118 protein-coding genes and 2 tRNA genes (2 of these 120 only partly in view) are annotated in these 110044 nt (G+C 67.6%); 66 read left to right on the plus strand and 54 right to left on the minus strand.

Annotated elements, in window-relative coordinates:
* From lptC to BM297_RS00855, 8 genes are all read left to right on the plus strand, one after another.
* A protein-coding gene (gene lptC / locus BM297_RS00820) for an LPS export ABC transporter periplasmic protein LptC (protein WP_092427350.1) crosses the window boundary here: on the plus strand, nucleotides 1-23 show its 3' portion. 547 nt of this gene lie to the left of the window's left edge; the window shows 23 of its 570 coding nt (coding positions 548-570); its start codon lies off the left edge, out of view; the stop codon is at nucleotides 21-23.
* Nucleotides 10-555, plus strand: coding sequence for a lipopolysaccharide transport periplasmic protein LptA (gene lptA, locus BM297_RS00825; RefSeq protein WP_092427352.1), 546 nt, complete (start codon nucleotides 10-12; stop codon nucleotides 553-555). The genes lptC and lptA overlap by 14 nt, the downstream gene beginning before the upstream one ends.
* Nucleotides 552-1277, plus strand: a complete 726-nt coding sequence (gene lptB, locus BM297_RS00830) for an LPS export ABC transporter ATP-binding protein (protein WP_092427354.1) — start codon at nucleotides 552-554, stop codon at nucleotides 1275-1277. The genes lptA and lptB overlap by 4 nt, the downstream gene beginning before the upstream one ends.
* Before the next feature lie 211 nt (nucleotides 1278-1488).
* The gene (locus BM297_RS00835; protein ID WP_092427356.1) at nucleotides 1489-2985 is read left to right on the plus strand and encodes an RNA polymerase factor sigma-54; all 1497 of its coding nucleotides are present in this window, start codon (nucleotides 1489-1491) and stop codon (nucleotides 2983-2985) included.
* A 79-nt stretch (nucleotides 2986-3064) separates the two neighbouring features.
* A complete protein-coding gene (gene hpf, locus BM297_RS00840; RefSeq protein ID WP_092427358.1) occupies nucleotides 3065-3373 on the plus strand; it encodes a ribosome hibernation-promoting factor, HPF/YfiA family in 309 nt (102 codons plus the stop codon).
* A gap of 10 nt (nucleotides 3374-3383) precedes the next feature.
* The gene (gene ptsN / locus BM297_RS00845) at nucleotides 3384-3848 is read left to right on the plus strand and encodes a PTS IIA-like nitrogen regulatory protein PtsN (protein WP_092427360.1); all 465 of its coding nucleotides are present in this window, start codon (nucleotides 3384-3386) and stop codon (nucleotides 3846-3848) included.
* Between the two features lie 3 nt (nucleotides 3849-3851).
* The gene (rapZ, locus tag BM297_RS00850; RefSeq protein WP_092427362.1) at nucleotides 3852-4709 is read left to right on the plus strand and encodes an RNase adapter RapZ; all 858 of its coding nucleotides are present in this window, start codon (nucleotides 3852-3854) and stop codon (nucleotides 4707-4709) included.
* Nucleotides 4710-4746: 37 nt separating this feature from the next.
* A complete protein-coding gene (locus BM297_RS00855; protein ID WP_092427364.1) occupies nucleotides 4747-5019 on the plus strand; it encodes an HPr family phosphocarrier protein in 273 nt (90 codons plus the stop codon).
* Between the two features lie 192 nt (nucleotides 5020-5211).
* Here the strand turns inward: BM297_RS00855 and pmbA are convergent, their stop codons facing one another.
* Nucleotides 5212-6561: a metalloprotease PmbA gene (pmbA, locus tag BM297_RS00860; protein WP_092427366.1), complete on the minus strand. Its 1350-nt coding sequence runs from the start codon at nucleotides 6559-6561 to the stop codon at nucleotides 5212-5214.
* A 94-nt stretch (nucleotides 6562-6655) separates the two neighbouring features.
* Here pmbA and yjgA point away from each other — a divergent pair, with 94 nt between their 5' ends.
* Nucleotides 6656-7177 carry a ribosome biogenesis factor YjgA gene (yjgA, locus tag BM297_RS00865; protein WP_092427368.1) on the plus strand — a complete coding sequence of 174 codons (522 nt, stop codon included), beginning with the start codon at nucleotides 6656-6658 and terminating at the stop codon, nucleotides 7175-7177.
* 113 nt (nucleotides 7178-7290) lie between these two features.
* On the opposite strand, the gene tldD is transcribed toward yjgA, so the two are convergent.
* The 8 genes from tldD to mreB are packed head-to-tail and all read right to left on the minus strand — an operon-like array spanning nucleotide 7291 to nucleotide 18233.
* Nucleotides 7291-8730, minus strand: a complete 1440-nt coding sequence (gene tldD, locus BM297_RS00870) for a metalloprotease TldD (RefSeq protein WP_092427370.1) — start codon at nucleotides 8728-8730, stop codon at nucleotides 7291-7293.
* Complete coding sequence (locus BM297_RS00875) at nucleotides 8727-9581, minus strand: carbon-nitrogen hydrolase family protein (protein WP_092427372.1); 855 nt, start codon at nucleotides 9579-9581, stop codon at nucleotides 8727-8729. Before BM297_RS00875 ends, tldD begins: the two co-directional genes overlap by 4 nt.
* 45 nt (nucleotides 9582-9626) lie before the next feature.
* The gene (locus tag BM297_RS00880) at nucleotides 9627-13478 is read right to left on the minus strand and encodes a YhdP family protein (protein WP_092427374.1); all 3852 of its coding nucleotides are present in this window, start codon (nucleotides 13476-13478) and stop codon (nucleotides 9627-9629) included.
* 14 nt (nucleotides 13479-13492) lie between these two features.
* Nucleotides 13493-14950, minus strand: coding sequence for a ribonuclease G (gene rng / locus BM297_RS00885; RefSeq protein ID WP_092427376.1), 1458 nt, complete (start codon nucleotides 14948-14950; stop codon nucleotides 13493-13495).
* A 44-nt stretch (nucleotides 14951-14994) separates the two neighbouring features.
* Complete coding sequence (locus BM297_RS00890) at nucleotides 14995-15588, minus strand: Maf family protein (RefSeq protein ID WP_092427378.1); 594 nt, start codon at nucleotides 15586-15588, stop codon at nucleotides 14995-14997.
* Between the two features lie 46 nt (nucleotides 15589-15634).
* Nucleotides 15635-16126, minus strand: coding sequence for a rod shape-determining protein MreD (mreD, locus tag BM297_RS00895; RefSeq protein WP_092427380.1), 492 nt, complete (start codon nucleotides 16124-16126; stop codon nucleotides 15635-15637).
* Complete coding sequence (gene mreC / locus BM297_RS00900) at nucleotides 16126-17160, minus strand: rod shape-determining protein MreC (protein ID WP_092427382.1); 1035 nt, start codon at nucleotides 17158-17160, stop codon at nucleotides 16126-16128. The genes mreD and mreC overlap by 1 nt, the downstream gene beginning before the upstream one ends.
* Before the next feature lie 32 nt (nucleotides 17161-17192).
* Nucleotides 17193-18233, minus strand: coding sequence for a rod shape-determining protein MreB (gene mreB / locus BM297_RS00905; RefSeq protein WP_092427384.1), 1041 nt, complete (start codon nucleotides 18231-18233; stop codon nucleotides 17193-17195).
* A gap of 208 nt (nucleotides 18234-18441) precedes the next feature.
* On the opposite strand from mreB, the gene gatC reads away from it, so the two are divergent.
* The 5 genes from gatC (at nucleotide 18442) to BM297_RS00930 (ending at nucleotide 23260) form a co-directional block, all read left to right on the plus strand.
* Entirely contained in the window at nucleotides 18442-18729 is a 288-nt protein-coding gene (gene gatC / locus BM297_RS00910) for an Asp-tRNA(Asn)/Glu-tRNA(Gln) amidotransferase subunit GatC (RefSeq protein WP_090305770.1), read from the plus strand.
* Nucleotides 18729-20180: an Asp-tRNA(Asn)/Glu-tRNA(Gln) amidotransferase subunit GatA gene (gene gatA / locus BM297_RS00915; RefSeq protein WP_092427386.1), complete on the plus strand. Its 1452-nt coding sequence runs from the start codon at nucleotides 18729-18731 to the stop codon at nucleotides 20178-20180. The genes gatC and gatA overlap by 1 nt, the downstream gene beginning before the upstream one ends.
* 11 nt (nucleotides 20181-20191) lie before the next feature.
* Nucleotides 20192-21640, plus strand: coding sequence for an Asp-tRNA(Asn)/Glu-tRNA(Gln) amidotransferase subunit GatB (gene gatB, locus BM297_RS00920; RefSeq protein ID WP_092427388.1), 1449 nt, complete (start codon nucleotides 20192-20194; stop codon nucleotides 21638-21640).
* Between the two features lie 53 nt (nucleotides 21641-21693).
* Complete coding sequence (locus BM297_RS00925; RefSeq protein WP_092427390.1) at nucleotides 21694-22068, plus strand: septal ring lytic transglycosylase RlpA family protein; 375 nt, start codon at nucleotides 21694-21696, stop codon at nucleotides 22066-22068.
* A gap of 106 nt (nucleotides 22069-22174) precedes the next feature.
* A complete protein-coding gene (locus BM297_RS00930; RefSeq protein WP_092427392.1) occupies nucleotides 22175-23260 on the plus strand; it encodes a calcium/sodium antiporter in 1086 nt (361 codons plus the stop codon).
* Between the two features lie 60 nt (nucleotides 23261-23320).
* On the opposite strand, the gene BM297_RS00935 is transcribed toward BM297_RS00930, so the two are convergent.
* The 5 genes from BM297_RS00935 to BM297_RS00955 all read right to left on the minus strand — a co-directional run bounded on the left by BM297_RS00935 (nucleotide 23321) and on the right by BM297_RS00955 (nucleotide 27213).
* Complete coding sequence (locus tag BM297_RS00935; protein ID WP_092427394.1) at nucleotides 23321-23737, minus strand: bactofilin family protein; 417 nt, start codon at nucleotides 23735-23737, stop codon at nucleotides 23321-23323.
* Between the two features lie 18 nt (nucleotides 23738-23755).
* Nucleotides 23756-24070, minus strand: a complete 315-nt coding sequence (locus BM297_RS00940) for a hypothetical protein (protein ID WP_245768176.1) — start codon at nucleotides 24068-24070, stop codon at nucleotides 23756-23758.
* A gap of 22 nt (nucleotides 24071-24092) precedes the next feature.
* Nucleotides 24093-25070 (minus strand): M23 family metallopeptidase, encoded by a 978-nt coding sequence (locus tag BM297_RS00945; RefSeq protein WP_092427396.1) that lies wholly within the window; start codon nucleotides 25068-25070, stop codon nucleotides 24093-24095.
* 291 nt (nucleotides 25071-25361) lie between these two features.
* Nucleotides 25362-25922, minus strand: a complete 561-nt coding sequence (locus BM297_RS00950) for a response regulator transcription factor (RefSeq protein WP_092427398.1) — start codon at nucleotides 25920-25922, stop codon at nucleotides 25362-25364.
* 28 nt (nucleotides 25923-25950) lie between these two features.
* On the minus strand, nucleotides 25951-27213 hold the full coding sequence (locus tag BM297_RS00955) for an ATP-binding protein (protein ID WP_092427400.1): 1263 nt from the start codon (nucleotides 27211-27213) through the stop codon (nucleotides 25951-25953).
* 349 nt (nucleotides 27214-27562) lie between these two features.
* Here BM297_RS00955 and BM297_RS00960 point away from each other — a divergent pair, with 349 nt between their 5' ends.
* Nucleotides 27563-28273 carry an SIMPL domain-containing protein gene (locus BM297_RS00960; protein WP_092427402.1) on the plus strand — a complete coding sequence of 237 codons (711 nt, stop codon included), beginning with the start codon at nucleotides 27563-27565 and terminating at the stop codon, nucleotides 28271-28273.
* 135 nt (nucleotides 28274-28408) lie between these two features.
* Here BM297_RS00960 and BM297_RS00965 read toward each other — a convergent pair whose 3' ends face one another.
* Nucleotides 28409-29797, minus strand: coding sequence for a PhoH family protein (locus BM297_RS00965; protein WP_092427404.1), 1389 nt, complete (start codon nucleotides 29795-29797; stop codon nucleotides 28409-28411).
* Between the two features lie 281 nt (nucleotides 29798-30078).
* Here BM297_RS00965 and yaaA point away from each other — a divergent pair, with 281 nt between their 5' ends.
* Both yaaA and BM297_RS00975 read left to right on the plus strand, forming a co-directional pair.
* Nucleotides 30079-30858 (plus strand): peroxide stress protein YaaA, encoded by a 780-nt coding sequence (yaaA, locus tag BM297_RS00970; RefSeq protein ID WP_092427406.1) that lies wholly within the window; start codon nucleotides 30079-30081, stop codon nucleotides 30856-30858.
* A gap of 20 nt (nucleotides 30859-30878) precedes the next feature.
* The gene (locus tag BM297_RS00975) at nucleotides 30879-31340 is read left to right on the plus strand and encodes a multidrug transporter (protein ID WP_092427408.1); all 462 of its coding nucleotides are present in this window, start codon (nucleotides 30879-30881) and stop codon (nucleotides 31338-31340) included.
* 19 nt (nucleotides 31341-31359) lie between these two features.
* Here the strand turns inward: BM297_RS00975 and BM297_RS00980 are convergent, their stop codons facing one another.
* From BM297_RS00980 to BM297_RS00990, 3 genes are all read right to left on the minus strand, one after another.
* Complete coding sequence (locus BM297_RS00980) at nucleotides 31360-31848, minus strand: phosphate-starvation-inducible protein PsiE (RefSeq protein WP_092427410.1); 489 nt, start codon at nucleotides 31846-31848, stop codon at nucleotides 31360-31362.
* Nucleotides 31849-31977: 129 nt separating this feature from the next.
* A complete protein-coding gene (locus BM297_RS00985; RefSeq protein WP_139230996.1) occupies nucleotides 31978-32670 on the minus strand; it encodes a hypothetical protein in 693 nt (230 codons plus the stop codon).
* A gap of 141 nt (nucleotides 32671-32811) precedes the next feature.
* Nucleotides 32812-33360, minus strand: coding sequence for a pilin (locus BM297_RS00990; protein ID WP_092427414.1), 549 nt, complete (start codon nucleotides 33358-33360; stop codon nucleotides 32812-32814).
* A gap of 234 nt (nucleotides 33361-33594) precedes the next feature.
* Here BM297_RS00990 and pilB point away from each other — a divergent pair, with 234 nt between their 5' ends.
* The 5 genes from pilB (at nucleotide 33595) to yacG (ending at nucleotide 38441) form a co-directional block, all read left to right on the plus strand.
* The gene (gene pilB, locus BM297_RS00995; RefSeq protein WP_092427416.1) at nucleotides 33595-35298 is read left to right on the plus strand and encodes a type IV-A pilus assembly ATPase PilB; all 1704 of its coding nucleotides are present in this window, start codon (nucleotides 33595-33597) and stop codon (nucleotides 35296-35298) included.
* Nucleotides 35299-35300: 2 nt separating this feature from the next.
* On the plus strand, nucleotides 35301-36518 hold the full coding sequence (locus BM297_RS01000; protein WP_092427418.1) for a type II secretion system F family protein: 1218 nt from the start codon (nucleotides 35301-35303) through the stop codon (nucleotides 36516-36518).
* A gap of 3 nt (nucleotides 36519-36521) precedes the next feature.
* Complete coding sequence (locus BM297_RS01005; protein ID WP_092427420.1) at nucleotides 36522-37394, plus strand: prepilin peptidase; 873 nt, start codon at nucleotides 36522-36524, stop codon at nucleotides 37392-37394.
* Between the two features lie 232 nt (nucleotides 37395-37626).
* Entirely contained in the window at nucleotides 37627-38238 is a 612-nt protein-coding gene (gene coaE, locus BM297_RS01010) for a dephospho-CoA kinase (protein WP_092427422.1), read from the plus strand.
* A complete protein-coding gene (yacG, locus tag BM297_RS01015; RefSeq protein ID WP_092427424.1) occupies nucleotides 38235-38441 on the plus strand; it encodes a DNA gyrase inhibitor YacG in 207 nt (68 codons plus the stop codon). The genes coaE and yacG overlap by 4 nt, the downstream gene beginning before the upstream one ends.
* 333 nt (nucleotides 38442-38774) lie before the next feature.
* Here yacG and BM297_RS01020 read toward each other — a convergent pair whose 3' ends face one another.
* Entirely contained in the window at nucleotides 38775-39662 is an 888-nt protein-coding gene (locus BM297_RS01020; protein ID WP_092427426.1) for a PA4780 family RIO1-like protein kinase, read from the minus strand.
* A gap of 138 nt (nucleotides 39663-39800) precedes the next feature.
* On the opposite strand from BM297_RS01020, the gene BM297_RS01025 reads away from it, so the two are divergent.
* The 6 genes from BM297_RS01025 (at nucleotide 39801) to BM297_RS01050 (ending at nucleotide 43099) form a co-directional block, all read left to right on the plus strand.
* A complete protein-coding gene (locus BM297_RS01025) occupies nucleotides 39801-40106 on the plus strand; it encodes a MazG-like family protein (protein WP_092427428.1) in 306 nt (101 codons plus the stop codon).
* An 11-nt stretch (nucleotides 40107-40117) separates the two neighbouring features.
* On the plus strand, nucleotides 40118-40885 hold the full coding sequence (locus BM297_RS01030; protein ID WP_092427430.1) for a methyltransferase domain-containing protein: 768 nt from the start codon (nucleotides 40118-40120) through the stop codon (nucleotides 40883-40885).
* 71 nt (nucleotides 40886-40956) lie between these two features.
* Nucleotides 40957-41541 carry a DUF4136 domain-containing protein gene (locus BM297_RS01035; protein WP_092427432.1) on the plus strand — a complete coding sequence of 195 codons (585 nt, stop codon included), beginning with the start codon at nucleotides 40957-40959 and terminating at the stop codon, nucleotides 41539-41541.
* A gap of 74 nt (nucleotides 41542-41615) precedes the next feature.
* Nucleotides 41616-42182, plus strand: coding sequence for a DUF4136 domain-containing protein (locus BM297_RS01040; RefSeq protein WP_092427434.1), 567 nt, complete (start codon nucleotides 41616-41618; stop codon nucleotides 42180-42182).
* 7 nt (nucleotides 42183-42189) lie between these two features.
* Nucleotides 42190-42552, plus strand: coding sequence for a DsrE family protein (locus BM297_RS01045; RefSeq protein WP_092427436.1), 363 nt, complete (start codon nucleotides 42190-42192; stop codon nucleotides 42550-42552).
* Between the two features lie 67 nt (nucleotides 42553-42619).
* Nucleotides 42620-43099: a glycine cleavage system protein H gene (locus BM297_RS01050; RefSeq protein WP_092427438.1), complete on the plus strand. Its 480-nt coding sequence runs from the start codon at nucleotides 42620-42622 to the stop codon at nucleotides 43097-43099.
* Nucleotides 43100-43110: 11 nt separating this feature from the next.
* On the opposite strand, the gene BM297_RS01055 is transcribed toward BM297_RS01050, so the two are convergent.
* From BM297_RS01055 to fdnG, 7 genes are all read right to left on the minus strand, one after another.
* Nucleotides 43111-43206, minus strand: a tRNA-Sec gene (locus tag BM297_RS01055).
* A 43-nt stretch (nucleotides 43207-43249) separates the two neighbouring features.
* Nucleotides 43250-45172, minus strand: a complete 1923-nt coding sequence (gene selB, locus BM297_RS01060; RefSeq protein WP_092427440.1) for a selenocysteine-specific translation elongation factor — start codon at nucleotides 45170-45172, stop codon at nucleotides 43250-43252.
* Nucleotides 45169-46575, minus strand: a complete 1407-nt coding sequence (selA, locus tag BM297_RS01065; RefSeq protein ID WP_092427442.1) for an L-seryl-tRNA(Sec) selenium transferase — start codon at nucleotides 46573-46575, stop codon at nucleotides 45169-45171. Before selA ends, selB begins: the two co-directional genes overlap by 4 nt.
* Nucleotides 46572-47495 carry a formate dehydrogenase accessory protein FdhE gene (gene fdhE / locus BM297_RS01070; RefSeq protein ID WP_092427444.1) on the minus strand — a complete coding sequence of 308 codons (924 nt, stop codon included), beginning with the start codon at nucleotides 47493-47495 and terminating at the stop codon, nucleotides 46572-46574. The genes selA and fdhE overlap by 4 nt, the downstream gene beginning before the upstream one ends.
* 247 nt (nucleotides 47496-47742) lie before the next feature.
* Entirely contained in the window at nucleotides 47743-48366 is a 624-nt protein-coding gene (locus tag BM297_RS01075) for a formate dehydrogenase subunit gamma (protein WP_092427446.1), read from the minus strand.
* 109 nt (nucleotides 48367-48475) lie between these two features.
* Nucleotides 48476-49399: a formate dehydrogenase subunit beta gene (gene fdxH, locus BM297_RS01080; protein WP_092427448.1), complete on the minus strand. Its 924-nt coding sequence runs from the start codon at nucleotides 49397-49399 to the stop codon at nucleotides 48476-48478.
* Between the two features lies 1 nt (nucleotide 49400).
* Nucleotides 49401-52472, minus strand: a complete 3072-nt coding sequence (gene fdnG / locus BM297_RS01085) for a formate dehydrogenase-N subunit alpha (RefSeq protein ID WP_092427450.1) — start codon at nucleotides 52470-52472, stop codon at nucleotides 49401-49403.
* Nucleotides 52473-52658: 186 nt separating this feature from the next.
* Here fdnG and BM297_RS01090 point away from each other — a divergent pair, with 186 nt between their 5' ends.
* Nucleotides 52659-53111, plus strand: coding sequence for a DMT family transporter (locus tag BM297_RS01090; RefSeq protein ID WP_092427452.1), 453 nt, complete (start codon nucleotides 52659-52661; stop codon nucleotides 53109-53111).
* Between the two features lie 3 nt (nucleotides 53112-53114).
* Here the strand turns inward: BM297_RS01090 and BM297_RS01095 are convergent, their stop codons facing one another.
* Entirely contained in the window at nucleotides 53115-54050 is a 936-nt protein-coding gene (locus tag BM297_RS01095; RefSeq protein ID WP_092427454.1) for an SdiA-regulated domain-containing protein, read from the minus strand.
* Between the two features lie 270 nt (nucleotides 54051-54320).
* Between BM297_RS01095 and BM297_RS21750 the strand changes: the two genes are divergently transcribed.
* The 3 genes from BM297_RS21750 (at nucleotide 54321) to BM297_RS01105 (ending at nucleotide 57244) form a co-directional block, all read left to right on the plus strand.
* On the plus strand, nucleotides 54321-54473 hold the full coding sequence (locus tag BM297_RS21750; protein WP_175526574.1) for a hypothetical protein: 153 nt from the start codon (nucleotides 54321-54323) through the stop codon (nucleotides 54471-54473).
* Nucleotides 54470-55816, plus strand: a complete 1347-nt coding sequence (locus tag BM297_RS01100; RefSeq protein WP_092427456.1) for an MATE family efflux transporter — start codon at nucleotides 54470-54472, stop codon at nucleotides 55814-55816. The genes BM297_RS21750 and BM297_RS01100 overlap by 4 nt, the downstream gene beginning before the upstream one ends.
* 180 nt (nucleotides 55817-55996) lie before the next feature.
* Nucleotides 55997-57244 carry a TIGR03862 family flavoprotein gene (locus BM297_RS01105; protein WP_092427458.1) on the plus strand — a complete coding sequence of 416 codons (1248 nt, stop codon included), beginning with the start codon at nucleotides 55997-55999 and terminating at the stop codon, nucleotides 57242-57244.
* A gap of 185 nt (nucleotides 57245-57429) precedes the next feature.
* Here the strand turns inward: BM297_RS01105 and der are convergent, their stop codons facing one another.
* From der to trmJ, 19 genes are all read right to left on the minus strand, one after another.
* Complete coding sequence (der, locus tag BM297_RS01110; RefSeq protein ID WP_092427460.1) at nucleotides 57430-58923, minus strand: ribosome biogenesis GTPase Der; 1494 nt, start codon at nucleotides 58921-58923, stop codon at nucleotides 57430-57432.
* 103 nt (nucleotides 58924-59026) lie between these two features.
* Nucleotides 59027-60169, minus strand: coding sequence for an outer membrane protein assembly factor BamB (bamB, locus tag BM297_RS01115; protein ID WP_217648229.1), 1143 nt, complete (start codon nucleotides 60167-60169; stop codon nucleotides 59027-59029).
* A complete protein-coding gene (locus BM297_RS01120; protein WP_092427462.1) occupies nucleotides 60166-60813 on the minus strand; it encodes a YfgM family protein in 648 nt (215 codons plus the stop codon). The genes bamB and BM297_RS01120 overlap by 4 nt, the downstream gene beginning before the upstream one ends.
* A gap of 26 nt (nucleotides 60814-60839) precedes the next feature.
* On the minus strand, nucleotides 60840-62129 hold the full coding sequence (gene hisS / locus BM297_RS01125) for a histidine--tRNA ligase (protein WP_092427464.1): 1290 nt from the start codon (nucleotides 62127-62129) through the stop codon (nucleotides 60840-60842).
* Nucleotides 62130-62138: 9 nt separating this feature from the next.
* Complete coding sequence (gene ispG / locus BM297_RS01130) at nucleotides 62139-63248, minus strand: flavodoxin-dependent (E)-4-hydroxy-3-methylbut-2-enyl-diphosphate synthase (protein ID WP_092427466.1); 1110 nt, start codon at nucleotides 63246-63248, stop codon at nucleotides 62139-62141.
* Nucleotide 63249: 1 nt separating this feature from the next.
* Complete coding sequence (locus BM297_RS01135; protein WP_092427468.1) at nucleotides 63250-64374, minus strand: RodZ domain-containing protein; 1125 nt, start codon at nucleotides 64372-64374, stop codon at nucleotides 63250-63252.
* On the minus strand, nucleotides 64371-65135 hold the full coding sequence (pilW, locus tag BM297_RS01140) for a type IV pilus biogenesis/stability protein PilW (RefSeq protein ID WP_092427470.1): 765 nt from the start codon (nucleotides 65133-65135) through the stop codon (nucleotides 64371-64373). The genes BM297_RS01135 and pilW overlap by 4 nt, the downstream gene beginning before the upstream one ends.
* 15 nt (nucleotides 65136-65150) lie before the next feature.
* Nucleotides 65151-66299: a dual-specificity RNA methyltransferase RlmN gene (rlmN, locus tag BM297_RS01145; protein WP_092427899.1), complete on the minus strand. Its 1149-nt coding sequence runs from the start codon at nucleotides 66297-66299 to the stop codon at nucleotides 65151-65153.
* Nucleotides 66300-66324: 25 nt separating this feature from the next.
* On the minus strand, nucleotides 66325-66756 hold the full coding sequence (gene ndk, locus BM297_RS01150) for a nucleoside-diphosphate kinase (RefSeq protein WP_092427472.1): 432 nt from the start codon (nucleotides 66754-66756) through the stop codon (nucleotides 66325-66327).
* A gap of 198 nt (nucleotides 66757-66954) precedes the next feature.
* Nucleotides 66955-67155 (minus strand): Fe-S cluster assembly protein IscX, encoded by a 201-nt coding sequence (iscX, locus tag BM297_RS01155; RefSeq protein WP_092427474.1) that lies wholly within the window; start codon nucleotides 67153-67155, stop codon nucleotides 66955-66957.
* A 21-nt stretch (nucleotides 67156-67176) separates the two neighbouring features.
* Nucleotides 67177-67515, minus strand: coding sequence for an ISC system 2Fe-2S type ferredoxin (gene fdx / locus BM297_RS01160; protein ID WP_092427476.1), 339 nt, complete (start codon nucleotides 67513-67515; stop codon nucleotides 67177-67179).
* A 3-nt stretch (nucleotides 67516-67518) separates the two neighbouring features.
* Complete coding sequence (gene hscA, locus BM297_RS01165; RefSeq protein ID WP_092427478.1) at nucleotides 67519-69378, minus strand: Fe-S protein assembly chaperone HscA; 1860 nt, start codon at nucleotides 69376-69378, stop codon at nucleotides 67519-67521.
* Between the two features lie 42 nt (nucleotides 69379-69420).
* Entirely contained in the window at nucleotides 69421-69939 is a 519-nt protein-coding gene (hscB, locus tag BM297_RS01170) for a co-chaperone HscB (RefSeq protein WP_092427480.1), read from the minus strand.
* Between the two features lie 8 nt (nucleotides 69940-69947).
* Complete coding sequence (gene iscA, locus BM297_RS01175; protein ID WP_090305612.1) at nucleotides 69948-70271, minus strand: iron-sulfur cluster assembly protein IscA; 324 nt, start codon at nucleotides 70269-70271, stop codon at nucleotides 69948-69950.
* A 16-nt stretch (nucleotides 70272-70287) separates the two neighbouring features.
* The gene (gene iscU, locus BM297_RS01180) at nucleotides 70288-70674 is read right to left on the minus strand and encodes a Fe-S cluster assembly scaffold IscU (protein WP_090305609.1); all 387 of its coding nucleotides are present in this window, start codon (nucleotides 70672-70674) and stop codon (nucleotides 70288-70290) included.
* Nucleotides 70675-70704: 30 nt separating this feature from the next.
* Nucleotides 70705-71919 carry an IscS subfamily cysteine desulfurase gene (locus tag BM297_RS01185; protein ID WP_092427482.1) on the minus strand — a complete coding sequence of 405 codons (1215 nt, stop codon included), beginning with the start codon at nucleotides 71917-71919 and terminating at the stop codon, nucleotides 70705-70707.
* 33 nt (nucleotides 71920-71952) lie between these two features.
* Complete coding sequence (gene iscR, locus BM297_RS01190; protein ID WP_092427484.1) at nucleotides 71953-72456, minus strand: Fe-S cluster assembly transcriptional regulator IscR; 504 nt, start codon at nucleotides 72454-72456, stop codon at nucleotides 71953-71955.
* Between the two features lie 146 nt (nucleotides 72457-72602).
* The gene (gene cysE / locus BM297_RS01195) at nucleotides 72603-73415 is read right to left on the minus strand and encodes a serine O-acetyltransferase (protein ID WP_092427486.1); all 813 of its coding nucleotides are present in this window, start codon (nucleotides 73413-73415) and stop codon (nucleotides 72603-72605) included.
* Nucleotides 73415-74188: a tRNA (cytosine(32)/uridine(32)-2'-O)-methyltransferase TrmJ gene (gene trmJ / locus BM297_RS01200; protein WP_092427488.1), complete on the minus strand. Its 774-nt coding sequence runs from the start codon at nucleotides 74186-74188 to the stop codon at nucleotides 73415-73417. The genes cysE and trmJ overlap by 1 nt, the downstream gene beginning before the upstream one ends.
* A gap of 130 nt (nucleotides 74189-74318) precedes the next feature.
* Between trmJ and suhB the strand changes: the two genes are divergently transcribed.
* Complete coding sequence (gene suhB / locus BM297_RS01205; RefSeq protein WP_092427490.1) at nucleotides 74319-75134, plus strand: type III secretion system regulator SuhB; 816 nt, start codon at nucleotides 74319-74321, stop codon at nucleotides 75132-75134.
* A 115-nt stretch (nucleotides 75135-75249) separates the two neighbouring features.
* Here suhB and secF read toward each other — a convergent pair whose 3' ends face one another.
* The 5 genes from secF to queA all read right to left on the minus strand — a co-directional run bounded on the left by secF (nucleotide 75250) and on the right by queA (nucleotide 80650).
* Entirely contained in the window at nucleotides 75250-76161 is a 912-nt protein-coding gene (gene secF, locus BM297_RS01210; protein ID WP_092427492.1) for a protein translocase subunit SecF, read from the minus strand.
* A gap of 12 nt (nucleotides 76162-76173) precedes the next feature.
* A complete protein-coding gene (secD, locus tag BM297_RS01215) occupies nucleotides 76174-78036 on the minus strand; it encodes a protein translocase subunit SecD (RefSeq protein ID WP_092427494.1) in 1863 nt (620 codons plus the stop codon).
* Nucleotides 78037-78098: 62 nt separating this feature from the next.
* Complete coding sequence (yajC, locus tag BM297_RS01220; RefSeq protein ID WP_092427496.1) at nucleotides 78099-78434, minus strand: preprotein translocase subunit YajC; 336 nt, start codon at nucleotides 78432-78434, stop codon at nucleotides 78099-78101.
* 39 nt (nucleotides 78435-78473) lie between these two features.
* Nucleotides 78474-79589 carry a tRNA guanosine(34) transglycosylase Tgt gene (gene tgt / locus BM297_RS01225; RefSeq protein ID WP_092427901.1) on the minus strand — a complete coding sequence of 372 codons (1116 nt, stop codon included), beginning with the start codon at nucleotides 79587-79589 and terminating at the stop codon, nucleotides 78474-78476.
* A gap of 5 nt (nucleotides 79590-79594) precedes the next feature.
* Nucleotides 79595-80650, minus strand: coding sequence for a tRNA preQ1(34) S-adenosylmethionine ribosyltransferase-isomerase QueA (gene queA, locus BM297_RS01230; protein WP_092427498.1), 1056 nt, complete (start codon nucleotides 80648-80650; stop codon nucleotides 79595-79597).
* A gap of 275 nt (nucleotides 80651-80925) precedes the next feature.
* Between queA and BM297_RS01235 the strand changes: the two genes are divergently transcribed.
* From BM297_RS01235 to BM297_RS01340, 22 genes are all read left to right on the plus strand, one after another.
* Nucleotides 80926-82113, plus strand: a complete 1188-nt coding sequence (locus BM297_RS01235; protein ID WP_092427500.1) for an acetate kinase — start codon at nucleotides 80926-80928, stop codon at nucleotides 82111-82113.
* Nucleotides 82114-82238: 125 nt separating this feature from the next.
* Nucleotides 82239-84368, plus strand: a complete 2130-nt coding sequence (gene pta, locus BM297_RS01240; RefSeq protein ID WP_092427502.1) for a phosphate acetyltransferase — start codon at nucleotides 82239-82241, stop codon at nucleotides 84366-84368.
* 101 nt (nucleotides 84369-84469) lie between these two features.
* Nucleotides 84470-84556: transfer RNA gene (locus BM297_RS01245), tRNA-Leu, on the plus strand.
* Nucleotides 84557-84721: 165 nt separating this feature from the next.
* Complete coding sequence (locus tag BM297_RS01250; RefSeq protein ID WP_092427504.1) at nucleotides 84722-85933, plus strand: tyrosine-type recombinase/integrase; 1212 nt, start codon at nucleotides 84722-84724, stop codon at nucleotides 85931-85933.
* Nucleotides 85934-86109: 176 nt separating this feature from the next.
* Nucleotides 86110-86703, plus strand: a complete 594-nt coding sequence (locus BM297_RS01255) for a hypothetical protein (protein ID WP_139230997.1) — start codon at nucleotides 86110-86112, stop codon at nucleotides 86701-86703.
* A gap of 107 nt (nucleotides 86704-86810) precedes the next feature.
* Nucleotides 86811-87071: a helix-turn-helix transcriptional regulator gene (locus BM297_RS01260; RefSeq protein ID WP_092427508.1), complete on the plus strand. Its 261-nt coding sequence runs from the start codon at nucleotides 86811-86813 to the stop codon at nucleotides 87069-87071.
* A gap of 1 nt (nucleotide 87072) precedes the next feature.
* Nucleotides 87073-87423: a hypothetical protein gene (locus BM297_RS01265; protein WP_092427509.1), complete on the plus strand. Its 351-nt coding sequence runs from the start codon at nucleotides 87073-87075 to the stop codon at nucleotides 87421-87423.
* Between the two features lie 287 nt (nucleotides 87424-87710).
* Nucleotides 87711-88028 carry a hypothetical protein gene (locus BM297_RS21755; protein WP_092427510.1) on the plus strand — a complete coding sequence of 106 codons (318 nt, stop codon included), beginning with the start codon at nucleotides 87711-87713 and terminating at the stop codon, nucleotides 88026-88028.
* Complete coding sequence (locus tag BM297_RS01275) at nucleotides 88025-88357, plus strand: hypothetical protein (RefSeq protein WP_175526575.1); 333 nt, start codon at nucleotides 88025-88027, stop codon at nucleotides 88355-88357. Before BM297_RS21755 ends, BM297_RS01275 begins: the two co-directional genes overlap by 4 nt.
* Nucleotides 88354-88611: a hypothetical protein gene (locus tag BM297_RS01280; RefSeq protein WP_092427511.1), complete on the plus strand. Its 258-nt coding sequence runs from the start codon at nucleotides 88354-88356 to the stop codon at nucleotides 88609-88611. The genes BM297_RS01275 and BM297_RS01280 overlap by 4 nt, the downstream gene beginning before the upstream one ends.
* A 3-nt stretch (nucleotides 88612-88614) precedes the next feature.
* Nucleotides 88615-88857, plus strand: coding sequence for a hypothetical protein (locus BM297_RS01285; protein ID WP_092427513.1), 243 nt, complete (start codon nucleotides 88615-88617; stop codon nucleotides 88855-88857).
* Nucleotides 88848-89066, plus strand: coding sequence for a hypothetical protein (locus tag BM297_RS01290; RefSeq protein WP_092427515.1), 219 nt, complete (start codon nucleotides 88848-88850; stop codon nucleotides 89064-89066). Before BM297_RS01285 ends, BM297_RS01290 begins: the two co-directional genes overlap by 10 nt.
* Nucleotides 89063-89449 carry a virulence-associated protein E gene (locus BM297_RS01295; protein WP_092427517.1) on the plus strand — a complete coding sequence of 129 codons (387 nt, stop codon included), beginning with the start codon at nucleotides 89063-89065 and terminating at the stop codon, nucleotides 89447-89449. The genes BM297_RS01290 and BM297_RS01295 overlap by 4 nt, the downstream gene beginning before the upstream one ends.
* The gene (locus BM297_RS01300; protein ID WP_092427519.1) at nucleotides 89446-90678 is read left to right on the plus strand and encodes an AAA family ATPase; all 1233 of its coding nucleotides are present in this window, start codon (nucleotides 89446-89448) and stop codon (nucleotides 90676-90678) included. Before BM297_RS01295 ends, BM297_RS01300 begins: the two co-directional genes overlap by 4 nt.
* A complete protein-coding gene (locus BM297_RS01305; protein WP_092427521.1) occupies nucleotides 90678-90968 on the plus strand; it encodes a hypothetical protein in 291 nt (96 codons plus the stop codon). The genes BM297_RS01300 and BM297_RS01305 overlap by 1 nt, the downstream gene beginning before the upstream one ends.
* 142 nt (nucleotides 90969-91110) lie before the next feature.
* Entirely contained in the window at nucleotides 91111-91569 is a 459-nt protein-coding gene (locus BM297_RS01310) for a hypothetical protein (protein WP_092427523.1), read from the plus strand.
* A gap of 229 nt (nucleotides 91570-91798) precedes the next feature.
* A complete protein-coding gene (locus BM297_RS01315) occupies nucleotides 91799-92719 on the plus strand; it encodes a hypothetical protein (RefSeq protein ID WP_092427525.1) in 921 nt (306 codons plus the stop codon).
* 13 nt (nucleotides 92720-92732) lie between these two features.
* Entirely contained in the window at nucleotides 92733-93095 is a 363-nt protein-coding gene (locus tag BM297_RS01320) for a hypothetical protein (protein WP_092427527.1), read from the plus strand.
* Nucleotides 93096-93099: 4 nt separating this feature from the next.
* Entirely contained in the window at nucleotides 93100-93279 is a 180-nt protein-coding gene (locus tag BM297_RS01325) for a hypothetical protein (RefSeq protein WP_092427529.1), read from the plus strand.
* Nucleotides 93280-93382: 103 nt separating this feature from the next.
* Nucleotides 93383-93709 (plus strand): hypothetical protein, encoded by a 327-nt coding sequence (locus tag BM297_RS01330; protein WP_092427531.1) that lies wholly within the window; start codon nucleotides 93383-93385, stop codon nucleotides 93707-93709.
* 364 nt (nucleotides 93710-94073) lie between these two features.
* A complete protein-coding gene (locus BM297_RS01335; protein ID WP_092427903.1) occupies nucleotides 94074-94568 on the plus strand; it encodes an RDD family protein in 495 nt (164 codons plus the stop codon).
* 112 nt (nucleotides 94569-94680) lie between these two features.
* A complete protein-coding gene (locus BM297_RS01340; RefSeq protein ID WP_139230999.1) occupies nucleotides 94681-96111 on the plus strand; it encodes a hypothetical protein in 1431 nt (476 codons plus the stop codon).
* Nucleotides 96112-96165: 54 nt separating this feature from the next.
* On the opposite strand, the gene lptG is transcribed toward BM297_RS01340, so the two are convergent.
* On the minus strand, nucleotides 96166-97227 hold the full coding sequence (gene lptG / locus BM297_RS01345; RefSeq protein ID WP_092427535.1) for an LPS export ABC transporter permease LptG: 1062 nt from the start codon (nucleotides 97225-97227) through the stop codon (nucleotides 96166-96168).
* Nucleotides 97214-98341: an LPS export ABC transporter permease LptF gene (lptF, locus tag BM297_RS01350; protein WP_092427537.1), complete on the minus strand. Its 1128-nt coding sequence runs from the start codon at nucleotides 98339-98341 to the stop codon at nucleotides 97214-97216. Before lptF ends, lptG begins: the two co-directional genes overlap by 14 nt.
* A gap of 149 nt (nucleotides 98342-98490) precedes the next feature.
* Between lptF and BM297_RS01355 the strand changes: the two genes are divergently transcribed.
* From BM297_RS01355 to BM297_RS01400, 10 genes are all read left to right on the plus strand, one after another.
* Complete coding sequence (locus BM297_RS01355) at nucleotides 98491-99978, plus strand: leucyl aminopeptidase (protein WP_092427539.1); 1488 nt, start codon at nucleotides 98491-98493, stop codon at nucleotides 99976-99978.
* Between the two features lie 40 nt (nucleotides 99979-100018).
* Nucleotides 100019-100438: a DNA polymerase III subunit chi gene (locus BM297_RS01360; RefSeq protein ID WP_092427541.1), complete on the plus strand. Its 420-nt coding sequence runs from the start codon at nucleotides 100019-100021 to the stop codon at nucleotides 100436-100438.
* A gap of 15 nt (nucleotides 100439-100453) precedes the next feature.
* The gene (locus tag BM297_RS01365; RefSeq protein WP_092427543.1) at nucleotides 100454-100876 is read left to right on the plus strand and encodes a hypothetical protein; all 423 of its coding nucleotides are present in this window, start codon (nucleotides 100454-100456) and stop codon (nucleotides 100874-100876) included.
* A 109-nt stretch (nucleotides 100877-100985) separates the two neighbouring features.
* Nucleotides 100986-103817 carry a valine--tRNA ligase gene (locus tag BM297_RS01370; protein ID WP_092427545.1) on the plus strand — a complete coding sequence of 944 codons (2832 nt, stop codon included), beginning with the start codon at nucleotides 100986-100988 and terminating at the stop codon, nucleotides 103815-103817.
* 169 nt (nucleotides 103818-103986) lie between these two features.
* Entirely contained in the window at nucleotides 103987-105345 is a 1359-nt protein-coding gene (gene nhaD / locus BM297_RS01375) for a sodium:proton antiporter NhaD (RefSeq protein WP_092427547.1), read from the plus strand.
* A gap of 15 nt (nucleotides 105346-105360) precedes the next feature.
* Nucleotides 105361-105657, plus strand: coding sequence for a winged helix-turn-helix domain-containing protein (locus tag BM297_RS01380; RefSeq protein WP_092427549.1), 297 nt, complete (start codon nucleotides 105361-105363; stop codon nucleotides 105655-105657).
* Nucleotides 105658-105755: 98 nt separating this feature from the next.
* A complete protein-coding gene (locus BM297_RS01385) occupies nucleotides 105756-106199 on the plus strand; it encodes an NfeD family protein (protein WP_092427551.1) in 444 nt (147 codons plus the stop codon).
* Nucleotides 106200-106224: 25 nt separating this feature from the next.
* Entirely contained in the window at nucleotides 106225-107085 is an 861-nt protein-coding gene (locus BM297_RS01390) for an SPFH domain-containing protein (protein ID WP_092427553.1), read from the plus strand.
* Between the two features lie 196 nt (nucleotides 107086-107281).
* Nucleotides 107282-108307 (plus strand): 23S rRNA (adenine(1618)-N(6))-methyltransferase RlmF, encoded by a 1026-nt coding sequence (gene rlmF / locus BM297_RS01395; protein ID WP_092427555.1) that lies wholly within the window; start codon nucleotides 107282-107284, stop codon nucleotides 108305-108307.
* Nucleotides 108308-108311: 4 nt separating this feature from the next.
* Nucleotides 108312-108899, plus strand: a complete 588-nt coding sequence (locus BM297_RS01400) for an IMPACT family protein (RefSeq protein ID WP_092427557.1) — start codon at nucleotides 108312-108314, stop codon at nucleotides 108897-108899.
* A gap of 3 nt (nucleotides 108900-108902) precedes the next feature.
* Here the strand turns inward: BM297_RS01400 and BM297_RS01405 are convergent, their stop codons facing one another.
* Nucleotides 108903-109322, minus strand: a complete 420-nt coding sequence (locus tag BM297_RS01405) for an Lrp/AsnC family transcriptional regulator (RefSeq protein WP_092427559.1) — start codon at nucleotides 109320-109322, stop codon at nucleotides 108903-108905.
* Nucleotides 109323-109457: 135 nt separating this feature from the next.
* Here BM297_RS01405 and yjeH point away from each other — a divergent pair, with 135 nt between their 5' ends.
* A protein-coding gene (yjeH, locus tag BM297_RS01410; RefSeq protein ID WP_092427561.1) for an L-methionine/branched-chain amino acid transporter crosses the window boundary here: on the plus strand, nucleotides 109458-110044 show its beginning. The gene runs 667 nt beyond the window's last position; only the first 587 of its 1254 coding nucleotides appear in the window; it begins with the start codon at nucleotides 109458-109460; its stop codon lies off the right edge, out of view.

Below are 110044 nucleotides of genomic sequence, written 5' to 3' on the forward strand. Positions count from 1 at the left end.
GAGGACAGCATGAGGTTCGTTAACCCCCTTCCCCTTCTGTTTGGCCTGAGCACCCTGCTGGCCACCATCCCGGCCTGGGCCCTGCCCACCGACCGCGACCAGCCGATTCGCGTGCAGGCCGACAGCGCCGAACTGGACGACGCCAAAGGCGTGGCCGTGTATCGCGGCGGCGTGGTGATCACCCAGGGCACCCTGAAGATCACCGGCGACACCGTGACCATCACCCAGGACAAGAACGGCGACATCGAGGTATTCACCTCGGTCGGCAAGCCGGCCTACTACGAGCAGAAGCCCGCCGAGGACAAGCCGCTGGTCAAGGCCTACGGCCTGACCATCCAGTACTTCGCCGTCAACGAGCGCATCGTACTGATCGACCAGGCCAAGGTGGTCCAGGAAGGCAACACCTTCGAAGGCGAGAAGATCGTCTACGACACCCAGCGCCAGATCGTCAACGCCGGGCGCGCCACCGGCAGCAACGTGACCAGCCCGCGCCCGCGCGTCGACATGACCATCCAGCCACGCAAGAAGGCCGAGCCGGAGCAGAGCGCCCCATGAGCACCCTGATCGCTCAGCACCTGGCCAAGAGCTACAAGGGCCGCGAGGTCGTGCGCGACGTCAGCCTGTCGATCGACAGTGGCCAGATCGTCGGCCTGCTCGGTCCCAACGGCGCCGGCAAGACCACCTGCTTCTACATGATCGTCGGCCTGGTGCGCGCCGACCAGGGCCGTGTGCTGATCGACGAGCAGGACGTCACCCACCTGCCGATGCACGGCCGCGCTCGCGCCGGCATCGGCTATCTGCCGCAGGAAGCCTCGATCTTCCGCAAGCTGACGGTGGCCGACAACATCATGGCGATTCTCGAGACCCGCAAGGATCTCGACCGTGCCGCGCGGCGCGAGGCGCTGGAAGGCCTGCTGCAGGAATTCCACATCAGCCACATCCGCGAGAACCTCGGCATGAGCCTGTCCGGCGGCGAACGGCGGCGGGTGGAGATCGCCCGCGCGCTGGCCAGCGACCCCAAGTTCATCCTCCTCGACGAACCCTTCGCCGGCGTCGACCCGATTTCGGTGGGCGACATCAAGCAGATCATCCACCACCTGAAGAATCGCGGCATCGGCGTACTGATCACCGACCACAACGTGCGCGAGACCCTCGACATCTGCGAGACCGCCTACATCGTCAACGCCGGCCAGTTGATCGCCGAAGGCGATGCCGAGAGCATCCTGGCCAACCAGCTGGTCAAGGAAGTCTACCTCGGCCACGAGTTCCGCCTCTGAGGCGCCACGCCGCCGGCTCGGATGCTCACCTGCGGCGAGCGCATCGATGACCTCGACGCGCCCGCAGGTCGCAGCGCTACTCCCCTCGACTGTCAACCCCTAGGCAAACGCGCGCTTCTCAGGCATATAATTTGCTAATCAGGGCGCTCCGGCGTCCAGCAGTGGACAGCGCACAGGCGCTGGCAGACCCCAAGGTGCCAACTCCCCAGCCATGAAACACTCGCTAGTCCTCAAGATGGGTCAGCAGCTGACGATGACCCCCCAGCTGCAGCAGGCCATTCGCCTCCTGCAGCTGTCGACCCTCGATCTGCAGCAGGAAATCCAGGAAGCCCTGGATTCGAATCCCATGCTCGAACGCCAGGAAGATGGCGACGATTTCGACAACAGCGACCCGCTGGCGGAAAACGAGCCCTCTGCGGCGGTGGGCAGCCACGACAGCACGGTCAGCACCAGCAGCGAGCGCGATCCCGACAGCCTGGACGATGCCGATCAGTGGGGTGAGCGCATCCCCAGCGAACTGCCGGTGGACACCGCCTGGGAAGACATCTATCAGACCAGTGCCAGCAGCCTGCCGGTCAGCGACGACGACGAGTGGGACTTCACCACCCGCACCTCGGCGGGCGAAAGCCTGCACAGCCACCTGCTCTGGCAACTCAACCTGGCGCCGATGAGCGACCACGACCGGCTGATCGCCATGTCGATCATCGATGCGATCAACAACGACGGCTATCTCGACGAAAGCCTCGAGGAGATCCTCGAGTCCCTCGATCCCGAGCTGGACATCGAGCTGGACGAAGTGGAGATGGTCCTGCACCGCGTGCAGCAGTTCGAGCCACTGGGCATCGGCGCGCGCGACCTCAGCGAGTGCCTGCTGCTGCAACTACAGCAGCTGCCGGCCAGCACACCCTGGCTGGAGGAGGCCCGTCGCGTGGCACGCGATCACCTCGACCTGCTCGGCAGCCGCGATTACAGCCAGCTGATGCGCCGTCTGCGGGTCAAGGAAGACGACCTGCGGCAGATCGTCGAGCTGATCCAGCGCCTCAACCCGCGCCCCGGCTCGCAGATCGAGACCAGCGAGGCCGAGTACGTGGTCCCCGACGTGATCGTGCGCAAGGACAACGAGCGCTGGCTGGTCGAACTCAACCCCGACGCCATGCCGCGCCTGCGCGTCAACCCGCACTACGCCGGCCTGGTGCGGCGTGCCGACTCCAGCGCCGACAACACCTACATGCGCAACCAGCTGCAGGAAGCGCGCTGGTTCATCAAGAGCCTGCTCAGCCGCAACGAGACGCTGATGAAGGTCGCCACGCAGATCGTCGAACTGCAGCGCGGTTTCCTCGAGTACGGCGAGGAGGCGATGAAGCCGCTGGTGCTGCACGACATCGCCGAGGCGGTGGGCATGCACGAGTCGACCATCTCGCGGGTCACCACGCAGAAATACATGCACACCCCGCGCGGCATCTACGAACTCAAGTACTTTTTCTCCAGCCACGTCAGCACCGCCGAAGGCGGCGAATGCTCGTCGACGGCGATCCGCGCGCTCATCAAGAAACTGGTGGCGGGGGAAAACCCGAAAAAGCCATTGAGCGACAGCAAGATCGCTGGTTTACTGGAGGCACAGGGAATTCAGGTGGCACGCAGAACCATCGCCAAGTACCGGGAATCCTTGAGCATTGCTCCCTCGAGCGAGCGCAAGCGACTGGTGTGACGCTCGATCAGGACAACATCGTATTCCAACTGACAGGGCATGACCCTGTCGGTATTCGCAGGTAACAAGGAGAAGCAGCATGCAAGTCAACATCAGTGGCCAACACCTGGAAGTGACTGACACTCTGCGCGACTACATCAACGAGAAACTGGAGCGACTGGCGCGCCATTTCGACAAGATCACCAACGTCCAGGTGATCATGCAGGTGGAAAAACTGCAGCAGAAGATCGAAGCGACCCTGCACATCGCCGGCGGCGAAGTGGTCGCCAACGCCGAGCATACCGACATGTACGCCGCCATCGACCTGCTGGCCGACAAGCTGGACCGCCAACTGATCAAGCACAAGGAAAAGCAGGTCGAACGCGAACAGGGCGCCGCAGCCCGCTGATCACTCCCCGATGATTCGACTAGAGCACATACTGACCCCCGGCCGTTCCCAGGTGAACGTGCCGGGAGGCAGCAAAAAACGCGTTCTCGAACAGATCGCCAACCTCGTAGCCCGGGATCTTCCCGGGCTCGACGCACATGACATCTTCGAAAGCCTGGTAGCCCGGGAAAAGCTCGGCTCCACCGGCTTCGGCAACGGCATCGCGATTCCCCACTGCCGGCTGAGCAGCTGCTCGGTGCCGATCAGCGCCCTGCTGCGCCTCGACGCACCGGTCGACTTCGATGCCCTGGACGGCGCCCCGGTGGACCTGCTGTTCGTCCTGCTGGTCCCCGAAGCCGCCACCGAGGAGCATCTCGAGCTGCTGCGCCAGATCGCCGGCCTGCTCGACCGTGCCGACGTGCGCGAGCGCCTGCGCCAGGCCAAGGATGGCTTCGACCTCTACCAGGTGGTGCTCGACACCGTGGACGGGCGCTGAGCCATGCGCCTGATCATTGTCAGCGGTCGCTCCGGGTCGGGCAAAAGCACGGCCCTGGCGGTGCTCGAGGACAACGGCTTCTACTGCATCGACAACCTGCCGGCCAGCCTGCTGCCGGATTTGAGCGAGCGCGCCCTGCTGCATACCGAACTGCTGCAGCCGCAGGTCGCCGTGTCGATCGACGCGCGCAACCTGCCCAGCCAGCTCAAGCGCTTTCCCGAACTGCTCGAGCAACTGCGCCTGCGCAACATCCAGTGCGACGTGCTGTATCTGGACGCCGACAACGCCACCCTGCTCAAGCGCTTCTCGGAAACCCGCCGCCGCCATCCGCTGACCAGCGAGTCCCGCTCGCTGAGCGAAGCGATCGACGACGAAAGCCAGCTGCTCGCGCCGATCGCCGATCTGGCCGACCTGAAGATCGACACCGCCAACCTCAACCTCTACCAGCTCAGCGACACCATCAAGTTACGCCTGCTCGACAAGCCGCAGGCCGGTACCGCCTTCCTGCTCGAATCCTTCGGCTTCAAGCGCGGCATGCCGGTGGACGCCGACCTGGTGTTCGACGTGCGCTGCCTGCCCAACCCCTACTGGAAGCCGGACCTGCGCGAACACAGCGGCCTGGAGCAGGTGGTGTGCGACTACCTGGATGCCCAGGCGGATGTCGAGGAGATGTACCAGGACCTGCTCGCCTACCTGAGCAAGTGGCTGCCGCGCTTTGCCGCGAGCAATCGCGCCTACGTCACCGTGGCCATCGGCTGCACCGGCGGCCACCATCGCTCGGTGTATCTGGCCGAGCGGCTGGGCGCCGCCCTGCGCGCGAGCCTCGGCAACCTGCAGATCCGCCACCGCGATCTCGGCTAACCCGATCCCGGTCAACCCAAGGACAGCTCCCACCGCGATGCCAGCCTGCGACGTCACCATCATCAACAAGCTCGGCCTGCACGCCCGCGCCGCCGCCAAGTTCGTCGGCGTGGCCGGCCGCTTCCCCTGCCAGGTCAGGGTCGGCCGCTCGGCTGACAGCCTGGTCGACGGCAAGAGCATCATGTCGGTGATGATGCTGGCCGCTGGCAAGGGCACCGCGATCCACCTGTGCACCGAAGGCGAGCAGGAGCACGAAGCGCTGCAGGCGCTGATCGAGCTGATCGACAACTACTTCGACGAAGGCGAGTAGCGGCTCCGGAGCTTCTGGCTGTAGGTGGCGCGCCACCGCGGCGATGCGGGCCGCAGCCCCGCCAAAGCTCAAAAGCATCGCCCCGAGGTCGGGCCTCCCACAAGAGCAAGGGCCGCGTCGAACCTGTAGGAGGCGCGCCCTCGCGGCGATAACGGGCCACAGGCCCGCCAGACGCACAGCGGGCGTCGCCCCTCAGCTGCCGCCGACCATCATCTTCTCGATCAGCACCGAGCCGGTGCGCACGTTGCCGCGCAGCTCCAGATCGCTGCCCACGGCGACGATGCCCTGGAACATGTCGCGCAGGTTGCCGGCGATGGTGACTTCCTGCACCGGGAACTGGATCACCCCGTTCTCCACCCAGAAGCCCGCCGCACCGCGCGAATAGTCGCCGGTGACCAGATTCAGTCCCTGCCCCATCAGCTCGGTGACCAGCAGGCCGCGGTCCATCCGGCGGATCAGCGCCGCTTGGTCCTCGCTGCCGTGGCTGACGAACAGGTTGTGCACGCCGCCGGCGTTGGCGGTGCTGGGCAGGCCCAGCTTGCGTCCCGAATAGGTGCCCAGCGCGTAGGACACCAGCTTGCCGTCCGCGACGAACGGCTTGGCGTAGGTGGCCAGGCCGTCGCCGTCGAAGCTGGCGCTGCCCATGCCGCGCGGCAGGTGCGGGCGCTCGTCGAGGCTCAACCAGGCGGGGAACAGCTGCTGGCCCAGCGCGCCCTCGAGGAAGGAAGCCTTGCGGTACAGGTTGCCGCCGGAGATCGCCGCCAGCAGGTGGCCGAACAGGCCGGTGGCCAGCTCGGCGGCGAACAGTACCGGCACCTCGCAGGTCGGCACCGGCCGCGCACCGAGGCGCGCGGCCGCGCGCTCGGCGGCGCGGCGGCCGATCGACTCGCCGCTGGCCAGCTCGCTGCCGATGCGACTGACGTCGTACCAGTAGTCGCGCTGCATCTGCCCCTCACCCTCGGCGATCATCACGCAACTCAGGCTGTGCCGGCTGGAGGCATAGCCACCGACGAAGCCGTGGCTGTTGCCGTACACCCGGCAGCCCAGGTGGGTATTGAGGGTGGTGCCGTCGGCCTTGGTCACCCGCGGGTCCGTGGCAAAGGCCGCCGCTTCGCAGGCCAGCGCCTGCTCGATGGCCTGCTCCGGGGTGATCGCCCACGGATGGTAGAGATCCAGATCCGGCAGCTCGCGGGCCATCAGCGCCGCATCGGCCAGCCCGGCGCAATCATCCTCGGAGGCGTGCCGGGCGATGGCCAGCGCCGCCGCCACGGTCTCGCGGATGGCCTCGGCGCCCTGCGCCGAAGTGCTCGCCGAGCCCTTGCGCTGGCCGAGATAGAGGGTGATGCCGAAGCCACGGTCGCGGTTGAACTCCACCGTCTCCACCTCACCCTGGCGCACGCTGGTCGACAGTCCCTGCTCCAGCGACACCGCCACCTCGCAGGCCGTCGCGCCCTGCTGGCGCGCCTCGGCGAGAATCGCCTCGACCTGCTCCTGCAACCCCGGCAGGGCCTGCGGCCCCACGCTTTCCACGGCTGAATTCATGTCCTGCTCCTGTTTTCCCACCGGCGTGCCGGCCGGGCCGGACAAGCGGCCCCTGAGTGGTTATCATGGCGGCGTTTCCCAGCGGACCCGCCCCATGTCTGAACAATTCGACGACGACTTCTCCGGAGAGAAGAGCAAATCCCAGGTCAAGCGCGAGCTGCATGCGCTGCAGGACCTGGGCGAACGCTTGACCACGCTCAAGGCGGACATGCTCGCCCGCCTGCCGCTCAGCGACGCCATGCTCAAGGCCCTGATCGAAGCGCCCAAGCACAAGGCGCACGCGGCGCGCAAACGCCACATCCAGTACATCGGCAAGCTGATGCGCGACCAGGACATCGACGCCATCGTCGCCCTGCTGGACCAGATGGATTCCTCCACCCGCCAGTACAACGAACGCTTCCACGCCCTCGAGCGCTGGCGCGACCGCCTGGTCAACGGCACCGACGCCGACCTCGAGGCGCTGCTTGGCGAATACCCCGAGGCCGACGTCCAGCACCTGCGCCAGCTGATCCGGCACGCCCAGTTCGAAGCCGCCCGCGACAAGCCACCGAGCGCCGCGCGCAAGGTGTTCAAGTACCTGCGCGAGATGGACGAACTCCGCCGCGGCCTGCGCTGACAGCCCGCCTCCTGTAGGGTGGAAAACTCGCGCAGCGATTTTCTACCCACTACCACCCAGCAACCTGCCACGGATGGGCAATCGCTACGCGAGTCGCCCATCCTACCCGTCCATCAACCCCCGGTGCCGCCCACGGTGATCGCCTCGATCTTCAGGGTCGGCTGGCCGACGCCCACCGGCACCGACTGGCCATCCTTGCCACAGGTGCCGACACCGCTGTCCAGTGCCAGGTCGTTGCCGACCATCGACACCCGGCTCATCGCCTCCGGCCCGTTGCCGATCAGGGTGGCGCCCTTCACCGGCGCAGTGATCCGGCCATCCTCGATCAGGTAGGCCTCGCTGGTGGAGAACACGAACTTGCCGCTGGTGATGTCCACTTGGCCGCCGCCGAGGCTGGCGCAGTACAGGCCGCGCTTCACCGAGCGGATGATCTCCTCCGGGTCGCTCTCGCCGGCCAGCATGTAGGTGTTGGTCATCCGCGGCATCGGCAGGTGCGCGTAGGACTCGCGGCGCCCGTTGCCAGTCGGCCGCACGCCCATCAGGCGGGCATTCAGCTTGTCCTGCATGTAGCCCTTGAGCACGCCGTTCTCGATCAGCGTGGTGCACTGGGTCGGCGTGCCCTCGTCGTCCAGGCTCAGCGAGCCGCGGCGTCCCGGCAGGGTGCCGTCGTCGACGATGGTGCACAGGCTCGAAGCCACCATCTGGCCGACCCGGCCACTGTAGGCCGAACTGCCCTTGCGATTGAAGTCGCCCTCCAGGCCGTGGCCCACCGCTTCGTGCAGCAGCACGCCGCTCCAGCCGTTGCCGAGCACCACCGGCATGCTGCCGGCCGGTGCCGGGATGGCCTCGAGATTGAGCAGCGCCTGGCGCACCGCCTCACGGGCGTAGTCCATGGCCCGGTCGTGCTCCAGAAAGTAGCGATAGTCGGTACGGCCGCCGCCGCCGTGGGCGCCGCGTTCGCGGCGGCCGTTGTGCTCGACGATCACGCTGACGTTGAAGCGCACCAGCGGCCGCACGTCGGCGCCCAAACTACCGTCGGCAGCGGCCACCAGCACCTGCTCCCAGACCCCGGCCAGGCTCACGGTGACCCGCGAGATGCGCGGATCGAGGGCGCGGGTGGCCAGGTCGATGCGCTTGAGCAGCTCGACCTTCTCCGCCCGGCTGAGCACCTCCAGCGGATTGTCGGCGCCGTACAGGCGCGGCGGCACCTGCACCGCTGGCGTCTGCACGCGGCCCTGCTGGCCGGCGCGGGCGATCGAGCGCGCGGCACCGATGGCCTGGCGCAGGGCGTGCTCCTCGATGCTGTTGCTGTAGGCGAAACCGGTCTTCTCGCCCGATTGCGCGCGCACGCCGACCCCCTGGTCGAGGTGGAAGCTGCCTTCCTTGACGATGCCGTCCTCGAGCATCCACGACTCGGACACCTGGCTCTGGAAGTACAGGTCGGCGGCATCGATGCCGGGACCGGCCAGCTCGTCGAGCAGCACCGGCAGGCGCTCCAGGCCGAGGCCGCCGGGGATCAGCAGCTGGGCGCTGACGGATGACAGGGTGTTCATGTGTGCTCCTTGTGCAAGGGTTGCAGCGTGCCCGGGTGCAGGCGGCGGTGGGCGCTGACCGGCATGCGTTGACGGATGGCGGCCTGCGCCGGGCGGTCGACGTCCGCCAGCAGCACGGCCTCGCCACGGGCCTCGCAGGCCAGCGGCTGACCCCAGGGGTCGACGATCAGCGAATGACCGAAGGTTTCCCGCGGCCCCGGATGCTGGCCGCCCTGGTTGGCCGCCAGCAGATAGCATTGGGTTTCGATCGCCCGCGCGCGCACCAGCACCTCCCAGTGCGCCGCGCCGGTCACCGCGGTGAACGCCGCCGGCGCGCTGATCAGCTCGGCGCCGGCCTCGCGCAGGGCGCTGTACAGCTCGGCAAAGCGCAGATCGTAGCAGACGGTCAGGCCGAGGCGCCCCACCGGGGTGTCGGCCAGCACCAGGCGCTCGCCATGGGCAAAGTCGTCGGACTCGCGGTAGCTGCCGCGGCTGTCGGCCACCTCGACGTCGAACAGGTGCAGCTTGTCGTAGCGCGCGGCCACCTGCCCGTCGCGGTCAATCAGCAGCGAGCAGGCATGCGGCTTGCCATCGCGCCGGCCTTGCGGCAGCAACGGCAGGGTGCCGGCGACCAACCACAGGCCCAGTTCGCGCGCCGCCGCCTCCAGCCAGGGCAACAGTGGCCCTTCGCCGGCGGCCTCGGCCTGGCCGAGCAGCGCCAGATCGCGGCGCCCCATGGCGGCGAAGTTTTCCGGCAGCACGGCCAGCTGCGCGCCGCCCGCGGCGGCCTGTTCGAGCAGCGCTCGGGCCCGCGCCAGATTGGCGGCCACGTCGGCCTGACTGACCATCTGGATGACTGCCACCGTGCCCATCGTTATCTCCTGTTGCGCAATGTTTTCATCCTAACCCGGATGGGCTCAGCGTGCGCTGCCCGCAGGTTTGCCGAACAGGCTGATCTGCGGATCCTGCCAGGGGCCATCGACCCGATATTCGACGCTGGCCACCCTTGAGAGACGATCACCGACCAGCTGGTCGACGATGAACAGCGCCCCGGCCACCGGCGCCGCGCCGGCCAGCAGCGCGGCCAGGGGCAGGTTGTTGGACAGCGGCAGGGTCACCCGCAGCCGGGCGGCGATGCGGTCCTGGACCATGTCCAGCTGGCCATCCAGCTCCAGACGGGTGGACGGGCCGTCCAGCACCAGCGGGCCGCGGGTCAGCAGCACGCCGTCGGTGCCGACCAGGCGCCCGTCGATGCTGTCGTAGCTCAGCCCCTTGCCGAACAGATCGGTAAAGTCCAGGCGCAGGCGCCGACCGATGGAGTTGAAGTTGAGCAGGCCGAAGACCCGCAGCGCCGTGGCACTGCCCTCGACCTCGAGCAGCTGGCCCTGGCGGGCCTGGGCCTCCAGGCTGCCGCTGAAGTGCTTGAGTCCGGCCATCGCCGGCGAACCCGGCCAGTGGCCGTCGACATCGACCTGGAAGCTCTTGCTGGTGATGCCCGGCGCATAGCCCCAGGCCAGCAGCACATCGGCCAGCTCGCCGCCGGACAGCCGACCGCGATAATGGGTACGACTGCCGGCACCGCTACCCTGCCAATCGAGGCTGCCGTCCAGGCGCAGGCCCTGCAGATCGAGATCGAGCTGGTCGAAGCGCGCCCCGTCGGCGCTCGGCCGGCTGCGGAACTGCCAGCGGCCAAGGCGCTCTTCGCCCAGATACAGGGCATCGATGGTCACATTCATGGCCGGCAGACTGCGCGGGTCGACCTCGCGCAAAGGATCGCTGGCCACGATACCGACCGCCTCGCGCTCCGCCTTCGCCAGCGCCGACTCGCGCGGCGGCAGACGCAGGCGCTGCAGCTCGATGCGCAGCGGCGCCGTGCGGTCCGCTGGCAGCACGGCACTGCCCTTGAGCTGCGGATTGTCCAGCTGCAGGCGCCAGCTCTGCCCGGTGCGACGCAGGCCGACGCTGAGCTGCTCCAGGCTCAGGCTGCCGGCGCCGAAGCGACCAACGTCCAGTTCCAGCGACTGCAGCAGGCCGCCCAGTCCCTCCCGCTGACCGGGGTCGCCATAGCGTGACTGCACAGCCTGCCAGGCCAGCCAGTCGAACTCGCTCAGCCGGCCGCGGATGTGCAGGCCGAGCTCGCGAGGCAACTGCGCGGCTTCGCCGCCCAGGCGCAACTCGCCGCGGCCAGCCTCCAGCTGGCCAGCCGGCGCGGCAAACCGCAGATTGGCCAGCCCCGCATAGCTCAATGCGTAGCGGCGCTCGACGCCGCTCAGGGTCATCCGCCAGCTGGCGCTGCGCGCCTCCTCGGCCGGCTTGCCCAGCGGTGCCGGCAGATCGATGCGCGTACCCTGCAGATCCGAGCTGACCCGCAGGCGACTGGTCTCGCCCTGCAGGTCCAGCCACAGGCGATAGGGCAGCTCGCCGCTGACCGGGATCTGCGCCGGTGGCGCGCCCAGCCAGCTCGCCAGGCGCTCCACCGCAATGCTGCCGCGGACATCCAGCTGGGTCAGCGGCTTGCCGGCCTGCCCCTGGGCGCGGATCAGCCCGCGCAGCGGGCGGTCGAAGGCGCGGCCGCGGATGTCCGGCGCACTCAGGCCGCGGGCGCTGTCGTAGCGGAACGCGCCCTTGAGCTGCTGCACCTCCAGCGCCGGTTGCGGCAACTGCAGGCGCGCCCCCTCGGTGGCAAAGTCGACCACCGCCCCGACCTCGCCGCTGCCACGGGTCAGCGGGATGGCCAGCTGCAGGCGACCGTCCAGCGGGCCCTCGCCCTGCCAGCCGGCGAAGATCTGGCTGCGCCCGAGCGGGGTCTCCTGCAGGATCTTCAGGCCGTCGCCGAGACTGCTGCGCACCCGGCCGTCGACTTCGAGAGTCGGCACCCGCTTGCCGCCGTTCAGTTTCACCAGCGCCTGGACGTCCTCCAGGCGACTGTCCAGCACCCGGGCCGAGGGGGCGCGCACGCGCACGCCGCTGTCCTCGACGAACACCTCGCCCTCCAGCTGGCGAAGCGGCGGCCAGTCCACCTGGTAGTCCAGCTCGGCGTCGCGCACCTGGAAGTACAGGCCCAGCGCCCGCGCCCGCGGCGACGCGCCCTTGTTCAGCGAGCCCTGGTAGACGAACATTCCCTGCTCGATCTGACCGCCGCGGATCGCCGTCTTCAACCAGTCGGCCAGGGCCGGACTGAGCCCGGGCGAGCGGGTCGGCAGGTAGCGCTCGGTGTAGCGCGCCAGGCCCTTGTGCAGGCCGACCTGCAGGTCCATGTAGTCTTCGGCGGCGGGATCGCGGCGCAGGCGGATCAGCATGTTGCCGGCCAGCTCGCCCTCCTCGCCGGACAGGCGCATCAAGGCACTGGAGAGGGTGAAGGCGTCGGCATCCAGGCTCCAGTTCAGCCGCGCCCGCGCCGTGCGGTAGCGCCACGGCTCGGCAAACAGGGTGTCGAGATGGAGCATGAAATCGTGGGCATCCAGGCGCAGTTCGCCACCCGCGAGGGTGCCACTCAGGCTGCCGCTGACGTTGTCCAGCGCCGGCACGGCGTGCCAGGCGCTGACGCCGACCTGCTCCAGGCGCAGGTTGTACTCGACCTCGGGCAGTCCGTCGCCGCGCGGGCGGATCTCGGCATTCAGGTCGCGCAACCGGCCATGCGGCGCCAGGCTGGCGAGAATCTCCGCGGCCTGCGGCGGCAAGGGCGCCAGCGCACGGGTCAGCGCGGCCAACGGCGCCAGATTGAGGCGCTCGGCCTGCAGACTCCAGTACGGCTGCTCACCCAGGTGCTGGCGCAACTGCAACTGGCCGGGATTGAGGCGCTCCTCTGCGAAGCTGCCGGCCAGCTCCTCGACCAGCAGGCGCCAGCCCTGCGTCTCGCGCGCGAAGTGGGCGGTCAGCGCCAGATCGGCGAACTCGGCCGGCGGCCGGGCCGCGTGCGCCAGGGTCAGCCGGGGGGCATGCAGGCGGGCCACGGCGCGCTGCGCCTGGCCGCCGGCCCAGTCCAGCCAGACCTCGCCGCCGGCCTGCAGGCGCGGCAGCTGCCAGTCCGCCGGCAGGCGCTGCGCCAGCCAGGGCGCCCAGTCGCTCTGCGGCAGGCTGAGATACAGCTGCGCGCTGGCCGCGCGCCAGTCCTCTGGCTGCAGACGCGTCTGCAACTGCCAGCTCAGCGGCTGGCCATCGGGCAGCAGCAGGCGACCGTCGAGGCGCTGGGCAGCGCCTCCATTGTCGAGGGTCAGACCGACATAATTGAGAGCGAGCACTTCGCCTGTGCGGGTCTGCAGGCTCAACCGGCTGTCCTGCACCAGTACCTGGCGCGGCGCCAGCAGCAGGCCGAGCAGCCGCGCCGGATCGAGCGGTGGCGCCGCCGGATCGCCGGGGCGCAGGCCCTTGAGGCGCCAGCGCCCGTCGGCCTCTTCCTGCAGGCCGAGCTGCAGGCCCTGCAGCTCCAGGCGGGCGATGCGCAGGCTGCGCGAACGCAGGCTGGCCAGCACGTCGGGCACCAGACGCAGCTGGTCCAGGTGCAGCGCCTCGCCGTCCAGCTCTAGCTGCACGTCGCGCAGCAGCAGCAGCGGCGCCAGGCCCTGCCAGCGGCCTTCCAGCGCACCGACGTGCAGCGGCTGGCCAAGTGCCGCACTGGCCCGGCTTTCCAGCTCGCCGCGATATTCGGCCGCCAGCGGCACCAGCACACGGCCCAGGCTGACGTACAGCGCCGCCAGCAGCAGCAGCAGCGCCGTCAGGACGAACAGGCCGTCCAGCAACCGGGCGAGCAGGCGGCCGGCGGCGGCCATGTCAGGCCTCGCCCTCAGAGCAGCACCACATCGTACTGCTCCTGGGAGTACTCGCTTTCCACCTGGAAGCGGATCGGCCGGCCGATGAAGGCCTCCAGATCGGCGACGTTGCCCGATTCCTCATCCAGCAGGCGGCCGACCACCTTGTCGTTGGCCAGAACCAGGTAGCCCTCGGCCTGGTAGGCGCGCGCCTCGCGGAGGATCTCGCGGAAGATCTCGTAGCAGACGGTTTCCGCGGTCTTCAGCTGGCCGCGGCCCTGGCAGCTCGGGCAGGGCTCGCAGAGCACCTGCTGCAGGCTCTCGCGGGTGCGCTTGCGGGTCATCTGCACCAGGCCCAGCTCGGTGATGCCGATGATGTTGGTCTTGGCGTGGTCGCGTTCGAGGATCTTCTCCAGGGTGCGCAGCACCTGGCGGCGGTGCTCCTCGTCTTCCATGTCGATGAAGTCGATGATGATGATGCCGCCGAGGTTGCGCAGGCGCAGCTGGCGGGCGATCGCCGTGGCCGCCTCGAGGTTGGTCTTGAAGATGGTTTCCTCGAGGTTGCGGTGGCCGACGAAGGCACCGGTGTTGACGTCGATGGTGGTCATCGCCTCGGCCGGATCGACGATCAGGTAGCCGCCGGACTTGAGCAGCACCTTGCGCTCCAGTGCCTTCTGGATCTCGTCTTCGACGCCGTACAGGTCGAAGATCGGCCGCTCGCCGGGATAGTGCTCGAGGCGGTCGGACACTTCCGGCATCAGCTCGCCGACGAACAGGCCGACCTTCTGGAAGGTCTCCCGCGAGTCGATGCGGATCTTCTCGGTACGCGGGCTGACCAGATCGCGCAGGGTGCGCAGGGCCAGCGACAGATCCTCGTAGATCACCGACGGCGCCGGTGCGCTCTGCGTCTGCGCGCCGATCTGCTCCCACAGGCGGCGCAGGTAGCGGATGTCGGCAAGGATCTCGTCGGCCCCGGCCCCTTCGGCCGCGGTGCGCAGGATGAAGCCGCCCTGGTTCTCGATGCCCTCGGCGGCCACGCAGTCGGCGACCACCTGCTTGAGCCGCTCGCGCTCGACCTCGCCCTCGATCTTCAGCGAGATGCCGACGTGGCGGGTGCGCGGCATGTACACCAGATAGCGCGAGGGAATCGACAGCTGGGTGGTCAGCCGCGCGCCCTTGCTGCCGATCGGATCCTTGGTCACCTGCACCACCAGGCTCTGGCCCTCGTGCACCAGGGCGCTGATGCTTTCCACCGCGCTGCCTTCGCGGGTGGAGATTTCCGAGGCATGGATGAAGGCCGCCCGCTCCAGGCCGATGTCGATGAAGGCTGCCTGCATGCCCGGCAGCACGCGGACCACCTTGCCCTTGTAGATGTTGCCGACGATGCCGCGGCGCTGGGTGCGCTCGACGTGCACTTCCTGCAGCACACCGTTTTCCACCACCGCCACACGCGACTCCATGGGGGTGATGTTGATCAGGATCTCTTCGCTCATCTAGTTATCGTTCTCGTGGCGGGGAAACGGCCGGGCAGCGCGACTCAGGCGCCGGCGTCGGGCTGCCAGCAGGCGATGCCGAACTCGCCCAGCAGGGCGGCGGTCTCGGCCAGCGGCAGGCCGACTACCGCGGAATAGCTGCCTTCCAGACGGTCGACGAAGATCGCCGCCAGGCCCTGGATGGCGTAACCGCCGGCCTTGTCCAGCGGCTCGCCGGTATTCCAGTATGCCTGCTGTTCGGCCGGGGCGATTGGGCGAAAGTGCACACGGCTGCTCACTACCCGCGCCTCGCAGCGCGTGCCGTCGCTCACCGCCACCGCGGTGAGCACCTCGTGATTGCGTCCCGACAGCGCGGCGAGCATCGCCAGGCCATCGGCGCGATCCTGCGGCTTGCCGAGGATGCGCCCGTCGAGCACCACCGCGGTATCGGCGCCGAGCACGCAGACCTCGCCAAGCCCCAGCGCGGCCAGACCGGCAACGGCCTTGGCCCGCGCCAGGCGCTCGACGTAGGCGACCGGCGTTTCGTCGGGCAGTACGCTTTCGTCGATGGGCGCGTCGATGCGTCGATGCGGCACGCCGATCTGCAGCAGCAGTTCGCGGCGGCGCGGCGAGGCGGAAGCGAGGTAGAGCGGGCTCACGTGCGATATCCCTCCCGGAACGTGAATGGCGAAGGCCCGGAGGGGCTCAGTAGACGTTCAGCCGCTGGCTGAACCAGCGCATGACGGTGAACACCCAGGGCCACAGCAAGGCACTGACCAGCGCCGGAAAGAGGAACAGCAGGGTCGGCGGACGATTGCCGGTCAGGGTATTGAGCCACAGCTGGACCAGCTGGGCCAGACCGAACACCACCAGCAACACCAGGCTCTGCTGCCAGACCGGGAACATGCGCAGGCGCTGATGCAGCGACATCAGCATGAACACGATCAGCGCCAGCACCAGGGCATTCTGCCCCAGTGGCGTACCGTAGAGCACGTCGGCGGCCAGACCGAGCAGCCAGACGCGGGTCATGCCGACCCGCTGGGGGGCGGCCAGCGACCAGTAGCCGATCACCAGTCCCAGCCACAGCGGCCGGCCGACGCTCATGAACTCGGGCATCGGCGCCACGCTGAGCAGCAGGCCGATCACCAGGCTGAACCAGACGAACCAGCCATTGCGGGAACGGATGTTACCCACCATCAGTGTGCTCCTTCGGCGGCTACGGGCGGCGCCCCAGGCGGCGCCGGCGCGTCCGTGGCGGCCGGTGGCGGCGCACTCGCAGCGGGAACCGCAGCGTCGGCCGCTGCACCCGCTGCGGGGGCTGGCCCCGCCGCCGGCGCACCGCCGGCGGCGGCCTCGCGATCGGCGGCCTCCTGGGCCAGCGCCGCATCGACGGCGCGCTGCTCCGGCGAGCGCCGATCGCTGAACACCAGCAGCAGGTAGCGGCTGCGGTTGAGACGGGCGGTGGGTAGCGCACGCACCACGGCGAAGGGCTGGCCGGAGTCGTGGTTCACTTCCTTGACTGTCGCCACCGGATAGCCGGCCGGGAAGCGCTGATCGAGGCCGGAACTGACCAGCAGGTCGCCCTCTTTGATGTCGGCGGTATCGGCCACATGGCGCAGCTCGAGCTGCTCGGGGTTGCCGGTGCCGGCGGCGATGGCGCGCAGGCCGTTGCGATTGACCTGCACGGGAATGCTGTGGGTGGTATCGGTGAGCAGCAGCACGCGCGCGGCGTAGGGCATCACCTCGACCACCTGGCCCATCAGGCCGAGAGCATCGAGCACCGGCTGACCGAGAAACACGCCATCCTTCTCGCCCTTGTCGATCAGGATGCGATGGGTGAAGGGATTGGGGTCGATGCCGATCAGCTCGCTGACCAGCACCTGCTCGTCGACCAGCGCCGCCGAGTTGAGCAGCTCGCGCAGGCGCACGTTCTGCTCGGTGAGGGTGGCCAGCTTCTGCAGGCGACGCTGCAGCAGCAGCGCCTCGGCCTTGAGCTTCTCGTTTTCGGCGATCAGCTCGTCACGGCTGCTGAACTGCTGGCTGACCCCCTCCCACAGGCGCAGCGGCCGCTCGGCCAGCCAGTAGAAGGGGGTGAGCACCTGCGCCATGTGGCTGCGCAGCGGCTTGAGCACATCGAAGCGGGCGTCCACGACCATCAGCGCGATCGACAGGACGATCAGCACCAGCAGGCGGATGCCCAGCGCGGGGCCCTTGGCAAAAAGCGGTTTGATGGCTCACCCCGGCATCAGGTGCTGCCCACCGATCACTCGGTGGAAAGCAGATCCATGGAGTGGCGATCCATCATCTCCAGGGCGCGACCACCGCCCCGGGCGACACAGGTCAGCGGATCCTCGGCGACGATCACCGGCAGGCCGGTTTCCTGGGCCAGCAGCTTGTCGAGGTCGCGCAGCAGCGCGCCGCCGCCGGTCAGCACCAGGCCGCGCTCGGCGATGTCCGAAGCCAGCTCCGGCGGCGACTGCTCCAGGGCGCTCTTCACCGCCTGGACGATGGCGGCCAGCGACTCCTGCAGCGCCTCGAGCACCTCGTTGGAGTTGAGGGTGAAGCTGCGCGGCACGCCCTCGGCCAGGTTGCGACCGCGCACGTCGATCTCGCGGACTTCGCTGCTCGGGAAGGCGGCACCGATTTCCTGCTTGATCCGCTCGGCGGTGGCCTCGCCGATCAGGCTGCCGTAGTTGCGGCGCACGTAGGTGATGATGGCTTCGTCGAAACGGTCGCCGCCAACCCGCACGGACTCGGCGTAGACCACGCCGTTGAGGGAAATCAGCGCGATCTCGGTGGTGCCGCCGCCGATGTCGACGACCATCGAACCACGCGCCTCGTCCACCGGCAGGCCGGCACCGATGGCGGCCGCCATCGGTTCCTCGATCAGGAACACCTCGCGGGCGCCGGCACCGAGCGCCGACTCGCGAATGGCGCGGCGTTCGACCTGGGTCGACTTGCACGGCACGCAGATCAGCACGCGCGGGCTCGGCTGCATGAAGCTGTTCTCATGCACCTTGTTGATGAAGTACTGCAGCATCTTCTCGCAGACGCTGAAGTCGGCGATCACGCCATCCTTCATCGGCCGGATGGCCGAGATGTTGCCCGGGGTACGGCCCAGCATGCGCTTGGCCTCGGTACCGACGGCGACCACGCTCTTCTGATTGTTGCCGCTGGTGCGAATGGCGACCACCGACGGCTCGTCGAGCACGATGCCGCGCTCGCGTACATAAATAAGGGTGTTGGCAGTACCCAGGTCGATCGACAGATCGCTGGAAAACATGCCGCGCAGTTTTTTCAACATGGGAGGAAAAACCCTGGGGGAACGCGTGGCTAAAAGTGCGGCAGACTCTAACAACGGCAGGGATTTTGGGCAAGGCGCACATATGTTAGATTGCTCGCTTTTCCGGGCCTCCATGGCCCTCAATCGCGGCCTTTGACCGCCATTTGGCGGTTTATGTTCCCCCGCCTTGCCTGCCGGTCATTCGTCGCCTTTCCGCTGGAGACACCTGATGGCGCTCGAACGCTCCGACGTGGAAAAGATCGCCCACCTGGCCCGCCTGGGGTTGGCCGAGGTCGAGATTCCGCGCACCACCGAGACCCTCAACAACATCCTCGGCCTGATCGACCAGATGCAGGCGGTCGACACCGACGGCATCGAGCCGCTGGCCCACCCGCTGGAAGCCACCCAGCGCCTGCGCGCCGACGTGGTGACCGAGACCAACCGTCGCGACGCCTACCAGGCCATCGCCCCGGCCGTGGAAAACGGTCTGTATCTGGTTCCCAAGGTGATCGAGTGATGCATCAACTGACTCTGGCGCAAATCGCCCGCGGCCTGGCCGCCAAGGACTTCTCCGCCGTCGAACTGAGCACGGCCCTGCTGGCGCGCATCGCGGCGCTCGACCCGCAGCTCAACAGCTTCATCACCGTCACCGCCGACCAGGCGCTGGCCCAGGCCGCCGCCGCCGACGCGCGCCGCGCCGCCGGCGAGAGCGGCGCCCTGCTCGGCGCGCCGATCGCCCACAAGGACCTGTTCTGCACCGAGGGCGTGCTGACCACCTGCGCCTCGAAGATCCTCCATAACTTCAAGGCACCCTACGACGCCACCGTGGTGGCCAAGCTCGCCGCCGCCGGCACGGTCAGCCTCGGCAAGCTGAACATGGACGAGTTCGCCATGGGCTCGGCCAACGAGTCCAGCCACTACGGCGCGGTGAAGAATCCGTGGAACCTTGAGCGCGTGCCCGGCGGCTCCTCCGGCGGTTCGGCGGCTGCCGTGGCCGCCCGTCTGATTCCCGCCGCCACCGGCACCGACACCGGCGGCTCGATCCGCCAGCCGGCGGCGCTGACCAACCTCACCGGCCTCAAGCCGACCTACGGTCGCGTGTCGCGCTGGGGCATGATCGCCTACGCCTCCAGCCTCGACCAGGGCGGCCCGATCGCCCGCAGCGCCGAGGACTGCGCCCTGCTGCTGGCCGGCATGGCCGGCTTCGACGCCAAGGACTCCACCTGCGTCGACGTCCCGGTGGACGACTACCTGGCCGAGCTGAACCAGCCGCTGGCCGGCCTGCGCATCGGCCTGCCCAGGGAGTACTTCGGCGCCGGCCTCGACAGCCGCATCGCTGCTGCCGTACTCGCCGTCGTGGAAGAGCTGAAGAAGCTCGGTGCCAGCGTGAAAGAGATTTCCCTGCCGAACACGCAGCACGCGATCCCCGCCTACTACGTGATCGCCCCGGCCGAGGCCAGCTCCAACCTGTCGCGCTTCGACGGCGTGCGCTTCGGCTACCGCTGCGAGAACCCGGTCAACCTCGAGGACCTGTACAAGCGCTCGCGCGGCGAGGGCTTCGGCGCCGAAGTGCAGCGGCGCATCATGGTCGGCACCTACGCGCTGTCCGCCGGCTACTACGACGCCTACTACCTGAAGGCGCAGAAAATCCGCCGGCTGATCAAGAACGACTTCGTCGCCGCGTTCGACGAGGTCGACCTGATCGTCGGCCCAACCACGCCGAACCCGGCCTGGAAGCTCGGCGAGAAGAGCAGCGATCCGGTGTCGGCCTACCTGGAAGACATCTACACCATCACCGCCAACCTCGCCGGCGTTCCCGGCCTGTCCATGCCGGCCGGCTTCGTCGACGGCCTGCCGATCGGCGTGCAGCTGCTGGCGCCGTATTTCCAGGAGGCGCGCCTGCTCAACGTGGCGCACCAGTACCAGCAGGTGAGCGACTGGCACACCCGCGCCCCGGCCGGATTCTGAGGACGATACACATGCAATGGGAAACCGTGATCGGGCTGGAAATCCACGCCCAGCTCAGCACCCGCTCGAAGATTTTCTCCGGTAGCGCCACCACCTTCGGCGCCGAACCGAACACCCAGGCCAGTCTGGTCGATCTGGGCATGCCCGGCACCCTGCCGGTGCTCAACGCCGAAGCGGTGCGCATGGCCTGCCAGTTCGGCCTGGCGATCGACGCCGAGATCGCCGCCAGCAACGTCTTCGCGCGCAAGAACTACTTCTACCCCGACCTGCCCAAGGGCTACCAGACCAGCCAGATGGACCACCCCATCGTCGGCAAGGGCTTCCTCGACATCACCCTGGAAGACGGCACCAGCAAGCGCATCGGCATCACCCGCGCGCACCTGGAAGAGGACGCCGGCAAGAGCCTGCACGAAGACTTCCACGGCATGACCGGCATCGACCTCAACCGCGCCGGCACGCCGCTGCTGGAGATCGTCTCCGAGCCGGACATCCGCTCGGCCAAGGAAGCGGTCGCCTACGTCAAGGCGATCCACGCCCTGGTGCGCTACCTGGGCATCTGCGACGGCAACATGGCCGAAGGCTCGCTGCGCTGCGACTGCAACGTCTCGGTGCGCCCCAAGGGCCAGGCCGCGTTCGGCACCCGCGCCGAGATCAAGAACGTCAACTCGTTCCGCTTCATCGAGAAGGCGATCAACTTCGAGGTGCAGCGGCAGATCGAGCTGATCGAAGACGGCGGTACGGTGGTGCAGGAAACCCGCCTGTACGACCCCAACAAGGACCAGACGCGCTCGATGCGCAGCAAGGAGGAAGCCAACGACTACCGCTACTTCCCCTGCCCCGACCTGCTGCCGGTAGTGATCGAGCGCAGCTTCCTCGAGGAAATCCGTGCCGGGCTGCCGGAGCTGCCGGTGCAGAAGCGCGAGCGCTTCGAGCGCGAGTTCGCCCTGTCGGCCTACGACGCCAGCGTGCTGTCCGCCAGCCGCGAACTGGCCGACTACTTCGAGGCCGTGCTCGCGGTCTGCGGCGACGCCAAGCTGGCCGCCAACTGGGTGATGGGCGAGCTGTCCAGCCTGCTCAACAAGGACAACCTGGAAATCGACCAGTCGCCGGTGTCCGCCGCACAGCTGGGCGGCCTGATCCTGCGCATCAAGGACAACACCATCTCCGGCAAGATCGCCAAGATGGTGTTCGAGGCCCTGGCCGCCGGCGAAGGCGCCAGCGCCGATGAGGTCATCGAGAAGAAGGGCCTCAAGCAGGTCACCGACTCCGGCGCCATCGAGGCGATGCTCGACGAGGTGCTGGCCGCCAACGCCGAGCAAGTCGAGCAGTACCGCGCCAGCGACGAAGCCAAGCGCGGCAAGATGTTCGGCTTCTTCGTCGGCCAGGCGATGAAGGCCTCCAAGGGCAAGGCCAACCCCGGCCAGGTGAACCAATTGCTCAAGCAGAAGCTCGAAGGGTAAGCCAACGCCAACGCCGGGTTCGCCCGGCGTTGTGCCATCTACAGGTATCCCCGATGAAACAACTGCTCCTCGCCACCCTGCTCATCCTGCTGGCCGGCTGTGCCAGCCGCGACCAGGCCGCCGACCCCGGCGGCTATCGCGGCGAAGGCAAGGCCTCCTACTACAGCAGCCGTCACCATGGCCGGCGCACCGCCAGCGGCGAGCGTTTCGACATGCACGCCCTGACCGCCGCCCACCGCCAGCTGCCGTTCGGCAGCCGGGTGCGGGTCACCAACCTGCACAACCAGCGCAGCGTGGTGGTGCGCATCAACGACCGCGGCCCCTACGCCCGCGGGCGGATCATCGACCTGTCACGTGCGGCCGCCGAACGCCTCGGCATGCTGCGCAGCGGCGTGGCGCCGGTACGCGTCGAGCAGCTGGCGGACTGAGCCGCCCGCCCACGCAGCACGCGGTAACACTCGACGGCCGGCAAACACTGGCGGCGTCACGATAAACCGTTAAGCTTGCGCAAATTTTTTGCGGAGTCTGCAAGCAATGACCCTGATGACCTTCGTCTACCTCATCGCCGGCCTGGTGCTGCTGGTCGCCGGCGCCGAAGTGCTGGTGCGCGGCGCCGCGCGCTTGGCCGCCCAGTTCGGCATCCCGCCGCTGATCATCGGCCTGACCGTGGTGGCGTTCGGCACCAGCGCACCGGAAACCGCAGTGAGCGTGCAGGCCGCGCTGAATGGCAGCGGCGACATCGCCATCGGCAACGTGGTCGGCAGCAACATCGCTAACGTCCTGCTGATCCTCGGCCTGTCGGCGCTGGTCGCGCCGCTGATCGTCTCGCGCCAGCTGATCCGCCTCGACGTGCCACTGATGATCGGCGCCAGCCTGGTGACCTGGGCGCTGGCCATGGACGGCAGTCTTGGCCGCCTGGATGGCGCCCTGCTGTTTGGCGGCGTGGTGGCCTACACCCTGTTCCTGATCATCGGCAGCCGTCGCGACAAGGCGGCCGCCAGCGGCGACGAGTTTGCCGACGAGTTCGGCCTGCACGAGACGCCCAAGCCCTACGCCTGGGCGATCAACCTCGCCCTGCTGGTCGCCGGCCTGGTGCTGCTGGTCGGCGGTTCCAACCTGCTGGTCGAAGGCGCCGTGACCCTGGCCAAGGCGCTGGGCCTGTCCGAGCTGGTGATCGGCCTGACCATCATTGCCGTCGGCACCTCGCTGCCGGAGCTGGCCACCTCGATGATCGCCGCCTTCAAGGGCGAACGCGACATCGCCGTCGGCAACGTGGTCGGCAGCAACCTGTTCAACCTGCTCTGCGTACTGGGCCTGGCCTCGCTGGTCTCGCCGCTGCCGATCAACGTCTCGGCCAACGCCCTGTCGTTCGACTTCCCGGTGATGATCGCCGTGGCGGTGGCCTGCCTGCCGATCTTCTTCGCCGGCTACCGGATCAATCGCTGGGAGGGCGCCCTGTTCGTCGCCTACTACGCCATCTACACCACCTGGCTGATCATGCACAGCACCGACGCCCCCGGCCTCGGCATGTTCAGCCAGGCCATGCTGTGGTTCGTCCTGCCGCTGACCGCGATCACCCTGCTGGTGATCGGTGGGCGGGCCTGGAAGCTGCAGCGCTGAAGCGCCAGCCAATGCGCCCGGCAATCGGGCGCATTGGCCTCGGGGTCACCGCGCGACTGCTCAGGCCTCCTGGGCCTGCAGATGCGGCAGCTCCAGCACCTTGGTCTCGTCGTCCAACCGGGTGAGCTTGCCGTCGACCACCGCGCCATTTTCCATGCTCAGCTGGCGATAGCTGATGTTGCCGCACACCCGTGCATTGGAGTGCAGCTCGAGCAGGTGCTCGACCAGCAGATCGCCGACGATGGTGCCGTCGATCAGTGCGTCATAACTGCTCACATTGCCCTCGATGCGGCCTTCGGCGCTGAGCGCCAGCAGGCTGTGGGTGCCCGTCTTGTGGGTGATGTTGCCCTTGAACACACCGCTGACCTTGAGACCTTCCTCGAACTCCAGATCGCCGGTCATCGACACGTTGCCGGAGATCAGGCTGGAGAACTTGTCGATCGACACCCGTGAAGCCGACTTCTTACTGCTGAACATCACCTTGCTCCCGAATGACTAGTGGTTGTTTTTCTGCTGACGGAAAAAGGCCAGATCCGTCTGCAAGCGCTTGACCTGCGCCGTCATCTGCGCAATCCGCCGCAACAGCTGCTCCTCGGTGGCCTTAGCCTCCTGTCGCTGCAGGCGGCTCTGTTCCAGCGTCGCCTTGAGGCTGCGATTTTCCTCGACCAGAGCAGCAAGCCGGGTCTCCTCGGCATTGCCGCCGTCGAGACGCAGCAGCAGCGCCGCAGCGATCAGGCACAGCACGAGGAACACCGCCCATCGCCACAGGCGGCCGCCGCGGGCGACCAGCAGGCGGTGCTCGGCACGCACCAGCTCGCGGGTGGAAGGCTTTCTAGTCGAGGGCCACAGCATCGGCATCGCGCTCCATCTCGCCCAGCGCCAGGAAACGCTGCGGGTCGACGAAGCGACCGTGGCGCAGCACCTCGAAATGCAGGTGAGGCCCGGTGGAACGCCCGGTCGAGCCGACCGCCCCGATCCGCTGTCCCGGCGTCACCACCTCACCCTTGCGCACATCCATGCGGGAAAGATGGGCATAACGGGTCACCAGGCCATTGCCGTGGTCGATCTCCAGCAGCTTGCCATAGCCGCCATTGCGCCCGGCGAATCGGACCCGGCCGCCAGCCGCGGCCAGCACGGCGGCACCGGTGTGGATGGAAAAGTCCACCCCGGAATGGAAGGCCAGATGCCGGTTGAACGGATCGACGCGGTTGCCGAAGGCCGAGCCGAAGCGGGCCTGCGCCACCACCGGGCGGCGCGACGGAATCGTCATCAGCGCGGCATTGCGCTTGGCCACGCTCTCCAGCAGCCCGTCGAGCACGCTGCGCAGACAGCGCGTCGCCTCCTCGGTGCGCGGCAGATCCGCGAGAGAGGGCGCCTGCCCTTGCAGCGACTCGCCGGAGCAACCTTGCGGCGGCAGCAGCACACCGCCCTGGCCGGCCCCGCCGCGCTTGTCCGGCACCAACGCCGGCAGCAGCGCCGGATCCAGGCTCGATACCTCGCGGGTCAGCTTCTTGTGCTCGCCGAGCATTTTCCCCAGCGCCAACACATCCGACTCCAGCGACTTCAGGCGACCGACCAGGACACCGACGCGGTCGATGGCGAAGCGGTCTTCCGCGCTGGGCACGGCCTCGACCTCGGCAAGCGGTGGCTGTGCCGGGCTCAGGCCGCGGCCAACCCAGACCCCCCCGACAAACACCCCGAGGTTCAACACGAGCAGCGCGCCCAGAGCCGGGGCCAGCAGACGACGCAAACTGACGACCTTGATGGCGTCGCGCGTCAGGGAGCGGCTCGACGGCGAAAATAACTTCATGGTGGACTCCCCAGAAAACAAAGCGGCCTGCCCGGTGGGGGGCAAGCCGTTGAGTACCAAGGGGGATTTTGCGCAAATGGCAGTTTTTTTCTGAGGCCTGCTGGGCGATTACGAGAATTTCCTGGCTTTCCTGGCGAAATAAGCTACCGGCAGGCGCTCTCAGCCGCCGCCCGCCGGCGCACGCTCGCGGGATCCAACCCACCCCGCCGGCACGCCAGCCAGGCCCAGGATTCATTCACCCCTGGCGCCGACGCTCGCCCCTTAGCGGCCGGGAAGCCGGCGCTGCGTCGCTCAGCGGCGTACCGGACGCTTCTGCAGCTTGCGCTGCAGGGTGCGCCGATGCATGCCCAGGGCGCGGGCGGTGGCGGAGATGTTGCCGTCGTGCTCGGTCAGCACGCGCTGGATGTGCTCCCACTGCAGGCGATCCACCGACATCGGGTTTTCCGGCACCAGGCTGTCGAGATCGGCATGTTCGGAGAGCAGTGCCGCCAGCACGTCGTCGGCGTCCGCCGGCTTGCACAGGTAGTTGCAGGCGCCACGCTTGATCGCCTCCACGGCGGTGGCGATGCTCGAGTAGCCGGTGAGAATCACCACGCGCATCTCGCCGTCCAGCTCGAGCAGCTTGGGCAGCAGCACCAAGCCGGAGTCGCCGTCCATCTTCAGGTCGAGCACCGCGTAGTCGGGGAGGTCGCGTTCGGCCAGCGCCAGCCCCTGCTCCGCCGAATTGGCCACCGACACGCGCAGGCCGCGTCGGCTCATGGCGCGCGCCAGCACGCGGGTGAAGGTCTCGTCGTCGTCCACCAGCAGCAGATGCGGCTGTTCTTCCGTATCGAACAGGGCTTCTTCGCTCATTTCATTCCTCGCAAGGCAGGTTCGGCGTTCAGGCGACGCCGTAATTGCGCGGCAGGCGCAGCTCGGTGAGCGTGCCGCCTTCTTCGTGATTGTAGAGTTTCACTGTACCACCGACGCGGGTCACGCTGGCCTGACTGAGGAACAACCCCAGCCCGAAGCCCTTGCCGCGGCTCTTGGTGGTGAAGAACGGCTTGCCGAGTTGCTCGGCGATCGCCAACGGCACGCCGACGCCATGGTCGCGGATGCTCAGGCAAATCTCCCGCGCATCCCAGTCGAGGCGGATGTCGAGCTTGTCCGGGCAGGCATCGGCGGCATTGTTGAGCAGGTTGAGCAGCGCCTGGCTGAGATCGGTCGGCGGCATCAGCCGCGGCGGCGTGCCGACGCCCAGGCACTGGTAGCGATAGGTCGCCTCGGGACGCATCAGGTGCCAGCGGCGCAGCACCGCCTCCAGCCATTCGTTGACGCCCTGCTCGCTGATCGACTGGCGGCGCTCGGCCTCGGCGGCGCGCACCAGCTGCTGCAGGGTGTCCTTGCACAGCTTGACCTGCTCCTGCAGCAGGGCCAGATCCTCCTGCAGCGCCGGCTCGTCGCGGTGCTCCTGGCGCAGTTCCTTGAGCAGCACGCTCATGGTCGCCAGCGGGGTGCCCAGCTCGTGGGCGGCACCGGCGGCCTGGGTCGCCACGGCGAGCAGCTGCTGGTCGCGCATGCCCTCCTCGCGACGCTCGGCGCGCAGCTGCTCCTGACGGCGCAGCCCCTCGGCCATCTTGGCGACGAAGAAGGTGATCATCACCGCCGCCAGGGCGAAGCTCAGCCACATGCCGTAGATCACCAGGCTCTCGCGCGGACCGGCGGGGATCTCCAGCGGGTGCGACCAGAGCAGCAGCAGGGTGTAGCTGGCCAACGCCAGGCCGGCCAGGGTGAGGGTGTGCAGCCAGGGTAGGGTCGCCGCGGCGATGGTCAGCGGCACCAGGTAGTAAGAGACGAAGGGATTGCTCGAGCCGCCGGTGTAGTACAGCAGCAGGCTGTGAATCACCAGGTCGCAGCCCAGCTGCACCGCGTACTCCAGCTCGGTGACCGGCCAGGAGGCGCGCAGGCGCAGGGCGGTGAAGATGCTCAGCAGCGCCGAAACGCCGAGGGTGATGCCCAGCTCGGTCCACGGCAGCTCGAGCTTGCCGGACAGCCAGGCAAAACCGACCGAGCCGGCCTGGGCGGCCAGCACGAGCAGACGGATCAACACCAGCCGGCCGAGGTTCTGCAGACTGGCGGAAAGTAACTGAACGGGCGCTTGCATGAGGGATTCCGGAAACTGGGCAGAGTATAACCAGCGCACCGGCCCGCCGGCTGCGGCAAATACGCGCGGCGCTACAGCTCGCCGCCCAAAATTACCGACAGCGTTGCCCCGAGGTCGGGGCTCCCAGCAGTAGCGCAAGCGCCGCATCGAACCTGTAGGAGGCGCGACCCGCGGCGAATGCGGGCCGCAGGGCCGCCTGCCGATTCAAACAAGCTTCGCCCTGAGGTCGAACCTCCCACAAGAGCAAGCGCCACCCCTGCTCGCCGCGGAACCCGCGCCCCGGCGCCCAGTCCTATCCTCGATTGCCGGCTATCCTTGCCCGGTAACGTTCCGCCCGACAGGAGTCCCCATGTCCCATCTGCCCCGCCTCGCCGCCCTGCTCGTCCTCGGCGCCAGCCTGCACAGTCTGCCGCTCCACGCCGAGGAGCAACCACGCTACAACCAGGTCAGCCTGCGCGCCGAGGTCAACCGCGAGGTGGCCCACGACCGCATGCACGTCACCCTCTACAGCGAGGCGCAACTCAACGACCCGAGCAAGCTGGCGGCGCAGATCACCGCCACGCTCAATCGCGCCGTGACCCGCGCGCGTGCCGTCAAGCCGGTCAGTGTCAGCCTCGGCAGCCGGCACAGCTATCCGGTCTACGACGAGAAGGGTCGCAAGATCATCGCCTGGCGCGAACGCGCCGAACTGCGCCTGGAAAGCGCCGACTTCGCCGCCCTTGCCCAGCTCAGCGGCGAACTGCTCGACGAGCTGCAGATGGCCGACATGCACTTCAGCCTGTCCAGCGACAACCGCAAGCAGCACGAGGAGCAACTGCTCAAGGATGCCGTGGCCGCCTTCAAGGCCCGCGCCCAACTGGTCAGCGAAGCCATGGGCGCGCGCAGCTACCGGCTGGTACGCCTCGACCTCAACGCCAGCGGCGCCCCGCGCCCGCCGCTGATGCGCGCCATGGCGATGAAGGACATGAGCATGGAAAGCGCACCGGCACCGCAGATCGAGGCCGGCAACAGCGAGCTGGCAGTCAACGCCGACGGCGTGATCGAGATACAGATGCCCTGAGCGGACAGCCTCCCGCGGGCAGGCCATGGGAGGCCTGTAGGAGGCGCGAGCTCGCGGCGATACGGACCGCAGGCCCGCCGAAGGGCAAAGAGCTTCGCCCCGAGGTCGGGCCTCCCACAATCCGCCCCCGCGTCGCTACAGATGCGCCTCCGCATACTCCGCCAGCACCGAGCGCGGCACGCCCTGCAGGGTGATGTGCACGCCGTGGGGGAAGTCCTTGAAGCGCTCGGTCAGGTAGGTCAGCCCCGAGCTGGTGGCCGACAGGTAGGGCGTGTCGATCTGCGCCAGGTTGCCCAGGCAGACCACCTTGGAGCCGGTGCCGGCGCGGGTGATGATGGTCTTCATCTGGTGCGGCGTGAGGTTCTGGCACTCGTCGATGAGGATCAGGCTCTGCTGGAAGCTGCGCCCGCGGATGTAGTTGAGCGATTTGAACTGCAGCGGCACGCGCTGGAGGATGTAGTCGACGCTGCCGTGGGTGCTCTCGTCATCCATGTGCAGGGCCTCTAGGTTGTCGGTGATGGCGCCGAGCCACGGCTCCATCTTCTCCGTCTCGGTGCCCGGCAGGAAACCGATGTCCTCGTCCAACCCCTGCACACTGCGGGTGACGATGATGCGCCGGTAGCGCTTGCTGACCATGGTCTGCTCGATGGCCGCGGCCAGCGCCAGGATGGTCTTGCCCGAACCGGCCGCGCCGGTCAGGTTGACCAAGTGGATGTCCGGATCGAGCAGCGCGTACAGCGCCAGCGCCTGGTAGATGTCGCGCGGCTTGAGCCCCCAGGCCTCCTGGTGCAGCAGCGGCTCCTGGTGCAGGTCGAGCAGCAGCATCTGCCGCTTGTCGACCTCCTTGATCCAGCCGACGAAGCCCTGTTCGTCGACGATGAACTCGTTGACGTGCACGTTCGGCAGGCTGCCGTTGAGCTGCACGCGGTGCACGGTGCGGCCGATTTCCTGGCGGGTGTCGACCTTGCCGACCTTCTGCCAGAACGAGCCGCCGACCTCGTGATAACCGCGCGGCAGCAGCGCCACGTCATCCACCAGCTGGTCGGTGTGGTAGTCCTCGGCCGCCACCCCGCAGGCGCGCGCCTTGAGGCGCATGTTGATGTCCTTGCTGACCAGCACCACCTCGACATCCGGTCGGCGACCCTGCAGTTCCACCAGTTGGTTGATGATCTTGTTGTCGTTGAGGTGTTCCGGCAGGCCGCTGAGGGCGGTATCCAGACGGCTCATGAGGATCGACAGACTGCCGCGTGGCGCGCCCTTGCCACGCTGGATCGGCACCCCCTGCTCGACCTGTTCCGGGTTGGCCTCGCCGAGCAGCTGGTCGATCAGGCGGATCGCCTGACGACACTCGGCGGCCACGCTGTGCTTGCCGGCCTTCAGATGATCGAGCTCCTCGAGCACGGTCATCGGAATGGCCACGTGGTGTTCCTGGAAATTCAGCAGAGCATTCGGATCGTGAATCAGGACATTGGTATCGAGCACATACAGCCGGGGATGCGTGGTTCTACTGGCACTTTTATCCATGGTCGGTCACCTCAATCCTGTCGGTCATGCGACGGAATGCCCGCAGGCGCTCCGCCACCCAGGTCGCCGTCCCGTCGTAGCGCGACATTCCGCGGCGACCAGTCCCCCACATAGCGTCCCAACGATTACAAGAAAGTTACCACCACCGAACTGCCGCTCCTCCTCCGTGAACTGTTGCTGATCTGAGTCTAGTCGCCCGCATGCCCCTGAGCGCAATTCCAGAGCGGCCATGCACCTTGAGCCTACTGCTAGAATCGCCCGACAGCCAGAGGAGACCCGCAATGCTGATGGTGATTTCCCCCGCCAAGACGCTCGACTACACCACCGCGCCGGTGACCGCGCGGCACACCCTGCCCGAGCACCTCGCGCACTCCGCCGAGCTGATCGCCCAGCTGCGCGAGCTAACCCCGGCGCAGATCGCCGAGCTGATGCACCTCTCCGACAAGCTCGCCGGCCTCAATGCCGCGCGCTTTGCGCAGTGGTCGCCGGAGTTCACTGTGGAGAATGCCAAGCAGGCCCTGCTCGCCTTCAAGGGCGACGTCTACACCGGACTGGATGCCGAAAGCTTCAGCGAGAACGACTTCGACTTCGCCCAGCAGCACCTGCGCATGCTCTCCGGCCTGTACGGCGTGCTGCGCCCGCTCGACCTGATGCAGCCCTACCGCCTGGAAATGGGCACCAAGCTGGCCAACGCCCGCGGCAAGGATCTCTATGCCTTCTGGGGCGAGCGGATCAGCGAGTGGCTCAACGAGGCGCTGGCCGCCCAGGGCGACGACATCCTGCTCAACCTCGCCTCCAACGAGTACTTCGGCGCGGTCAAGCGCAAGGCGCTCAAGGCACGGATCATCGACACCGAGTTCAAGGATCTGAAGAACGGCCAGTACAAGATCATCAGCTTCTACGCCAAGAAGGCCCGCGGCCTGATGGCCCGCTACGTGATCCAGAACCGCCTGCGCGATCCCGAGGCGCTCAAGGGCTTCGACCTCGCCGGCTACGCTTACGCCCAGGCCCAGTCGAGCGCGGACAAGCTGGTGTTCCTGCGCGACGGCGCCGAGGACTGACACTCGCACGAGGAGACCCCATGCTGATCGGCGCCCTGCTTACCTTCACCTGGCTGGTCCTGCTGGTCCGCTATCCGACCCGGGCCGTACCGATCTCGCTGGCCGCGCTGTTCGCCCTGGGCCTGGTGGCGCTGTGGGTGATCTGGCAGGACAACCGCGAGCAGCGCCGCCTCGAGCAGATCGAATTCAGGCTGGAACTGGACGGCAACTGTCCTGGCGACCGGCCGCTGCGGGCGCAGTTGCGCAACGGCAGCGATGCCGGCCTGCACGACCTGCGCTGGCAGGTCGGCGCCTACCAGCCCGGCGACAGCATCAACCTCGCCGACAGCCGCTACGACAGCCCCCGCTACCGCGCCCCACACACCCTGCTGCCCGGCAGCGACTGGTCGGAGTGCCTGCCGCTGCCGCCGCTGCGTCCGGGCTATCGTGCCGAATCGCTGGAGTTTCGTGCCGAGCGGCTGCGCGGACGCTTTGGCGAGTGAACCGTTTGCCGCTGGCGGCTCAGGATCGGTCGCCCAGGCTCGTCGAATCGCCCGCCTTGATCCGCCCAGGCACATCCGCCGGCGGCGAGGGAAACTTGGTCGAGGCATAGCGCACCACCAGCGTGGCCATCGCCAACAACAGGATCGCGCCGCAGACCATGACGATGCCCATGTTCGGCTTGTGGTTGTGCTGGATATCGGCAATCAGCAGCCGGGTCAGCGCGGTGATCGCCACATAGATCAGAAAGCGCACCGGCATGTGGTTGGTCTTGAAGTAGATACCCACCATCGCGCCCAGCTCGAGATAGATGAACAGCAGCAGGATGTCGTCGATGGTCGCCTGGCCGCGCTCGAGCATGCCGAAAAAGGTCAACCCCGCCGCCCAGGCCACCGCCCCGCCGATGGCGAACAGCGCCAGATAGTGGAAGCCCTCCACCAGCAGGTTGCCCAGGGCATCGGCCTGGTTGTGCATGGCGTGGCGCAGGCGTTCGGCCCAATGCGGTTTCATGGTGCTTCCCCCGGAAGATTGATGAGGGAATCAGGCCATAGCGACTGGTGGAATGACAAGCCACCAAGCAGACAGAATCCCCCCTCATCTCGAAGCGCGCGAACATACCTCGCGACGGGCGCATGCTCCTTACGTGGCAGGGATAAAGTCTGTGACCTTCCGTGCCTCCAGATCGAAACAGACCGACCCAGTCTGGTAGGAGCTTTCAAGGTCCACACGCAGGCAGGAGCCGTTTTCAGCCTGGTCTCTGGTACGCAGAACCTTCATCAGTGCTTGGGAATCGCTGGGTAGTTCACGGTAGAGCTCCACTCGCTGCTGCAGTGGTGTCTCACCGTTGAGCAGCGCCCGGGTGTGCTGCGCGAGAAAATCGGCCTTGCTCGCCGGGACCTCAACATAAAAGAATTTCGGCGCCCAACCGGCTATATCCTCCAGAGCCTGGGATCCGAGCCCCGCCTGCCGGTAATCCTCGCGATTGAGCACGTAGAGGGTATCGAACACATGCACCACGACCAGCGGGCGGGCTTGGGAAACAACATAACAGCCACCGACCAGCGCCAGCACCTGGAGCAGACCAATCACCGACAGGTCCCTGACCAGTTCCGCCCTCGGCTTGCACGGATTGAACACAATTAGGGTGAGGCAGGGACCAAGTACCAGATCCACTACGGCAATGATCCGTAGCCCCTCCCAGCCACCGGCGGCCAGGAACAAACCTCCCGGAAACAACCAGGAAAGTACTAACATGGCCAGCACAGCAAAGACCAGTAAGCTGGCCAGCAGATGGATCACAACAGCGCCCCAACGACTTACCGACTTCGTCATACCCATCTCAACCGAGACTCCAAACAGCTGCAAATTGAATCTTCCCCATAAAGCAGAAGCCCCCTTGTAGAAGGGGGCTTCTGCTTATAGCAAGGTAAGTCGCGCCAGGCACTTAAGAAGATCAGACGCGACTCTCTCAGCTTAGCGGCACTCGCTCGGCGCGAACTGAGCCGGCAGGGCAACAGTTGCTGCGGTGATTACCGGCAGACTACGACCAGTGCCGGATACGGCATTGGTGGAAGATGCACAACCCCAGTCGATGGAGCCGGTTACACCAGTAGTGAAGCTTGTAGCTACCGGAGTCGGAGTGCCGGCAGCGCCCATCACGTAAGGGGTATATACCAGAGCGGAGTCCGCCGGAATGTTACCGACGTTGGTTTCGTCGAACTGAACGGTCACTTCGCCAGTGGTACCGTTAATCTGCACGGAGGTCACATACTTGCTGGTTGCACCAGCACCGCCGGCCTGGGCATTCCAGGTGGTAGCCGCGGCAGCCAGCTCGGTAGAAGTACCGGAGGCCTCCCCGATAATCTGCTTGGCGCTGGATGCCAGCCCCACGCCTTCAGTTACACGGGCGCGAATGGTGTAGTCTTGGTAGGCCGGCAGGGCAACGGCGGCCAGGATGCCGATGATCGCGACCACAATCATCAATTCAATCAGGGTAAAGCCTTTCTGCATTTGCGCTTTCATCGGTAGTGCTCCTTGGAAAGAGAGAGAGGTCTTGCGGACCTGAATGGATCAATGCAGCCGGCGTGCCAACTTTTACAAAGGCGCATTTTAAGGCCTGGGCAGGACTGCACCGCAAGACGGCAGGTCAACCTGCGCCAGGAACTGCCGTTTTTTGTCACACAAAGCGCAGGGGTTTGGCAGCAGGACGGCATTGCGCTATAAGGCAGCCACCGGATTAGCAGGTTGCCCACCCCCATGAACGACTCCATCGCCCTCACCGGCCTGGCCCGTCAGCTGGTATTCGCCGAGCTGCTGGATGCCAAGACCGCACAGCAGGCGCAGGCCGAAGCGCTGCGCAACAAGATCCCGCTGGTCAGCCATCTGGTGCAGAACAAGCTGGTTAAGCCGCGCGCGCTGGCCGAGATGGCCGCCGAGCAGTTCGGCCTGCCGCTGCTGGAGCTGAAGGCACTGGACAAGGAGCAGCAACCCAAGGAGCTGGTCAGCGAGAAGCTGATCCGTGAGCACCGCGTACTGCCGCTGCTGCGCCGCGGCAACATCCTGTTCGTCGGCGTCTCCGACCCCACCAACCAGCAGGCCATCCGCGACATCCAGTTCAGCACCGGGCTGACCGTGGAATCCCTGCTGGTGGAGGACGACAAGCTCGGCGAGGCCATCGACAAGTTCTTCGACAGCGGTGCCAGCGGCATGGAGGATCTCGGCGATGTCGACCTAGACGGGGTGGACATCGAGCAGGGTGGCGAAAAGAAGGAGGAGGCGGTGGCCGGCAGCGATGCCGACGACGCGCCGGTGGTCAAGTTCGTCAACAAGATGCTGCTGGATGCCATCCGCGGCGGCTCCTCCGACCTGCACTTCGAGCCTTACGAAAAGAACTATCGGGTACGCTTCCGTACCGACGGCATGCTCCACGAGGTGGCCAAGCCGCCGATCCAGCTGGCCAGCCGTATCTCGGCACGCCTGAAGGTGATGGCTGCCATGGATATTTCCGAGCGGCGCAAGCCGCAGGACGGCCGGATCAAGCTCAAGGTCTCCGCCAACAAGGCCATCGACTTTCGCGTGAACACCTGCCCGACGCTGTGGGGCGAGAAGATCGTCATGCGGATTCTCGACCCCTCCAGCGCACAGATGGGCATCGACGCGCTGGGCTACGAGGAAGTGCAGAAGGAGTTGTATCTCAAGGCGCTGAGCCAGCCGCAGGGCATGATCCTGGTCACCGGCCCGACCGGCTCGGGCAAGACCGTTTCCCTGTATACCGGCCTGAACATCCTCAACACCCCGGACATCAACATTTCCACCGCCGAAGACCCGGTGGAGATCAACCTGGAAGGCATCAACCAGGTCAACGTCAACCCCAAGCAGGGCATGGACTTCACCCAGGCGCTGCGTGCCTTCCTGCGCCAGGACCCAGACGTGATCATGGTCGGCGAAATCCGCGACCTGGACACCGCCTCGATCGCCGTCAAGGCCGCGCAGACCGGCCACATGGTGATGTCCACCTTGCACACCAACAGTGCCGCCGAGACCCTGACCCGCCTGCGTAACATGGGTGTGCCGTCGTTCAACATCGCCACCTCGGTCAACCTGATCATCGCCCAGCGCCTGGCCCGCCGCCTGTGCCCGGTCTGCAAGAAGGTCCACGACGTTCCGCGCGAGGCATTGCTGGAGGAAGGCTTCCCCGCAGAGCAGATCGGCAAGTTCAAGCTCTATCAGCCGGTCGGTTGCGATGCGTGCAAGGGCGGCTACAAGGGCCGAGTAGGTATTTATGAAGTGGTTAAAATCACGCCGGCCCTGCAGCGCATTATCATGGAAGAAGGAAATTCCATCGATATCGCGGCCAAGGCTCGCGAGGAAGGCTTCAACGATCTGCGCACCTCGGGGCTGCTCAAAGCCATGCAAGGCATGACCAGCCTCGCGGAAGTCAACCGTGTGACCAAGGATTAACCATGGCGGCCAAACCGTTACAGAACAGCACCTTCGTCTGGGAAGGTACCGACCGCAAGGGCGCGAAGGTCAGGGGCGAGACCAGCGGTCTGAACCCCAACCTGGTCAAGGCCCAGCTGCGCAAGCAGGGCATCAACCCGCTCAAGGTCAAGAAGAAGGCCGGCTCGCTGCTCGGCAAGGGCAAGGCGATCAAGCCAATGGACATCGCCCTGTTCACCCGCCAGATGGCGACCATGATGAAGTCCGGCGTACCGCTGCTGCAGTCGTTCGACATCATTGCCGACGGCGTGGAAAACCAGAACATGCGCGCCCTGGTGCTGGAAGTAAAGCAGGAAGTCGCCGCCGGCAACAGCCTGGCGACCTCGCTGCGCAAGAAGCCGCTGTACTTCGACGACCTCTACTGCAATTTGGTTGACTCCGGCGAGCAGGCCGGTGCATTGGAAGCCTTGCTGGATCGGATCGCCACCTACAAGGAAAAGACCGAAGCGCTGAAGGCCAAGGTCAAAAAGGCAATGACCTACCCGATCGCGGTACTGGTGGTGGCGCTGATCGTTTCGGCCATCCTGCTGATCAAGGTGGTGCCACAGTTCGAGAGCGTGTTTGCCAACTTCGGCGCCGAACTACCGGCGTTCACCCAGATGGTGATCAACCTATCCGAGGTGGTGCAGGAGTGGTGGTTCATTTGGCTGATCGGGATCGTGGGAGCCCTCTTCGCGTTTAAGAAGGCTCACCAGCGCTCGGAAAAACTTCGCAATCAGGTGGATCGCTCCCTGCTGAAGCTGCCCCTGATCGGCGATATCACCTACAAGAGTGCGGTGGCGCGGTTTGCACGAACCCTGTCCACTACCTTCGCCGCCGGCGTCCCGCTGGTGGAAGCGCTGGACTCGGTAGCCGGTGCCGCTGGCAACGTGGTATTCCGCGATGCGGTCAATCGGGTCAAACAGGACGTCTCCACCGGCATGCAGCTGAACTTCTCCATGCGCTCCACGGGCGTATTCCCGGCCATGGCCGTGCAGATGACCTCGATCGGCGAGGAGTCCGGCTCGCTGGACGGCATGCTGGACAAGGTGGCCGAGTACTACGAGGCGGAAGTCGACAACATGGTAGACAACCTGACCACCCTGATGGAGCCGATGATCATGGCCGTTCTGGGCGTACTGGTCGGCGGCCTGATCATCGCCATGTATCTGCCGATCTTCCAGCTGGGCTCAGTCGTCTGAATCATGAATATTGCCGAGCTTCTGGCCAGCAGTACGCTGGTTCTGGTTTTTTGCGTCACCGTGCTCGGCCTGATGGTCGGCAGCTTTCTCAACGTGGTGGTCTATCGCCTGCCGATCATGATGCAGCGCGACTGGCGATCCCAGGCGCGTGAAGTGCTTGAACTGGAGAGCGACGAGCCGAGCGAGCGCTTCAACCTGTTGCTGCCGGACTCCAGCTGCCCACACTGCGGGCACCAGATCCGCGCCTGGGAGAACATCCCGATCGTCAGTTGGCTGCTGCTGCGCGGTCGCTGCTCGGGCTGCAAGGCGCCGATCAGCAAGCGCTATCCGCTGGTGGAACTGACCTGCGGGGTACTCTCTGGTTATGTCGCCTGGCATTTCGGCTTCACCTGGCAGGCCGGCGCCGTGCTGCTGTTGAGCTGGGGACTGCTGGCGATGAGCCTGATCGACGCCGACCATCAACTGCTGCCGGATGTGCTGGTGCTGCCGCTGCTGTGGCTGGGGCTGATCGTCAACCAGTCGGGCCTGTTCGCCTCGCCGAGCGATGCCTTCTGGGGCGCTGTGGCCGGCTATCTCAGCCTGTGGTCGGTGTACTGGCTGTTCAAGCTGGTGACCGGCAAGGAAGGCATGGGCTACGGCGATTTCAAGCTGCTGGCGATGCTTGGCGCCTGGGGCGGCTGGCAGATCCTGCCGCTGACCATCCTGCTATCGTCGGTGGTCGGCGCGGTGTTTGGCCTGATCATCCTGCGTATGCGCAGCGCCGAAAGCGGCACTCCGCTGCCCTTCGGCCCCTACCTGGCCATCGCCGGTTGGATCGCCCTGCTGTGGGGTGATGAGATCACCGGCAGCTATCTGCGCTTTGCCGGGATGAGTTGAGCGCGCCAGAAGATCAAGAGTTTCGCCCCGAGGGCGGGCCTCCTACAAGAGCAAGAGCCACCGCGGCTCTGTAGGAGGCCGCGTCGCGCACGAATCCCGTAGGCTTGCGCCTCCGTATGGATTGCACGGCCTTGCGGCGATGCCGGTCGCAGGACCATCCTCACGCATCTGCGGCTGGCTCCCCGTAGCCACGACAGGGATAATGCGTCCATAGCAGCAACGGACACTCCCCATGAAACCCTGGATTCTCGGCCTGACCGGCGGCATCGGCAGTGGCAAGAGCGCGGCAGCCAGTCATTTCGGTAGCCTCGGCGTACATCTGGTGGATGCCGATCAGGCCGCCCGCTGGGTGGTGGAGCCCGGGCGGCCGGCACTTACCCATATCGTCGACCGCTTCGGCGAGCAGATCCTCCAGGGCGATGGCGCGTTGGATCGCGCGGCGCTGCGCACACGGATCTTCCAGGCGCCGGAAGAGCGCCAGTGGCTGGAGCAGCTGCTGCATCCGCTGATCCGCGAGGAAATCCGCAACGTGCTGGACGAGGCGCGCTCGCCCTATGCCATCCTGGTCTCGCCGTTGCTGGTGGAGTCCGCCGCACAGCGGCAGATGAGCCAGCGCGTGCTGGTGGTGGATGTACCCGAGCAGGTGCAGATCGAGCGTACCGTGCAACGCGACCAGGTGCCGGAAGAGCAGGTACGCGCCATCCTGCAGGCCCAGGCCAGCCGCGAGGAGCGCCTGCGCCACGCCCACGACGTGCTGGTCAACGACCGCGACCTGGCCTGGCTGCAGCGCGAGGTGGAGCGCCTGCACGAATTCTATCTGAGCCTTCAAGGAGGCCAGTCATGAACACGAAAAAGCCGCTGACCGTAGCCTGTCCGACCTGCGCCGCCCCGGTGGAGTGGAGCGCCGACAACCCCTATCGGCCGTTCTGCTGCGAGCGCTGCAAGCTGATCGACCTCGGCGCCTGGGCGGCCGAGGAGCATGCGATTCCCGGCGACAGCCTGGAGGATGACCTGTTCAGCGGAGAGCTGGACGCCCCACGGCACTGAGCACCCGCGCCCGCTCGCGTAGAAGGCCTGCCCTCGGGACGAAGCCCTCGAGCCCTGGCGACCTCACGGCCGCATCGCCGCGGGGTCGCGCCTCCTACAAGGAACGATGCGGGCTCTTGCTCTTGTGGGAGGCCCGCCCTCGGGGCGAAGCTTTCGATCTCTGGAGACCCCACGGCCCATCGCCGCGGGGTCGCGCCTCCTGCAAGGAACGATGCGGGCTCTTGCTCTTGTGGGAGGCCCGCCCTCGGGGCGAAGCTCTTGAACTCTGGCGCCCCCACGACCGCATCGCCGCGGGGTCGCGCCTCCTACACGGTTCTCAGCACGCCCGGGCCACTACAGCCACGGCGGTGGCGGTTCCTCGCGCTGCGGCAGGGCATCTTCGGCTGCGAGGGCTGCCTGGCGGCGCTCCTCGTCGGCCAGCGCGGCGTTGATCTCGCGCATCACCGCATCGACGTCGGCCTCTTCCTCCGGCTCCTCGAACTCGCCGGTCAGCTCGCTGGTCGGGGTCAGCTTGCCTTCCTCGTACAGTGCCCACATTTCCTTGGCATGCTTGCAGGTCAGCAATTCGGGCGCGAAGTGGCCGAAATAGGCGTTCATGTTGGCGACATCGCGCTCGAGCATGCTGAACGCATGGTTGTTGCCGGCGGCATCCACGGCCTGCGGCAGGTCGATCACCACCGGACCGTCCGGGCCGAGCAGCACGTTGAACTCCGACAGGTCGCCATGCACCAGCCCGGCGCAGAGCATCAGCACCACCTGGCGGATCATGAAGGCGTGGTACTCGCGGGCCTGCTCGGGCGTCAGTTCGACGTCATTGAGGCGCGGCGCGGCATCGCCATCGGCACCGGCCACCATCTCCATCAGCAGCACGCCATCGAGAAAGTCGTAGGGCTTGGGCACGCGCACGCCGGCGCTGTCCAGGCGGTACAGCGCAGCCACCTCGGCGTTCTGCCAGGCCTCTTCCTGCTCCTTGCGCCCGTGCTTGCTGCCCTTGGCCATGGCCCGCGCGTCGCGACTGTTGCGCACCTTGCGGCCTTCCTGGTACTGGGCCGCCTGGCGGAAACTGCGCTTGTTGGCCTCCTTGTAGACCTTGGCGCAGCGCAGCTGATTGCCGCAGCGCACCACATACACGGCTGCTTCCTTGCCGCTCATCAGCGGACGCAGCACCTCGTCGATCAGGCCGTCCTCGGCCAGTGGCTCAAGGCGTTTTGGTGTTTTCATCAGTTTTTATAGGGCTCGCACTTGCCTGGAAAAATCCTGTCATCTTATACGGCAATTGGCCGGCGCGGCGTAGCAATTGCCGGCAGACTTGCTGCTTTGCCGACGAAAGCCGAAGCTATGCTCCATCAAGGAGCGCCCATGAACATCGACGAACTGACCCGCCGCCTGCACGCCATCCGCGACCACAACGACTGGCGGCGCTTTCACAGCCCGAAGAACCTGGCCATGGCCGCCAGCGTGGAGATGGCCGAGCTGGTGGAAATCTTCCAGTGGCTGAGCGAGGACGAGGCGCGCAGCCTGCCGCCCGCCCAACTCGAGCACGCCGGTCAGGAGATCGGCGACGTGGTGCTCTACCTCCTGCTGCTGTGCAGCGAGCTGGGCCTCGACCTGGACAGCGTGGTGCGCGCCAAGCTGGCCGACACCGAACGGCGCTACAAGTCATGAGTGGCCCCGACATGCACCAGCCCGCCCACCACGACCGCCACTTCGACGAACTGGCCACCCGCTTTGCCGAGAAGATCTACGGCGGCGCCAAGGGCGCGATCCGCCTCGCCGTGCTGCAGGCCGACCTCAAGGAAGTGCTGCCCGCACGCCCGCTGCGGGTGCTCGACGTCGGTGCCGGCCTCGGCCACATGAGCCTGTGGCTGGCCGGCCACGGCCACCAGGTGACCCTCGCCGAGCCGGCGGCACCGATGCTCGACGGCGCCCGCGCGCGCTTTGCCGATGCGGGCTGCGAGGCGACCTTCGTCCAGGCACCCTGGCAGGAGCTGCTCGGCCAGTGCAGCGAGCCCTTCGACCTGGTGCTCTGCCACGCCGTACTGGAATGGCTGGCCGAGCCGCCGGCGATCCTGCCGGTGCTGCACCAGCTCACCGCCCCCGACGGCTGGCTGTCGCTGGCCTTCTACAACCGCGACGCGCTGATCTATCGCAACCTGCTCAAAGGCCATTTCCGCAAGCTGCGCAAGGAGCGCTTCGCCGGCGAGGGCCAGAGCCTGACCCCGCAGTGCCCGCTCGACCCGCGCGAGCTGGCCGGACAACTCGACGACTGGTTCCGGGTCGAACAGCAGAGCGGCGTGCGGGTGTTCCACGACTACATGCCGGTCGAGTTCCAGGCCCGCGCCGAGCTGACCGACCTGCTGGAGATGGAGCTGGCACACCGTCGCCATCCCGCCTTCACCGGCCTCGGCCGCTATCTGCACTGGCTGTGCCGGCCGCAGCCCTGAGCGGCCATTGAAACCAGGGGCAGGTGGCCGCAAGCTGGGCGCTGCCCCACCCGATATCCGGAGGTGCCGCCATGCCTGTCCGCGCCCCAACCCTGTTGCTGCTCGCCGTCCTCGCCGGCTGCCAGAGCAGCAATCCCTACACGGCCAGCCGCCTGCCCTATCCGCTGCCACCGCAGGACCCGGCGACCGCACGGCAGGCCGATCCCGGCAGCTATCCGCCGGCCACCCGCGACTTCAGCCTGTATCGCCACTGGCAGTGGGCCGCGGAGGTAGACGAGCTGCTGGCCGGCATCGTCAGCGCCGAACTCGACCAGCGCGGCCTGCGTCCGGCCTCCGCGCAGAGTCCGGCTACCCTGAGCCTGCGCGTGCAGCAGCGCAGCGCCACCCGTCAGCGCCAGACCTATGACGACCCCTACCTCGGCGCCGGCCTGGGCTACTACCACCACCGCTACGGCTACTGGGGCGGCATGCCCTATTACCCTCTGGTGCGCACCGTCACCTATCGGGTCGAGGAAGTGCAGCTGGAGTTCTTCGATATCCGTAGCGGCGAGCTGGTCTGGCAGAGCGTCGGCGAGGCCGAGCAGACCGGCCGTGGTGGCGCCGACACCCTGCGCCGCGCAGTACGCCGGGCGCTGGACGGCTTTCCGCCGCCTTGACCGCAGCCTCTGCCGCGACCACTGTTATCGGTACGACGCCAATCCCGGCGCCCCTTTGCTTCCGGGAGACCTCCATGTTCCAGCGCCTCTGCCTTCTCGCCGCCCTGCTCGGCCTGGCCGCCTGCCAGAGCATCCAGGTCGACAGCGACTACGACCCCCACCGCGACTTCGCCGCCCTGCAGACCTGGGGCTGGCAGGAACCGGCCGTGCAGTACCGCCCGAACGATCCGCGTCTGACCAGCGGCCTGACCGAACAGCGGGTGATGCAGGCCGTTGCCCAGCAACTGGAACAGCGCGGCCTGCGCCAGATCGCGCCCGGGGCGCCGGCCGACATCCGCGTGCAGGCCTTCCTGATCGTCGACATCCGCAGCGAGCAGATCGCCACCTACTACGGCAGCGACCTGATGAGCGACCGCTGGGGCGGTCTGTGGGCCTCGCCCGGCTACACCGAGGTGCGTACCCGCGACTTTCAGGTCGGCACCCTGCAACTGGATTTCCTCGATCGCGACGGCCAGCTGATCTGGCGCGGCAGCGGGGCGCAACTGGTGCGGCGCAACCCGGGCTCGCCGCAGGAGCGCGCCGCGGCGATCCACGAAACCGTGGCGAAGATCCTCAGCCAATACCCGCCGCGGCGGCGCTGAGACCGGCATGGGCCAGCGCATCCTGATTCTGGTCGCCAGCGGACCGAGCACGCCGCTGCGCTGCGCCGCGCCCTTCCACATCGCCACCCTGCTGGCCTGCATGGACGCCGAGGTGACCCTGTTCCTCACCGGCGAGGGCGTGCAACTGGCGCGCCAGGAGATCGCCGACACCCTGCGCGCCATCGACGGCGGCGAGCCGGTCCGCCACTTCATCCGCCAGGCGAAGAGCGCCGGCGCGCGCCTGCTGCTGTGCCGCGCGCCCGGCGTGCCACTGCATGAATATCGGCTGATCGCGGAAGTCGACGAACCGGCCAGCGGCGGCGAGCTGGCGCAGATGATCCTCGAATACGATCGGGTGCTGACGTTGTAAGTGCCCTTCTTCCCCGGCCCCTCTCCCGCCGCGAGGGGCGCGGATCCGTCCCGAGCAAGGAGTGCCCATGAGCGAAGCCCCTACCCTGCACGGCCTGCCCTTCCCCGCCGGGCTGCTGTACGCCCCGGCACACAATCTGTGGCTGCGCGAGGAGCCAGACGGCAGCGTCACCCTCGGCCTGTGCGCCTACGGCTGCGCGCTGTACGGCGAGATCTTCGCCTTCACCGCCAAGCGCGCCGGCCTGCATATCGACGCCGGACGCAGCTTCGGCGTGGTGGAGTTCGCCAAGGCCGCCAGCTCGGCACGCAGCCCGCTGGCCGGCGAGCTGGTCGAGGGCAATCCGCGCGTGCTGCAGCAGCCGGCGCTGATCAACCGCGACTGCTACGGGGCAGGCTGGCTGGTGCGCATCCGTCCCGACGACTGGCCGGCGGCGCGCGGCGACTTCGTCAGCGGCGCGGAAGCGCTGGAGGCCTTCGCCGAACAGATGCGCCTGGACAACTTCGATCCCGAGGCGCCGGGGGTGCAGGCGCTGCGGTGGAAAACCTGAAGGGTTGAAAATGGCGGAAGGCAGTGAGAGTCGAACTCACCCGGGAACGGCTGCCGTCCCCAACCGGGTTTGAAGCCCGGCCGCGCCACCGGGCGCGATTGCCTTCCTTGTCTCGCGCGGGCGGCGTGCCTGTCGGCACACCACCTGAACTCATGCCGCGGCGGGCTGGGCCGCCTGCGCCAGGGCGTTGTCGTGACGTACCCTGCGCTCGTTGCCGCAGCGCCGGGTCAGGCCGATGCGGTCGAAATGCTCGAGAATCTGGATGCTGCGCTTGCGACCGATGCCAAGGCGATCGCGGAAGTCGATCACCCGGATGATTCCCGCCTCGCCCTCCAGCTGCAGGACGATCCGCGCCAGCTGCTGCAGGCTTTCCTGCGGGTAGAACAGGTCCTTGACCACCTGCTGCACCAGCGCCAGACGCGCCAGCTTGCGCAGCAGCTGGCGCATGGCACCCTCTTCCACTGCCAGCTCGGCAGCCAGCTCGCGCACCCAGGGCGGATCGAAGCCGCCCTCCAGCAGCAACGGCCGAACCAGCGTCCACAGCTTCTCGTCGCTGTCGCTCAGCTGCACGCGGTGCTCCGCCAAGTGCAGCCAGGGTCCGCTGGTCGCGACGGCGCCCGTCTGCAGCGCCTGTTCGAGCAAAGCAATGAACAACGGTCGCTCCAGCTCGGCGAAGGCGTAGCGACGCAGGCGGTCGCGGTCGGGGCCAAGCTCGTCGGGCTGCTCTTCGTGGAAGCGCGCCAGCGCCGCCAGCAGCTGCTCGCCGAGCGCCTGCCAGCGCGCCTCGGGAAGCAGGCGCGCACCGCCGCGGGTGGCGACCTCCAGCACCCGCTCCGGCATCCGCCACAGCGCGCGCGGGCGGTTGAACTGGCGCTCCAGCGCCTGCGGGTCGATCCCGTCGAGCGCCGTCTGCAGCAGCGCCGGCAGGGCCTGTTCCAGGCCGCCGACGCGCAGCGCGGCGAGCTGGGCCAGGCGCTCAGGCGTGCGCCGCTGCCGGGCCGGGGCGAAGGGGTCGAGCACCCGCCCGCCGCCCAGGGTGCGCTGCGCCGACTGGTCGCGCAGCACCAGGGCGTCGCCGTGCACGGCGTGCAGCGGCGCGTTGAGGACCAGCTGGGCGAACGCCCGCCCACCCGGCGCCAGGCTGTCGCCCTCGAGCAGGGCGACCCGGCCGGTGACATCGGCGGCGCCCAGGTGCACGTGCACCGGCGTCCAGTGCTGCAGCGCGCGCGTCTCGCCCGGCAGCAGGCGCAGGTCTATGTCGATGCGGGTGGTCGGCGCGTGCAGTGCGGCACCGAGCAGCCAGTCGCCGCGATGCAGCAGCTCCACCGCCAGACGCTCGCCGGCGAGGTTCAGCGCCACCCGCTGGCCGGCGCACGCCGTCATGGCCTCGCGGTTCTGCGCATGCAGGCCACGCACCCGCACGCGGCGCCCGCTCGGGCTGAGCAACAGCTCGTCACCGACCGCCACCTGCCCGGCCAGCGCGGTGCCAGTGACCACCACGCCGGCGCCGGCGACGCTGAAGGCGCGGTCGATGGCCAGGCGGAAGTGGCCGTCGACAGCGCGCGCCGCCACCGCGCGGGTCTGTTCGCCGAGCGCGGTACGCAGGGCGTCGATGCCTGCACCGCTGACGCTGGAAACGGCGAACAGCGGCGCCTCGGCAAAGGGGCCGTCGGCCAGCAGGCAGGCCACCTGGGCTTCCACCTCGGCCAGGCGTGCCGGCTCGACCCGGTCGCTCTTGGTCAGCGCCACCAGCGCGCGCGGGATGCCGAGCAGCGTGACTATGGCCAGATGCTCGCGGGTCTGCGGCATCACCCCGTCGTCGGTGGCCACCACCAGCAGCACGCAGTCGATGCCGCCGGCGCCGGCCAGCATGTTGTGCACGAAGCGCTCGTGGCCGGGCACGTCGATGAAGCCGGTCAGCTCACCGTTGCCCAGATCGGCGTAGGCATAGCCCAGATCGATGGTGATGCCGCGTTCGCGCTCCTCGCGGCGGCGGTCGCCGGCCGTCCCGGTCAGCGCGCGCAGCAGCGCGGTCTTGCCGTGGTCGATGTGCCCGGCGGTGCCGACGATCACGGTGCCGCTCCCGCGAGCTGCGCCAGCTGGGCGACGAAGGCCGGCTCGTCGTCGAGCTGGCGCAGGTCGAGCCACAGGGCGTCGTCGTCGAGACGGCCGATCACCGGCAGCGGCAGCAGGCGCAGCGCCTCCTCCAGCTGGCGCAGGGCGCGGCCGCGCAGGCGCCTGGGCTGCACGGGACGCAGGCACAGCGCGGCGCTGGGCAGACGCGCCACCGGCTGGGCGCCGCTGCCGATCATGCCCAGCGCGTCCGCGACGCTCACCTGCCAGCTCGGCCCCAGGGCGGCCTGCAGCTGCGGCGCCAGGCGCTCGGCCTGGGCGCGGATCTCCGCCTGCGGGCGGCTGAGCAGGCGCAGGGTCGGCAGCCGCTCGGCGAGACGCTCGGGATCGCGGTACAGGCCGAGCACCGCCTCCAGCGCGGCGAGGGTCAGCTTGTCGACGCGCAGGGCACGCTTGAGCGGGTGCTTCTTGATCTTGGCGATCAGCTCGCGCCGGCCGACGATGATCCCCGCCTGCGGGCCGCCGAGCAGCTTGTCGCCGCTGAAGGTGACGATATCGGCACCGGCGGCCAGCGCCTCCTGCACGGTCGGCTCGGCCGGCAGGCCCCAGCGGGTCAGGTCGACCAGGGTACCGCTGCCCAGGTCCTCGAGCAGCGGCAGCCCGTGGCCGTGGGCGATGGCGGCCAGTTGCCCGGTGGCCACGCTGGCGGTGAAGCCCTGCACGCAGTAGTTGCTGGTGTGCACGCGCATCAGCAGGCCGCTGCGCGGACCGATGGCCGCCTGGTAGTCCTTCGCATGGGTGCGGTTGGTGGTGCCGACCTCGACCAGCTTCACTCCGGCGCGGGCCATGATGTCGGGAATGCGGAAGGCGCCGCCGATCTCGATCAGCTCGCCGCGCGAGATGATGCCTTCCCTGCGCGCGCCGAGGGCGGCCAGCGCTAGCAGCACGGCGGCGGCGTTGTTGTTGACCACGGTGACCGCCTCGGCGCCGGTCAGCTCGCGCAGCAGGCCTTCGACCAGCTCGTCGCGGTCGCCGCGCCGGCCAGTGGCCAGGTCGTATTCGAGGTTGAGCGGGTAGCGCGCTGCCTCGACCAGCGCGTCGATGGCCGCCTGCGGCAGCAGGGCGCGGCCGAGGTTGGTGTGCAGCACGGTACCGGTGAGGTTGAACACCCGGCGCACGCGGCTCTGGTGGCGGGCGGCCAGACGCTCGCAGACGCGCCCGGCGAGCACCGCCTCGGAGAGCTCGACCTCCGCCAGCTGGCCGTGGCGGGCCGGCTCGCGCAGCTCGTCGAGCAGGTCGCGCAGGGTGACGAGCAGCGCCTCGCGGCCGTAGCGACGCTGCAACGGCGCCACCGCCGGACTGCGCAGCAGCTTGTCCACCGAGGGCAGGCGCAGGACAGTCATCCGTCGCCCCCGGGGATCAGCAGCAGGTTGGGCGCCTGGCGCAGGTAGCCCTGGCCATCCAGCAGCAGGTCGAGGTCGAGGCTGGCCAGGTCGGCGGATAGCGCCTCGCCGGCCGGCTCCAGCTCCAGGTAGAGCTGCTTGAGGTAGTGGCGGCACTCCGGGCAGGCCTCGGCGCGCACGCCATGCGGCGAGTGCTCGAGGTGCAGATGGTCGAGCCGCTTGGTGCTCCGGCAGTGGTTGCACTTGAGGCGCACGTAGTGCCATTCGCAGGCGCACAGCGAGCAGACCAGGTAGCGCAGGCCGTTGCGCGAACCCTGGCCGTGGATCACCCCGGCCATCGGCAGCGCACCGCAGGCCGGGCAGGTCTGCTGGTCTTCGGCCTTGACGATGGCGGACAGGTCGAGGCCGAGCAGCCAGTGGCTCCAGGCCAGCTGCAGGGCGGCGCCGACGAAGGGTGCCACACCGGCCGGCACGCCGGCGAACTGGCCGCCGAGCAGCGCCACGCCCCAGGCCTTGCGCTGGCCGCCGGCGGCGTCACGCAACTGGTCGAGGACGGCGGCGAGGGATGGATTGACCGGCGCGGGCAGCACGAAGGCGGCCAGCCAGGCGTCGAGCAGCGCCAGCCAGGCCTCCTCGCGCACCCCGCTGTCGCAGGCCAGCGGCGGCAGGCCGTGGGCGATGGCCTGGGCGCAGCGCTGCGGATCGGGGGCGGCAACGGCCGGCGGCGCGTCCAGCACCTGCTGCTGGGCGTGACACACGGCGGCGAGCAATCGGAGGTAGTCGCCCAGCGCATGGCCGTCGGCAAGATCGGCGAGGCGCTCGGCGCGCAGGGCGAACAGCTGGCGCGGCGGCAACTGGAGGAAGGCGGGCTTGCTGGCCGCGGCGGCGATCTGGCCGGGCTCGAGAATGGTGCCTGGCACGCAGGACTCCTTCTGGGCTTGTTGTGGTTTTTCTGGGGCCTGAAGGCAAGCGTAGTAGCTGCGCTCGGGATTGCACGCCCACAGCGTGAGCCTGGTGGACAAGACCTGCGGTCGTTCTTTTCTCCCCTCTCCCGGGATCGGGAGAGGGGCCGGGGGTGAGGGTCGATGGGCGCAGCGGCTTTCCACCCTCACCCCAGCCCTCTCCCGCCAGCGGGAGAGGGGGTATTCCCTGCCTGCCCTCCGCTTCTCACTTGCGCTGGCGCTCCACCTCCTTGAGCCAGCCCGCATGGTGCTTGCGCGCCCAGGCGCGGCTGACCTTGCCGGTGAGCATCGCGCCCACCGAACCCTTGATCCAGATCGCCGCGTAGATGTGCACGATGATGCTGGTGATCAGCACGAAGGCCGCCAGGGCATGCGCGACGGCGGCCAGGCGGATCAGCTCGACGCCGAACAGGTGGCCGAAGTACTGCCGCCAGATGACGATGCCGCTGGCCAGCAGCACCAGCATGCTCAGCACCAGCACCCAGAACAGCAGCTTCTGCCCGGCGTTGTAGCGGCCGACTTCCGGCAGGCGCTCCTCGCGGTTGTTGAGCACGTCGCCGAGCTTGCCGAGCCACTGGCGGTCGTTGGCGTTCAGGCGGTTATGCCCGGCGAAGCGTATGGCCATGACCAGGAACAGCACGAACATCGCCACGCCGAGGAAGGGATGCAGGATGCGCGTCCACACCCCGCCGCCGAACAGCTCGCTCAGCCAGAACAGCGCCGGATGGAACAGCGCCAGCCCGGACAGCCCGGCGAGGAAGAACAGGATGGCCACGGCCCAGTGGTTGGACCGCTCCGAAGGGGTGTAGCGCTGGATCTCGTGTTTCATGCTTGTCTCCCGGAAGAGGTCGGCGTGGTGCCGGCCCCCTTCACCCCGGCCCTCTCCCCCGAGGAGAGAGGGGGGTGGTTGGTGGCTGAGTCGACCCGCGGCGACAGGCTCAGGACGGCTTGTTCGGATCGACCACATGCACCGACGGGTCGATTTCATGCACCGTCGGCTCGCCGGGGTCCTCCTCGTCGACCTTGTTCGGCCCGACCCGCACGTAGTGGAAGAAGCCGGCCAGCACCGTGGCGCCCATGGCCAGCAGCGTCAGCGGCTTGGTGATGCCCTTCCACAGACTGACCATCGGGCTGATCGCCGGCGCGTCGGGCAGGCCGGCGTACAGCGACGGCTGGTCGGCGTGGTGCAGCACGTACATCACGTGGGTACCGCCGACACCTTCCGGGTCGTACAGCCCGGCCTGGTCGAAGCCGCGTTCCTTGAGGTCGGCAATGCGCCCGGCGGCGTGCACCTGCATGTCCTCCTTGCTGCCGAACACGATGGCCCCGGTCGGGCAGGTCTTCACGCAGGCCGGCTCCAGGCCAACCGCCACCCGGTCGCTGCACAGGGTGCACTTGTAGGCCTTCTTGTCCTTCTGCGAGATGCGCGGGATGTCGAACGGGCAACCGGTGATGCAGTAGCCGCAGCCGATGCACTTGTCCTGGTTGAAGTCGACGATGCCGTTGGCGTACTTGACGATCGCCCCCGGACTCGGACACGCGGCCAGACAGCCGGGCTCGGCGCAGTGCATGCAGCCGTCCTTGCGGATCAGCCATTCGAGGTTGCCGGTGCCCGGGTTCTCGTACTCGGTGAAGCGCATCAGCGTCCAGGAGTCGGCGCTGAGGTCGTTGGGGTTGTCGTAGGTGCCGGCGTTGTGACCGACCTCGTCGCGCAGCTCGTTCCACTCCGAACAGGCCACCTGGCAGGCCTTGCAGCCGATGCACTTGGAAGTGTCGATCAGCTTGGCCACCTCGCCGACCTGGCGCACCTGCGGCATCGGCGTGGTGGTGGCGGAACGGGCGATGATGTCTTGGCTGGCCATGTCACACCTTCTCCACGTTCACGAGGAACGACTTGAACTCCGGGGTCTGCGTGTTGCCGTCGCCGACGAAGGGCGTCAGGGTGTTGGTGATGAAGCCGTTCTTGGCCACCCCGGTGAAGCCCCAGTGGATCGGGATGCCGACGTGGTGCACGGTCTTGCCGTCCACCGTCAGCGGCCGCAGGCGCTTGGTCACCACCGCCACCGCCTTGATGTAGCCGCGGTTGGAGGAGACCCTGACGCGGTCGCCGGCCTTGATGCCGAGATCCTTGGCCAGCGCCTCGCCGATCTCGACGAACTGCTCGGGCTGGGTGATGGCGGCGAGCCGGCAGTGCTTGGTCCAGTAGTGGAAGTGCTCGGTCAGCCGGTAGGTGGTGGCGGCATAGGGGAACTCCGCCGCCTTGCCGAACACCTCCAGGTCGTTCTTGAATACCCGTGCCGCCGGGTTGCTGATCGCCTGGACGTTGCCGTGCAGCGGGTTGCGCCCGATCGGCGTCTCGAACGGCTCGTAGTGCTCGGGGAACGGCCCCTCGGCCATCTTGTCGACGGCGAAGAAACGCGCCACCCCTTCGGGGTTCATGATGAACGGGTTCATGCCCTCTTCCGGCGCCGAGTCGGCCTTGAAGTCGGGCACGTCGGTGCCGCCCCAGCTCTTGCCGTTCCACCACACCAGGCGCTTCTTCACCGGATCCCACGGCCGGCCCGAAGGATCGGCCGAGGCGCGGTTGTAGAGGATGCGCCGGTTGGCCGGCCAGGCCCAGGCCCAGCCGAGAGTCTGGCCCATGCCGTAGGGATCGGCGTTGTCGCGCCGCGCCATCTGGTTGCCGGCCGCCGTCCAGGCGCCGCTGAAGATCCAGCAGCCGCTGGCGGTCGAACCGTCGGCACGCAGCTGGGCGAAGCCCGCCAGCTGTTCGCCGGCCCTGGCCAGCACGGCGCCGCTCACCGGGTCGCTGAGCTCGGCCAGCGCCTTGCCGCTGAACTCGCGGGCCAGCTCGTCCGGCCCCGGCTCATCCGGGCGCAGGTAGGACCAGTCGAGGTTGAGGATCGGCTCGGCGAAGGCACCGCCCTCCTTCGCGTACAGCGCGCGCAGGCGGTGGAACAGCCCGGCCATGATTGCGATGTCGGTGCGCGCCTCGCCGGGCGGCTCGGCGGCCTTCCAGTGCCACTGCAGCCAGCGCCCGCTGTTGACCAGCGAACCGTCCTCCTCGGCGAAGCAGGTGGTCGGCAGGCGGAACACCGTGGTCTGGATACTGGCGGTGTCGACATCGTTGAACTCGCCGGCATTGCGCCAGAACTCCGAGGTGTCGGTGACCAGCGGGTCCATGATCACCAGGTACTTGAGCCGGGCCAGCGCCGCGCCGACCTTGGCCTTGTTGGGGAATGCCGCTATCGGGTTGAAGCCCTGGCAGAAGTAGCCGTTGATCTTGCCCTGGTACATCAGGTCGAACACCCGCAGCACGTCGTAGGCCGGTACATCCAGCTTGGGCAGCCAGTGGTAGCCCCAGTCGTTCTCCGCCGTGGCGCTCTTGCCGTACCAGGCCTTCATCAGGCTGACGTGGAACTTCTCGTAGTTCTGCCAGTAGGACAGCTGCCCCGGGCGCAGCGGCTTCTGCGTGCGCCTGGCGATGTAGGAGGCGTAGTCCTGCTCGGCGTCGCCGGCCAGGGTCAGGTAGCCAGGCAGCGAGTTGGACAGCAGGCCTAGGTCGGTGAGGCCCTGGATGTTGGAGTGGCCGCGCAGGGCGTTCATGCCGCCGCCGGGCATGCCGATGTTGCCGAGCAGCAGCTGCACCATGGCGCCGGTGCGGATCATCTGCGAGCCCACCGTGTGCTGGGTCCAGCCCAGGGCGTACATGATGGTCATCACCTTGTCCGGCCGGGACGTCTCGGCGATGGTCTCCCAGACCTTGAGCATGGTTTCCTGCGGCGTGCCGCAGATGCTGCTGACCAGCTCCGGCGTGTAGCGGCTGTAGTGCTGTTTGAGCAGGTTGTACACGCAGCGCGGGTGGCTGAGGGTCGGGTCGACCACCGCGTAGCCGTCCGCGCCGATCTCGTAGCCCCAGGCGGACTTGTCCGGATAGCTGCGCTTTTCCGCGTCGTAGCCGTTGAACAGGCCGTCCGCGAAGCCGTAGGCCTCCTTCACCACGAACGCCAGGTCGGTGTAGTTGCGCACGTACTCGTGCTGGATCTTGTCATTGGCGATCAGGTAGTTGATCAGCCCGCCGAGGAAGGCGATGTCCGTGCCGGTGCGGATCGGCGCGTACAGGTCGGCCACCGAGGCGGAGCGGTTGAAGCGCGGGTCGACCACGATCAGGCGCGCCTTGTTGTGCGCCTTCGCTTCGGTCACCCACTTGAAGCCGCAGGGGTGGGCTTCGGCGGCGTTGCCGCCCATGATCAGCACCAGGTCCGCATTCTGAATGTCGGACCAGTGATTGGTCATGGCGCCACGGCCAAACGTCGGGGCAAGACCTGCCACCGTCGGGCCGTGTCAGACACGCGCCTGGTTGTCGAACGCCAGCATGCCCAGCGAACGCACCACCTTGTGGGTGATGTAGCCCGCTTCGTTGGAGGACGCCGAGGCGGCCAGGAAACCGGTGGAGAGCCAGCGGTTGACCGTCTGCCCCTGCTCGTTGCGCTCGACGAAGTTGGCGTCGCGGTCGGCCTTCATCAGCCGGGTGATACGCTCCAGCGCCTCGTCCCAGCTCAGCCGCTTCCACTCGCTGCTGCCGGCCTCGCGCACCTCGGGGTACTTGAGGCGGTTGGGGCTGTGCACGAAGTCCAGGAGGCCCGCGCCCTTCGGACACAGGGTGCCGCGGTTGACCGGGTGGTCGGCGTCGCCCTCGATGTGGATGATCTCCTGGGCGACGTTCTTGCCGCCGTCGCCCCGGCTGTACATGATCAGGCCGCAGCCGACCGAACAGTACGGGCAGGTGTTGCGCGTCTCGCGGGTGCTGGCCAGCTTGAAGTGGCGGATCGTCTCGGCAAAGGCCGGCGGCGGCGCCATGCCCAGCGCCGCCAGGCTCGACGCCCCAAGGCCTACACCGCAGACCTTGAAGAACTGCCGACGGTTCATGTCCATCGTGTCTTCCTCATCAGGGACAGGGAAGCCCATGGCCTGGCAATACCACTGGCGAACCACTCGAACGGCCCGGGCAACTGCAACGCCTTAACCATAGTCCACTCTGTCCTCCCTGCCAGTGGCGGCTCGCCCTGACCGCTTGCGGCATACTATCGACCTGCCTGTCCCGTTCCGCGGAGTCGCACCATGTCCTCGTTCAGCTGGTTCCTGCTCGCCCTGCCCCTGCTCTCCGGGGCCATGATGCCGATGCAGGCCGGCATCAATGGCCAGCTGGCGCGCCACATCGACAGCGTGCTGAGCGCCTCGCTGATTTCCTTTCTGGTCGGCAGCCTGCTTCTGCTGGTCATCACCCTGGCCCAGCGCGAACTGCCCAGCAGCCTCTTGCCGTTCAAGGGCCTCAGCTGGTGGCATTGGACTGGCGGCCTGCTCGGCGTGCTGTTCGTGGTCAGCGCCGCCTTCGCCGGCCCGCGCATCGGCGCCCTGCTGTTCATGTCGCTGGTGCTGGCCGGGCAGATGAGCGCGGCGGTGGTGCTCGACCACTACGGCTGGGCCGGCTTTCCCCAGGCCTCGGTGACCCCGGGCAAGATCGCCGGGCTGGTGCTGATCGTCGTCGGAGTGTGGCTGATCCGCCGCGGCTGAGGCTCAATCGCGACTCAGGCGATAGAACAGGTTCGGCTCGCTGACCAGGTAGAGGTGGCCGTCTCCGTCGACGGTCATGCCCTCGGCCTGCGGCACACTGCGCTGCAGGCCGGCGAAGCCGCCCTGCAGCGAGCGGAAGCTGACCAGCTGGCCCTCGCCGTTCAACTCCATCACCAGCCGCGACTCGTCGCTGAGCAGCAGCAGATGACCGCTGCGCTCGTCGAAGTGCACCGAAGACAGGTCGCTGGCGATCACAGCGTCGCCAATCCACGCCTGGCGGTCGATCACCTGCAGGTCGAAGCGGCCGTCCAGGCTGGCGCGCAGGCCGCGGATTTCGTAGAGCTTGCGCGGCGAATGTTCCTTGACCACAAACAGCCGGTCGCCGGCGCGATCGTAGCCGAGGCCCTCGAAGCCGCTGTTCTCCGTGCCCTGCAGGCCCAGGGTCAGTGCCTGGTAGTCGTCGCGCCGCAACGGGGCGCCCTGATCGGGCACCGGCACCACTACCAGCGCGCCGCGACGCTCCTCGGCCAACACCAGCAGGTTGTCGCCGAGGTAGGCGATGCCCTCGACATCCTCGAAGCCCTGCAGCGGCCAGCGCCCGCGCAGCTCGCCCTCGCGGCTCAGCGCCAGCAGTTCGGGCGGGTTGTTGACCACCGCCCACAGCTGGCCGCGGCGCTCATCCCAGGTCAGCCCGGAGAGGTTGTCGTCGATGCCGGCCAGCGGACGCGCCTCGACCCGCACCCGATAGTCGGGCAGCCACAGGCTGCGCGCCTGCCACTCGTCGGCATGGCCGCTGGTGCGCAGCCACTGGTAGAGACGCTGGTCGAGGTGCAGCGCCTGCATCTGCCAGAGCAGCGCCACGACGCCCAGCAGCAGCGCCCAGTGCCATGCGGTGAGCAGCACCAGCCGTCCCGGCCGGCCCTTCAAAACAGTCATCATCGGGATGTTCTCTGGGTTAGGGCAGCAGGCAGTCTGTGCGTTTCATGTTGCAGCCCGATTACCCTGGCAGGCGCCCTCCCGTGACCGGCACGGCGCAGCGGGATAGACTGCGCGCCCTTTTCAACAACCCACGGATCACGACCATGCGCCTGGCCCTCGCCGCGCGAGCGACCGTGGCCGGCACCCGTTGCTGCGCGTCTGAAACAGACTCGCCATTGCCGAGACCCTTGCCTTCTCCAGCATAGTCGGAGTCGCCGCCAAGATCGGCTTGTGCGCCTCGTTCTGCATCGCAGTGGTGATCGCCTTCGCCTGGTCGGCGGCCGGCTGGAATCGATGATCAACGCCACCAGCGCCGGCCGCATCGGCGTGCCCGACAAACCCGCCGCATCGACCATCTTCTGGAGTACTGAGCGAGCACCATGAACAGTCTGCGCGACGCCTGGCAGCACGCTCCCACCCAACGCCAGGTGTGGGCGCTGGCCGGCCCGATGATCCTTTCCAACCTGTCGGTGCCGCTGGTGTCGCTGGTCGACAGTGCGGTGGTCGGCCACCTGCCGCACGCCCACCAGCTCGGTGCGGTGGCGGTGGGCGGCAGCCTGTACAGCCTGCTGGTGTGGACCTTCGGCTTCCTGCGCATGGGCACCACCGGCTTCGCCGCTCAGGCCTGCGGGCGCGGCGACGGTGCGGCGCTGCGCGGTCTGCTGGCCCAGGGCCTGCTGCTGGCCGGCGGCCTGGCGCTGCTGTGCAGCCTGCTGGTGGTGCCGCTGCTGCCGGTGCTGCTGGCGCTGATGCAGCCGGGAGCCGAACTGGATGCCCTGGCCCGCGACTACCTGCACATTCGCCTGTTCGGCCTGCCGGCGGCGCTGGCCAGCTATGCGCTGATCGGCTGGTTGCTCGGCACGCAGAATGCCCGCGCCCCGCTGCTCATTCTGCTGACCGCCAACCTGCTCAACGTGGCACTCGACCTGTGGTTCGTCCTCGGCCTCGACTGGGGCGTGGCCGGCGCTGCCTGGGCCTCGGTGCTCGCCGAGTGGAGCGGTGCGCTGCTCGGCCTGGTCCTCGCCCGCCGGCGCATCGGAGAATATGCCGGGTGTGCCCACTGGCCGGCGCTGCGCCGCTGGGCCAGCTGGCGGCCGCTGCTGGCGGTCAACCGCGACATTTTCCTGCGCACCCTGGCGCTGCAGAGCGTGTTCCTGCTGATCACCGTGCAGGGCACCCGCCTCGGCGACGCCACGGTGGCGGCCAACGCCCTGCTGCTCAACGGCCTGCTGCTCACCGCCCACGCCCTCGACGGCCTGGCCCATGCGCTGGAGGCGCTGTGCGGTCACGCCCTAGGCGCGCGCGACCGCCTGGCCCTGCGCCGCAGCCTGTGGGTGGCGGGGATCTGGTCGCTGCTCGCCAGCCTCGGCTTCGCCGCGCTGTTCCTGTTCGCCGGCCAGTGGTTCATCAACCTGCAGACCGACATCGCCGCGGTGCGCACCATCGCCCACGCCCACCTGGCCTACCTGGCCGTGCTGCCGCTGCTGGCGGTGTGGAGCTACCTGCTCGACGGCCTGTTCATCGGCGCCACCAGGGCGCGGGAGATGCGCGATGCCATGCTGCTGGCCTTCGCCCTCGGCCTGCCGCTCGCCTGGTGGCTGCAGGGCCTCGGCAACGCCGGGCTGTGGCTGGCCTTCCTCGCCTTCATGGCGCTGCGCAGCCTGATCCTCGCTGCCAGCGCCTGGCGCATCGCGCGGCGTGGCGGCTGGATCCCCGCAGATCGGTAGGCGGGCCGACCTCGGCGCGATACCTGGGGACTTTTGGCGGGCCTGCCGGCCCGTATCGCCGCGAGGTCGCGCCTCCTACAGCGCTGGCAGGGCAGCTGGAGCCAAGATAAAAGCGCCCTGCGTCAGCGCGGGACAGGCAGCTGCTAGAATGCCGTCCCTGTTTCCCAGCCGCCGCAGACCATGCCCAGCACTCCTTCCGCTTCCTCCCCCCGCGTCGCCGTCATCGGCGGCGGCCCGGCCGGCCTGATGGCCGCCGAGATGCTCGCCGCCGCCGGCGCGCAGGTGGAGCTGTTCGACGCCATGCCCTCGCTGGGCCGCAAGTTCCTCCTCGCCGGGGTCGGCGGCATGAACATCACCCACGCCGAAGCCAAGCCGGCCTTCATCCAGCGCTATGGCGCGCGCGCCGCCGAGATTGGCCGCCTGCTCGAAGCCTTCGACGCCGATGCCCTGCGCGCCTGGATCCATGCTCTGGGCATCGACACCTTCGTCGGCAGCTCCGGGCGGGTGTTCCCCAGCGACATGAAGGCCGCGCCGCTGCTGCGTGCCTGGCTCAGGCGCCTGCGCGAGGCTGGCGTCGCGCTGCACACCCGTTCGCGCTGGCTGGGCTGGACTGACGCAGGCGCCCTGCGCATCGCCACAAGCGAGGGCGAGCGGCAGGTGCATGCCGATGCCACGGTGCTGGCCCTCGGCGGCGGCAGCTGGGCGCGCCTCGGTTCCGACGGCGCCTGGACGGCGCTGCTCGAGCAGCGCGGCGTCGCTGTGGCGCCGCTGCAGCCGAGCAACTGCGGTTTCGAGGTGGCGGGCTGGAGCGCATTCTTTGCGGGCAAGTTCGCCGGCGCGCCGGTCAAGCCGGTGGCAATCGCCGTGGACGGCGAGGCCCCGCGCCAGGGCGAGTTCGTGGTGACGGAAAAGGGCGTTGAAGGCAGCCTGATCTATGCGCTGTCGGCAGCGATCCGCGAGCAGATCAACCAAGGCGGCCGCGCGATCATTCACCTCGACCTGCTGCCCCACCGCAGCCGCGCACAGGTCGCCGCCGCGCTGAGCAAGCCGCGCGGCTCGCGCTCGCTGGCCAAGCACCTCGCCAGCCAGCTGGGCATCGACGGCGTGCGCGCCGGCCTGCTGCGCGAGCTGACCGACGCGGACACCTTCCAGGACATGGGCAGGCTGGCAGAGGCTATCAAGGCCCTGCCGCTGGAGCTGGTGCGCGCCCGCCCGTTGGACGAGGCGATCAGCAGCGCCGGCGGCGTGCCGTTCGCGGCGCTGGACGCCAACCTGATGCTGCGCCAGCTGCCGGGGGTGTTCTGCGCCGGCGAGATGCTCGACTGGGAGGCGCCGACCGGCGGCTACCTGCTCACCGCATGCTTCGCCAGCGGCCGGGCGGCCGGGCTGGGGGCGTTGCGCTGGCTGGCGCAACAGCGGGCCAACTGACCGTGCCCACGCTCCCGCGTGGGCACGCCATACCGGGACGCTCCGCGTCCCCGAACGGCGGAGCCAGGGGCGCGGGAGCGCCCTCCGCGGCGTTCCCACGCCGGAGCGTGGGAACGATCAACAGCGCCATGCAAAACGCCGCCGCCCTTGCGGGCCGGCGGCGTCTTTAACTGCGGGACAGGGCCTCAGCGGCGCTTGTCCTTCTTCTTCTTCTCGGCCTTCTTGTGGTGGCTCATCAGGCGGCGCTTCTTGTTCACCTGGCGGGTGCTGAGTTCGTTCTTCTTGCCCTCGAAGGGGTTCTCGCCGCCCTTGAACTCGATGCGGATCGGCGTGCCGACCAGCTTGAGTACACGGCGATAGGTGTTCTCCAGGTAGCGCGAGTAGGCGCGCGGCACCGCGTCCACCTGGTTGCCGTGGATCACGATCAGCGGCGGGTTGGCGCCGCCGAGGTGGGCGTAGCGCAGCTTGATCCGCCGACCGTTGACCAGCGGCGGCTGGTGCACGCTGACCGCATCCTCGAGGACCTGGGTCAGGTAGCTGGTCGGCCAGCGGGTCACCGCCGAGCGGAACGACTCCTGCACCGACTTGTACAGGTTGCCGACGCCGGTGCCGTGCAGGGCGGAGATGAAGTGGATGTCGGCGAAGTCGACGAACTGCAGGCGGCGCTCCAGCTCGGTCTTCACCCGCTCGCGCTCGTGGTTGTCCATGCCGTCCCACTTGTTCAGCGCGATCACCAGCGCGCGGCCGGTTTCCAGCACGAAGCCGAGCAGGTTGAGGTCGTGGTCGACCACGCCTTCGCGGGCGTCCATGACGAAGACCACCACGTTGGCGTCCTGGATCGCCTGCAGGGTCTTGACCACCGAGAACTTTTCCACCGCCTCGAAGATCTTGCCGCGGCGACGCACGCCGGCGGTGTCGATCAGGGTGTACTTGGCGTCGTCGCGTTCGAAGGGGATGTATATGCTGTCGCGGGTGGTGCCGGCCTGATCGTAGACGATGACCCGCTCCTCACCGAGCATGCGGTTGACCAGGGTCGACTTGCCGACGTTGGGACGGCCGATGATGGCGATCTTGATCCCGGTGCGCTCGTCCGGGCCGGGGAGGCGCTTCTGCGGCGCGGCCGCGGCGGCGCCCTCCGCCCCCTCGGCGGCTTCTCCCTCGGGGAATTCCTCTTCCTCGACTTCGTCCTTGGGGAACTCGCCCAGCGCGGCCTGCAGCAGCGCGGTGATGCCGCGGCCGTGGGCGGCGGCGATCGGCCAGGCGTCGCCGATGGCCAGCGGGCTGAACTCGGCGCGGGCGATGTCCGGGTCGACGGTATCGACCTTGTTGGCCACCAGGAAGGTGCACTTGTTCTTCTTGCGCAGGTGCTCGGCGATCATCTGGTCGGCGGCGGTCATGCCGGCGCGCGAGTCGACCATGAACAGCACGGCATCGGCTTCCTCGATGGCCTGCAGCGACTGCTCGGCCATCTTGGCGTCGATGCCTTCCTCGTCACCGGAGATGCCCCCGGTGTCGATGACGATGTAGGTGCGCCCCTGCCATTTCGCCTCGCCGTACTTGCGGTCGCGGGTCAGGCCGGAATAGTCGGCGACGATGGCGTCGCGGCTGCGGGTCAAGCGGTTGAACAGGGTGGACTTGCCGACGTTCGGCCGTCCTACCAGAGCGATAACGGGAACCATGCGGCTCTCCACGGTAATTCGGAAAAACACAACGGCCGCTGCAGTGTAGATGCAGCGGCCGCGATATGAACATGTACCGCGCCCCGCAGGGCGCGGCGGGCAATCAGCGCAGGGTGTAGGCCACCAGCTTGCCACTGTTGCCGTAGGCGTACAGCCAGTCGCCGACCACCAGCGGGCGGGCGCGCAGGCCGTCGCTGTCGACGCGCACGCGGCCCACGAAGCGTCCGTCCACCTGGCTGAGCAGGTGCAGGTAGCCTTCCAGGTCACCCACCGCGACGTTGCTGGAGAACACCGCCGGGCTGGTCAGCTGGCGGCGGGCCAGCGAATCGTTGCTCCACAGTGCCGAGGTCGAGCGCTCGTCGATGCCTTCGACGCTGCCGCTCGCCTGGCTGAGGTAGACGTTGCCGAAGCCGGTGGCCACGCCGACGTAGCTGGATGCCTGGCGCTGCCACAGCGGGCGCCCGCTTTCCAGATCCAGTGCGGCCAGCTGGCCCTGGTAGGTCACCACGTACAGGGTGCCGCCGGAGAGCAGCAGGCCGCCGTCGATGTCGACCATGCGCTCCAGCTCGGAACGCCCCTGCGGCATGGCCACGCGCTGCTCCCATACCGGGATGCCGCGCTGCACGTCGACGGCGATCACCTTGCCGCTGGACAGGCCGGCCACCGCCAGGCGATTGGTCACCACCGGCGCACCGGTGCCACGCAGGGTCAGCACCGCCGGGGTGCTTTCGTAGCTCCAGCGCTGGTTGCCGCTGGCCGCGTCGAGGCCGACCAGACGGTCGTCCTGGGTCTGCACCACCACCACGTCGCCGTTGCTCACCGGGGCGGCCAGCACTTCACTGCCGACCCGCGCGCGCCACAGCACGTCGCCACTGGCGCTGTCGAGGGCGATCACTTCGCCCTTGAGGGTGCCGACCAGCACTTGGCCGTAGCCGGCGCCGACGCCGCCGGAGACCGGCTTGTCCAGCTCCTGCTTCCAGAGCACCTTGCCGGTCTCGCGGTTCATCGCCACCACCAGACCTTCGATGTCGGCGGCGAACAGGCTGTCGCCTTCCGAGGCCAGCTCCAGCTGGTTCCAGGTCTCGCCCTGGCCTTCGCCGATGGAGCGGCTCCACTGCTTGTCCAGGCGCACTTCCTCGGCGAACTTCTCCAGCTCGGCCGGTGGCAGCTCCTTCTTGCCATTGCTGCTGCAGCCGACGGCGAGCACCGCGGTCGCCAGCATTACCGCATGAGTCCAGCGCATCATTGGGCTTCTCCGTCGGCCAGGTCATCCAGCTTGATCTGCAGCGTGCCGAGGCCCGCTTCCTGCGGCAGTGCCGCGCGCGCCTTTTCGTAGGCGCTGCGCGCCTCGCCAGCGCGACCGAGCTTGACCAGCAGGTCGCCACGCAGCTCCTCGCGACCGGCCACGAAGGCCGGGGCGGCATCGCCGGCCAGCAGGGCCAGGGCCTCCTCGGTCTTGTCCTGGGCGGCCAGCACGCGCGCCAGACGCTGGCGGGCCACTTCGCCCATGGTCGCGTCGGCAGGCGCATCGAGCACCTTGCGCAGCTCGGCGGCGGCCTCGTCGAGACGCCCGCTGTCCACCGCCACGCGCGCCAGCAGCAGGCTGGCGTACTGGGCGTAGTGGCTGCCGGTGAAGTCCTTGTTCAGCTTGCCGGTCAGCTCGCCGACCTTGCCGGCATCGACTTCGCCGGGACTGTTGAGGGCGACTTCGACCAGTTGCTGATAGACCGCCGAGGCGGCATAGCTCTGATTGGTTTCATACTTCTGCCAGGCCTGCCAGCCGAGCACGCCAGCCAGCGCCAGGACGCCGCCGGTGAGCAGGGGCTTACCGTTGCGCTGCCACCAGTCCCTGATTACCGCCAGTTCTTCTTCTTCGGTACGCGAGGTCACCCGGTCACTCCCTTAATTGGTCAGGTTCAGGCTTGCGCCAGGCAAGCGGCGAGATGCGCAGACAGCGCATCCCAGGCAATGGTTTGCTGCTGGCCTTCGCCACGCAGGGGCTTGAGCGCGACCACCCGTTGCGCCAGCTCATCCTCGCCGAGGATCAGGGCGAACAGCGCGCCGCTCTTGTCGGCCTTCTTCAGCTGGCTCTTGAAGCTGCCAGCACCGGCGTTGACCGCCAGGCGCAGGCCCGGCACGGCATCGCGCAGCTGCTCGGAGAGCGTCAGCGCGGCCAGTTCGGCGGCTTCGCCAAAGGCGGCGACATAGACGTCGACCTGGCGGGCCAGCTCGGCCGGCACCTTGTCCAGGGTCTCGATCAGCAACACCAGGCGCTCGATGCCCATGGCGAAGCCAACCGCCGGGGTCGGCTTGCCGCCGAGCTGCTCGACCAGGCCATCGTAGCGGCCGCCGGCGCACACGGTACCCTGCGAGCCGAGCTGGTCGGTGACCCACTCGAACACGGTCTTGCCGTAGTAGTCGAGGCCGCGCACCAGCTTGGGGTTGAGCACGTAGGGGATACCGGCGGCGTCCAGACGGGCCGTGAGGCCGGCGAAGTGCACGCGCGACTCCTCACCCAGGTAGTCGGCCAGCTTCGGCGCGTCGACCAGCAGGGCCTGGGTGTCCGGATTCTTGCTGTCGAGGATGCGCAGCGGGTTGCTGGCCAGGCGGCGCTGGCTGTCCTCGTCGAGCTGCTCGAAGCGCGCCGACAGGTACTCGACCAGCGCCTCGCGGTAGCGCGCACGGTCGTCGCTGCTGCCCAGGCTGTTGAGCTCGAGAGTCACCGCCTCGCGGATGCCGAGCAGGCCCCACAGGCGCCAGGTCAGCACGATCAGTTCGGCGTCGACGTCCGGGCCGTCGAAGTTGAACAGCTCCACGCCGATCTGGTGGAACTGGCGGTAGCGGCCCTTCTGCGGACGCTCGTGGCGGAACATCGGGCCGATGTACCACAGTTTCTGCGGCTGGCCGCCACCGATCAGGCCGTGCTCCTGCACCGCGCGCACGCAGGAGGCGGTGCCCTCCGGGCGCAGGGTCAGCGAGTCGCCGTTGCGGTCCTCGAAGGTGTACATCTCCTTCTCGACGATGTCGGTGACCTCGCCGATCGAGCGCTTGAACAGGTCGGTGGACTCGACGATCGGCATGCGGATCTGCCGGTAGCCGTAACCGTCGAGCAGGCCGGCGACGCTGCTCTCGAGGTAGCGCCAGAGCGGAGTCTGCTCCGGCAGGATGTCGTTCATGCCACGGATGGCCTGGATGTTCTTGCTCACGCGAATTCCTTAACTGCGGACGATCAGGCTGGCGTCGGCGGCGAGCTTCTCGGCCGCCTTGCGGCGGATCAGCTTCTCCAGCTCGTCCACCAGGTTGGCGTTGTCCAGCTTGTGCACCGGCTTGCCGTCGATGTAGACCAGGTTCGGCGTGCCGCCGGTGAGGCCGACGTGGGCCTCCTTGGCTTCGCCCGGACCATTGACCACGCAGCCGATCACCGCCACGTCGAGCGGCACCAGCAGGTCCTCGACGCGCTGCTCCAGCTCGTTCATGGTCTTGACCACGTCGAAGTTCTGCCGCGAGCAGCTCGGGCAGGCGATGAAGTTGATGCCGCGCGAACGCAGGCGCAGCGACTTGAGGATGTCGAAGCCGACCTTGATCTCCTCGACCGGGTCGGCGGCCAGCGACACGCGGATGGTGTCGCCGATGCCCTCGGCGAGCAGCATGCCCAGGCCCACCGCCGACTTCACGGTGCCGGAACGCAGGCCACCGGCTTCGGTGATGCCCAGGTGCAGCGGCTGGTCGATCTGTGCCGAGAGCAGGCGGTAGGCGCCGACCGCCATGAACACGTCGCTGGCCTTGACACTGACCTTGAAGTTCTGGAAGTCCAGGCGGTCGAGATGCTCGACGTGGCGCAGGGCGGATTCGACCAGCGCCTCGGGGGTCGGTTCGCCGTACTTCTTCTGCAGGTCCTTCTCCAGGGAGCCGGCGTTGACGCCGATGCGGATCGGGATGCCCTTGTCGCGGGCGGCGTCGACCACCGCGCGCACGCGGTCTTCGCGGCCGATGTTACCCGGATTGATGCGCAGGCAGTCGACGCCCAGCTCGGCGACGCGCAGGGCGATCCGGTAGTCGAAGTGGATGTCGGCGACCAGCGGCACCTGCACCTGCTGCTTGATGCGGCCGAAGGCCTCGGCGGCGTCCATGTCCGGCACCGAGACGCGCACGATGTCGGCGCCGGCGCCTTCCAGGCGGCGGATCTGCGCCACGGTGGCGTCAACGTCGCAGGTGTCGGTGTTGGTCATGCTCTGCACCGAAATCGGCGCGTCGCCACCCACCGCCACCTTGCCGACGAAGATCTGCCGCGTCTTGCGGCGTTTGATCGGGGATTCGCAATGCATCTTACTGTCCCAGGGTGACGCGGGCGGTACCGCCCGAGTTGACACGCAGGTTGACCGGCGCGCCGTTGTAGCTCAGCTGCGCGCCGCGGGCAAAGCCCAGGCGCACTTCCAGCGGCGCCTTGCCGGCCACCTGCAGGGTTTCGCCCTTGCGCTTGACCGTGCTGACCAGCACGCGACCGTTGGCGTCGGTGACCTGGGTCCAGCAGTCGTCGCTGAAGCTGACCTGCACCAGGCCCTCGCCCGTGGCGACGCTCACCGGCTCGGCAGCCGGCGCCGGCGTGGCCGGGGCTGCCTCGGCGACGGGAGCGGCGGACTCTGCGGCCGCAGCCTGGGGCGCAACCACGCTCGGGACTACGGGTACTACGGGGGCGGATGCCGCGGGCGCGCTGGCCAGCGGGTTCGGCGCCACGGTGGCGGGCGGCAGTGCCGGGGCTACGGCTGCGGCTGCCGCTGCGGGCGGCTCCGCCGCGAGCTGCGGGGCAGGCACAGGCGCAGATACCGCAGCGGGGTCGGCCACGGCGCTGCTGGTGGTGTCTTGCGGCTGGCCGGTCACGTTCGGCGCTATTTCCAGCGGAGTCTGCTCGTCAGGTTGCAGCGCCTCGGCCACCGCCTGGTCTTCCGGCTCCTCCAGCGGATGGATCTCGGTGGTGCCGTCGGCGCTCTCCACCTCGATGTGCTTGAGGCCGAAGGCGCCCAGATCGGCCAGGCGCTCGGGACGCTCCTGCCACCAGAACCAGGCCAGCGCGAGCAGCAGGATCAGCAGCACGGCACTGGCCAGACGCAGCACGGTACGCGACAGACGCAGCGGCTCCGGCACATGGCCGAGGCTGTGCACGGTGCTGCCGCTGGCATCGGTGCCGGTATAGTGATCGAACTGCGCAACCAGCGCGGCCTGATCGAGGCCCAGCAGCTTGGCGTAGGCGCGCACATAGCCGCGGGCGAAGGTATGTCCGGGCAGACGCTCGAACTGTCCGGCCTCCAGCTGGACCAGGGCGTGGGGAGCCAGGTTGAGCTGGCTGGCCACCTCGGCCACCTGCCAGCCCCTCTCCTCGCGAGCCAGCCGCAGGGTTTCGCCGGGGTTGCTCCGTGGCTGCGCGGCGACGGCTTCGGTGTGCGACATGGTCATTTCTGCTCCGCGAGGTATTGCTGATATTCAGGCGTGCCCGGGTACAGACGCCGCAACTGCATGGCGTAGTTGGAGGTCCGGTCGCGATCCTCGAAGACCTTGGCCAGACGGATGCCGAGCAGCAGGCTGCGGGCGCTCTGCGCGCCCCTGCCGACGGTCAGGAAGCGCTCGTAGTAGCCACGCGCCGGCACATACTGACGATCTTCCCAGGACAGCTGGGCCATCTCCAGCAGCACCCGCGGCTGGTTGCGATTCAGGCGCAACGACTTGTCGAAATGCTCCAGCGCCTGCGGGCGCTGCTGCAGCTTGAGGGCGGTCAGGCCGAGGTTCTCGTAGACCCGCGAGCGCTCCGGATACAGGTTGTCCTCGGCGGCCTGCTGGAAGCGCGCGTAGGCTTCCGGGTAACGCTGCTCCTCGAACAGGAAGCCGCCGTAGTTGTTGAGGATGCGCGCGTCGCTGCGCGCCGACAGCGCCTTGCGGTAGTGCTCGTCGGCCAGCTGGGGCTCCTTCTCGGTCTGGAACACCAGCGCCAGCGCGGCGTGGGCGTCGGCATTCGAGCCGTCCAGCTCGAGGGCCTTCTTCAGCGGCACCTTGGCCTGCTCGGTACTGCCCTTCTGCAGGTAGCCGATGCCCAGCTGGATGTAGGCGTCGCGGGCGCCCTCGCGGCCCTCCGCACTCTTCATCGGATCCTGATGGCCCGTCGATACACAGGCGCTCAGCAGGCCGCCCAGCAGCAGGAACATCGTGGTTCGCAACAACATGTACACACTCCGTCGTCAGGTTCTAGGTCCGGCAGAACGGGGCTGCTCGCCTTCGTTGTCCAGCTGGCGCACGGCAATGTAGCGCTCGCTGCGACGCGTGCGGTCCATCACCTGGCCGACCAGCTGGCCGCAGGCGGCATCGATGTCCTCGCCACGCGTGGTGCGCGTGGTGACATTGTGCCCGGCCTGGTGCAGCAGGTCCTGGAAGCGGCGAATGGCGTTGTTGCTCGGCCGTTCGTAACCGGAGTGGGGGAACGGATTAAACGGAATCAGGTTGATCTTGCAAGGAAAATCCTTGAGCAATGCGATCATCTGCGCAGCGTGCTCGGGCTGATCGTTGACATCCTTGAGCAGGGTGTACTCGACGGTCAGCACGCGCTTCTCGCCCAGCCCGGAGACGTAGCGCCGGCAGGCGTCCAGCACCACGGCCAGCGGATACTTCTTGTTGATCGGCACCAGCTGGTTGCGCAGCTCGTCGTTGGGCGCGTGCAGCGACAGCGCCAGGGACACGTCGATGACCTTGGCCAGCTCGTCGATCATCGGCGCCACGCCGGAGGTGGACAGGGTCACCTTGCGCTTGGAGATGCCGTAGCCGAGGTCGTCCATCATGAGGTGCATGGCGGCGACCACGTTGTCGAAATTCAGCAGCGGCTCGCCCATGCCCATCATCACCACGTTGGTGATGGCGCGGTCGATCTTGGCCGGGACGGTGCCGAAGGATTTGTTGGCGATCCACACCTGGCCGATGATCTCGGCGGCGGTCAGGTCGCTGTTGAAGCCCTGCTTGCCGGTGGAGCAGAAGCTGCAGTCCAGCGCACAGCCGGCCTGCGAGGATACGCACAGGGTGCCGCGGCTGCCCTGCGGGATGTACACGGTCTCGACGCAGCTGCCGGAATTCACGCGCACCACCCACTTGCGAGTGCCGTCGCTGGAAATGTCCTCGCTGACGATCTCGGGGCCGCGAATTTCGGCGCAGGCCTTGAGCTTTTCGCGCAAGGCCTTGCCGATATTGCTCATGGCGTCGAAGTCATCCACGCCAAAGTGGTGAATCCATTTCATCACCTGGCCGGCACGGAAGCGCTTCTCGCCGATCGACTCGAAGAACTGTTCCAGTTGCAGCTGGGTCAGCCCCAGCAGGTTCACCTTGCCGGTGTTTGCAGTCATGGATTCACCCTCGCTCATCCGTTAATCAGCGGATGCGCGCGCACACTTCGGTGGCGGCAAAGAAGTAGGCGATTTCGCGGGCAGCGGAAGCCTCGGAGTCGGAACCGTGCACGGCGTTCTCGTCGATGGAAACGGCGAAATCGGCGCGGATGGTGCCGGCAGCAGCTTCCTTCGGGTTGGTGGCGCCCATCAGCTCGCGGTTCTTCAGAACGGCGTCTTCACCTTCCAGCACCTGGACGATGACCGGACCGGAGGTCATGAAGGCAACCAGGTCCTTGAAGAAGCCGCGCTCGCTGTGCTCGGCGTAGAAGCCGGCCGCTTCGCGCTCGGACAGCTGGAGCATCTTGGAAGCGACGACGCGCAGGCCGGCCTTCTCGAAACGGGTGGTGATTTCGCCGATCACGTTCTTGGCAACGGCGTCGGGCTTGATGATGGAGAAGGTGCGTTGCAGGGCCATGGAATAACTCCGAAAAGGCAGGGTTGACGGTTAAACCGGAGCGCGCCGCCATCGGCAGGCGAGGCAGCGCGCAGAAAGTCCGCTAGATAAAACCCGCGGATTATACGCGGGTTCGGGTGAAATGCGTACCGGCGCGCCGGGCGGTGCAGCGCCGGCAGGCCACTCCTCACCCCTTCACGGGCAAGGCGCGACCGGGGCTCAGTCGGCCTCTTCCATCCACGCCAGTTGGATGGCTTCGAGCACCTTCTCGCCGCCGCGCTGCGGATCGTCGGCAAACCCCGGCAGGCTGACCACCCAGTTGTGCAGGTCGACGAAGTTGACGTAGCGCGGATCGACGTCCGGCTTGCTCTCGGCGAGCTGGATGGCGATCTCCAGCACATCGGTCCATTGCAGGCTCATGTTCGCTCTCCCGGCGGCAGGTCAGTGACGTTCCGACACCTGGTTGATGGTGTACTTGGGAATCTCCACCACCAGATCCTTGTCGGCCACCTTGGCCTGGCAGGACAGGCGCGACTCTGGCTCCAGACCCCAGGCCTTGTCGAGCATGTCGTCCTCCAGCTCGTCGGACGGCTCGAGGCTGCTGAAGCCCTCGCGCACGATCACGTGACAGGTGGTGCAGGCGCAGGACATCTCGCAGGCATGTTCGATCTCGATGCCGTTGCGCAGCGCGGCCTCGATGATGGTTTCGCCGGCCTGGGCCTCGACCACCGCGCCTTCCGGGCAATGGTCGGCGTTGGGCAGAAAGACGATCTGCGGCATGACTTATTCCTCGATTTCGTTGAGCCGGCGCCCGGACAGGGCAGCCTTGACGCTGTCGTTCATGCGCCGCGCGGCGAAGGCGTCGGTGACCTGGCTGAGGCGCCGGACCTGCTGCTCGATGGCCGCGGTGTCGCTGCCGGCCGCGCGCTCGCGCAGTTCCTGCATCTCGTGGTCGATGGCGAGGCGCTCGTCGGCGTCGAGCAGACGCTCGCCGTCGACGGCCAGCGCCGCCTGCACGGCCTCGAGCAAACGCTCGGCCTCGACCTGCTGTTCGCGCAGGGCGCGGGCGTACTTGTCGTCGCCGGCATGGGCGAAGGAGTCCTGCAGCATGCGCGCGATCTCCTCGTCGCTCAGGCCGTAGGACGGCTTGACCTGGATGCTCGCCTCGACGCCGGAACCCAGCTCGCGGGCGGCGACGTTGAGCAGGCCGTCGGCGTCGACCTGGAAGGTCACGCGGATCTTCGCCGCGCCGGCGACCATCGGCGGAATGCCGCGCAGCTCGAAGCGCGCCAGCGAACGGCAGTCGCTGACCAGCTCGCGCTCGCCCTGCAGCACGTGGATCATCATGGCCGTCTGGCCATCCTTGTAGGTGGTGAAGTCCTGGCCGCGCGCCACCGGGATGGTGGTGTTGCGGGCGATGACCTTCTCCATCAGGCCGCCCATGGTCTCCAGCCCCAGGGAAAGCGGAATCACGTCGAGCAGCAGCAGCTCCTCGCCCTGCTTGTTGCCGGCCAGGGTATCGGCCTGGATGGCGGCGCCGATGGCCACCACCTCGTCGGGATCGATATCGGTCAGCGGGGTGCGCCCGAACAGCTCGCCGACCGCCGCGCGCACGCGCGGCACGCGGGTCGAGCCGCCGACCATGACCACCGCCTCGACCTCGTCCAGCTCGATGCCGGCGTCGCGTACGGCGCGGCGGCAGGACTTCAGGCTGCGGGCGATCATCGGCTCGATCAGCGCGTCGAACTCGCCGCGGCTCAGCGCGCCGGACCAGCCACCGTGAGTGACGCTCACGCTCTCGGCAGCGCTCAGCGCTTCCTTGGCGGCGCAGGCGGTCTGCAGCAGCTGGCGCTGGATGCCGGGATCGAGGTCGGCGGACAGACCGGCCTGGGCGATGATCCAGCCGGCGATGGCATGGTCGAAGTCGTCGCCGCCCAGCGCGCTGTCGCCGCCGGTGGCCATCACCTCGAACACCCCGCGCGACAGGCGCAGGATGGAAATGTCGAAGGTCCCGCCGCCCAGGTCGTAGACCGCGATGACGCCCTCGGCGCCCTTGTCCAGGCCGTAGGCCACCGCCGCGGCGGTCGGCTCGTTGAGTAGGCGCAGCACGTTGAGGCCGGCCAGACGCGCGGCGTCCTTGGTGGCCTGGCGCTGGGCATCGTCGAAGTAGGCCGGCACGGTGATCACCGCGCCGACCAGCTCGCCACCCAGGGTGGCCTCGGCCCGCTGGCGCAGCACACGCAGGATGTCGGCGGAGACTTCCACCGGGCTCTTCGGCCCCTGCACGGTGTCGATGAACGGCATCTGCGAGTCGCCGCCGACGAAGCGGTACGGCAGCTGCTGGCCGAGCTGCTTGACGTCGGCCAGGCCGCGGCCCATCAGGCGCTTGACCGAGATGATGCTGTTGAACGGGTCGCTGGCGGCGGCGGCGACGGCAGCATGTCCCACCTCTATGCCATCGGCCAGGTAGCGGACCGCCGAAGGCAGGATGACCCGCCCCGACGCGTCGGGCAGCGGCGCGGTGCGGCCGCTGCGCACGGCAGCGACCAGGGAATTGGTGGTGCCGAGGTCGATTCCCACCGCCAGGCGGCGCTGGTGCGGCTGGGGACTGAGCCCCGGTTCGGCAATCTGCAGTAGGGCCATGATCTTCGCGTTATCAGGCGCCGCCTTCGCAGGAGACGCGGGTTAATCGTCGAGGCGCTCTTCCAGCTCGCGCACCTCAAAGGCCAGCTTGTCGAGGAACTGCATGCGGCGCATCAGGCGCTCGGCCCTCTCGCGCTCGCCAGGCTGATCCCAGCAGGCGGCAAAATCGCCTTCCAGCTCGGTCTGGGCCGCCTTGAGGCGCCGCTTGAAGGCGGCGACGCCGGCCAGATCGGCACTGTCCTGCAGCTCTTCGAGCTCCTCGCGCAGCATCATCTGGCGCAGCAGGAACTCGGGATCCTGCACCGTGGCTTCCAGCGGCAGCGTGTCGCCGCGCAGGCTGAGCAGGTACAGGGCGCGCCGGCTCGGACTCTTCAGGGTCTGGTAGGCGTCGTTGAGCTGCGCGGCACGCTCCAGCGCCTGGCGCTGTTCGCGCGCAGGGGCATCGGCGAAGCGGTCCGGATGGGTCTCGCGGGCCAGCTCGCGGTAGCGCACCGCGAGCTGCTCGAGGTCGAGGGCGAAGGCCGGCTGCAGGTCGAACAGGGCGAAATGACAGGTGCTCACGGCAGCCCTCAGACGTTGAAGCTTTCGCCGCAGCCGCACTCGCCACGCACGTTGGGGTTGTTGAACTTGAAGCCTTCGTTCAACCCCTCGCGGGTGAAGTCCAGCTCGGTGCCGTCCAGATAGGTCAGGCTCTTCGGGTCGATGATCACCTTGACCCCGAAGCTCTCGAACACCAGATCCTCGGGCGCCAGCTCGTCGACGAACTCCAGCACGTAGGCCAGACCGGAGCAGCCGGTGGTGCGTACGCCCAGCCGGATGCCCTCACCCTTGCCACGCCCTTCCAGCGAGCGCCGCACATGCTGTGCAGCGGCTTCGGTCATGCTGATGGCCATTGCGCCTCCCGGATTCTCAGAGCAAGCCTTTCTTCTGCTTGTAGTCGCGCACGGCCGCCTTGATGGCGTCCTCGGCGAGCACCGAGCAGTGGATCTTCACCGGCGGCAGCGCCAGTTCCTCGGCCAGCTGGGTGTTCTTGATGGTCTCGGCCTCGTCGAGGGTCTTGCCCTTCATCCACTCGGTGGCGAGGGAACTGGAGGCGATCGCCGAACCGCAGCCGTAGGTCTTGAACTTGGCGTCTTCGATGACGCCGGCGTCGTTGACCTTGATCTGCAGGCGCATCACGTCGCCGCAGGCCGGCGCGCCGACCATGCCGGTGCCGACATCGGGATCTTCGGCGTCGAGCTTGCCGACGTTGCGCGGGTTTTCGTAGTGGTCGATGACCTTGTCACTGTATGCCATGACGGTATTCCTCGCTGAATCGATAGGGCGTCAGTGCGCCTGCCACTCGACCTTGGACAGGTCGACGCCTTCTTTGAACATGTCCCACAGCGGCGACAGTTCGCGCAGTTTGGTCACCGCCTCGCGCACCTTGGCGGCGGCGTAGTCGACCTCTTCCTCGGTGCTGAAGCGGCCGAAGGTGAAGCGGATCGAGCTGTGCGCCAGTTCGTCGTTGCGGCCCAGGGCGCGCAGCACGTAGGACGGCTCCAGGGAGGCCGAGGTGCAGGCCGAACCGGAGGATACGGCGAGGTCCTTGAGCGCCATGATCAGCGACTCGCCCTCGACGTAGTTGAAACTGAGGTTGAGGTTGTGCGGCACGCGCGCGGTGGCGCTGCCGTTCAGGTACACCTCTTCCATGCCTTCCAGGTGAGCCTGGAAGCGATCGGCCAGGGCCTTGATGCGCACGCTTTCGGCGGCCATCTCTTCCTTGGCGATGCGGAAGGCTTCGCCCATGCCGACGATCTGGTGGGTGGCCAGGGTGCCCGAGCGCATGCCGCGCTCGTGGCCGCCGCCGTGCATCTGCGCCTCGATGCGTACGCGCGGCTTGCGCTGCACGTAGAGGGCGCCGATGCCCTTGGGACCGTAGGTCTTGTGGGCGGAGAAGGACATCAGGTCGACCTTCAGCGCCTCCAGGTCGATTTCCACCTTGCCGGTGGACTGCGCGGCGTCGACGTGGAACAGGATGCCGCGGGCACGGGTCAGCTCGCCGATGGCGGCGATGTCGTTGATGGTGCCGATCTCGTTGTTCACGTGCATGATCGAGACCAGGATGGTGTCGTCACGCAGCGCCGCCTCGACCATCGCCGGGGTGATGATGCCGTCTTCGCCGGGCTCGAGGTAGGTGACCTCGAAGCCTTCGCGCTCGAGCTGCCGGGTGGTGTCCAGCACCGCCTTGTGCTCGATCTTCGAGGTGATCAGGTGCTTGCCCTTGCTGGCGTAGAAGTGCGCGGCACCCTTGATCGCCAGGTTGTTGGACTCGGTGGCGCCGGAGGTCCAGACGATCTCGCGCGGGTCGGCATTGACCAGTTCGGCCACCTGGCGGCGGGCATTCTCCACCGCCTCCTCGGCCTTCCAGCCGAACAGGTGCGAACGCGACGCCGGGTTGCCGAAGTTGCCGTCCATGGTCAGGCACTCGCACATCTTCTGTGCCGCACGCGGATCGACCGGTGTGGTCGCGGAATAATCGAGGTAGATCGGCAATTTCATCAAATCTCTCCTGTCAGGCTGGCTTCCGCGGCATCAGTCGATGGCGGACGCTTCGATCTTTTCAAGCGGACTGGGCAACAGCCCCTTGCCATGCTGCTGGCGGCGCTGATCCTGCCGCTGCGCCACGTCCTGCACATCCTGGCGCTGGACCAGGTCGGCCAGGCTGATGCCGCTGAGGAATTCGTGAATCCGGTCGCTGAGGCCGCACCACAGGTGGTGGGTCAGGCAGACGTCGCCTTCGTGGCAGCCACCCAGCCCCTGGCAACGGGTGGCGTCGACCGATTCGTTGACGGCGTCGATGACCTGGGCCACGTCGATGCTGGCCATCTCGCGCGACAGCTGATAGCCGCCACCGGGGCCGCGCACGCTGGTCACCAGACTGCGGCGACGGAGCTTGGCGAACAGCTGTTCGAGATAGGACAGGGAAATGCCCTGCCGCTCGGAAATGTCGGCGAGGGACACCGGCCCGTTCTGCGCATGCAGCGCAAGATCGAGCATGGCTGTCACGGCGTAACGGCCTTTGGTGGTCAGTCGCATGGGCTTGCACCACGATGATTCGGAAAGTGCCGGCAGTATGCTATTTCCGAGCAAAGCGGTCAACTATAAGTCCGACCATTTCACTCGGAATAAGGCCTGCCCGGCACAGGGCGGGGATCTTATAGCAGATCCCCCACCCACGCACCTCAATCGTTCGCGCGCGGCGCCGCGGGGGTGGCCTGGTCAACCGCCGCCACGGCGGACTCCGGCTTGACCCCGGCGAAGTCCTCGGCGCGCAGCACCGGCAGGTCCTTGGCGCAGTAGTCGCTGCCCAGCGCAGTGAGCGCCTTGCACATGCCTTCGAGGCGACCATCGACCGCCTGCAGGTGATCGAGCAGCTGGCCGATGGCGCGCGCCACCGGATCGGGCATGTCCTCGCTGACGCCGTAGGCGTCGAAGCCGATCTTCTCGGCCATCGCCTTGCGCCGCGCCTCCTGCTCGTCGTCGGGCTTGGCGATGATCCGCCCGGGGATGCCCACCGCGGTGGCGCCGGCCGGCACCGGACGGGTCACCACCGCGTTGGAGCCGACCTTGGCGCCGGCGCCGACGGTGAACGGACCGAGGATCTTCGCCCCGGCGCCGACGATCACGCCGTCCTCCAGGGTCGGGTGGCGCTTGCCCTTGTTCCAGCTGGTGCCGCCCAGGGTCACGCCATGGTAGAGGGTGACGTCGTTGCCGATCTTGGCGGTCTCGCCGATGACGATGCCCATGCCGTGATCGATGAAGAAGCGCCGACCGATCTTCGCCCCCGGATGGATCTCGATGCCGGTCAGCCAGCGGCTGATGTGCGACACCACGCGCGCCAGCAGCTTCCAGTCGGCGCTCCACAGCCAGTGGGCCACGCGATGCAGCCACACCGCGTGCAAGCCCGGATAGCAGATGAGCACTTCCAGAGTGTTGCGCGCCGCCGGATCGCGATGGAACACGCTCTGGATGTCTTCTCGCATGCGCTCGAACATCAATCGTCTCTCCGCTTGTGGGGCTCGCCACGGGCGGCCTTCTGGGTTTCAGTGAGGATACCGCGCAGGATGTTCATTTCCAGCTTGCTGATGCCGCTGCGCCCGTACAGGCGACGCAGACGCGACATCAGGTGGCGCGGCTTCTCCGGATCGAGGAAGCCGATCGCCACCAGGGTCTGCTCGAGATGCCCGTAGAACAGCTCCAGCTCCTCGGCGGTGACCGGCACCGTGTTGAGCATGGCGGTGGACTCCACCTTGGCCATCTTGGTCGGCTGGCCCTGCTGCGCCAGCCAGGCCATGCGCACCTCGTAGGTCAGCACCTGCACCGCGGTGGCCAGGTTGAGCGAGGAGAACTCCGGATCGGAGGGAATGTGCACGTGGAACTGGCAACGCTGCAGCTCCTCGTTGGTCAGCCCGGCGTACTCGCGGCCGAACACCAGCGCCACCTCGCCGCCCTGCTCCACCTGCGCCAGCGTGGTCTGCCCACACTCGCGCGGATCCAGCAACGGCCAGGGAATGCGCCGGTCGCGCGCGCTGGTGCCGAGCACCAGGCTGCAGCCGGCCAGCGCCTCCTCGAGGCTGTCGACCACCTGCGCGGCCTCGAGAATGTCGGTAGCCCCGGACGCCCGCGCATTGGCTTCGCCGCTGGGAAACTCCTCGGGCTGCACCAGCACCAGGCGCGACAGGCCCATGTTCTTCATGGCCCGCGCCGCACCGCCGATGTTGCCCGGATGACTGGTATTGACCAGCACCACGCGAATCCTGTCGAGCACGACTGCTCTCCCGCCAGTGAAAAAAGACTCGAATCTTACCCAAGCGTCGGCGCCGGCGCACGCACCCTTTATGGCCGAGGCTTTTCTGCTAGAATTGTCGGCTTTCTTTAACAACCCAGGTGACCCTTCCATGCAGCCCATGCTGAATATCGCGCTGCGCGCGGCCCGCAGTGCCGGCGAACTCATCTTCCGCTCGATCGAACGCCTGGATGCAATCTCGGTCAACGAGAAGGACGCCAAGGACTACGTGACCGAGGTTGACCGCGCCGCCGAGCAGACGATCATCAATGTGCTGCAAAAGGCCTACCCGAACCACGGCATCCTCGCCGAGGAAAGCGGCCTGATCGAGGGCACCGGCGACGGCGCCGACTACCTGTGGATCATCGACCCGCTGGACGGCACCACCAACTTCATCCACGGCCTGCCGCACTTCGCCGTCAGCATCGCCTGCAAGTACCGCGGCCGCATCGAGCACGCCGTAGTCCTCGATCCGGTACGCCAGGAAGAGTTCACCGCCAGCCGCGGCCGCGGCGCCGCCGTCAACGGCAAGCGCATCCGCGTCAGCAGCCGCAAGAGCCTGGAAGGTGCCCTGCTCGGCACCGGCTTCCCGTTCCGCGACAGCCAGCTCGACCACCTGGACAGCTACCTGGGCATGTTCCGCAGCCTGGTCGGCCAGACCGCCGGCATCCGCCGCGCCGGCGCCGCCAGCCTGGACCTGGCCTACGTCGCCGCCGGCCGCTTCGACGCCTTCTGGGAGTTCGGCCTGTCCGAATGGGACATGGCGGCCGGCGCCCTGCTGGTCCAGGAAGCCGGCGGCCTGGCCAGCGACTTCACCGGCGGCCACGACTTCCTCGACAAGGGCCACATCGTCGCCGGCAACACCAAGTGCTTCAAGGCCGTGCTCACCGCCATCCAGCCGCACCTGCCGCCGGCGCTCAAGCGCTGATCGACTGACTGCTGCACCAGAAACCCGGCCCTCGCGCCGGGTTTTTTATTGCCGCGACGAAAGCCGGGCATGAAAAAAGCGCCCGCAGGCGCTTTCTTCGTTGCGACCACGAACCTTACGGCAGCTCGTCGACCTCGTCCTCGACCACCGGCGGAATCAGGTCCTCGCGGGTCAGCTTCAGCCAGATCAGCAGGATCGCCGCGATGTACACCGACGAGTAGGTGCCCACACCGACGCCGATGAACAGCGCCAGGGCGAAGCCCCACAGGCTCTCGCCACCGAACAGCAGCAGCGCACCGACCGCCAGCAGGGTGGACACCGAGGTGGCCATGGTGCGCAGCAGGGTCTGGGTGGTGGAGATGTTGATGTTCTCGATCAGCTCGGTCTTGCGCAGCAGGCGGAAGTTCTCGCGGATGCGGTCGAACACCACGATGGTGTCGTTCAGCGAGTAGCCGATGATCGCCAGCACCGCCGCCAGCACGGTCAGATCGAAGGGGATCTGGAAGAAGCTGAACACGCCGAGGGTGACGATCACGTCGTGCACCAGCGAGACGATGGCGCCGAAGCCGAACTTCCACTGGAAGCGGAAGGCCACGTAGACCAGCACCCCGGCCAGCGCCAGCAGCATGCCCAGACCGCCCTGATCGCGCAGCTCCTCGCCCACCTGCGGGCCGACGAACTCGACGCGCTTGAGGGTGAAGGGCGTCTCGGCGCTGACCTGGCGCAGCGCCGCCGCCACCTGGTTGCCCAGCTCCGGATCGTCGCCCTGCAGGCGCAGCAGGACGTCGGTGCTGGCGCCGAAGCTCTGCACGATGGCGTCCGGATAGCCGGCCTGGGCCATCTGGCTGCGCACCTTGTCGAGCTGCGCCGGCTGTTCGTAGCCCAGTTCGATCAGCGTGCCGCCGGTAAAGTCGAGGCCGAAGTTCAGCCCCTTGACCGCCAGACTCGCGAGCGAGGCCAGGGTCAGCAACACGGTCAATGCGAAGGCCGCATGCCGGATGCCCATGAAATTGATCACGCGTTTCATCGTCGGCAGTCCTCAGATCGACAACTTCTTGATGTTGCGGCCACCGTAGATCAGGTTGACCATGGCGCGGGTGACGATGATCGCGGTGAACATCGAGGTAACGATGCCCAGCGACAGGGTCACGGCGAAGCCCTTGATCGGGCCGGTGCCCATGGCGAACAGGATGGCGCCGACCAGCAGGGTGGTCAGGTTGCCGTCGACAATCGCCGAGAAGGCGCGATCGAAGCCCTCGTGAATGGCGCGCTGGATGGCCATGCCGTTGGCGATCTCCTCGCGGATCCGCGAGAAGATCAGCACGTTGGCGTCCACCGCCATACCCATGGTCAGCACGATACCGGCGATACCCGGCAGGGTCAGGGTGGCGCCGAGCAGCGACATCAGCGCCAGCAGCACCACCATGTTGAAGCACAGGGCGACCGTCGCCAGCACGCCGCAGAACTTGTAGAGCGCGACGATGAACACGGCGACCAGCAGGAAGCCCCACAGCGCCGCCTGCACGCCGAGCTGGATGTTCTCCGCACCCAGGCTCGGACCGATGGTGCGCTCCTCGGCGAAGTACATCGGCGCCGCCAGACCACCGGCGCGCAGCAGCAGGGCCAGCTCGGAGGATTCGCCCGGACCGTCGAGACCGGTGATGCGGAAGCTGTTGCCCAGTGGCGACTGGATGGTCGCCAGGCTGATCACCTGCTTCTCTTCCTTGAAGGCGGAAACCGCAACTTCCTGCTCGACGCCATCGACCACCTGCCTGACGTAGCGGGTCACCGGCTTCTGCTCGATGAACACCACCGCCATGCTGCGGCCGACGTTGTTGCGGGTGGCGCGGCTCATCAGCTCGCCGCCGTGGCCGTCGAGGCGGATGTTGACCTGCGGCCGACCGTTCTCGTCGAAGCTGGCCTGGGCATCGGTGACCTGGTCGCCGGTGATGATCACCCCACGCTCCAGCGCCACCGGCGGACGACCCTCCTCACGGAAGTCGAAGGACTCGGTGCTGGCGCGCGGGGCATCCAGATCGGCGGCCAGGCGGAATTCGAGGTTGGCGGTCTTGCCGAGGATGCGCTTGGCTTCGGCGGTGTCCTGCACGCCCGGCAGCTCGACCACGATGCGGTTGGCGCCCTGGCGCTGCACCAGCGGCTCGGCGACGCCCAGCTCGTTGACCCGGTTGCGCACGGTGGTCAGGTTCTGCTTGATCGAGTATTCGCGGATTTCCGCCAGCTTGGCCTGGGTCAGCACCAGACGCAGGACCTGCAGGCCGTTGCGCTCGCTGACCTGCTGCTCGAAATCGGGGAAGTCCTTGCGGATCAGGCGGCCGGCCTGCTCCAGCGCCTCGACGTCGTTGAAGCCGAGCTGGATCGCCCCTTCCTGCGGCGGCAGCGAGCGGTAACGCGCGCGCTCCTTGCGCAGCAGGCTCTTCACTTCGCCTTCGTAGACCTTCAGCCGCGCACTGACGGCCTTGTCCATGTCCACTTCGAGCAGGAAGTGCACGCCACCGGACAGGTCCAGGCCCAGCTTCATCGGGCTGGCGCCCAGGCTGCGCAGCCAGTCGGGAGTGGTCTGCGCCAGGTTCAGCGCCACCACGTAGTCGTCGCCGAGGGCGCGGCGCACCACGTCCTTGGCCGGCAGCTGGTCTTCCTGGCGAGTCAGGCGCAGCAGTGCGCCCTTGTCACCCAGGCTGGCACCCTTGACCGCGATGCCGGCATCCTTGAGCGCCTGCTCGGCGCGCGCGATGTCGGCCTGCTCGACCTTCAGCGCGGTACTGGTGCCGGTGAGCTGGATGGCCGGATCGTCGGGATAGAGGTTGGGCGCGGAATAGATGAAGCCGATGCCGATCACCACGAGGATCAGCAGATATTTCCACAGGGGATACTTGTTGAGCATGACACAGCCCGTTTGCAACGCGGGGCGCATTGCGCGCCCCGTCGATATGGTGAGTCGGAAACTCAGATGGCCTTCAGAGTGCCCTTGGGCAGGGTGGCGGCGATGGCCATCTTCTGGATCTTCAGCTCGACGGTGTCGGAGACCTCGATCACCACGAAGTCGTCGGCCACCTTGACCACCTTGCCGGCGATGCCGCCGGAAGTCACCACCTCGTCACCCTTCTGCAGGCTGCCGAGCAGGTTCTTGTGCTCCTTGGCGCGCTTGGACTGGGGACGCCAGATCAGCAGATAGAAGATGACCACGAAACCGGCCAGCATCAGAAACTGCATGTACTCGCCTCCCGGTGCGGCGGCCGGGGCGGCATCGGCGGCATGGGCGGCAGAGATCAGAAAGCTCATGTACTACTCCTGTGGCAAAGTCTTGGAAACGCTCTGGATTCAGTTCAACGGCGGGACCGGCAGGCCACGCCGCGCATAGAAGTCGGCGACGAAGGCGGGCAATGTACCCTGCCCGATGGCATCGCGTAAACCGGCCATCAGGCGCTGATAATGTCGCAAGTTGTGAATGGTATTCAGCATGCTGCCCAGCATTTCCCCGCACTTGTCCAGATGGTGCAGGTAGGCGCGCGAGAAATTGCGACAGGTGTAGCAGTCGCAGGTCGGATCCAGCGACGAATCGTCGTGCTTGTGCACCGCATTGCGGATCTTGATCACCCCGCTGTCGGTGAACAGGTGGCCGTTGCGCGCGTTGCGGGTCGGCATCACGCAGTCGAACATGTCGATGCCGCGGCGCACGCCCTCAACCAGGTCCTCCGGCTTGCCGACGCCCATCAGGTAGCGCGGCTTGTCCGCCGGCAGGTGCGGCGGCAGGAAGTCGAGGATGCGGATCATGTCCTCCTTGGGCTCGCCGACCGACAGGCCGCCGATGGCCAGGCCGTCGAAGCCGATCTCCAGCAGGCCTTCCAGCGAGCGCAGGCGCAGCTCCTCGTGCATGCCGCCCTGGACGATGCCGAACAGTGCCGCCGGATTGCCCTCGTGGGCGACCTTGGAGCGCTTGGCCCAGCGCTGCGACAGCTCCATGGAGCGTTTGGCGGTGTCGAAGTCGGCCGGATACGGGGTGCACTCGTCGAAGATCATCACGATGTCCGAGCCGAGGTCGCGCTGCACCTGCATCGACTCCTCGGGGCCCATGAACACCTTGGCGCCGTCCACCGGCGAGGCGAAGTACACGCCCTCCTCCTTGATCTTGCGCATCGCGCCGAGGCTGAACACCTGGAAGCCACCGGAGTCGGTGAGGATCGGCCCCTGCCACTGCATGAAGTCGTGCAGGTCGCCGTGCCTCTTGATCACCTCGGTGCCCGGACGCAGCCACAGGTGGAAGGTGTTGCCGAGGATGATCTGCGCGCCGATGGCCTCGATGTCGCGCGGCAGCATGCCCTTGACCGTGCCGTAGGTGCCCACCGGCATGAACGCCGGGGTCTCGACCACCCCGCGCGGGAAGGTCAGACGGCCGCGACGGGCCTTGCCGTCGGTGGCCAGCAGCTCGAAGGACATATGGCTCATGGGGTTTCCTCGGGGCCGCGCGCGGCGGGATTGCGGGTGATGAACATGGCGTCGCCGTAGCTGAAGAAGCGATAGCCCGCGGCCACCGCCGCGCGGTAGGCGGCCATGGTCTCGGGGTAGCCGGCGAAGGCCGAGACCAGCATCAGCAGGGTGGACTCGGGCAGGTGGAAGTTGGTGACCAGGGCGTCGACCACATGGAACGGCCGCCCGGGGTAGATAAAGATGTCGGTGTCGCCGCTGAACGGCTTGAGCACGCCATCGCGGGCGGCGCTTTCCAGCGAGCGCACGCTGGTGGTGCCGACCGCGACCACCCGGCCGCCGCGCGCCTTGCAGGCAGCGACCGCGTCGACCACGTCCTGACCGACCTCCAGCCACTCGCTGTGCATGTGGTGGTCCTCGATGCGCTCGACGCGCACCGGCTGGAAGGTGCCGGCACCGACGTGCAGGGTGACGAAGGCGGTAGCCACGCCCTTGGCGCGGATCGCCGCGAGCAGCGCGTCGTCGAAATGCAGCCCGGCGGTGGGCGCGGCCACCGCGCCGGCCTTGCTCTGGTCGGAGTAGACGGTCTGGTAGCGCTCGCGGTCGGCGTCCTCGTCGGGACGATCGATGTACGGCGGCAGCGGCATGTGGCCGACGCGCTCGAGCAGCGGCAGCACCGGCTCGGCAAAGCGCAGCTCGAACAGCGCGTCGTGGCGCACCAGCATCTCGGCCTCGCCGCCGCCGTCGATGAGGATCCGCATGCCCGGCTTGGGCGCCTTGCTGGCGCGCACGTGGGCCAGCACGCGCTGGCTGTCGAGCACCCGCTCGACGAGGATCTCCAGCTTGCCGCCGGAGGCCTTGTGACCGAACAGGCGCGCCGGAATCACCCGGGTGTCGTTGAACACCATCAGGTCGCCGGGGCGCAGGTACTCCAGCAGATCGGGGAAATGACGATGGCTCAGCTGGCCGCTCGGACCGTCCAGCACCAGCAGGCGACTGGCGCGCCGCTCGGCCAGCGGATGACGGGCGATCAGCAGATCGGGAAGCTCGAAATGGAAGTCAGCAACACGCATGCGGGGGCTCTCGAAAGGCCGCACAGCTTACCGGAAATGCACTGCAGTCGCCACGCGAGCGGTCCGCTGCGCCGCCGTCAAATCCCCCTACTTGTCTACGGTTTTGATTCGACTAAAGAAGAACGGCGGGGGGCCAACCCAGCGTGTCAGGATAGCTACACCCTGATTAGTCCATGTTCCACAAGAACGCCGGGCACCCCAACCATAAAAAGTTAACTCGAGGTGGCCAGCGCGTGCTGCGCGGTCATTTCGCGACAAGTCTTTCAGGAGCCCCCATGTCCGCCCGCAACATTCTGGTCATCAACTGCGGCAGCTCGTCGCTGAAGTTCGCCCTGGTCAACGAAGCGCAAGCGACCTTCCCCCTGCAGGGCCTCGCCGAGCGTCTCGGCAGCCCGGAAGCCGTGGTTCACTGGCAGCTGGGTGACACCAAGGAAAGTCTGACCCTGCCGGGCGCCGACCATCGCGAGATCCTCAACCATGTGCTGCCCCTGGCCCAGGAAGCGGCCGGTGGCCAGCTCGACGGCATCGGCCATCGCGTGGTGCACGGCGGCGAGCACTTCACCGCCTCCAGCCTGATCGACGACGCCGTGCTCGAGGGCATCCGTGCCAACGCCCAACTGGCGCCGCTGCACAACCCGGCCAACCTGGTCGGCATCGAAGCCGCCGTGGCCCTGTTCCCCGGCCTGCCGCAGGTCAGCGTGTTCGACACCGCCTTCCACCAGAGCATGCCCGAGCACGCCTACCGCTACGCGGTGCCGGACTTCCTCTACAAGGAACACGGCGTGCGCCGCTACGGCTTCCACGGCACCAGCCACCGCTACGTCAGCAAGCGCGCCGCCGAGATGATGAACCTGCCGGTGGAAGACAGCAGCTGGCTGTCCGCCCACCTGGGCAACGGCTGCTCCACCTGCGCCATCGTCAACGGCGAAAGCCGCGACACCAGCATGGGCCTGACCCCGCTGGAAGGCCTGGTGATGGGCACCCGCAGCGGCGACGTCGACCCCAACCTGCACAGCCACCTGGCGCGCACCCTGGGCTGGAGCATCGAGCAGGTCGACCGCATGCTCAACCACGACAGCGGCCTGAAGGGCCTGTCCGGCCTGTCCAACGACATGCGCACCCTGTCCGAAGCCCGCCAGGCCGGCCACCCGGGCGCCACCCTGGCCTTCGAGGTGTTCTGCTACCGCCTGGCCAAGTCGCTGGCCGGCATGGCCTGCGGCCTGCAGAAGCTGGACGGTCTGATCTTCACCGGCGGCATCGGCGAGAACTCCGCCGCCGTGCGCGAGCGCACCCTGGAGCACCTCAAGCTGCTCGGCTTCCAGCTCGACGCCGAGGCCAACGCCCGCTGCACCCGTGGTGTGGCCGGCGAGATCCAGGCCGCCGGCAGCCCGCGCGTGCTGGTGGTGCCGACCAACGAGGAACGCCAGATCGCCCTGGACGTCCTCGCCCTGCTCGACGCCTGACCGAACCCGCGCCGGCGGGAGTGCCTGTGCCGCGAAACCCGACAGCCCCCTGGGCGTCGGGTTTCGCTCCGTCAGCCTCCGCCGGCCGCCCCGCTTCCTGCAGTCAGCTCCCCAAAGGAGAACCCATGCACGCTCTGTTCCTCGCTCCCACCGGCTTTGGCGGTGGACTCAACTCCGTCAGCCTCGGCCTGATCCGCGCCCTGCAGCAGGCCGGCCTCAAGGTCGGTTTCTTCAAGCCGATCGCCCAACCCTTCCCGGCCGACCTGGGCCGCGAGCGCTCCTGCCTGCTGGTCGAGCGCACCCTCGGCCTCGCCAGCCCCGAGCCGCTGCCGCTCGAGCAGGTCGAGCGCCAGCTGGCCGACGGCGAGCTGGATCTGCTCCTTGAAGAGGTGGTCAGCCGCTTCCAGCAGGCCGCGGCCGGCAAGGACGTGGTGATCGTCGAAGGCATGGTGCCGACCCGCGAGTCCGGCTACACCGCGCGCATCAATGCCCAGCTGGCCAAGAGCCTGGATGCGGAAGTGATCATGGTCGCCGCCCAGGGCAGCGACAGCCTCAAGCAGATGGCCGAGCGCCTCGAGATCCAGGCGCAGCTGTTCGGCGGCGCCAGGGACCCCAAGGTGCTCGGCACCATCCTCAACAAGGTCAACAGCGAGGACGGCGTGCCGGCCTTCGTCGAGCGCCTGCAGCAGCAGCTGCCGCTGCTCGGCAGCGAGACCTTCCAGCTGCTCGGCGCCGTGCCGTTCGCCGCCGAACTCAACGCCCTGCGCACCTCCGACATCGCCGCGGCCCTCGGCGCCAAGGTGCTGAATGCCGGCGAAGCCGAGCAGCGCCGGGTCGGCAAGATCATCCTCTGCGCGCGCACCGTGCCGAACATGGTGCAGCTGCTGCAGCCGGGCGTGCTGGTGGTGACTCCGGGCGACCGCGACGACATCATCCTCGCCGCCTGCCTGGCCTCGCTCAACGGCATCAAGCTGGCCGGCCTGCTGCTGACCGGCGACTTCGGCCCGGACCAGCGCATCCTCGAGCTGTGCAAGGCCGCGCTGGACGGCGGCCTGCCGGTACTCAGCGTGAGCAGCGGCTCCTACGAGACCGCCAGCAGCCTGTCCGGCCTGAACAAGGAAACCCCGGCCGACGACATCGAGCGCGCCGGCCACGTCACCGACTTCATCGCCCAGCACCTGCATCCCGAATACCTGCACACCCGCTGCAGCCTGCCGCGCGAGCTGCGCATGTCGCCGGCGGCGTTCCGCTACCAGCTGGTCAAGCGCGCCCAGGACGCCGACAAGCGCATCGTCCTGCCCGAAGGCAACGAGCCGCGCACCATCCGTGCCGCGGCCATCTGCCAGGAGCGCGGCATCGCCCGCTGCGTGCTGCTGGCCAAGCCGGAAGAAGTGCAGGCCGTGGCTGCCGAGCAGGGCATCGTCCTGCCGGCCGGCCTGGAGATCCTCGACCCGGCCAGCATCAGCGAGCGCTACGTCGCGCCGATGTGCGAGATGCGCAAGAGCAAGGGCCTGACGCCCGAGCAGGCCCGCCAGCAGCTCGAGGACACCGTGGTGCTCGGCACCATGATGCTGGCCCTCGACGAGGTCGACGGCCTGGTTTCCGGCGCCGTGCACACCACCGCCAACACCATCCGCCCGGCCCTGCAGCTGATCAAGACCGCACCGGGCTACAACCTGGTGTCCTCGGTGTTCTTCATGCTGCTGCCCGACCAGGTGCTGGTCTACGGCGACTGCGCGGTCAACCCCAACCCGAACGCCACCGAGCTGGCCGAGATCGCCCTGCAGAGCGCCGAGTCCGCCGTGGCCCTGGGCGTCAACCCGCGCGTGGCGATGATCAGCTACTCCACCGGCAGCTCCGGCAGCGGCGCCGAGGTGGAGAAGGTCGCCGAAGCCACCCGCATCGCCCAGGAGCGTCGTCCGGACCTGCCGATCGACGGCCCGCTGCAGTACGACGCCGCCTCCGTGCTCAGCGTCGGCAAGCAGAAGGCACCGAACAGCAAGGTCGCAGGGCAAGCCACCGTGTTCGTGTTCCCCGACCTCAACACCGGCAACACCACCTACAAGGCGGTGCAGCGCAACGCCAGCTGCCTCAGCGTCGGCCCGATGCTGCAGGGCCTGGCCAAGCCGGTGAACGACCTGTCGCGCGGCGCGCTGGTGGACGACATCGTCTTCACCATCGCCCTCACCGCCCTGCAGGCCGCCAGCATGGCCGAGCAGAAGCAGAAGGAGCAGGGTCTGCTGATCGAGGCCTGAGCCAGCCTTCGGCCGCCGTCGCCATAACGTGACGGCGACCGAAAGATGGCGCAACGGTCAATTGACCGCACACCGCGCCATCCCTATACTCCGCGACCATTGCCTCGATGGCGGAATCGGTAGACGCAGCGGATTCAAAATCCGCCGCTGGTAACAGCGTAAGAGTTCGAGTCTCTTTCGAGGCACCATTTTAAGTTCCCAAGCACTACCGAAACCGCTTGGAACCCACAGAAACCGGCCCTGCGCCGGTTTTTTGTTGCCTGTGATTCCCTACCCAACCCTTGCAAGCCAAAAGTTTTGGGGGCATTTTTGGGGGCATCCGTTTTGCGATGCCCCCAAAAGGACTTCCAACCATGCCCCGCAAGGCTGCGCCGCTGACTGACAGCGCCATCAAGACCGCCAAGCCCAAGGCCGCCCCGTACAAGCTGAGCGACGGCGAGGGCATGTACCTGGAGATCACCCCCACCGGCTCCAAGCTGTGGCGGATGAAGTACCGCTTCGACGGCAAGGAAAAGCGCCTGGCCTTCGGCGCCTACCCGGCCGTATCGCTGGCACAGGCCCGCGAGCAGCGCAAGGAGGCTCGCCAGCTGCTGGCCGATGGCCAAGACCCCGGCGAACACAAGAAAGCCGCCAAGCGGGAGACGAGGCACACCTTCGAGGAGCTGGCCAGGGAGTGGCACAGGTACAACGCCAAGCGCTGGGCGCCAGCCACCGCCGACAAGGCCATGCTGTACCTGGACAAAGACCTTTTTCCCATCATCGGCCGCAAGCCTGTGGCGACGATCACCCGCCCCGAGCTGGTGGAGCTGGTGCGCCGTATCGAGAGCCGAGGTGCCTTGAACGTGGCGAAGAAGGTTCGCCAGTGGTTGAGCCAGGTATTCCGCTACGCGCTGGCCAAGGGCGCCGTAGAGGCCAACCCGGCCACCGACCTGAACGTGCTGGCCGAGCATGCGCCTCGCGTGGAACACCACCCACACATCCCCTTCGCCGAGTTGCCCGAGCTGCTGAAACGCATGGACGCCGGCCGCGCCAACGTCATGACCCGACATGCTGTGCGCCTGCTGCTGCTGACTGGTGTTCGCCCTGGTGAACTTCGCCAGGCACCGTGGGCAGAGTTCGACCTTGAATCCGCCGTGTGGACGATCCCAGCCGAGCGGATGAAGGCCCGCCGCCCGCACATCGTCCCCCTGCCCCGCCAGGCCGTGGCCATCCTGCGCCAGCTGCAAGAGATCACCGGCCGCCATGCCCTGGTGTTCGCCGGCCGCAACCCCAGTCGATCGATGAGCGAGAACACGGTAAACAAGGCGCTCGCCACTGCCGGCTACGAAGGCCGCCAGACCGGCCACGGCTTCCGCCACCTGCTGAGTACCGAGCTCAACGGGCGCGGCTTCAACCGAGATTGGATCGAGCGCCAGCTTGCCCACGGCGACAAGGACGAAATCCGCGACACCTACAACCACGCCACCTATCTAGAGCAGCGCCGGGGCATGATGCAAACGTGGGCCGATTCGCTCGACGCCCTGTGCGCTGGCGCCAACGTGGTGGCGATCAAGCGCAAGGCATAACGCCCAAGCCTTCCCGCCAGTTCCCAAGCAGGCGCGGGTATACTGCGCCATAGCTGTTGATCCATACAGGAAGCGAGTTACCGGCCAGCCTAGCCCGACGGGGCGAAAAGCGGACTTCCCACCCGCCCGGCTGGCCGATCTATTCAGGAAGTGGGAGCGCTTGGGAGTTCTATCGCGTGAGTGAGAAAAACGACGGGGTTTGCACATCGCATTCGGAAAAGCTGCGTATCGCAAAAAAGCGGCTCCCACCTGACATGTCTGAGATCGCCCTCAGAGGGGTATCTAGGAATGATCTGCTTCGCCTGGCAGCAGCCGCAGCAGCGCACGCCGCTGGAAAGGGAAGTGAGGATGCCGCCATCTCATTCATGCTGCGCGCCATTGGTGAAATCGACCAGCTCTCAAAGGAGTTCCCACAGTGCGCGTCTCGCATTCTTACCGCAGCCTTCGAGCTCCTAGCGGCAAGCAATGTTCTCTTGTCCTGGAACTCACTTGCTGAGCATGACCGGCAATCAGCCACCCTGCGCCCATTGGTGAAGCATAACGCCGCAAAGTCCGCCGCCATTGAGCGAGCCCGAGACATCGCCACCGAACTATGGGGAGCGGACAGCGCGCAGGAGTTCCACATCTCCTCGATGGCCGAACAGGTCGAAGACATTTTGAGGCGCGAAGGATTCGAGGAGTTACCAAAGAATGAGCGCATCAAGGAGTGGATCAAGCCCACCGCTCCAGACTATGCCCGCAAGCCTGGTCGCCGCCCGAAAACATCCTGAGCGCACGGATAACCCCTTTTCCGTACGGCCGGGGGAGTTTTTCTCACCACAACAGCCAACCACCATTACTGCCATCGTTCCCAACAACGCCCGAGGAGGCGCATACGATGGCACGCACAGCCCACCCCATCCGCAAGCAACCCGAGCCTGCCGCAGCACCAACCAGCGAGCAGCCGCGCCGCTTCATCAAGCTGGCCGAAGTCCGCAGCCTGACCACCCTGAGCACGTCGGAGATTTACCGTCGAATCGCTGCCGGCACCTTCCCCGTGCAGGTCATGCTTGGCCCGAAGTCCGCCGTATGGATTGAATCCGAGATCCTAGCCTGGTGTGAGGCGCGCATCGCCGAGAGTCGCGGGGAGGCCGCCTGAAATGAAAACGGCCACCCGTTCCGTAGAACTGAGCAGCCGCGCGCACGGCAATTCTAGCACCGGCAGCGAGGAAGCCCCCAGCAAGATTGCTCGCCTGCTGAAGCACCTGCTGGCCGGCGCCAGCGTCAACCGCTTCGAGGCCGAGCGCCTGGGCGACCACTGCCTTCCATCCACCGTTGCGGTGCTGGCCAACCGTCACGGCCTGATCTTCAAGCGCCTACCTGAGAAAGTTCCGAACAGCTGGGGCAAGCCCTGCTACGTCACCCGCTACAGCCTGCCGGTCAGCGAGTACGACAAGGCCCGAAAAGTGCTGGCGCTGCTGAGCACGCCGAGCAAGAGGGCTGCTGCATGATCCGCCCGAGCCTTGCCAAGCGCACCCACAGGCGCTACTCTGCGCCTGTCACGGTCAATCCCGTGTCCGGGTTTGGTAGCCCGATCAAGCAAAAGGCGCACAAGCGCCCCAAGTCCATTGCGAGGCGTTTTTTTACGCCTACAGCAACGCTCTATGGTGGCTGTGTGTGGGAGGGCTTCGGCCCTGCCGGGTTCCTTTTGCCCCGGTCTACCAACCTGCACACAGTCGCCACCCAATCCTGTTTGGTAGCAGGTAGTGGCGGCTCCTCAGCAAAAGGAGCTGTACCCATGAAGCACGACCCCGCCAGCAATCCGTCCTCACTCCAAGACCGCGCAGCAGCGCACCGCGCAATGGCCCTGGCCGCCCTGCGCGCCGACTCCTCCCTGTCCGTCCGTCTCAAGCGTTACAACCACCACATGAGCGTGGCGCGCAGTCTGGAGGCCACCGCAGAGCACGACAGCACCACCAGCACCCGCGACCCGCGCACCGCCCTGGCCTGGATCCAATCTGGCCGCCCGGTGCGTATCGACTCGCTGAACCTGCGCGACCATCTGCGCCACGTCCGCGCCCTGGCGGCTCTGGAAGCCCAAGGGGGTGCGCAATGACCTGCCGCACCTACTCCACCCCGGAAGACGTGCTGCGCGTCCCCGGCGACGTGCCGCCCGGCTACCCGATTGACGCTATCGACTGCGCCCTGAGCCGTGCGGACGCCGTGGTTGTGCTGCTGTCCGGCCAGTTCGACGGCACGGGCGCCGAGCGTCTGGCCGATCACATCGTGAGCAATGCCCTGTGGGCTGTGCGTGGAGAGCTGGCCATGCTGCGCCAGCTGTTCGAGCACGGTCACCAGACCGAGGCGCAGCGTGTCGCCGAAGATCTGGACAAGGCGCTGGCCGCTGCCGGCAAGACCGCCCAGCGCAAAGGAGGTGCGCAATGATCGCCTTCACCATCGCTGGCGGTTTCTCCCTGTACCACTACGTCCAGCACAGCGACCAGCCGCGCTACCCCTACGGAGTGTGCGGCCCGTTCACCACTGAGGCCGAAGCGTCCGAGGCCCTGGAGCGCATCACCGCTGTTTTCCCTGCTGCCGCGCTCCACATCGAGGAGGCCGGCTTTGCCGGTGATGCCGGCGCCATGCTGGCGCAAGACCACGCCAACGCGCGCCAGCGCCTCGCACAGCTGAGGGCCTAACCCATGTCCGATTTTCAACGCTGCCAGCTGGCGGCGACGGCCCCGGCTTGCCCGGAGAAATGCGCCGACCTGCTGACACCTAACCACCTGGAGCTGATCCGCGAGGCCGCGCAGGCGCTCCACCGCGCTACCGCTGCTGGCCCGACTACCTCGGCAGACATGGATGCTTGGCTGCTCGCCGCCGAGCGTCTAGCCGTGGCTCTTGTCTCCCGCCTTGAAGCCCTGGAGGCAATGCCATGCCTGTAATTCCCTTCGATCCTGACAGGCACATCATCCGCAGCGAGCCGGCCCATATCGACAGCGCAAGCAATTTCCTGCTGCTGGCCGTCCTCTCCGACCTGGTTGCCCTCTGCGACAGCGAGCCAGACCACCAGCGCGCCGAGGTGCTGCGCGCGACCACCTGCGCCCTGGGCGACGTGTTGGAGCGGTTCGAGCCGCCAAGGGGTACAGCATGAGCGCACCAATCGACGTGGTACTTCAGCGACTCGACAAGGTGAAGGCTGCTGGCGCCGGCAAGTGGAAAGCCTGCTGCCCGGCTCACGATGACCGCGACCCAAGCCTGAGCATCCGCGAAGCCGAGGACGGCAAGGTTCTGTTGCACTGCTGGGCCGGCTGCGACACCGAGAGCATCGCCGCCGCCATCGGCCTGACCATCCGCGACCTGTTCCCAGGCAGCAGCATGCGCCCTGTAAGCAGCGGCCCGAGCAAGGCCGCGCGGGAGCTGGAGGCGACTGTTATCAGCATCGCAGTGGAGCATCTGCGCCAGGGCAGGCAGCTGTCTGCTGCCGACCGAGATCGCTACGAGACGGCAAAGCGCCGGTTAGGGGTAGCCGTATGAGCGCCAAGATCGAGAGCTTCAAGAGGGAGTGGGCCGAAGCTGCCGCCAAGGACGTGTGGCGCGCAAACGCGGTTCAAGCGACCAGCATCACGCCGACTGCCATCCACTGGGCTTGGCCCGGCTGGCTGGCCCTGGGCAAGCTGACCATCCTTGCCGGCGCTGGTGGCACCGGGAAAACCACCCTCACCATCGGACTTGCGGCAACCATGACTTGTGGCGGTCGCTGGCCTGACGGCGAGATCTACCGCGAGCGTAGGAGCGTCATCATCTGGTCAAGCGAGGATGACGCCGCCGACACCATCGTGCCGCGCCTCATCGCCTCCGGCGCCGATCTGAGCAAGGTTTACATCCTGCAAGGTCGCGTCAACGGGCTTGGCGAAGTCGAGCCATTCGACCCGGCAAAGGATATTGATCTGCTGGCCGCCGAGCTGGAGCGTATCGGGGATGTTGGCCTGATCATGATCGACCCCATCGTCTCCGCCGTCGCTGGTGACATGCACCGCGCAAACGATGTTCGCCGGGCACTTCAAGGGCTGGTTGATCTGGCCGAGCGTTACGACTGCGCCGTCCTGGGCATCACCCACTTCTCGAAGGGCTCAGCAGGCAGCAACCCCGCCGAGCGTGTTCTCGGATCGCAGGCGTTCGGCGCGCTGGCTCGCACCGTCCTGGTAGCAGCAAAACAGGAAGACTCCGACCTTCGGGTGCTGGCTCGCGCCAAGTCGAATATTGCCGATGACTCTGGCGGGTGCTCCTACTCAATCGAGGAATGTACTGTCCGCGAAAACATCACTACCACTCGCGTGCTGTGGGGCGAACGGATCGAGGGTAGCGCACGGGAGATCCTGGCCGACGTGGAGCGGGTCGAGGGTGACGAGCAGCCAGACGGCGATGATCCTAGCGACTGCCTTTACCGCATCCTCAAGGACAACCCGCTGGAAAGCAACAACGCCAAGTCCCTGATGAAAAGCAACGGCTACACCGAAAAGCAGATACGCCGAGCAAGGGAAAAATTGGCTGTTGTGGTAGCTCGGACAGGCAGCAAAAAGGACGTGAAGTCTTACTGGTCGCTGCCCCAAGAAACCGACGAAACCTTACTCGTGCCCTCGAAACCTTACTCGTGCCCATCCCTAGGCGTGGGCACGAGTGAGAAAAAAGGGCACGAGTTGGAAAAAGGGGCACGAGTGGATGCCGCCGAGGACTTCGACGAAGCAGACGCTGAGGTGTTCTGATGGCCGCAATCGACTACCTGAGAGAGCACGGATTGTCGGCCAGAGTCAGGGGGGAACGGATCATCATTTCCCCTCGCTCTAGCGTCACCGAACCAATCCGCCAGTTCATCAAATTGCACCGCCTTGAGCTGCTGGCCGAACTGGCGGCAAACGACGGCGAGACGCGCCGTGCTGCCTGGGACGTGTCCATACCCGGATACGGAAAGCGCCGGATGATCGGCGAGCCATGCACCCACGCCGAAGCGCTGGAACACGTCAGGGGGATATGGCCTGGCGCCGCTATCGAGTGACCACCTCAAGCCCGGTTAACCACCGGGCTTTTTCTTTTCAGGATGATCCAAAACTGGAGCATTTTTCATGGCACCAAGCGTGCATGTTTTCTACCCGCGTTTGGTATCTTGGTCGAGCCATCGAAAGAGCGCCGGGGTACGGATGAGCAAGAGCACGGAAAGATTGCCGCTGAGCATTAGGGAGCTGGGCGAAGTCCTGGGCGTGTACGGGGCGCTGGGTCTGATAAGCCAGCTGCCCACCGTTGAAAAGCGCGACCATCGATACCCTGGGCGTGTCCGGCGGGTGCCGATTCTGTACGTGCCGAAGTCGATCAGGCCGGGTTGCAAGCTTGTGGCGATCCTTGGCCAGGAGCATGCCGGGCGCCTGATTGAGAAGTTCGGCGGCGAGATGCTTTTTCCTGCAAGCTGTATCGGGCTGTACAAGGCCGCACGAAAAAAGGCGGTTCGTTACGTGGTTCACGATGAAGGCGCCGCGATCACAGAGGCCGCCGCGCTTTTCTGCATGAGCCCGAGCCAAATCAAGAACATCCTCGAGTATCCCCCTGGCCCGTGGGATGCGTGGGTTCCTGATCCTGTCGCGGGCACTACACGACAAGGGTAGTGAGCCCGGCATGACCCCTGCCGCCGCGAAATCAAAGGTACTCCGTCGATGGGGGCACCTTGTGGGTGGATAGCATCCACGGCGATTGGCACCTGCGTGCCTCCGAAAATCGCCTACCAGACTTCCAAACAGTCTCAACCCTGCATAAGTGCTCGGAAATCCCGCCAGAAGCTCAGCACATCGCACGCCATCAAACTGCCCGCATCGACAACAGAAACGGGCACTTTGAATGACCAGCAAACTCCACCAGCTGTTGACCGACGCCGGGCAGGCAGTCGGCTACCAAGATCACATCGCCGTGGGCGCTACCGAGCCGCACGCCCGCACCATGAAGCGCGCCGCCGAGGCAACTGGGCTGAGCATGCTTCATGAGCAGGCGCCGACCCTGAACCCTGGCGTTGATGGCGGCCTGTACCTGCCGTACGGTACCGAAGCCGGCAAGGTAAGCACCCTGGCCGCCGCCATGCTTTCCCACAGCGTCACCGGCAAGGCCGGCGCTCAAATCATCGTCATCGACCGCGCCCCGGCGGCGCCTGCTGGAGAGTCGACGCTCCCGGCGTTTTACACCCGTGATTACCGATTCGACGTGGTGAAGCCGGCACAGTTTGCGCTGCTGGCCGATGGCGCCGAAGTGACGGATGCCGCGTGGCCGATCAGTCGCGCCGCCGTCGACCTCTCCACCATGCCGACCTACTCATTCCGGGTGAACATGACCCGCGCGCAGCAGCGCGAGTACGGGCTGGGCTTCCTGTCCGCCGAGCTGGAACATTCCATCATCGCCGGTATCGCCCGCTCCGCTGACGCCGCCCTGCTGGCCGCCATCGTAGCAACCACTCCCGCCGCGTTCTCCCTGGGCGCTGCCGCTGCCAAGGGCTGCCAGTTCGCCGACCTGCGCGCAATCGTCGGCAGTGCCGGCACAGGTGCTGCCGCTCAACAGGGTGAGCTGTTCGTGGATGGCATGGCCGCCGAGTTGTGCATGGAAGTCGCCCCGACCATCGTCGGCACCTGGATGCGCGCCGCTGTGGCCGTTCATGAGGACGTGACCCTGATTGCTGATCGCCGAAGCGTTGAGGGTGATTTGTCGCTCACCTGCTTCGTGAACCTGCAACCGCTGGTGCCGGACGCGGGCTACTTCTTCGTGCGCGGCTGACCTGGAGGCCACCATGCGAATTTTCGACCTGTTCAAGCGCAAACCGAGCAACGAGCTTCCGGCAGAGGTGGCCACCGCCATCGAGGCCGCGCACATCATCCTCAGACCGCACGGCGAGGAAGGCGATATTCGCGCCGTGGTACAGGTCGCCGGCCACCGTGGCGGCTGGATTCACAGCGCCGAGGAAGACGCCCGGCACCTGGCCGCCCTGTGGCCCGAGTTGAGTCCTGGGCAACTGGCCCGCGCCCACCAGTTCATCGCCGCCAGCGTTCGCCAGCGGTACCGCAACCTTGACGCCGAGCAGCAAGGGACGCGCGTCACCTACGCGAACAGGTACAGCCGGACGCACTACGAAAGCGGTTACGGGAGGAAGTAGGCCAATGACCACCAAGACGAAAGACCAGTACCGAATCACCGTCTGCCTTGATGAGCAGACCGCCGCCGCCCTAGAGAAAGAACACCGCGACTTCGCGCAGAAGACCGGCGTTGCAGCCTCGAAAACCAAGATCGCCGCCCGTGCCATCGCCGCCGGGCTCGGGATTACCAGCCGGGCCGGCTGACAGAATGCCGCCTCGCCCCCTGGCGGTTTGGTTCAAAGGGGGTGCTGTGCCGCCCGGCTCTGGATTCGCTCCCGGAGTCGGGCACCTTTTCCGAGGGTCACGAATGAACACCAACGACACGCTTTCCACGCTGTACGCCGTACAGGCCGACATCGAGGAGGTAGCCGCCAAGCTCCTTCGTGATGCCCAGATGCTGAAGACGATCATCAAGCGGCAGCCACTGTCCCCAGAGCTTACCGACCTGCTCGCCGAGTTGCGCCGCGACGGCGACAACATCAAGACGCGCACCGCGTTCTTCCGTGGCGCCCTGGTCGAGCACGCCGACGCCGAGCACGCCGACCGCATGCGCCCCCGTAGGGTGGCACGCTGCGTTCCGGGATCACGTGAAGACCTGGTGCGCCGTGGCGCCCTGCTGGTCAAGGGCGCGTAATCTTGGGTCCTTTCTCGCCCTGGGGGCTATGCGGGGACATGGTCGCCGCGCCGATCGATATCTGTGTGATCCGCAAAATCAATTCTCCTGCTGGTGCCACCAGAAGCCACCCGCCGACCTTCACCCGACAAGCGGTAAAGACTGGGATTGGTTGGCACGAATAGGGCACAATCCGCCCCCATCGACGGGGGTACTTTTCGTTTTGGGGGCATTTTTGGGGGCATCGAGAAACCGCCACCGCCCGCAAAGCCAGTATTTCCGGGGTTTTTTCACTGGTGTTCGAGTCCCTTTCGAGCACCAAGCAATGAACAAACCCGCTCAGGCGGGTTTTTTCATGCCGGTCACTTTTTCAAGCGAGGCCGCCATGTCCCGACACCAGCTGCGCCCGCAGGGCGATTTCCCTCCCGCCGGGCTCGTCCGCCGTCTGGCGGCGATGTTCTACGACTTCCTGCTGTGCACGGCGCTGCTGATGGTGGTCACCCTGCTCTACCAGCAGGGCATCCTGCGCCTGATCTACGGCGCCGAGCAGCTCAAGGCGCTGGCCGACGCCGGCGGCCTGGATCGCGACCCGATCCTCGCCAGCCTGCTGCTGGTCTGCCTGTTCGCCTTCTTCGCCAAGTTCTGGACCCACAGCGGGCAGACCCTGGGCATGCAGGTGTGGGGCATCCGCATCCAGAACAGGGACGGCAGCGCCATCGACCTGTGGCAGGCGCTGCTGCGCTTCTTCATCGCCATCGGCTCCTGGCTGTGCTTCGGCCTCGGCTACCTGTGGATGCTGTGGGACAAGGAGCAGCGCACCTGGCACGACCGCTACTCGGAAAGCGTGGTGGTCCAGCTGCCGAAGAAGCCCAAGCGCTGAACAGCACGGCCGCCTGAGCGGCAAGCGCTAGACTGAGCAGGCAGACCCGTCACTGCCTGCCCGCCCCGGTGATTCTGTCCCCACGCGGCGCCAGGCCATCCGAGGCGCCGGCATGAACGCAGCGCAAGGCTGGGGGCTTAACCGTGTCGCGACCCGCGCCTTGCCGGTCGCGCTGGGCTTGCTCGTGCTGGGGGCCTGCGCGACCCGCGGGCCGACGCCCGACGCCGCCTGCGCCGCGACCTTCGCCACGCAGCACGCCGCCACCGCGACGAGCCGCGATGCCCAGTACCATCTTCTCGACGATTTTCCCGGCCTGCGCAGCGACCGCGTGCTCGCCGCGCTCGGCGCTCACGCCCGCACCCCGGCGGCGCGCCGCCTGTGGCTGCAGCGCCTGGCGGCACACGACCGCGAGGCCAGCGCCATCGAGCGCGCCAACCTGCCGCCCGGCCGGCGTCGCCACCTTCCCGAGCCCGCGCGCCTGGAACACTGCCGGCAGCAACAGGTCGAGCGTTCGAGCCGGGATCCCGAGTCCTTCCGGCAGGTCGTGCGCGCCGCCCAGGTGCCCTCTGACTACCGGCGCTGGGCCCGCGCCCTGGGCCTCTATCCGCTGGTCAAGCCCTTCTACCGCCGGGCCATCGCCGCCTGGCAGCGCGAGGCCGCGGCGCAGCAGGCCCCGGCGGAGCATGCCGGCTGGCTGAGCTATCGCCCGCTGGCCGCCGCGCCCGCGACCCCAGTCCGCCTGCGGGAGGATGCGCTCGGCCTGCCGCAGGCCGAGCCGGCGCAGCTGGCCGCCCTGTTCGCCCGCCACGCCCCGGAGATCCGCATCGCCCAGCGCAGCGCGGCCGACCAGCTCGGCACGCCGCGCTTCGCGCGCGACGGCCAGCGGCGCTTCGACGCCCACGACCCGGTGCTCTATCGCCATCACGGCTGGAGCCGGCTGGAGGGGGGCTGGCACCTGCAGCTGATCTACCAGTTCTGGTTCCGCGAACGGCCGAGCGCCCGGCCGCTGGACATCTACGCCGGCGCCCTGGACGGCCTGCTGTGGCGGGTGACCCTCGACGCCGACGGCAATGCCCTGCTCTACGACGCCATCCACCCCTGCGGCTGCTGGCATGCCCTGTTCCTGCCCGCCGACTCGCCGCTGCAGTTCCGCCAGCCGGCTGGCGAGGAGCAGCGCCTGGCGCGCCGCCTGGGCCTGCCCGGCAGCCAGGCGGCCACCCTGTGGCTGCGCGGCGGCGATCACGCCCTGCTGTGGGTCGACGCGCGCCGCGCGTCCCGGCCGGCCAGTCGCTATCGCTTCGCAGACCTCGACGCCCTGCGCCAGCTCGCCCATCCCGACGGCCAGCACAGCCTGTACGACCGCCGCGGCCTGGTGCCCGGCAGCCAGCGTCTGGAGCGCTGGCTGCTGTGGCCGTCGGGCGTGGTCTCGCCAGGCGCCATGCGCCAGTGGGGAAGGCATGCCAGCGCCTTCATCGGCGAGGCGCACCTCGACGATCCGGACCTGCTCGGCCGCTATCTTGCCCGACCGGCAGCGCCAGAATGAACAAGGCCGGCGATTGCGCCGGCCTTGTTCATTGCAACGCGGAGGACGATGCCGTCAGCCGGCGCGGCGCAGCAGCCAGACGCCCGCCAGGGCGCAGATCGCCGCCGGCACCAGCACGGCGAGCAGCGGCGAGAAGCCGAACACCAGGCTGGACGGGCCGAGCAGGTCCTGGGCGATGCGGAACACGAAGCCCACCAGCACGCCGGTGAATACCCGTTGGCCGAGGGTCACCGAGCGCAGCGGGCCGAAGATGAAGGAAATCGCCAGCAGCACCAGGGTCGCGGTGACCAGCGGCTGCAGCGCCTTGGTCCAGAACGCCAGCCAGTAGCGACTGTTGCTGAGGCCCTGCTCGCCGAGGTAGTGGATGTAGCGCCACAGACCGGTCATCGACAACGCCTCCGGCTCCAGCACCACGGTGCCGAGCAGCTGCGGGGTCAGCTCGACATCCCAGCGCTCGCTGGGCGCCTTGACCACTTCGCTGCGGTCGGCGTGCAGGAAGGTGGTGGCGACCTCCTCCAGCTGCCAGTGATCGTCCTGGTAGCGGGCGCGGCGGGCGAAGCTGGAACTGAGCAGCACGCGCTCGGCGTCGAAGCGGTAGCGGGTCACCCCGAGCAGCACGCCGCTGGGCTGCACCGAGTTGATGTGCACGAACTCCTGGCCCTGGCGATGCCACAGGCCGCGCTTGGTGCTCTGCGCCTCGCCGCCGCCCTGGGCCAGCGAGCGGCCGCTCTGCGCGAGGTTTTCCGTCCACGGCGAGACGTACTCGCCGATCAGCACGCCGGCCAGCATCAGCGCCAGCAGCGGCTTCATCACCGCCCAGACGATGCGCCCCAGCGACACCCCGGCGGCACGCATGATGGTCAGCTCGCTGCTGCTGGCCAGAGTGCCGAGGCCGATCAGGCAGCCGATCAGCGCCGCCATCGGCAGCAGCTCGTGGATCCGCGTCGGGATGGTCAGGGCGATGTAGCGCGCCGCCTCGGCCACGCCGTAGCCGGCCTCGAGGTCGCCCAGCTCGTCGATGAAGGCGAACAGCAGGGCCAGGCCGACGATCACCCCGAGCACGGCGAGGATGCTCAGCAGCACGCTGCTGCCGATGTAACGATCAAGCCTGACCACGGACGGCCTCCTTCGCGGCATTGCGGGCCGCCCATTTCAAGCGCAGCGGCTCCCAGTAGAGCAGCAGCAGGCCGATGCCGAGGAACAGCCCGTGCACCCACCACAGACCGAGCGCCAGCGGCAGGCGGCCCTTTTCCAGCTGGCCGCGCATGGCGATCAGCAGGGCCAGGTAGGTCATGTACAGGAGGATCGCCGGCAGCAGCTTGAGGAAACGCCCCTGGCGCGGGTTGACCCGTGCCAGCGGCACCGCCAGCACGGTGACCACGAACACCAGCAGCGGCAGCGACAGCCGCCACTGCAGCTCGGCCTGGTGGCGCGGATTGTCGCTGCCGAACAGGTTGGCGGTGGGGATGCCCTCGCGTTCGTTCAGCTCGCCGGCCACTTCCGGCTTGGGCAGCAGCACGCCGTAGCGGTCGTAGCGGATCGCCCGATAGTCGGCCTGGCCGGGCTTGCCGTCGTAGCGGTAGCCGTTCTCGAGAATCAGGTAGCGGCTGCCGTCGGCACGGATCTCCTGGCGGCCGGACTCGGCGACCAGCACGCTGATGCCGCGCTGCTTGTCGCCGGCGCGCGACAGCTGCAGCTCGGAGATGAACACCCCGGACAATTCGCTGCGGTCCTCGGACAGCGCCTCTGTGTAGGTCACCCGGCCGCCGCTCTTCAGCGACTGGAAGCGCCCCGGTGCCAGGGTGTCGAACTCGGTGAGGGCGTCCTGGCTGTTGAGGATCTGCTCGACGCGGGTCACCCCCTGCGGCGCCAGGCCGAGGCTCAGCCAGCCGACCAGCAGCGCCACCAGCGCCGCCGGCGCGAGGGTGTAGGCCAGCAGGCGCTGGCGGCTCATGCCGGCGGCCGACAGCACGCTCATCTCCGACTCGAGATACAGGCGCCCGTAGGCCAGCAGGATGCCGAGGAACAGGCCCAGCGGCAGGATCAGCTGCAGGAAGCCCGGCAGGCGCAGCCCCATGATCATGAACAGCACCCCGGGGTCGAGCAGACCCTGGGCGGCCTGCGCCAGGTACTTGATGAAGCGCCCGCTCATGATGATCACCAGCAGCACGGCACTCACCGCACTGAGGGTCACCAGCACTTCGCGGGACAAATAACGGAAGATGATCAAGCCGGGACTACTCCAGGGTTGTCAGGCTCGGGCGGCAGCGCTCAAACTAGCCGCCTGTCGCGCCGGCCGCAGAGGCGTCACGCCCGTTGAATGAAAGTGGGCCGGCATTATCCTGCAATACCGCCTGTTTGTCTTGGGGACCCCCGTCCATGCAATTCCTCGTCAAGAGCGCTCGTCCGGAAACCCTGAAAACCGCCACCCTGGTGCTCGCCGTGGGCGAGGGTCGCAAGCTCGGCGCCGCCGCCCGCGCCGTGGATGCCGCCAGCGAGGGTGCGCTGAGCGCCCTGCTCAAGCGCGGCGACCTGGCCGGCAAGCCCGGCCAGACCCTGCTGCTGCACAACCTGCCGGGGACCAAGGCCGAGCGCGTGCTGCTGGTCGGCTGCGGCAAGGAACGTGAACTCTCCGACCGCAACTACCGCAAGGTAGTTTCCGCCACCCTCGCCGTGCTCAAGACCCTGGGCGGCAGCGACGCCGCACTGACCCTCGGCGAGCTGATGGTGCAGGGCCGCGACCTGTACGCGCGTACCCGCCTGCTGGTGGAAGTGCTGGCCGACGGTCGCTACGTGTTCGACCGCTTCAAGAGCGAGAAGGCCGACGCGCCGGCGCTGAAGAAGATCACCCTGCTGGTCGAGGAAACCGAGGTCGCCGAAACCGAGCGCGGCGCCGCCCACGCCCAGGCCATCGCCAACGGCATGGCCATGACCCGCGATCTGGGCAACCTGCCGCCGAACCTGTGCCACCCGAGCTTCCTCGCCGAGGAGGCCAAGGCGCTGGCCAAGCAGTACAAGAACCTCGAGGTCGAGGTGCTCAACGAGAAGAAGCTCAAGGAACTGGGCATGGGCGCCTTCCTCGCCGTGGCCCAGGGCAGCGACCAGCCGCCGCGGCTGATCGTGCTCAACTACCAGGGCGGCAAGCAGGACGCACAACCCCAGGTGCTGGTCGGCAAGGGCATCACCTTCGACACCGGCGGCATCAGCCTCAAGCCGGGCGCCGGCATGGACGAGATGAAGTACGACATGTGCGGCGCCGCCAGCGTGCTCGGCACCTTCCGCGCCCTGGTCGAGATGGAGCTGCCGATCAACGTGGTGGGCCTCTTGGCCTGCGCCGAGAACATGCCCAGCGGCGGCGCCACCCGCCCCGGCGACATCGTCACCACCATGAGCGGGCAGACCGTGGAGATCCTCAACACCGACGCCGAAGGCCGTCTGGTGCTGTGCGATGCCCTGACCTACGCCGAGCGCTTCAAGCCGCAGGCGGTGATCGACATCGCCACCCTAACCGGCGCCTGCATCGTCGCCCTCGGCAGCCACACCTCCGGCCTGCTCGGCAACAACGACGCGCTGATCAAGCAGATCCTCAAGGCCGGCGAGCACGCCGGCGACCGCGCCTGGCAGCTGCCGCTGTTCGACGAGTACCAGGAGCAGCTGGACAGCCCGTTCGCCGACATCGCCAACATCGGCGGCCCCAAGGCCGGCACCATCACCGCCGCCTGCTTCCTGTCGCGCTTCGCCAAGAAGTTCCACTGGGCGCACCTGGACATCGCCGGCACCGCCTGGATCAGCGGCGGCAAGGAGAAAGGCGCCACCGGCCGCCCGGTGCCGCTGCTGACCCAGTACCTGCTCGAACGCTGCAAGTGAGGCCTGTCCGGCCGGCGCCCGCGCCGGCCGGAGCCGCGCGATGAAACGCATCGACTTCTACATCCTCCAGGGCAGCGACGCCGGCGCGCGGCTGACCTACGCCTGCCGGCTGGCCGCCAAGGCCTGGCGCGAGGGGCACCGCATCTACCTGAACTGCCAGGACGCGGCGCAGTGCGCGGCGCTTGACGAGCGGCTGTGGAGTTTCAGCGCCGCCAGCTTCGTGCCGCACCAGCTGGCCGAGAGCGGCAACGACACCCCGCTGCTGCTCGCCTGGGGCGCGGACGCCGGCGGCGAGCAGAGCCTGCTGATCAACCTGGCCAGCACGGTGCCGCCGTTCTTCGAGCGCTTCGCGCGCATCGCCGAGGTGGTCAACCAGGACCCGCAGACCCGCGACGCCCTGCGCAGCAGTTACCGCTTCTACCGCGAACGGGGCTATGCTCCCCAGCACCTGCACCTGTGATGCCGCGAGCCGCCGATGGACACTCCCCCGCTTCCACCGCACCCCGCCCACCTGCCCGACTGGGCCAGTGACGAGCTGCCGCTGCTGACCGAGACGGTCGGCGAGCCGGCCATTCCGCTGCTGCGGGAGCCGTTGCTCCGGGAGCCGCTGCTCTCCGAGCCGGCGGACGCCGTGCCGCTGCTCAGCGAGCAGGTGCCGGCCAGCCCGCCAGCCATGCCTCCGGCCCCGCCCGCAGCGCCGGCATCGGCACCGGCCGCTTCGGCCGCCAGCGCCAGCGACGCCGCCATGCCCCTGGCGCAGATCGAGCGCGAACTGCACGCCGCCGCCGAGCTGATCATGCAGGAAGTGATCGACGACTACATGCTGCAGATCGAGGCCGAGCTGCATCGCCGTCTGGAAGACCACCTGGCCAGCCTGCTGCGCGCCGGAAGGCGCTGAAGCCCGGCACGCGACACAACACGACGCGACCACCCGACCTACGCCGCAGCGCCGATCCCCGTTATACTTCGCGGTTTTCCGATCAGCTGCCGCAAGGGTCCCGCCGCGCATGGACAAGACCTACCAACCCCACGAAATCGAATCCCGCTGGTACGCCGAGTGGGAGGCGAAGAACTACTTCGCGCCGCAAGGTTCCGGCGAGTCCTACACCATCGCCCTGCCGCCGCCCAACGTCACCGGCAGCCTGCACATGGGCCACGGCTTCAACAACGCGATCATGGACGCGCTGATCCGCTTCCGCCGCATGCAGGGCCGCAACACCCTGTGGCAGCCGGGCACCGACCACGCCGGCATCGCCACCCAGATGGTGGTGGAGCGCCAGCTGGCGGCGCAGAACCTGTCGCGCCACGATCTCGGCCGTGACAAGTTCCTGGAAAAGGTCTGGGAGTGGAAGGAAGAGTCCGGCGGCACCATCACCCGGCAGATCCGCCGCCTCGGCTCCTCGGTGGACTGGTCGCGCGAGCGCTTCACCATGGACGAGGGCCTCTCCGAGGCGGTCAAGGAAGCCTTCGTGCGCCTGCACGAGGACGGCCTGATCTACCGCGGCAAGCGCCTGGTCAACTGGGACACCAAGCTGCACACCGCGATTTCCGACCTCGAGGTGGAGAACCACGACGAGAAGGGCAGCCTGTGGAACCTGCGCTACCCGCTGGCTGACGGCGCGAAGACCGCCGAGGGCCTCGACTACCTGATCGTCGCAACCACCCGCCCGGAAACCATGCTCGGCGACTCGGCCGTGGCGGTGAACCCGCAAGATCCGCGCTACCAGGCGCTGATCGGCAAGTTCGTCGAGCTGCCGCTGGTCGGCCGGCGCATCCCGATCATCGGCGACGACTACTGCGACCCCGAGTTCGGCACCGGCTGCGTGAAGATCACCCCGGCCCACGACTTCAACGACTACGAAGTCGGCAAGCGCCACCAGCTGCCGCTGATCAACATCCTCGACAAGGACGCGGCGATCCTCGCCAGCGCCCAGGTGTTCAACCTCGACGGCAGCGTCAACGCCGCGTTCGACGCCCGCCTGCCGGCGCAGTTCGCCGGCCTCGACCGCTTCGAGGCGCGCAAGCGGATCGTCGCCGCCTTCGACGAGCTGGGCCTGCTGGAGAAGATCGACGAGCACGCCCTCAAGGTGCCCAAGGGCGACCGCTCCGGCACCGTGATCGAGCCGTGGCTGACCGACCAGTGGTACGTCTCCACCAAGCCGCTGGCCGAGAAGGCCATCGCCGCCGTGGAGGACGGCTCCATCCAGTTCGTGCCCAAGCAGTACGAGAACATGTATTTCAGCTGGATGCGCGACATCCAGGACTGGTGCATCAGCCGCCAGCTGTGGTGGGGCCACCGCATCCCTGCCTGGTACGACGAGGCCGGCAACGTCTACGTCGGCCGCGACGAGGCCGAAGTGCGCGCCAAGCACAACCTCGGCGACCAGCCGCTGCGCCAGGACGACGACGTGCTGGACACCTGGTTCAGCTCGGGCCTGTGGACCTTCTCCACCCTCGGCTGGCCGGAGCAGACCGAGTTCCTGAAGACCTTCCACCCCACCGACGTGCTGGTCACCGGCTTCGACATCATCTTCTTCTGGGTCGCCCGGATGATCATGATGAGCCTGCACCTGACCGGACAGATCCCGTTCAAGACCGTCTACGTCCACGGCCTGGTGCGCGACAGCCAGGGCCACAAGATGTCCAAGTCCAAGGGCAACGTGCTCGACCCGCTGGACATCGTCGACGGCATCGACCTGGAAACCCTGGTGGCCAAGCGCACCAGCGGCATGATGCAGCCCAAGCTGGCCGAGAAGATCGCCAAGCAGACCCGCGCCGAGTTCCCCGAGGGCATCGCCAGCTACGGCACCGACGCCCTGCGCTTCACCTTCTGCTCGCTGGCCTCCACCGGCCGCGACATCAAGTTCGACATGGGCCGCGTCGAGGGCTACCGCAACTTCTGCAACAAGCTGTGGAACGCCACCAACTTCGTGCTGGAGAACACCGACGGCCAGGACTGCGGCGCGGGCGACGAACCCGTCGAGCTGTCGCCGGTGGATCGCTGGATCATCTCCGCCCTGCAGCGCTGCGTGCAGGACGTCACCCGCCACCTCGACCAGTTCCGCTTCGACCTGGCCGCCCAGTCGCTCTACGAGTTCGTCTGGGACGAGTACTGCGCCTGGTACCTCGAGCTGGTCAAGCCGGTGCTGTGGGACGAAACCGCCAGCGTCGAGCGCCAGCGCGGCACCCGCCGCACCCTGGTGCGCGTGCTGGAGGTCATCCTGCGCCTGGCCCACCCGTTCATGCCGTTCATCACCGAGGAAATCTGGCAGCGCATCAAGGCCCTGGCCGGCAAGAGCGGCCCGACCCTGATGCTGCAGCCCTGGCCGGTGGCCAATGAGGCGCGCATCGACGCGGCGGCCGAGGCCGACATCGCCTGGGTCAAGGACTTCATGCTCGGCGTACGGCAGATCCGCGGCGAGATGAAGATCTCCATGGCCAAGCGCATCGACGTGGTGCTGGCCAACGCCAGTGCCGAGGACCAGCGCCGCCTGGCCGCCTTCGAGCCGCTGCTGGCCAAGCTGGCCAAGCTGGAGTCGGTGCGCGTGCTCGCCGCCGGCGAGGAAGCGCCGCTGGCCGCCACTGCGCTGGTCGGCGAGATGCAGGTGCTGGTGCCGATGGCCGGGCTGATCGACAAGGACGCCGAGCTGGCGCGCCTCGACAAGGAGCTGCAGCGCCTGGAGGGCGAGGTCCAGCGCGTCGGCGGCAAGCTGGCCAACGAAGGCTTCGTCGCCAAGGCGCCGGAAGCGGTGCTGGAGAAGGAGCGTGCCAAGCTGGCCGAGGCCGAGCAGGCGCTGGCCAAGCTGGCCGAGCAGCGCGCGCGCATCGCCGCGCTGTAAACCGCCGCCGCCAGGCCCGAGGCCCGTCACCGCAAGGTGGCGGGCCTTTTTTCTGCGCGCTGCGACAGCGCAGCGCTTTTCAGTCGCCCCCGAGATCGGGCATGCTCGCCCGCCAGTTGAAACACTTGAAAACAATAATCCGTCCACTGACCCAACCGGAAGCCCGCCCATGTACGCCTGGATGGCCCTGATCTTCGTTGTCGGTTACCTGTGCATCGCCCTCGAACACCCGCTGAAAATCGACAAGGCCGCCTCGGCCATCCTCACCGCCGTACTGTGCTGGACCGTGCTGGTGCTGGGTGAAGGCAGCATCCTGCCGGCGGCGGAGGCCGGCCACGGCGTGGTCGTCAAACTGCGCCACCATCTGGGCGAGATTTCCGAGATCCTGTTCTTCCTGCTCGGCGCGATGACCATCGTCGAGCTGATCGACTCCCACGAAGGCTTTCGCGCCATCACCGACCGCATCCAGACCCGCAAGCGCGTGCACCTGTTGTGGATCGTCGGCTTCATCACCTTCTTCCTCTCCGCGGTGCTGGACAACCTGACCACCACCATCGTCATGGTCTCGCTGCTGCGCAAGCTGGTGCGCGGCCGGCCGGAACGCTGGATGTACGTCGGCGTGGTGGTGATCGCCGCCAACGCCGGCGGCGCCTGGTCGCCGATCGGCGACGTGACCACCACCATGCTGTGGATCGGCAACCAGATCAGCGCCACCGGGGTGATCAGCGGACTGTTCCTGCCCAGCCTGGTGTGCCTGCTGGTGCCGCTGCTGGTGCTCAGCTTCCGCCTCAAGGGCGAGGCGCCGCGCCCGCGTCTGCGTACCCACCTGGGCGAGGAGCAACGCTGCCCCACCTCGGACTTCGAGCGCAACCTGGTGCTGGTGCTGGGCCTCGGCTCGCTGCTGTTCGTGCCGGTGTTCAAGACCGTCACCCACCTGCCGCCGTACATGGGCATCCTGTTCGGCCTCGGCGTGCTGTGGGTCGCCACCGAAGTGATCCACCGCGGCAAGAACGCCGAGGACAAGCACCCGCTGTCGGTGGTCGGCGTGCTGCGCAAGGTCGACACCCCCAGCGTGCTGTTCTTCCTCGGCATCCTGCTCGCCGTCTCCAGCCTGGCCACCGCCGGCCACCTGACCCAGGTCGCCACCCTGCTGCGCGAGGCGCTGGGCAACGTCTACGCCATCAACTACGCCATCGGCCTGCTTTCCGCGGTGGTCGACAACGTGCCGCTGGTCGCCGGTGCGATGAAGATGTACCCGCTGGCCAGCCCCGCGGCGGTGGCCGCCGCCAGTCCCGCGGACAGCGCCTGGCTCGGCCTGTTCGTCGCCGACGGCACCTTCTGGGAAATGCTCGCCTACTGCGCCGGCACCGGCGGAAGCAGCCTGATCATCGGCTCGGCGGCCGGCGTGGCGGCGATGGGCATGGAGAAGATCAGCTTCGTCTGGTACCTAAAGCGCGTCAGCCTGCTGGCCTTCCTCGGCTACAGCGCCGGCGCCGCCACCTACATGGGCCTGCTGGCCCTGGCCTGACCGCGGAGACGACACATGGAAGTCAGCAAGACCCGCACCAGCTTCTACCGCCGCCTGTACGTGGCCTGGCTGATCGACAGCGGCACCGCCAGCAGCGTACCGGCACTGATGGCGGCCACCGGCATGCCGCGGCGCACCGCCCAGGACACCCTGGCGGCGCTGGCCGAGCTGGATATCGACTGTGCGTTCGTCCAGGAGTCCGGCGAGCGCAACAACGCCGGCAGCTACGTGATCCGCGACTGGGGCGCGATCGACCGGGATTGGGTCGCTGCCCATCTGCCACAGATCCGCGCCGTGCTGGGCTACCCCTGAGCGCATGCGGGCAGTCGCAGCCCGCTGCGTCGTTCTGCGATACCCTTGCTCCAGCCCGTGCCGGCACAGGCGCGGAGACAACACGCCAAGGGGGCACAATGACAATCGAGTGGTGGTACTGGGCGATCGGCGGCATCCTGCTGATCCTGCTGGAGCTGGCGATCCCGGCGTTCTTCGTGATCTGGTTCGGCCTCGGCGCCCTGCTGGTGGCCGGCGTGCTGCTGGTCGCCGGCGAGCTGTCGCTGACCACGCAACTGCTGCTATGGACCCTCGCCTCGCTGGCCATGGTGGTGCTGTGGTTCCGCGTGTTCAGCCCGCTGCGCCACCGCACCCTGGTGGGGACCGCCGACGGCGAGGTGATCGGCGAAGTCGGCCTGCTGGTCGGCGCCGTGGCGCCCTTCGCCCGCGGCAAGGTACGCTTCCAGCGACCGATCCTCGGTGCCGAGGAGTGGGCCTGCGTCGCCGAGGCGGAGATCGCCGCCGGCGAGCGGGTCCGCGTGGTGTCCATCGAAGGCAGCTATCTGAAGGTCGCCAAGGCCTGACCCATCTGATTTCAAGGAGCAGTACATGAGTGCAGGACTAGCCATCACCATCGCCCTGCTGGTGTTCGTCGTCATCACCATCGCCCAGGGCGTGCGCCTGGTCGCCCAGGGCGAGGAGTGGGTCGTCGAGCGCCTCGGCAAGTACCACAGTACCCTGCGGCCGGGTCTCAACATCCTCATCCCCTACCTGGACAAGGTCGCCTACAAGCTGGTGACCAAGGACATCATCCTCGACGTACAGGAACAGGAGGTGATCACCCGCGACAACGCGGTGATCGTCACCAACGCCATCGCCTTCATCAAGGTCACCGATCCGGTCAAGGCGGTGTACGGCATCACCGACTTCTCCGAGGCGATCCGCAACCTGATCATGACCACCCTGCGCTCGATCGTCGGCGAGATGGAGCTGGACGAGGCGCTGTCCTCGCGCGACCGGATCAAGGCACGCCTGCGCGAGAGCATCGCCGACGAGGCGGTGGACTGGGGCCTGACCGTCAAGTCGGTGGAGATCCAGGACATCAAGCCGTCGCTGTCCATGCAGGGGGCGATGGAACTGCAGGCCGCCGCCGAGCGCGAACGCAAGGCGGTGGTGACCAAGGCCGAAGGCGCCAAGCAGGCGGCCATCCTCGAGGCCGAGGCGCGCCTGGAGTCGGCCAAGCGCGACGCCAGTGCCCAGGTGATGCTCGCCGAGGCCTCGGCCGAGGCGATCCGCCGGGTCACCAGCGCGGTCGGCAACGAACCCGGACCGATGATGTACCTGCTCGGCGAGAAGTACATCACCTCGCTGGAAAAGCTCGGCGAGAGCAACAACGCCAAGATCGTGCTGATGCCCGCCGACCTGCAGGAAACCCTGCGCGGCATGCTCGGCAAGCTGGGCGGGCGCTGAGTCGGCGCTCCCGTAGGGTGGGTTAGCCGCGCAGCGGCGTAACCCACCAAGGATGCCGGAAGGCATCCCCTTGCCGGCCTGACGGCCGGTTGGCGGGTTACGGCCTGCGGCCTGACCCGCCCTACAAGACCACAAAACCACCCACCTGCCGCCCCGCTATGGGAAAATGCCCGGCTTTCCGTCCGACGCAGCCGCCATGTCCCAGCCGCCGAAACGCCCTGCCCGCCCCCGTCCCAAAACCGCCGCTGCCGCCGCCCAGCCGCGCGCACCGGCCAGCAAGGGTGAACTGCACCCGCGCAACCGCCACCAGGGGCGCTACGACTTCCCCGCGCTGATCGCCGGCAGCCCGGAGCTGGCGCAGTTCGTGGTGATCAATCCGTACGGCAAGGAAAGCATCGACTTCGCCAATCCCGAGGCGGTCAAGGTGTTCAACCGCGCGCTGCTCAAGCAGTTCTACGGCATCGAACACTGGGACATCCCGCCGGGCTACCTGTGCCCGCCGATTCCCGGCCGCGCCGACTACATCCACGCCCTCGCCGACCTGTTGGCCACCGATTGCGGCGGGGAGATTCCGCGCGGCGCGCAGGTGCGCGTGCTCGACGTCGGCAGCGGCGCCAACTGCATCTACCCGCTGCTCGGCCAGCGCGAGTACGGTTGGCGCTTCCTCGGTTCGGAGATCGACGCCACCGCACTGGCCGCCGCCCGCACCATCGTCCAGGCCAACGGCCTGCAGCGCGCCATCGAGCTGCGCCAGCAGATCGATGCTAAACACATCTTCCACGGCCTGCTGCAGGCCGAGGAGCGCTTCGACCTCAGCCTGTGCAACCCGCCGTTCCACAGCTCGGCGGAGGAAGCCACCCAGGGCAGCCAGCGCAAGTGGAAGAACCTCGGCAAGCTCGACCCCAAGCGCAAGCTGCCGCTGCTCAACTTCGGCGGCCAGTCCAGCGAGCTGTGGTGCGAAGGCGGCGAGATCGCCTTCATTCGCCGGATGATCACCGAGAGCCGCGAAGTGGCGCAGCAGGTGCTGTGGTTCACCAGCCTGGTGTCCAAGGGCGGCAACCTGGAGCAGATCGAGCGCGCGCTGCACAAGAGCGGCGCCGCCGAGGTGCGCACGGTGAGCATGAGTCAGGGCCAGAAGCAGAGCCGCTTCGTCGCCTGGAGCTTCCACAGCGCCGAGCAGCGCGCCGCCTGGCACCAGCGCCGCGGCGCCGCCCAGGACTGAGGGCATGCCCTTCACCCTGCGCGCGCCCGCCGAGTACCGCGAGGAAATCCGCAAGAGCCGCTTCCTCGCCCTCGCCGCACCCATCACCACCGCGGCCGAGGCGCAGGCGTTCATCGAAGGGCACAGCGATCGCACCGCCTCGCACAACTGCTGGGCGTGGAAGTGCGGCGCCCAGTACCGCTTCAGCGACGACGGCGAACCGGGCGGCACCGCCGGCCGGCCGATCCTCGCCGCCATCGAGGGCCAGGACTGCGACCAGGTGGCGGTGCTGGTGATCCGCTGGTACGGCGGCATCCAGCTGGGCACCGGCGGCCTGGCGCGCGCCTACGGTGGCAGCGCGGCCAAGTGCCTGCAGGGCGGCGCGCGCGTCGAGCTGGTCGCCCGCATCCAGGCGCGCTGCCACGTGCCGTTCGCCGAGCTGGCGCGGGTCAAGGCGCGCCTGGACGATTGGCAGGTGGCCATCGAACGGGAAGACTTCGACGCCAGCGGCGCCCTGCTGCACCTGGCGCTGCCGGCCGGGCAGCTGGAAGTGCTTGGCCGCCAGCTCGCCGACCTCAGCCGCGGGCAGCTGCGCCTGGTCCCGCTCGAGTGAGCCTCACATCGCCCATTCCTGCACCACCACGTGGGTCTTGATCCGCTGGATGCCGGGGAAGCGCTCGATCTCGGCGCGCACCTCGCTGAGCCGGGCCATGTTCGGCGCCTCGACCAGCACGAGCATGTCGGTCTCGCCGCTGATCCCGCAGCACTGGCGCACCTCGGCGAAGCCGCGCAGGCGCTCGACGTATTCCAGGCAGCGGCTGTCCTTGTAGAACAGTTCGAGATAGGCCTTGACCCCCGCGCCGGCCGGGTCGCTCACCTGGGCGTGATAGCCGCGGATCACCCCGCTCTGCTCCAGCTGGCGCACCCGCTCGCCTACCGCCGAGCGCGACAGATTGACCACGCGGGCAATCTGGCTGATGGGGATGCGCGCATCCTCGCGCAGCAGGGCGATGATCTGGCGATCGAACTTGTCCATGCGGGTATCTCGACAACAGGCAGTTTGACTGGCAATGGCGGCAATCTGCCGGGCAAACACGGCGGTTCGCCAGCGGCGCACAGGCGCGCGCAGGCCTAACATGGCGCCATCTCCCAAGGGCTGCGAGCATACCCCATGAGTCGTCTGAACAAGGAGTTGGGCCTGCTGCAGGGCATCGCCCTGCTCAGCACCTCGCTGCTCGGCACCGGCATCTTCGCCGTGCCGGCGCTGGCCGCCACGGCGGCCGGAGCGGCCTCGCTGTGGGCCTGGCTGATCCTCATCGTGCTGGTGCTGCCGGTGGCCTTCACCTTCGCCCAGCTGGGCAAGCGCTTCCCCCACGCCGGCGGCGCGCCGCACCTGATCGGCCGCGCCTTCGGCGCACGCCTTGAGCGACTGGTGGCCTTCATGTTCCTCGCCGTGCTGCCGGTCGGCCTGCCGGCGGCGCTGCAGATCGCCACCGGCTTCTGGCAGGCGCTGTGGCCGCTCGGTCGCGGCGAAATCCTCGTCATCCAGCTGGCCACCCTCGCCGCCATGCTGGCCCTCGGCCAGCGCCCGGCGCGCGCCTCCGGCATCGTGCAGGGGCTGATCGCCCTGGCCATCCTCGCCAGCGTGGCGCTGATCTGGTGGGCCGGCGACCTGCCGCTGAGCGACCGCCCGCTGCTGCCGCCGCTGGGCGAGCACTGGTCGCGCATTCCGGCCGCGCTGGCGGTGATGTTCTGGTG

Source organism: Geopseudomonas sagittaria, from assembly GCF_900115715.1.
GTDB lineage: Bacteria > Pseudomonadota > Gammaproteobacteria > Pseudomonadales > Pseudomonadaceae > Geopseudomonas > Geopseudomonas sagittaria.

Excerpts from the sequence above, each read along its gene's own strand:
- hscA (WP_092427478.1), bottom strand. The coding sequence starts at position 69,378 with ATGGCCCTACTGCAGATTGCCGAACCGGGGCTCAGTCCCCAGCCGCAC.
- coaE (WP_092427422.1), top strand. The coding sequence starts at position 37,627 with ATGAAACCCTGGATTCTCGGCCTGACCGGCGGCATCGGCAGTGGCAAG.
- BM297_RS01335 (WP_092427903.1), top strand. The coding sequence starts at position 94,074 with ATGTCCCGACACCAGCTGCGCCCGCAGGGCGATTTCCCTCCCGCCGGG.
- iscU (WP_090305609.1), bottom strand. The coding sequence starts at position 70,674 with ATGGCATACAGTGACAAGGTCATCGACCACTACGAAAACCCGCGCAAC.
- BM297_RS01025 (WP_092427428.1), top strand. The coding sequence starts at position 39,801 with ATGAACATCGACGAACTGACCCGCCGCCTGCACGCCATCCGCGACCAC.
- BM297_RS01040 (WP_092427434.1), top strand. The coding sequence starts at position 41,616 with ATGTTCCAGCGCCTCTGCCTTCTCGCCGCCCTGCTCGGCCTGGCCGCC.
- BM297_RS01275 (WP_175526575.1), top strand. The coding sequence starts at position 88,025 with ATGACCTGCCGCACCTACTCCACCCCGGAAGACGTGCTGCGCGTCCCC.
- der (WP_092427460.1), bottom strand. The coding sequence starts at position 58,923 with ATGGTTCCCGTTATCGCTCTGGTAGGACGGCCGAACGTCGGCAAGTCC.
- BM297_RS01030 (WP_092427430.1), top strand. The coding sequence starts at position 40,118 with ATGCACCAGCCCGCCCACCACGACCGCCACTTCGACGAACTGGCCACC.
- rng (WP_092427376.1), bottom strand. The coding sequence starts at position 14,950 with ATGAGCGAAGAGATCCTGATCAACATCACCCCCATGGAGTCGCGTGTG.
- rlmN (WP_092427899.1), bottom strand. The coding sequence starts at position 66,299 with ATGACTGCAAACACCGGCAAGGTGAACCTGCTGGGGCTGACCCAGCTG.
- yajC (WP_092427496.1), bottom strand. The coding sequence starts at position 78,434 with ATGAGCTTTCTGATCTCTGCCGCCCATGCCGCCGATGCCGCCCCGGCC.
- BM297_RS00855 (WP_092427364.1), top strand. The coding sequence starts at position 4,747 with ATGCCAGCCTGCGACGTCACCATCATCAACAAGCTCGGCCTGCACGCC.
- fdxH (WP_092427448.1), bottom strand. The coding sequence starts at position 49,399 with ATGGCCAGCCAAGACATCATCGCCCGTTCCGCCACCACCACGCCGATG.
- iscR (WP_092427484.1), bottom strand. The coding sequence starts at position 72,456 with ATGCGACTGACCACCAAAGGCCGTTACGCCGTGACAGCCATGCTCGAT.
- BM297_RS01075 (WP_092427446.1), bottom strand. The coding sequence starts at position 48,366 with ATGAAACACGAGATCCAGCGCTACACCCCTTCGGAGCGGTCCAACCAC.
- BM297_RS00985 (WP_139230996.1), bottom strand. The coding sequence starts at position 32,670 with ATGACGAAGTCGGTAAGTCGTTGGGGCGCTGTTGTGATCCATCTGCTG.
- BM297_RS01400 (WP_092427557.1), top strand. The coding sequence starts at position 108,312 with ATGCCCTTCACCCTGCGCGCGCCCGCCGAGTACCGCGAGGAAATCCGC.
- BM297_RS01045 (WP_092427436.1), top strand. The coding sequence starts at position 42,190 with ATGGGCCAGCGCATCCTGATTCTGGTCGCCAGCGGACCGAGCACGCCG.
- BM297_RS00945 (WP_092427396.1), bottom strand. The coding sequence starts at position 25,070 with ATGAAGTTATTTTCGCCGTCGAGCCGCTCCCTGACGCGCGACGCCATC.
- BM297_RS00955 (WP_092427400.1), bottom strand. The coding sequence starts at position 27,213 with ATGCAAGCGCCCGTTCAGTTACTTTCCGCCAGTCTGCAGAACCTCGGC.
- secD (WP_092427494.1), bottom strand. The coding sequence starts at position 78,036 with ATGCTCAACAAGTATCCCCTGTGGAAATATCTGCTGATCCTCGTGGTG.
- BM297_RS01300 (WP_092427519.1), top strand. The coding sequence starts at position 89,446 with ATGAGCGCCAAGATCGAGAGCTTCAAGAGGGAGTGGGCCGAAGCTGCC.
- BM297_RS01100 (WP_092427456.1), top strand. The coding sequence starts at position 54,470 with ATGAACAGTCTGCGCGACGCCTGGCAGCACGCTCCCACCCAACGCCAG.
- BM297_RS01370 (WP_092427545.1), top strand. The coding sequence starts at position 100,986 with ATGGACAAGACCTACCAACCCCACGAAATCGAATCCCGCTGGTACGCC.
- BM297_RS01235 (WP_092427500.1), top strand. The coding sequence starts at position 80,926 with ATGTCCGCCCGCAACATTCTGGTCATCAACTGCGGCAGCTCGTCGCTG.
- pilB (WP_092427416.1), top strand. The coding sequence starts at position 33,595 with ATGAACGACTCCATCGCCCTCACCGGCCTGGCCCGTCAGCTGGTATTC.
- suhB (WP_092427490.1), top strand. The coding sequence starts at position 74,319 with ATGCAGCCCATGCTGAATATCGCGCTGCGCGCGGCCCGCAGTGCCGGC.
- BM297_RS01295 (WP_092427517.1), top strand. The coding sequence starts at position 89,063 with ATGAGCGCACCAATCGACGTGGTACTTCAGCGACTCGACAAGGTGAAG.
- lptB (WP_092427354.1), top strand. The coding sequence starts at position 552 with ATGAGCACCCTGATCGCTCAGCACCTGGCCAAGAGCTACAAGGGCCGC.
- yacG (WP_092427424.1), top strand. The coding sequence starts at position 38,235 with ATGAACACGAAAAAGCCGCTGACCGTAGCCTGTCCGACCTGCGCCGCC.
- BM297_RS01265 (WP_092427509.1), top strand. The coding sequence starts at position 87,073 with ATGAAAACGGCCACCCGTTCCGTAGAACTGAGCAGCCGCGCGCACGGC.
- BM297_RS00935 (WP_092427394.1), bottom strand. The coding sequence starts at position 23,737 with ATGTTCAGCAGTAAGAAGTCGGCTTCACGGGTGTCGATCGACAAGTTC.
- BM297_RS01050 (WP_092427438.1), top strand. The coding sequence starts at position 42,620 with ATGAGCGAAGCCCCTACCCTGCACGGCCTGCCCTTCCCCGCCGGGCTG.
- BM297_RS21755 (WP_092427510.1), top strand. The coding sequence starts at position 87,711 with ATGAAGCACGACCCCGCCAGCAATCCGTCCTCACTCCAAGACCGCGCA.
- rapZ (WP_092427362.1), top strand. The coding sequence starts at position 3,852 with ATGCGCCTGATCATTGTCAGCGGTCGCTCCGGGTCGGGCAAAAGCACG.
- BM297_RS01365 (WP_092427543.1), top strand. The coding sequence starts at position 100,454 with ATGGACACTCCCCCGCTTCCACCGCACCCCGCCCACCTGCCCGACTGG.
- cysE (WP_092427486.1), bottom strand. The coding sequence starts at position 73,415 with ATGTTCGAGCGCATGCGAGAAGACATCCAGAGCGTGTTCCATCGCGAT.
- BM297_RS01380 (WP_092427549.1), top strand. The coding sequence starts at position 105,361 with ATGGAAGTCAGCAAGACCCGCACCAGCTTCTACCGCCGCCTGTACGTG.
- mreD (WP_092427380.1), bottom strand. The coding sequence starts at position 16,126 with ATGGTGGGTAACATCCGTTCCCGCAATGGCTGGTTCGTCTGGTTCAGC.
- BM297_RS00835 (WP_092427356.1), top strand. The coding sequence starts at position 1,489 with ATGAAACACTCGCTAGTCCTCAAGATGGGTCAGCAGCTGACGATGACC.
- nhaD (WP_092427547.1), top strand. The coding sequence starts at position 103,987 with ATGTACGCCTGGATGGCCCTGATCTTCGTTGTCGGTTACCTGTGCATC.
- BM297_RS01250 (WP_092427504.1), top strand. The coding sequence starts at position 84,722 with ATGCCCCGCAAGGCTGCGCCGCTGACTGACAGCGCCATCAAGACCGCC.
- pmbA (WP_092427366.1), bottom strand. The coding sequence starts at position 6,561 with ATGAATTCAGCCGTGGAAAGCGTGGGGCCGCAGGCCCTGCCGGGGTTG.
- yjgA (WP_092427368.1), top strand. The coding sequence starts at position 6,656 with ATGTCTGAACAATTCGACGACGACTTCTCCGGAGAGAAGAGCAAATCC.
- BM297_RS01260 (WP_092427508.1), top strand. The coding sequence starts at position 86,811 with ATGGCACGCACAGCCCACCCCATCCGCAAGCAACCCGAGCCTGCCGCA.
- secF (WP_092427492.1), bottom strand. The coding sequence starts at position 76,161 with ATGAAACGCGTGATCAATTTCATGGGCATCCGGCATGCGGCCTTCGCA.
- mreB (WP_092427384.1), bottom strand. The coding sequence starts at position 18,233 with ATGTTGAAAAAACTGCGCGGCATGTTTTCCAGCGATCTGTCGATCGAC.
- gatA (WP_092427386.1), top strand. The coding sequence starts at position 18,729 with ATGCATCAACTGACTCTGGCGCAAATCGCCCGCGGCCTGGCCGCCAAG.
- hpf (WP_092427358.1), top strand. The coding sequence starts at position 3,065 with ATGCAAGTCAACATCAGTGGCCAACACCTGGAAGTGACTGACACTCTG.
- BM297_RS01035 (WP_092427432.1), top strand. The coding sequence starts at position 40,957 with ATGCCTGTCCGCGCCCCAACCCTGTTGCTGCTCGCCGTCCTCGCCGGC.
- BM297_RS01325 (WP_092427529.1), top strand. The coding sequence starts at position 93,100 with ATGACCACCAAGACGAAAGACCAGTACCGAATCACCGTCTGCCTTGAT.
- BM297_RS01320 (WP_092427527.1), top strand. The coding sequence starts at position 92,733 with ATGCGAATTTTCGACCTGTTCAAGCGCAAACCGAGCAACGAGCTTCCG.
- BM297_RS01310 (WP_092427523.1), top strand. The coding sequence starts at position 91,111 with ATGAGCAAGAGCACGGAAAGATTGCCGCTGAGCATTAGGGAGCTGGGC.
- BM297_RS01315 (WP_092427525.1), top strand. The coding sequence starts at position 91,799 with ATGACCAGCAAACTCCACCAGCTGTTGACCGACGCCGGGCAGGCAGTC.
- BM297_RS01330 (WP_092427531.1), top strand. The coding sequence starts at position 93,383 with ATGAACACCAACGACACGCTTTCCACGCTGTACGCCGTACAGGCCGAC.
- BM297_RS01340 (WP_139230999.1), top strand. The coding sequence starts at position 94,681 with ATGAACGCAGCGCAAGGCTGGGGGCTTAACCGTGTCGCGACCCGCGCC.
- BM297_RS01290 (WP_092427515.1), top strand. The coding sequence starts at position 88,848 with ATGCCTGTAATTCCCTTCGATCCTGACAGGCACATCATCCGCAGCGAG.
- BM297_RS01000 (WP_092427418.1), top strand. The coding sequence starts at position 35,301 with ATGGCGGCCAAACCGTTACAGAACAGCACCTTCGTCTGGGAAGGTACC.
- selA (WP_092427442.1), bottom strand. The coding sequence starts at position 46,575 with ATGACTGTCCTGCGCCTGCCCTCGGTGGACAAGCTGCTGCGCAGTCCG.
- rlmF (WP_092427555.1), top strand. The coding sequence starts at position 107,282 with ATGTCCCAGCCGCCGAAACGCCCTGCCCGCCCCCGTCCCAAAACCGCC.
- queA (WP_092427498.1), bottom strand. The coding sequence starts at position 80,650 with ATGCGTGTTGCTGACTTCCATTTCGAGCTTCCCGATCTGCTGATCGCC.
- BM297_RS01390 (WP_092427553.1), top strand. The coding sequence starts at position 106,225 with ATGAGTGCAGGACTAGCCATCACCATCGCCCTGCTGGTGTTCGTCGTC.
- ptsN (WP_092427360.1), top strand. The coding sequence starts at position 3,384 with ATGATTCGACTAGAGCACATACTGACCCCCGGCCGTTCCCAGGTGAAC.
- tgt (WP_092427901.1), bottom strand. The coding sequence starts at position 79,589 with ATGTCCTTCGAGCTGCTGGCCACCGACGGCAAGGCCCGTCGCGGCCGT.
- BM297_RS01090 (WP_092427452.1), top strand. The coding sequence starts at position 52,659 with ATGTCCTCGTTCAGCTGGTTCCTGCTCGCCCTGCCCCTGCTCTCCGGG.
- BM297_RS01355 (WP_092427539.1), top strand. The coding sequence starts at position 98,491 with ATGCAATTCCTCGTCAAGAGCGCTCGTCCGGAAACCCTGAAAACCGCC.
- BM297_RS01095 (WP_092427454.1), bottom strand. The coding sequence starts at position 54,050 with ATGATGACTGTTTTGAAGGGCCGGCCGGGACGGCTGGTGCTGCTCACC.
- BM297_RS01305 (WP_092427521.1), top strand. The coding sequence starts at position 90,678 with ATGGCCGCAATCGACTACCTGAGAGAGCACGGATTGTCGGCCAGAGTC.
- BM297_RS00875 (WP_092427372.1), bottom strand. The coding sequence starts at position 9,581 with ATGGGCACGGTGGCAGTCATCCAGATGGTCAGTCAGGCCGACGTGGCC.
- BM297_RS01005 (WP_092427420.1), top strand. The coding sequence starts at position 36,522 with ATGAATATTGCCGAGCTTCTGGCCAGCAGTACGCTGGTTCTGGTTTTT.
- BM297_RS01020 (WP_092427426.1), bottom strand. The coding sequence starts at position 39,662 with ATGAAAACACCAAAACGCCTTGAGCCACTGGCCGAGGACGGCCTGATC.
- BM297_RS00975 (WP_092427408.1), top strand. The coding sequence starts at position 30,879 with ATGCTGATCGGCGCCCTGCTTACCTTCACCTGGCTGGTCCTGCTGGTC.
- BM297_RS00930 (WP_092427392.1), top strand. The coding sequence starts at position 22,175 with ATGACCCTGATGACCTTCGTCTACCTCATCGCCGGCCTGGTGCTGCTG.
- BM297_RS01280 (WP_092427511.1), top strand. The coding sequence starts at position 88,354 with ATGATCGCCTTCACCATCGCTGGCGGTTTCTCCCTGTACCACTACGTC.
- BM297_RS00990 (WP_092427414.1), bottom strand. The coding sequence starts at position 33,360 with ATGAAAGCGCAAATGCAGAAAGGCTTTACCCTGATTGAATTGATGATT.
- BM297_RS01285 (WP_092427513.1), top strand. The coding sequence starts at position 88,615 with ATGTCCGATTTTCAACGCTGCCAGCTGGCGGCGACGGCCCCGGCTTGC.
- BM297_RS01135 (WP_092427468.1), bottom strand. The coding sequence starts at position 64,374 with ATGACCATGTCGCACACCGAAGCCGTCGCCGCGCAGCCACGGAGCAAC.
- BM297_RS01360 (WP_092427541.1), top strand. The coding sequence starts at position 100,019 with ATGAAACGCATCGACTTCTACATCCTCCAGGGCAGCGACGCCGGCGCG.
- BM297_RS01185 (WP_092427482.1), bottom strand. The coding sequence starts at position 71,919 with ATGAAATTGCCGATCTACCTCGATTATTCCGCGACCACACCGGTCGAT.
- bamB (WP_217648229.1), bottom strand. The coding sequence starts at position 60,169 with ATGATGCGCTGGACTCATGCGGTAATGCTGGCGACCGCGGTGCTCGCC.
- BM297_RS01385 (WP_092427551.1), top strand. The coding sequence starts at position 105,756 with ATGACAATCGAGTGGTGGTACTGGGCGATCGGCGGCATCCTGCTGATC.
- BM297_RS00950 (WP_092427398.1), bottom strand. The coding sequence starts at position 25,922 with ATGAGCGAAGAAGCCCTGTTCGATACGGAAGAACAGCCGCATCTGCTG.
- pta (WP_092427502.1), top strand. The coding sequence starts at position 82,239 with ATGCACGCTCTGTTCCTCGCTCCCACCGGCTTTGGCGGTGGACTCAAC.
- BM297_RS00960 (WP_092427402.1), top strand. The coding sequence starts at position 27,563 with ATGTCCCATCTGCCCCGCCTCGCCGCCCTGCTCGTCCTCGGCGCCAGC.
- tldD (WP_092427370.1), bottom strand. The coding sequence starts at position 8,730 with ATGAACACCCTGTCATCCGTCAGCGCCCAGCTGCTGATCCCCGGCGGC.
- BM297_RS00980 (WP_092427410.1), bottom strand. The coding sequence starts at position 31,848 with ATGAAACCGCATTGGGCCGAACGCCTGCGCCACGCCATGCACAACCAG.
- lptA (WP_092427352.1), top strand. The coding sequence starts at position 10 with ATGAGGTTCGTTAACCCCCTTCCCCTTCTGTTTGGCCTGAGCACCCTG.
- pilW (WP_092427470.1), bottom strand. The coding sequence starts at position 65,135 with ATGTTGTTGCGAACCACGATGTTCCTGCTGCTGGGCGGCCTGCTGAGC.
- BM297_RS01105 (WP_092427458.1), top strand. The coding sequence starts at position 55,997 with ATGCCCAGCACTCCTTCCGCTTCCTCCCCCCGCGTCGCCGTCATCGGC.
- yaaA (WP_092427406.1), top strand. The coding sequence starts at position 30,079 with ATGCTGATGGTGATTTCCCCCGCCAAGACGCTCGACTACACCACCGCG.
- gatB (WP_092427388.1), top strand. The coding sequence starts at position 20,192 with ATGCAATGGGAAACCGTGATCGGGCTGGAAATCCACGCCCAGCTCAGC.
- BM297_RS00925 (WP_092427390.1), top strand. The coding sequence starts at position 21,694 with ATGAAACAACTGCTCCTCGCCACCCTGCTCATCCTGCTGGCCGGCTGT.
- iscX (WP_092427474.1), bottom strand. The coding sequence starts at position 67,155 with ATGAGCCTGCAATGGACCGATGTGCTGGAGATCGCCATCCAGCTCGCC.
- fdx (WP_092427476.1), bottom strand. The coding sequence starts at position 67,515 with ATGCCGCAGATCGTCTTTCTGCCCAACGCCGACCATTGCCCGGAAGGC.
- iscA (WP_090305612.1), bottom strand. The coding sequence starts at position 70,271 with ATGGCCATCAGCATGACCGAAGCCGCTGCACAGCATGTGCGGCGCTCG.
- gatC (WP_090305770.1), top strand. The coding sequence starts at position 18,442 with ATGGCGCTCGAACGCTCCGACGTGGAAAAGATCGCCCACCTGGCCCGC.
- BM297_RS00965 (WP_092427404.1), bottom strand. The coding sequence starts at position 29,797 with ATGGATAAAAGTGCCAGTAGAACCACGCATCCCCGGCTGTATGTGCTC.
- ispG (WP_092427466.1), bottom strand. The coding sequence starts at position 63,248 with ATGCATTGCGAATCCCCGATCAAACGCCGCAAGACGCGGCAGATCTTC.
- ndk (WP_092427472.1), bottom strand. The coding sequence starts at position 66,756 with ATGGCCCTGCAACGCACCTTCTCCATCATCAAGCCCGACGCCGTTGCC.
- BM297_RS01405 (WP_092427559.1), bottom strand. The coding sequence starts at position 109,322 with ATGGACAAGTTCGATCGCCAGATCATCGCCCTGCTGCGCGAGGATGCG.
- BM297_RS00880 (WP_092427374.1), bottom strand. The coding sequence starts at position 13,478 with ATGGCCGCCGCCGGCCGCCTGCTCGCCCGGTTGCTGGACGGCCTGTTC.